At 70.1% G+C, this 81,744-nt stretch carries 73 protein-coding genes, 1 tRNA gene and 7 pseudogenes; 53 read left to right on the top strand and 28 right to left on the bottom strand.

Annotated features, from left to right (window positions below):
- Positions 1 to 93: 93 nt before the first annotated feature.
- Positions 94 to 1,380 (bottom strand): hypothetical protein, encoded by a 1,287-nt coding sequence (locus tag ENC19_RS28075; RefSeq protein WP_164450067.1) that lies wholly within the window; start codon positions 1,378 to 1,380, stop codon positions 94 to 96.
- Here ENC19_RS28075 and ENC19_RS28080 point away from each other — a divergent pair.
- On the top strand, positions 1,321 to 2,220 hold the full coding sequence (locus ENC19_RS28080; RefSeq protein WP_373688870.1) for a Replicase polyprotein 1ab: 900 nt from the start codon (positions 1,321 to 1,323) through the stop codon (positions 2,218 to 2,220). The two genes, ENC19_RS28075 and ENC19_RS28080, sit on opposite strands and share 60 nt — an antisense overlap.
- Complete coding sequence (locus ENC19_RS28085) at positions 2,217 to 3,227, top strand: HAD-IIA family hydrolase (protein WP_166459252.1); 1,011 nt, start codon at positions 2,217 to 2,219, stop codon at positions 3,225 to 3,227. Before ENC19_RS28080 ends, ENC19_RS28085 begins: the two co-directional genes overlap by 4 nt.
- A gap of 5 nt (positions 3,228 to 3,232) precedes the next feature.
- Here ENC19_RS28085 and ENC19_RS28090 read toward each other — a convergent pair whose 3' ends face one another.
- On the bottom strand, positions 3,233 to 3,571 hold the full coding sequence (locus ENC19_RS28090) for an SCP2 sterol-binding domain-containing protein (RefSeq protein ID WP_164450069.1): 339 nt from the start codon (positions 3,569 to 3,571) through the stop codon (positions 3,233 to 3,235).
- Positions 3,572 to 3,682: 111 nt separating this feature from the next.
- Here ENC19_RS28090 and ENC19_RS28095 point away from each other — a divergent pair.
- The 14 genes and pseudogenes from ENC19_RS28095 to ENC19_RS28155 all read left to right on the top strand — a co-directional run bounded on the left by ENC19_RS28095 (position 3,683) and on the right by ENC19_RS28155 (position 19,185).
- Positions 3,683 to 4,275, top strand: a pseudogene (locus tag ENC19_RS28095) (phasin family protein).
- A 67-nt stretch (positions 4,276 to 4,342) separates the two neighbouring features.
- Entirely contained in the window at positions 4,343 to 4,561 is a 219-nt protein-coding gene (locus ENC19_RS28100) for a hypothetical protein (RefSeq protein ID WP_164450070.1), read from the top strand.
- A gap of 16 nt (positions 4,562 to 4,577) precedes the next feature.
- Positions 4,578 to 5,438 (top strand): TlyA family RNA methyltransferase, encoded by an 861-nt coding sequence (locus ENC19_RS28105; RefSeq protein WP_164450071.1) that lies wholly within the window; start codon positions 4,578 to 4,580, stop codon positions 5,436 to 5,438.
- 273 nt (positions 5,439 to 5,711) lie between these two features.
- Complete coding sequence (locus ENC19_RS28110; RefSeq protein WP_164450072.1) at positions 5,712 to 6,596, top strand: NAD kinase; 885 nt, start codon at positions 5,712 to 5,714, stop codon at positions 6,594 to 6,596.
- A 57-nt stretch (positions 6,597 to 6,653) separates the two neighbouring features.
- Positions 6,654 to 8,411, top strand: coding sequence for a DNA repair protein RecN (gene recN / locus ENC19_RS28115; protein WP_164450073.1), 1,758 nt, complete (start codon positions 6,654 to 6,656; stop codon positions 8,409 to 8,411).
- A gap of 118 nt (positions 8,412 to 8,529) precedes the next feature.
- Complete coding sequence (gene steA / locus ENC19_RS28120; RefSeq protein ID WP_164450074.1) at positions 8,530 to 9,708, top strand: putative cytokinetic ring protein SteA; 1,179 nt, start codon at positions 8,530 to 8,532, stop codon at positions 9,706 to 9,708.
- Positions 9,709 to 9,735: 27 nt separating this feature from the next.
- Positions 9,736 to 10,677, top strand: coding sequence for a copper transporter (locus ENC19_RS28125; RefSeq protein WP_164450075.1), 942 nt, complete (start codon positions 9,736 to 9,738; stop codon positions 10,675 to 10,677).
- Between the two features lie 173 nt (positions 10,678 to 10,850).
- Positions 10,851 to 11,629 (top strand): annotated as a pseudogene (locus ENC19_RS30745) (hypothetical protein); the annotation flags it as partial.
- Positions 11,630 to 11,633: 4 nt separating this feature from the next.
- Positions 11,634 to 13,234: pseudogene (murJ, locus tag ENC19_RS28130) on the top strand (murein biosynthesis integral membrane protein MurJ).
- A 106-nt stretch (positions 13,235 to 13,340) separates the two neighbouring features.
- Positions 13,341 to 13,934, top strand: coding sequence for a glycosyltransferase family 4 protein (locus ENC19_RS28135; RefSeq protein WP_164450076.1), 594 nt, complete (start codon positions 13,341 to 13,343; stop codon positions 13,932 to 13,934).
- Entirely contained in the window at positions 13,931 to 14,071 is a 141-nt protein-coding gene (locus ENC19_RS28140; RefSeq protein ID WP_164450077.1) for a glycosyltransferase family 4 protein, read from the top strand. Before ENC19_RS28135 ends, ENC19_RS28140 begins: the two co-directional genes overlap by 4 nt.
- A 399-nt stretch (positions 14,072 to 14,470) precedes the next feature.
- A pseudogene (locus tag ENC19_RS30750) lies at positions 14,471 to 16,634 on the top strand (hypothetical protein).
- 135 nt (positions 16,635 to 16,769) lie between these two features.
- Positions 16,770 to 18,509 carry a CTP synthase gene (locus ENC19_RS28150; RefSeq protein ID WP_164450078.1) on the top strand — a complete coding sequence of 580 codons (1,740 nt, stop codon included), beginning with the start codon at positions 16,770 to 16,772 and terminating at the stop codon, positions 18,507 to 18,509.
- A gap of 70 nt (positions 18,510 to 18,579) precedes the next feature.
- Positions 18,580 to 19,185 (top strand): NUDIX domain-containing protein, encoded by a 606-nt coding sequence (locus ENC19_RS28155; protein WP_164450079.1) that lies wholly within the window; start codon positions 18,580 to 18,582, stop codon positions 19,183 to 19,185.
- A 114-nt stretch (positions 19,186 to 19,299) separates the two neighbouring features.
- Here ENC19_RS28155 and ENC19_RS28160 read toward each other — a convergent pair whose 3' ends face one another.
- A complete protein-coding gene (locus ENC19_RS28160) occupies positions 19,300 to 19,566 on the bottom strand; it encodes a TM2 domain-containing protein (RefSeq protein ID WP_164450080.1) in 267 nt (88 codons plus the stop codon).
- A 282-nt stretch (positions 19,567 to 19,848) separates the two neighbouring features.
- On the opposite strand from ENC19_RS28160, the gene ald reads away from it, so the two are divergent.
- The 9 genes from ald (at position 19,849) to ENC19_RS28205 (ending at position 28,194) form a co-directional block, all read left to right on the top strand.
- Positions 19,849 to 20,964, top strand: a complete 1,116-nt coding sequence (gene ald / locus ENC19_RS28165; RefSeq protein ID WP_164450081.1) for an alanine dehydrogenase — start codon at positions 19,849 to 19,851, stop codon at positions 20,962 to 20,964.
- The gene (locus ENC19_RS28170; RefSeq protein WP_164450126.1) at positions 20,961 to 21,962 is read left to right on the top strand and encodes a site-specific tyrosine recombinase XerD; all 1,002 of its coding nucleotides are present in this window, start codon (positions 20,961 to 20,963) and stop codon (positions 21,960 to 21,962) included. Before ald ends, ENC19_RS28170 begins: the two co-directional genes overlap by 4 nt.
- A gap of 260 nt (positions 21,963 to 22,222) precedes the next feature.
- Complete coding sequence (locus tag ENC19_RS28175) at positions 22,223 to 23,146, top strand: ParA family protein (RefSeq protein WP_164450082.1); 924 nt, start codon at positions 22,223 to 22,225, stop codon at positions 23,144 to 23,146.
- 46 nt (positions 23,147 to 23,192) lie between these two features.
- On the top strand, positions 23,193 to 24,152 hold the full coding sequence (locus ENC19_RS28180) for a segregation and condensation protein A (RefSeq protein ID WP_373688869.1): 960 nt from the start codon (positions 23,193 to 23,195) through the stop codon (positions 24,150 to 24,152).
- Positions 24,149 to 24,988 carry an SMC-Scp complex subunit ScpB gene (scpB, locus tag ENC19_RS28185; protein WP_164450083.1) on the top strand — a complete coding sequence of 280 codons (840 nt, stop codon included), beginning with the start codon at positions 24,149 to 24,151 and terminating at the stop codon, positions 24,986 to 24,988. The genes ENC19_RS28180 and scpB overlap by 4 nt, the downstream gene beginning before the upstream one ends.
- On the top strand, positions 24,975 to 25,745 hold the full coding sequence (locus ENC19_RS28190; protein ID WP_164450084.1) for a pseudouridine synthase: 771 nt from the start codon (positions 24,975 to 24,977) through the stop codon (positions 25,743 to 25,745). Before scpB ends, ENC19_RS28190 begins: the two co-directional genes overlap by 14 nt.
- 147 nt (positions 25,746 to 25,892) lie before the next feature.
- Entirely contained in the window at positions 25,893 to 26,573 is a 681-nt protein-coding gene (gene cmk / locus ENC19_RS28195; RefSeq protein WP_164450085.1) for a (d)CMP kinase, read from the top strand.
- Positions 26,570 to 27,970 (top strand): ribosome biogenesis GTPase Der, encoded by a 1,401-nt coding sequence (gene der, locus ENC19_RS28200; RefSeq protein WP_164450086.1) that lies wholly within the window; start codon positions 26,570 to 26,572, stop codon positions 27,968 to 27,970. Before cmk ends, der begins: the two co-directional genes overlap by 4 nt.
- A 150-nt stretch (positions 27,971 to 28,120) precedes the next feature.
- Positions 28,121 to 28,194, top strand: a tRNA-Pro gene (locus ENC19_RS28205).
- A gap of 85 nt (positions 28,195 to 28,279) precedes the next feature.
- Here ENC19_RS28205 and ENC19_RS31620 read toward each other — a convergent pair.
- The 5 genes and pseudogenes from ENC19_RS31620 to ENC19_RS31625 all read right to left on the bottom strand — a co-directional run bounded on the left by ENC19_RS31620 (position 28,280) and on the right by ENC19_RS31625 (position 32,999).
- Positions 28,280 to 29,319, bottom strand: a pseudogene (locus ENC19_RS31620) (tyrosine-type recombinase/integrase).
- Positions 29,274 to 29,428, bottom strand: a pseudogene (locus ENC19_RS30765) (site-specific integrase); the annotation flags it as partial. The pseudogenes ENC19_RS31620 and ENC19_RS30765, both read right to left, overlap by 46 nt.
- Before the next feature lie 30 nt (positions 29,429 to 29,458).
- Complete coding sequence (locus ENC19_RS28215) at positions 29,459 to 30,334, bottom strand: phosphotransferase enzyme family protein (protein WP_164450087.1); 876 nt, start codon at positions 30,332 to 30,334, stop codon at positions 29,459 to 29,461.
- A 459-nt stretch (positions 30,335 to 30,793) separates the two neighbouring features.
- Entirely contained in the window at positions 30,794 to 31,897 is a 1,104-nt protein-coding gene (locus ENC19_RS28220) for a M20 metallopeptidase family protein (protein WP_164450088.1), read from the bottom strand.
- 685 nt (positions 31,898 to 32,582) lie between these two features.
- A complete protein-coding gene (locus ENC19_RS31625; protein WP_309246107.1) occupies positions 32,583 to 32,999 on the bottom strand; it encodes an IS110 family transposase in 417 nt (138 codons plus the stop codon).
- 724 nt (positions 33,000 to 33,723) lie between these two features.
- Between ENC19_RS31625 and ENC19_RS28230 the strand changes: the two genes are divergently transcribed.
- On the top strand, positions 33,724 to 35,016 hold the full coding sequence (locus ENC19_RS28230) for a polysaccharide lyase family 7 protein (RefSeq protein WP_164450089.1): 1,293 nt from the start codon (positions 33,724 to 33,726) through the stop codon (positions 35,014 to 35,016).
- A 460-nt stretch (positions 35,017 to 35,476) separates the two neighbouring features.
- Here the strand turns inward: ENC19_RS28230 and ENC19_RS28235 are convergent, their stop codons facing one another.
- Complete coding sequence (locus tag ENC19_RS28235; protein WP_164450127.1) at positions 35,477 to 36,898, bottom strand: IS1380 family transposase; 1,422 nt, start codon at positions 36,896 to 36,898, stop codon at positions 35,477 to 35,479.
- Positions 36,899 to 37,203: 305 nt separating this feature from the next.
- Here ENC19_RS28235 and ENC19_RS28240 point away from each other — a divergent pair, with 305 nt between their 5' ends.
- A complete protein-coding gene (locus tag ENC19_RS28240; RefSeq protein ID WP_164450090.1) occupies positions 37,204 to 37,974 on the top strand; it encodes a polysaccharide lyase family 7 protein in 771 nt (256 codons plus the stop codon).
- Positions 37,975 to 38,211: 237 nt separating this feature from the next.
- Positions 38,212 to 39,063, top strand: a complete 852-nt coding sequence (locus tag ENC19_RS28245) for a fumarylacetoacetate hydrolase family protein (protein ID WP_164450091.1) — start codon at positions 38,212 to 38,214, stop codon at positions 39,061 to 39,063.
- Between the two features lie 101 nt (positions 39,064 to 39,164).
- On the opposite strand, the gene ENC19_RS28250 is transcribed toward ENC19_RS28245, so the two are convergent.
- The 4 genes from ENC19_RS28250 to ENC19_RS28270 all read right to left on the bottom strand — a co-directional run bounded on the left by ENC19_RS28250 (position 39,165) and on the right by ENC19_RS28270 (position 44,313).
- A complete protein-coding gene (locus ENC19_RS28250) occupies positions 39,165 to 41,105 on the bottom strand; it encodes a chondroitinase-B domain-containing protein (protein WP_208021045.1) in 1,941 nt (646 codons plus the stop codon).
- Between the two features lie 111 nt (positions 41,106 to 41,216).
- Complete coding sequence (locus ENC19_RS28260) at positions 41,217 to 42,383, bottom strand: polysaccharide lyase family 7 protein (protein WP_164450092.1); 1,167 nt, start codon at positions 42,381 to 42,383, stop codon at positions 41,217 to 41,219.
- 105 nt (positions 42,384 to 42,488) lie between these two features.
- Positions 42,489 to 43,241, bottom strand: a complete 753-nt coding sequence (locus ENC19_RS28265; protein ID WP_164450093.1) for an IclR family transcriptional regulator — start codon at positions 43,239 to 43,241, stop codon at positions 42,489 to 42,491.
- Between the two features lie 10 nt (positions 43,242 to 43,251).
- Positions 43,252 to 44,313 (bottom strand): LacI family DNA-binding transcriptional regulator, encoded by a 1,062-nt coding sequence (locus ENC19_RS28270; protein ID WP_164450094.1) that lies wholly within the window; start codon positions 44,311 to 44,313, stop codon positions 43,252 to 43,254.
- Positions 44,314 to 44,572: 259 nt separating this feature from the next.
- On the opposite strand from ENC19_RS28270, the gene ENC19_RS28275 reads away from it, so the two are divergent.
- The 11 genes from ENC19_RS28275 to ENC19_RS28325 all read left to right on the top strand — a co-directional run bounded on the left by ENC19_RS28275 (position 44,573) and on the right by ENC19_RS28325 (position 55,942).
- Positions 44,573 to 45,853: an ABC transporter substrate-binding protein gene (locus ENC19_RS28275; protein WP_235945188.1), complete on the top strand. Its 1,281-nt coding sequence runs from the start codon at positions 44,573 to 44,575 to the stop codon at positions 45,851 to 45,853.
- Positions 45,854 to 45,875: 22 nt separating this feature from the next.
- Complete coding sequence (locus ENC19_RS28280; RefSeq protein WP_164450095.1) at positions 45,876 to 46,805, top strand: carbohydrate ABC transporter permease; 930 nt, start codon at positions 45,876 to 45,878, stop codon at positions 46,803 to 46,805.
- Entirely contained in the window at positions 46,795 to 47,658 is an 864-nt protein-coding gene (locus ENC19_RS28285; protein ID WP_166459254.1) for a carbohydrate ABC transporter permease, read from the top strand. Before ENC19_RS28280 ends, ENC19_RS28285 begins: the two co-directional genes overlap by 11 nt.
- A 14-nt stretch (positions 47,659 to 47,672) precedes the next feature.
- The gene (locus tag ENC19_RS28290; protein WP_164450096.1) at positions 47,673 to 48,440 is read left to right on the top strand and encodes an SDR family NAD(P)-dependent oxidoreductase; all 768 of its coding nucleotides are present in this window, start codon (positions 47,673 to 47,675) and stop codon (positions 48,438 to 48,440) included.
- Positions 48,428 to 50,014, top strand: a complete 1,587-nt coding sequence (locus tag ENC19_RS28295; protein ID WP_164450097.1) for a heparinase II/III domain-containing protein — start codon at positions 48,428 to 48,430, stop codon at positions 50,012 to 50,014. Before ENC19_RS28290 ends, ENC19_RS28295 begins: the two co-directional genes overlap by 13 nt.
- On the top strand, positions 50,014 to 52,065 hold the full coding sequence (locus tag ENC19_RS28300) for a heparinase II/III family protein (RefSeq protein WP_164450098.1): 2,052 nt from the start codon (positions 50,014 to 50,016) through the stop codon (positions 52,063 to 52,065). Before ENC19_RS28295 ends, ENC19_RS28300 begins: the two co-directional genes overlap by 1 nt.
- Positions 52,053 to 52,766, top strand: coding sequence for a hypothetical protein (locus ENC19_RS28305; RefSeq protein ID WP_208021046.1), 714 nt, complete (start codon positions 52,053 to 52,055; stop codon positions 52,764 to 52,766). The genes ENC19_RS28300 and ENC19_RS28305 overlap by 13 nt, the downstream gene beginning before the upstream one ends.
- Positions 52,763 to 52,900 (top strand): hypothetical protein, encoded by a 138-nt coding sequence (locus ENC19_RS28310; protein ID WP_164450099.1) that lies wholly within the window; start codon positions 52,763 to 52,765, stop codon positions 52,898 to 52,900. The genes ENC19_RS28305 and ENC19_RS28310 overlap by 4 nt, the downstream gene beginning before the upstream one ends.
- Before the next feature lie 44 nt (positions 52,901 to 52,944).
- Positions 52,945 to 53,562 carry a bifunctional 4-hydroxy-2-oxoglutarate aldolase/2-dehydro-3-deoxy-phosphogluconate aldolase gene (eda, locus tag ENC19_RS28315; RefSeq protein WP_164450100.1) on the top strand — a complete coding sequence of 206 codons (618 nt, stop codon included), beginning with the start codon at positions 52,945 to 52,947 and terminating at the stop codon, positions 53,560 to 53,562.
- Positions 53,559 to 54,659 (top strand): sugar kinase, encoded by a 1,101-nt coding sequence (locus ENC19_RS28320; protein ID WP_164450101.1) that lies wholly within the window; start codon positions 53,559 to 53,561, stop codon positions 54,657 to 54,659. Before eda ends, ENC19_RS28320 begins: the two co-directional genes overlap by 4 nt.
- Positions 54,660 to 54,769: 110 nt before the next feature.
- Positions 54,770 to 55,942 carry an MDR family MFS transporter gene (locus ENC19_RS28325; RefSeq protein ID WP_164450102.1) on the top strand — a complete coding sequence of 391 codons (1,173 nt, stop codon included), beginning with the start codon at positions 54,770 to 54,772 and terminating at the stop codon, positions 55,940 to 55,942.
- A 98-nt stretch (positions 55,943 to 56,040) separates the two neighbouring features.
- Here the strand turns inward: ENC19_RS28325 and ENC19_RS28330 are convergent, their stop codons facing one another.
- The gene (locus tag ENC19_RS28330) at positions 56,041 to 56,529 is read right to left on the bottom strand and encodes a GNAT family N-acetyltransferase (RefSeq protein ID WP_164450103.1); all 489 of its coding nucleotides are present in this window, start codon (positions 56,527 to 56,529) and stop codon (positions 56,041 to 56,043) included.
- 361 nt (positions 56,530 to 56,890) lie between these two features.
- Between ENC19_RS28330 and ENC19_RS28335 the strand changes: the two genes are divergently transcribed.
- Entirely contained in the window at positions 56,891 to 57,721 is an 831-nt protein-coding gene (locus ENC19_RS28335) for an IS5 family transposase (protein ID WP_216592505.1), read from the top strand.
- 563 nt (positions 57,722 to 58,284) lie between these two features.
- Here ENC19_RS28335 and ENC19_RS28340 read toward each other — a convergent pair.
- The gene (locus ENC19_RS28340) at positions 58,285 to 59,505 is read right to left on the bottom strand and encodes an IS256 family transposase (RefSeq protein ID WP_164450105.1); all 1,221 of its coding nucleotides are present in this window, start codon (positions 59,503 to 59,505) and stop codon (positions 58,285 to 58,287) included.
- Positions 59,506 to 60,114: 609 nt separating this feature from the next.
- Here ENC19_RS28340 and ENC19_RS30775 point away from each other — a divergent pair.
- On the top strand, positions 60,115 to 60,390 hold the full coding sequence (locus tag ENC19_RS30775; RefSeq protein WP_235945189.1) for a hypothetical protein: 276 nt from the start codon (positions 60,115 to 60,117) through the stop codon (positions 60,388 to 60,390).
- A 167-nt stretch (positions 60,391 to 60,557) separates the two neighbouring features.
- Here the strand turns inward: ENC19_RS30775 and ENC19_RS28350 are convergent, their stop codons facing one another.
- From ENC19_RS28350 to ENC19_RS28360, 3 genes are all read right to left on the bottom strand, one after another.
- On the bottom strand, positions 60,558 to 61,130 hold the full coding sequence (locus ENC19_RS28350; protein ID WP_164450106.1) for a hypothetical protein: 573 nt from the start codon (positions 61,128 to 61,130) through the stop codon (positions 60,558 to 60,560).
- A gap of 11 nt (positions 61,131 to 61,141) precedes the next feature.
- Entirely contained in the window at positions 61,142 to 62,152 is a 1,011-nt protein-coding gene (locus tag ENC19_RS28355; protein WP_164450107.1) for a papain-like cysteine protease family protein, read from the bottom strand.
- A gap of 1,076 nt (positions 62,153 to 63,228) precedes the next feature.
- The gene (locus tag ENC19_RS28360; RefSeq protein WP_164450108.1) at positions 63,229 to 63,684 is read right to left on the bottom strand and encodes an ATP-binding protein; all 456 of its coding nucleotides are present in this window, start codon (positions 63,682 to 63,684) and stop codon (positions 63,229 to 63,231) included.
- 185 nt (positions 63,685 to 63,869) lie between these two features.
- On the opposite strand from ENC19_RS28360, the gene ENC19_RS28365 reads away from it, so the two are divergent.
- The 9 genes from ENC19_RS28365 to ENC19_RS28400 all read left to right on the top strand — a co-directional run bounded on the left by ENC19_RS28365 (position 63,870) and on the right by ENC19_RS28400 (position 71,129).
- The gene (locus ENC19_RS28365) at positions 63,870 to 65,087 is read left to right on the top strand and encodes a PP2C family protein-serine/threonine phosphatase (protein ID WP_281604437.1); all 1,218 of its coding nucleotides are present in this window, start codon (positions 63,870 to 63,872) and stop codon (positions 65,085 to 65,087) included.
- A gap of 1,174 nt (positions 65,088 to 66,261) precedes the next feature.
- A complete protein-coding gene (locus tag ENC19_RS28370; RefSeq protein WP_164450109.1) occupies positions 66,262 to 66,612 on the top strand; it encodes a hypothetical protein in 351 nt (116 codons plus the stop codon).
- Positions 66,613 to 66,635: 23 nt separating this feature from the next.
- Entirely contained in the window at positions 66,636 to 66,851 is a 216-nt protein-coding gene (locus tag ENC19_RS30780; protein WP_164450068.1) for a hypothetical protein, read from the top strand.
- On the top strand, positions 66,751 to 67,476 hold the full coding sequence (locus tag ENC19_RS30785; RefSeq protein WP_164450131.1) for a L,D-transpeptidase family protein: 726 nt from the start codon (positions 66,751 to 66,753) through the stop codon (positions 67,474 to 67,476). Before ENC19_RS30780 ends, ENC19_RS30785 begins: the two co-directional genes overlap by 101 nt.
- 233 nt (positions 67,477 to 67,709) lie before the next feature.
- Complete coding sequence (locus tag ENC19_RS28385; protein WP_164450110.1) at positions 67,710 to 68,852, top strand: hypothetical protein; 1,143 nt, start codon at positions 67,710 to 67,712, stop codon at positions 68,850 to 68,852.
- A gap of 2 nt (positions 68,853 to 68,854) precedes the next feature.
- Positions 68,855 to 68,929 (top strand): hypothetical protein, encoded by a 75-nt coding sequence (locus tag ENC19_RS32020; protein WP_444968366.1) that lies wholly within the window; start codon positions 68,855 to 68,857, stop codon positions 68,927 to 68,929.
- A gap of 341 nt (positions 68,930 to 69,270) precedes the next feature.
- A complete protein-coding gene (locus ENC19_RS28390) occupies positions 69,271 to 69,978 on the top strand; it encodes an AzlC family ABC transporter permease (protein ID WP_328824400.1) in 708 nt (235 codons plus the stop codon).
- The gene (locus ENC19_RS28395; protein ID WP_164450112.1) at positions 69,978 to 70,277 is read left to right on the top strand and encodes an AzlD domain-containing protein; all 300 of its coding nucleotides are present in this window, start codon (positions 69,978 to 69,980) and stop codon (positions 70,275 to 70,277) included. Before ENC19_RS28390 ends, ENC19_RS28395 begins: the two co-directional genes overlap by 1 nt.
- Positions 70,278 to 70,388: 111 nt before the next feature.
- Entirely contained in the window at positions 70,389 to 71,129 is a 741-nt protein-coding gene (locus ENC19_RS28400; RefSeq protein WP_164450113.1) for an alanyl-tRNA editing protein, read from the top strand.
- 7 nt (positions 71,130 to 71,136) lie between these two features.
- Here the strand turns inward: ENC19_RS28400 and ENC19_RS28405 are convergent, their stop codons facing one another.
- From ENC19_RS28405 to ENC19_RS28430, 6 genes are all read right to left on the bottom strand, one after another.
- On the bottom strand, positions 71,137 to 71,742 hold the full coding sequence (locus ENC19_RS28405; RefSeq protein ID WP_164450114.1) for an O-methyltransferase: 606 nt from the start codon (positions 71,740 to 71,742) through the stop codon (positions 71,137 to 71,139).
- A gap of 31 nt (positions 71,743 to 71,773) precedes the next feature.
- Positions 71,774 to 72,352, bottom strand: coding sequence for a dihydrofolate reductase family protein (locus ENC19_RS28410; RefSeq protein ID WP_164450115.1), 579 nt, complete (start codon positions 72,350 to 72,352; stop codon positions 71,774 to 71,776).
- Positions 72,349 to 73,548, bottom strand: a complete 1,200-nt coding sequence (locus ENC19_RS28415) for an RNA polymerase sigma factor (RefSeq protein WP_164450116.1) — start codon at positions 73,546 to 73,548, stop codon at positions 72,349 to 72,351. Before ENC19_RS28415 ends, ENC19_RS28410 begins: the two co-directional genes overlap by 4 nt.
- 19 nt (positions 73,549 to 73,567) lie before the next feature.
- Entirely contained in the window at positions 73,568 to 73,921 is a 354-nt protein-coding gene (locus ENC19_RS28420) for a YciI family protein (RefSeq protein ID WP_164450117.1), read from the bottom strand.
- Positions 73,922 to 73,955: 34 nt separating this feature from the next.
- The gene (locus tag ENC19_RS28425) at positions 73,956 to 74,357 is read right to left on the bottom strand and encodes a DUF6069 family protein (RefSeq protein WP_164450118.1); all 402 of its coding nucleotides are present in this window, start codon (positions 74,355 to 74,357) and stop codon (positions 73,956 to 73,958) included.
- A gap of 103 nt (positions 74,358 to 74,460) precedes the next feature.
- Positions 74,461 to 75,066 carry a YdeI/OmpD-associated family protein gene (locus ENC19_RS28430; RefSeq protein WP_164450119.1) on the bottom strand — a complete coding sequence of 202 codons (606 nt, stop codon included), beginning with the start codon at positions 75,064 to 75,066 and terminating at the stop codon, positions 74,461 to 74,463.
- A gap of 119 nt (positions 75,067 to 75,185) precedes the next feature.
- Here ENC19_RS28430 and ENC19_RS28435 point away from each other — a divergent pair, with 119 nt between their 5' ends.
- The 3 genes from ENC19_RS28435 (at position 75,186) to xylB (ending at position 77,811) form a co-directional block, all read left to right on the top strand.
- Complete coding sequence (locus ENC19_RS28435) at positions 75,186 to 75,803, top strand: helix-turn-helix transcriptional regulator (protein ID WP_164450120.1); 618 nt, start codon at positions 75,186 to 75,188, stop codon at positions 75,801 to 75,803.
- 22 nt (positions 75,804 to 75,825) lie between these two features.
- Positions 75,826 to 76,281, top strand: coding sequence for a DUF3291 domain-containing protein (locus ENC19_RS28440; RefSeq protein ID WP_164450121.1), 456 nt, complete (start codon positions 75,826 to 75,828; stop codon positions 76,279 to 76,281).
- A 144-nt stretch (positions 76,282 to 76,425) separates the two neighbouring features.
- Entirely contained in the window at positions 76,426 to 77,811 is a 1,386-nt protein-coding gene (xylB, locus tag ENC19_RS28445; protein ID WP_164450122.1) for a xylulokinase, read from the top strand.
- A gap of 88 nt (positions 77,812 to 77,899) precedes the next feature.
- On the opposite strand, the gene ENC19_RS28450 is transcribed toward xylB, so the two are convergent.
- From ENC19_RS28450 to ENC19_RS28465, 4 genes and pseudogenes are all read right to left on the bottom strand, one after another.
- Positions 77,900 to 79,288 carry an MBL fold metallo-hydrolase gene (locus ENC19_RS28450; protein ID WP_164450123.1) on the bottom strand — a complete coding sequence of 463 codons (1,389 nt, stop codon included), beginning with the start codon at positions 79,286 to 79,288 and terminating at the stop codon, positions 77,900 to 77,902.
- A gap of 71 nt (positions 79,289 to 79,359) precedes the next feature.
- Positions 79,360 to 79,776: a carbonic anhydrase gene (locus ENC19_RS28455; RefSeq protein WP_164450124.1), complete on the bottom strand. Its 417-nt coding sequence runs from the start codon at positions 79,774 to 79,776 to the stop codon at positions 79,360 to 79,362.
- A 2-nt stretch (positions 79,777 to 79,778) separates the two neighbouring features.
- On the bottom strand, positions 79,779 to 81,542 hold the full coding sequence (locus ENC19_RS28460; protein ID WP_164450125.1) for a SulP family inorganic anion transporter: 1,764 nt from the start codon (positions 81,540 to 81,542) through the stop codon (positions 79,779 to 79,781).
- A pseudogene (locus ENC19_RS28465) lies at positions 81,539 to 81,744 on the bottom strand (rhodanese-like domain-containing protein); the annotation flags it as partial. The gene ENC19_RS28460 and the pseudogene ENC19_RS28465, both read right to left, overlap by 4 nt.

Raw genomic sequence — 81,744 nt, forward strand, 5'->3', positions numbered from 1 at the left:
CACGTCACAGTCGAGGGCCACCCGGAATCGGGTCGGCCCTCGACTGCGTTGCGTCGTTGATACGGCGTACTCAGGAAGGATGTACCTGTGAGTTCAGCACCTCAGGGCGGGGACCGCCCCCGGGGTTACCAGGGTCGACCGGCGGATCGGGACGGCGGACCTCGCCGCGACGACCGCCCGTCGCGCCAGGACCGGGGAGAGGAGCGAGGTTCTCGCGACGACCGCGGGTACGGCAGCGACCGCTCCCGGTCCGGCGGCTTCCGTCGAGACGGTGACCGCCGTGAGGGCGGCTCCCGGGACAGTGGCCGCTCGGGCGGTGGGTACCGGGGCGACCGCAGTGACCGTGGCTTCCGCGGGCGCGACGGCTCCGGCGACCGGGACCGTGGCACCGGCGGCTTCCGAGGCGGAGAACGTCGCGACTCCGACCGCCGTGAGGGCGGGTTCCGCCGCGACGCCGGCGGCTTCCGTCGAGACGGAGACCGCCGTGAGGGTGGCTTCCGGGGCAACGATCGCGGCGCGGAAGGCGAGCGCCGCGACGGTGGTTTCCGTGGCGGTGAGCGTCGTGAGGGCGGTTTCCGTGGCGGTGAGCGTCGTGAGGGCGGTTTCCGTGGCGGTGAGCGTCGTGAGGGCGGGTTCCGCGATGGTGAGCGTCGTGACGGTGGCTTCCGTGGGGGCGACCGTCGTGAGGGTGGCTTCCGTGGGGGCGACCGTCGTGAGGGTGGCTTCCGTGGCGGTGAGCGTCGTGAGGGCGGTTTCCGTGGCGGCGACCGTCGTGAGGGCGGGTTCCGCGATGGTGACCGTCGTGACGGTGGCTTCCGTGGGGGCGACCGGCGCGAGGGCGGCTTCCGGGGCAGCGATCGTGCTGGCGGCGGCGAGCGTCCCGACGGTGGTTTCCGTGGCGGCGACCGTCGTGAGGGCGGGTTCCGTGGCGGTGACCGTCGTGAGGGCGGTTTCCGTGGCGGTGACCGGCGCGAGGGCGGCTTCCGGGGCGGTGAGCGTCGTGAGGGCGGTTTCCGTGGCGGTGAGCGTCGTGACGGCGGGTTCCGGGGTGAGCGCCGTGAGGGTGGCTTCCAGGACCGGGAGAGTGCTCGCGGAGCGGGTGGCTTCGCCGAGCGCCGCGACGGTGGATTCCGTCGTGGCGCGGATGAGCGTGGCGGCGACCGCCGTGGCGGCGGATTCCGGGACGACCGGGACGGTGAGCGTCGCTTTGGACGGCGTGCGGACGGACCCGGCTCGGCCGAGGAGGGGCGTACGGAGGCGCCGGCGCTGCCTGATGAGATCGTCGCGACCGACCTGGACAAGGACGTCCGCGCCGAGCTGCTGTCGCTGGCGAAGCCGGTCGCGGAGACCGTTGCCCGGCACCTCGTGGCGACCGGGCAACTGATCGACGAGGACCCGGCCGAGGCGCTCGCCCACGCACTTGCCGCTCGACGGCTCGCATCACGGATCGCCGCGGTACGGGAGGCTGTCGGCTTGGCCGCCTACCACGCGGGGGAGTGGCAGTCGGCGATCGCCGAGCTGCGGACGTACCACCGGATGAGCGGTGCGCAGAGCCACCTTGCGGTGATCGCGGACAGCGAGCGGGCACTGGGCCGACCCGAGCGCGCCATCGACCTGTTCCGTGGTGCCGACCAGGAGAAGCTCGATCCGGCCGTCGCCATCGAACTGCTGATCGTCGCTGCCGGCGCCCGTGGCGATCTCGGCCAGCGGGACGCCGCCGTGGCGATGCTCCAGGTTCCCGAGCTGACCACCGACGCCGTGCAGCCGTGGACGGCACGACTGCGGTACGCGTACGCCGACGCTCTGCTGGCCGTGGGACGGCGGACCGAGGCGCGGGAGTGGTTCTCCCGTGCGGCGGAGGTGGACGCCGAGGCGGAGACCGACGCCGCCGAGCGGCTGCTCGAACTCGACGGTGTGGTCATCGAGGGCGACGACGAGGACGAGGTGGCCGAGGAACTGGCTGCTGGTCCGGGTGCCCCTGGCGCGGTGCCGGCCCGTCCGGACGCCGACGCGTCGAGCATGACCGCAGACGGCGACCAGGACGACCTCGGGTCCGACGAGCCGGTGGCCGAGGCGACGGGCGACGCGGACCCCACGGCCCAGAACTCGCCGGCCGACCCGCCGGGCACCGACGATGAGCGGAACGCGGACGCGGAGGCGGCACCCGGGACCTCCCGCGAGGCGGAGGGGACCGAGGAACCGGAGGCACGGCAGCGATGAGCGGGGACCGGCTGGTCGACGGTTACGCCCTGGTCGTCTTCGACTTGGACGGGGTGATCTACCTGATCGACCAGCCGATTCCCGGCGCGGTCGAGACGGTCGCGCGGCTGCACGGTGAGGGCCGCGCGGTCGCGTACGCGACGAACAACGCCTCGCGTCGCGCCGCCGACGTGGCCGACCTGCTCACCGGGATGGGCGTGCCGGCCCGACCGGAGGAGGTCCTCACCAGTGCCGCCGCGGCCGCCCAACTGCTGGGTGAGCGGCTGCCGGCCGGCGCGAAGGTGCTCGTGGTGGGGGCCGAGGCGCTGCGTGCCGAGATCAGCGAGGCCGGCCTCGCCGGTCGCCACCGCCGACGAGGCCCCGGTCGCGGTCATCCAGGGTACGGCCCGCAGGTGGGCTGGGCCGATCTGGCCGAGGCGGCGGTGGCGGTACGGGCCGGCGCGACCTGGGTGGCCACGAACACCGACCGCACCCTGCCCAGCGGGCGTGGCCCGTTGCCCGGCAACGGCGCCCTGGTGGCCGCGCTGGCCACCGCGCTCGGCCGGGACCCGGACGAGATCGTCGGCAAGCCCGCACCCGAGCTGTTCGCCACCGCCGCTCGGCGGGCGGACGGTGGCCGGACGGTGGTCGTGGGTGACCGGCTGGACACCGACATCGAGGGCGCGAACCGGGCCGGCCTGGACAGCCTGCTGGTCCTCACCGGGGTCAGTGACGCCGCCGAGCTGCTCGCCGCGCCCGCCGAGCGACGGCCGACGTACGTCTCGTGGGACCTGACCGGGCTCTTCGACGCCGATGGTGTGGTGCGGGTGCCGGCACCGGACGCCGACCACGGCGGCTGGCAGGTGAGCACCGGAACCGACGAGTGGCGACTGTCCGGGTCGGGGCGTGCACTGGACGCGCTCGCCGCGCTCTGTGCGGCTGCCTGGCGCGGCCACCGGGCCGGCCCGGTCCGGCCGGCGTCGCCGGCGGCGGGGCAGGCGCTGGAGCGACTCGGCCTGGTCTCCTGACCGGCTCAGAGCAGCTTGCGCAGCTTCATCAGGTCGAACGGGTTGGCCTTGATCGACACGCGGCGGTTGGCGACCGCGCGGGTGACGTCGAGGTCACCGCGCACCAGGGCCACCAGATCGTCGCTGGTGGTGCTCATGGCGATCTTCGCCTTCGGGTCGTCGCCGTCGGCGAGCTCCACCAGCCGGCCGCCGGTGATCCGACCGTGGAAGGCGGTCTCGAGGTCGGTGATCCGGCAGGCCAGCGTGCGATCCAGGTCCACGCGATCACGGACGGTCTCCGCGTTGCGTTCGAGCCGGGCGGCCAGATCCTGCAACGCCTGCCGACACTCGTCCACCGTGGCCACCGATCGCCTCCTCGCCACACCACGTCGTCTCCCGGCACCGTACCCCACGGGACGGTTCCGACGGCCCGGTAGCGTGACACGTGCACAGCCGTCGGGCGAAAGGACTCAGGCATGCAGGACGCGTGGCGCGCCTACCTCGAACTGGCCATGGGCCTGACGGAGGCGCCCCGAAAGAAGGCACAGGACGCGGTACGCCGAGCGATGGGATCGACCGGTGCCACGGCCGCACAGCTGCAGACCCTGGCCGAGGAGCTGCGGTCGACCGGCGCGGCCAACCGCGAGGCCCTGACCAAGCTGGTGCGGTTCGAGGTCGAGCGGGCGCTCGGTGTGGTGGGCCTGGCCACCGCCGAGGAGGTCGCCGAGCTGGACCGCCGGGTGCGCGAGCTGGAACGCCAACTCCGGGTTACCGGCGGGGCCCCGCCAGCGGCACCGCGCCCGGCCTCGCGACAACCGCCGGCTCCGCCGACAGCCCCTCCGTGGGCACCCGCCGACCGCCGCCGCGGCCCCACCGACGAAGGCGGTCGCCAGAAGGCGGTCGCGAAGAAGGCGGTCGCCAAGAAAGCGGTGGCCAGAAGGCGGTGGCGAAGAAGACCGTGGGCACGAAGGGAGGCGGAACGGTCGTGCGTACCGCCGATGGTGAGCCGGCGCCGCGACCGGCCAAGGCCGCACCGCCGCGCCCGCCGCGCCCGGACGGTGTCGCGTGACCGGCCGCCCTGTCGGCGACACGGTCCCCGGCCACCGGGCTGGTCCGGCCCCGCGCACGGTGGCGGCATGACCGCGCCCCGACCGGGTCCGACCGGTCCACGCCCCGGCCCACCGCCGCAGCGCTGGACCGGTGAGAACGGGCAGGACGACGCTCATCCGGCCGTCGAGGCCGCCGTGCGGGCGATCGCCAACGCCGCGACGCTGGGCCCGGCCGACCAGATCGCCCAGTACGAGGCCGCGTACCAGACGCTGCGGGAGACGCTGGCCACCATCGACCAGGCCTGAGGAGGCGCGCCCGTCCATGGCACGGCGTAACCGGTTGGACGCCGAACTCGTCCGTCGCGGTCTGGCCCGCTCCCGCGAGCAGGCGGTCGCGCTGGTGGAGGCCGGCCGCGTGCAGCTGCGTGGGGTGCCGGCCCGCAAGGCCGCCGCCATGGTCGATCCGGCCGATCCGCTGCTGGTCAGCGGTGCCGACCCGACCTCGGAGTACGTTTCCCGGGGTGGGCACAAGCTGGCTGGCGCGCTCGCCGCCTTCGCCCCCGCCGGGCTGGTGGTGGCCGGTCGACGCTGCCTCGACGCCGGCGCGTCCACCGGCGGCTTCACCGATGTGCTGCTCCGCGCCGACGCCGCCGAGGTGGTCGCGGTCGACGTCGGTTACGGCCAGCTGGCCTGGTCGCTGCGGAACGACTCCCGGGTGCGGGTTCACGAACGCACGAACGTGCGGACGCTGACTCCCGAGTCGATCGGTGGCCCGGTCGACCTGACCGTCGCCGACCTGTCGTTCATCTCGTTGCGGCTGGTGCTGCCGGCCCTGGCGGCGTGCACCCGCGCCGACGGTGACCTGGCCCTGATGGTCAAACCGCAGTTCGAGGTGGGTCGGGAGCGGGTCGGCGCCGGTGGGGTGGTGCGCGATCCGGAGCTTCGGGCGCAGGCGGTGCTGGACGTCGCCACGGCGGCGGCGACGCTGCGGTTGGGGCTGGCGGACCTGGCGGCCAGCCCGCTGCCCGGGCCGAGCGGCAACGTCGAGTTCTTCGTATGGTTACGCCGGGATGCGCCACCGGCCGACCCGGACCGGGTACGGACCGTGGTGACGGCCGGGCCACGCGGCCCGGTGCCGTCCGGCGACGGGCCGGACGAGGCGACGGAGGAGGTGGCCACGTGAGCGAGCGAAGCGAGCGAACCGTTTGGCGCAGCAGCGTGGCGGCTCGCGTCGCCGGCGCGCGGAGCGGGGCGGCGGCGTGAGCGAGCGAACCGTTTGGCGCAGCAGCGTGGCGGCTCGCGTCGCCGGCGCGCGGAGCGGGCGGCGGCGTGAGCGAGCGAACCGTCTGGCACAGCGGCGTGGCGGCTCGGGCCGCCGGTGCGCGGAGCGGGGCGGCCGCGTGAGCCGGTCCCGGCGAGCCGACCATCGGCGCGGTGTTCCCGGGCAGGGGCCACGGTGACCCGCACCGCCCTGCTGGTGACGCACACCGGCCGACGGCGCAGCACCGAGCATGCCCGTACGGTTGCCGCGGACCTGATCGCCGCCGGATTCGAGGTGCGGGTGGTGGCCGAGGAGGCCGAGGACCTCGACCTGCCGGGCACGGTACCGGTGACCGGGCCGGAGGCGGCCGAGGGAGCCGAGATCGTCTTCGCCCTCGGCGGGGACGGCACGTTCCTGCGCGCCGCGGAACTGGCCCGGCCGGCGAAGGTGCCGCTGCTCGGCATCAACCTCGGCAAGGTCGGGTTCCTCGCCGAGGCGGAGATCGACGATCTCGACGTGGCGGTCCGTGACGTGGTCAGCCGCAACTACAGCGTCGACGAACGACTCACCCTCGACGTGACCGCCGAATTCGACGGCGGGCCGACCATCGAGTCGTGGGCCCTCAACGAGATCAGCGTCGAGAAGGGCGAGCGGGCCCAGATGCTGGAACTGCTGGTGGACGTCGACGGGCGGCCGCTGTCCCGGTACGGCTGCGACGGCGTGGTCTGCGCCACGCCCACCGGTTCCACCGCGTACGCCTTCTCCGGCGGGGGGCCGGTGGTCTGGCCCGAGGTGGAGGCGCTGCTGCTGGTGCCGATCAGCGCGCACGCGTTGTTCAGCCGGCCGCTGGTGACGGCCCCCACCTCCACCATGACGATAACCGTCGACCCGTTCACCACGCTGGCTGTGCTCTGCTGCGACGGGCGGCGGGTCTACGACCTGCCTCCCGGCGCCCGGGTCACGGTGCGGCGGGGCGCCCTGCCGGTACGCGTCGTCCGGCTGCGGGACCGGTCGTTCACCGCGCGTCTGGTGGCCAAGTTCGACCTTCCGGTGCACGGCTGGCGGGGCAACCGTCGCTGACGTCGGCGGCCGCGCCGGCTGGTCAAGTGTCGGGCCACGCGTCTACTGTCGGTTGCTGTGCTGGAGGAGCTACGCATCACCGGACTGGGTGTCATCGAGGACACGACGTTGCCGCTGACCGGCGGCATGAACGTCATCACCGGCGAGACCGGTGCCGGCAAGACGATGGTGGTGACCGGGCTCGGCCTGCTCTTCGGTGGTCGGGCCGACGCCGGCCGGGTACGCGCCGAACCCGGCCGCGCCGTCGTCGAGGGCCGGCTGCGTCTGGGTGGCCGGGTGGCCGAGACGGTGCACGCCCGGATCACCGACGCCGGAGGCGAACCCGACGAGGACGGCTGTCTGCTGCTGAGCCGTACGGTCACGGTGGAGGGTCGGTCCCGGGCCCACCTGGGTGGTCGCGGGATGCCGGTGTCGATGCTCGGCGAGGTCGGTGAGCAGGCGGTCGCGGTCCACGGCCAGTCCGACCAGTTGCGGTTGCTGCGCCCGGCGGAGCAGCGGGCCGCGTTGGACCGGTTCGCCGGCCCCGAGCACGAGAAGCTGCTCGACGCGACGCGGGACGCGTTCACCCGGTGGCGTCGGGTGGTCGACGACCTGGCCGACCGGCGACGCAACGCGCGGGAACGCCACCAGGAGACCGACCTGCTGCGGCTGGGCCTCGACGAGATCACCCGGGTCGATCCGCAGCCGGGTGAGGACGACGAGCTGAAGGCGGAGGCGCAGCGACTGGAGCACGCCGAAGGTCTGCGTACCGCGGCTCAGCTGGCCCACCAGTGCGTGGCCGGCGGGTTGGAGGCCACCGACGACACGCCCGACGCCTCGACGTTGCTCGGCACCGCCCGGCGCACGCTCGAGGCACAGTCCGGCACCGATCCGGCGCTCGGTGAACTGGCCGTGCGCCTGGAGGAGGCGGCCACGCTCGTCGCCGACGTGTCGGTGGAGCTGTCCACGTACCTCGCCGGCCTGGACGCCGACCCGGCCCGGCTGCAGGCCCTCTACGAGCGACGGGCCGCGTTGCGCGCGTTGACCCGCAAGTACGCCGACGACGTCGACGGTGTGATCGCCTGGGCGGAGCGGGCCCGGAGCCGACTGTCCGAGCTGGACAACTCCGACGAGCTGCTCGACGAGCTGGATCGGGAGGCGTCCCGGCTGGCCGGTGAGGTGGCCGAGCTGGCCGGCCGGCTGTCGGTGTCCCGGCAGGAGGCGGCGGCGCGCTTCGCCGAGCAGGTCACCGTCGAGCTGGCCGGGTTGGCGATGCCGCACGCCCGGATCGAGGTGGCGGTGCTGCCCCGACCCGCCGGTCGGGCCGAACCCACGTTGCCGGTCAACGGGGTCGACGTCGGCGTCGGACCCGACGGCGGTGACGAGGTCGAGCTGCGGCTGCTGGCCCACCCCGGCGCGCCGTCCCTGCCCCTGCAACGGGGTGCCTCCGGCGGCGAGCTGTCCCGGGTGATGCTCGCCATCGAGGTGGTCTTCGCCGGATCCGGCGGCCCACCGACCCTGGTCTTCGACGAGGTCGACGCGGGCGTGGGTGGCCAGGCGGCGGTGGAGATCGGCCGCCGGCTGGCCCGGCTGGCCCGCAGCCACCAGGTCCTGGTGGTGACCCACCTGCCGCAGGTCGCCGCCTTCGCCGACCGGCACCTGGTGGTGGCCAAGGACACCGGCGGCGCCGTCACCACCAGCGGGGTCCGGGTGGTGGAGGACACCGAGCGGGCCCGGGAACTCGCCCGGATGCTCGCGGGTTTGCCGGATTCGGATCTGGGTATCGCCCACGCCGAGGAACTCCTGGCCGTGGCGGCCAGGGAACGGCGGTCCTGAGACCGCGATTGTGAGCGGAGGCACACCGGCCTTCGCCCATGTGTGCTTCCCTGGGTAGGCGGCCCTGCTCAGGCATGTCGCGACAGATTCCCCTGCCTCACATGCCAGGATGGTCACGATGCGTCTACCCACGTTGCGCCGGGCCCGGAATGCGGAACCGGGACAGATCCTCGGCACCGCGCGCCTGGACCGCCGCACGAAACGGCTGGTCGGCCGGCTCCGCCCCGGCGACATCGCGGTCCTCGACCACGTCGACCTGGACCGGGTCGCCGCCGACTCGCTCGTCGCGGTCGGTGTCGGCGCGGTGCTGAACGCCAAGCCGTCGGTCTCCGGCCGTTACCCCAACCTCGGGCCGGAGGTGCTGATCTCGGCGGGCATCCCGCTGCTCGACGACCTCGGTGAGGGCGTCTTCGAGCGGATCCGTGAGGGTGACACGGTGCGCATCGAGGGCAACACCGTCTACCTGGACGACGATCCGGTGGCACACGGCAGCCTCCAGGACGCCGAGAGCGTGGCCAAGGCGATGACCGACGCCCGGGAGGGCCTGTCGGTGCAATTGGAGGCGTTCGCCGCCAACACGATGGACTACCTCAAGCAGGAGCGCGACCTGCTGCTCGACGGTGTCGGCGTGCCCGAGATCGCCACCGAGGTGCAGGGCCGGCACTGTCTGATCGTGGTCCGGGGCTACGACTACAAGGCCGACCTGGACGTGCTGCGCCCGTACATCCGGGAGTTCAAGCCGGTGCTGATTGGCGTCGACGGGGGCGCCGACGCTCTGGTCGAGGCGGGCTACACGCCCGATATGATCATCGGCGACATGGATTCGGTCACCGACGACGTGCTGCGCTGCGGCGCCGAGGTGATCGTGCACGCGTACCCGGACGGGCGGGCGCCGGGACTGCCCCGCGTCAACGGCCTCGGCGTGCCGGCGGTGACCTTCCCCGCCGCCGCCACCAGCGAGGATCTCGCCATGCTGCTGGCCGACGAGAAGGGCGCCTCGTTGATCGTCGCGGTGGGTACCCACGCCACGCTCGTCGAGTTCCTCGACAAGGGGCGCGGCGGCATGGCGTCGACGTTCCTCACCCGGCTCAAGGTCGGTGGCAAGCTGGTCGACGCCAAGGGCGTCAGCCGGCTGTACCGGCAGAGCATCTCGGGGTCGTCCCTGCTGCTGCTGGTCCTGTCGGCGCTGGCCGCCATGGCGTCGGCGGTGGCCGTCTCCACCGTCGGCAAGGCGTACCTGGGCGTGGTCTCCGAGTGGTGGGACAATTTCGTGTTCCAGCTCGGCCAGCTCTTCTAGCTCCCGACCGATCAAGAGGCTTCAAGCGTGATCAACTTCCGGTACCACGTGGTGTCCCTGACCGCGGTCTTCCTCGCCCTGGCGATCGGCCTGGTGGTGGGTACCGCCGCGCTCAACGGTCCGGTCGCGGACTCGCTCCGGGAGACCGTCAACGAACTGCGCAAGGACAACCAGCAGATGCGCCAGGCGGTCCAGAACATGCAACGGGAACTGGAGCTGGAGGAGGAGTTCGCCGCCGAGATGGCCCAGGTGATGCTGCCGGGCACGCTCAGCGGCAAGCGGGTGCTGGTGCTCAGCCTGCCCACCGGTCGCGAGCACACCGAGGGGGTGCTCAACATGCTCCAGCTCGCCGGCGCCGACGTCACCGGGCGGGTCGACCTGCAGGACAAGTTCATCAACCCGGAGAACAACAACGACCTGCTCGAACTGGCGGTCACCGCGGCCCGGCCGACCGACGCGCCGACCGCGGGGCTACCCGGCAACGGCCACGGCGTCGAGACCTCCAGCGCCCTGCTGGCCACCGTGCTGCTGGACCAGCCGGCCGGCGCCGAGCCGGTCACCGAGGCCGACCGGCGGGCGGTGCTGGCCGCATACGGCAACGCCAACTACCTGACCACCGGCGAGCGGATCACCGCACCGGCGGAGGCCGTCGTGGTGGTCAGCGGGCAGCCGTACGTGGACAAGGACTCCGCCAAGAAGGACGAGTCCGTGGTCAAGATCGCCGAGCAGTTCGACCGGACCGGGGCGATCGTGGTGGCCGGCAACGGCTCGGCCGGCGGGAACCTGGTGGCCTTCGTCCGGGGCGACGCGGTGCTCGCCCAGACCATCTCGACCATCGACAACGCCAACACCGTTCAGGGGCAGCTGGTCACCACCCTGGCGCTGGTGCAGCAGCTCGCCGACCGTAAGGCCGGTCACTTCGGCGTCGGTGACAGCGCTGCCTCGCTGGTGCCTAGACTGCCCCAGTGAACCCTTCTCGCCCTCCGCACGGGCCGACGTGTCGGGTGGGTCGCCGGAGGGCGCCCGCGCCGAGCGGGGTGGGCTGACGAGGGGTTCAGTGGTCTGACGGGGCACCAGGTGTCCGATCCGACGATCTCCGCCGGCCGGCGGGAGGGGATGGCGTGAGTGAGCGGGACGGTGACGTGACGGTCTTCGGTCGACTCCTGGTGGCCGGGGCCGGGGCGGTCGCCGCCCGGTACGCGCTCCGCGTCATCCGTACCGCACCGCCCGCGCCGGCCCTGGAACGGACCAACTTCCGGGGACGCACGATCTCTGGCTCGGCGGACCGGCCTCTCGCGTTGGGGGCCCGGGCGCTGGTGGCGAGTGCTGGCTGGGCGGCCACCCTGGTCGCCGGGCTCGGCGTCGGGTGCCGTGGGCTCTACGACGACATCGTCGGTGCCGCCCGAGCAGAAGGCGGCCAAGGGTTTCGCTGGGCAATCTGGCCGCGTTGCGGTAGGCCGGGTCACCGCCGGCCTCGTCAAGATCGTCGGAGTGGGTGGCCCGGGCGGCGGTCCTGCCGCCGCCGATCGCGACGTGGCGGGGCATCCCCGTCGGCGCCGACAGGGCGCGGTGGGGCAGCGTCGACGTAGCTGCTCGGCGCCGGGGTGGTGTTTCGGCACGGCGCCTGGTCAACCTGCTCGACCTGCGCCCGACGGGCGCTGGAAGTCGGGTCTGTTGCTCGGTGCCCCGCTGAGCGCGGCCGCCACGGCGGGATCGCCTCGGGCGCGGCCGGTGCCGCCGTCAGCCGTTTCGCCGACTCGCCGAGGACGTGATGCTCGGCGACAGCGGTGCGAACGCCCTCGGCGCGCGGTGCTGGCGCTGGCCGGCCCGGTCGGCCGGGCTGTCCTCGCCGGGCTCACCGCCGCCAGCGAGAAGGTGCTTCACGAAGGTCATTAACCTCGACGTTGGCCGACGCGCTGACCGACGTGACCAGACCGGCCCCCCTCGCCGGCGCCGGCCGGGTGGCCGGAGCGGCGGCCCTCATCGCCGCACTCACCGTGCTCAGCAGGCTGGCCGGGTTCGGGCGTACCGCCGTGTTCACCTGGGTGGTGCAGGACAGCGACCTGGGTGCGATGTACCTGCTCGCGAACACCATCCCGAACATCATCTTCGAGATCGTCGCGGGTGGGGCGTTGGCCAGCCTGGTCGTACCGCTGCTCGCCGGAGCGGTCGCGGCGGGGGACCGGCGGACGGTCGCGGCCACCACCGGCGCGCTGCTCACCTGGACGGTGACGCTGCTCGTGCCGCTCGCGGCGCTGGTGGCCCTGGGGCGCCGGCCCGATCATCGACGCGCTCGGCGACGGCCGGTCGCCGGAGGAGCTGGCGGCCGCCGCCCGGATGCTGCGGGTCTTCGCGCCGCAACTGCCGCTGTACGGCGTCGGCATCGTGCTCACCGGCGTGCTCCAGGCGCACCGCCGGTTCGCCTGGCCGGTGATCGCCCCACTGTTGTCCAGCCTCACGGTGGTCGTCGTCTACCTGGTCTTCGCCGGAGTCGCCGGTACCGGAGCCAGCGTGGCGCAGGCGGGCCGTGGCGGTGAGTTGGTCCTGTCGGTGGGCACCACCCTCGGCGTCGTGGTGCTGTCGCTGTCGCTGCTGGTCCCGCTGCGTCGGCTGCGACTGACGCTGCGCCCCGGGTACGCGTTGCCTCCCGACGCCCGGGCCCGGGTGCGCGGGCTGGCGGTGGCCGGCGTGGTGACGGTCACCGCCCAGCAGGTCGCGCTGGCGGTGATCCTCTATCGGCTCTCCAGCGGTCGGACCGAGGCGTTCCAGGTGTTCAACCTGGCGCAGACGTTCTACCTGCTGCCCTGGGCGGTGCTGGCGGTGCCGCTGGCCACCGCCGCGTACCCGGCCCTGGCCACGGCGGCGGGCGCGGACGAGCGTTGTCGGCGACGTTGGTGCGGGTGCTGCTGTGCAGCTTCCCTGGTGCCGCGGCGCTGGTCGGCGCGGCCGGTCCGATCGGCCGGTTCGCTCGACAGCGATCGTGACCGCCGCCGCGATTGCCGGTTATGCGCCGGGGGCTGCTCGGTACGGGTTGTTCGCGGTGTTGTCGCGCGCGTTGTACGCCCTGAGGTGCGACGCGGGCGGCGACCGTCACCATCACCGCTGGCTGGGCTGGCGGTGCCGCTGGTGTTGCTTCCACTGTCGGCGCTGCTCCCGGTGGCCGATCGCGCTGGCGGTGCCAATCCCGGCGGGAATGCTGCTCGGCGCGCTGTTGCTGGTCGCGGTCGCCCGGCGGCGCGGAGGTGCCTTCGCCGGTGCCGGTCGGCCGCCGGTGCCGGTCTGCTGGCCGAGTGGTACGGCCGCCGTCGTGGCGGTGGCGACGCTGTGGCTGCTGAACGCCGGGGGCGACCCCCGGCGGTGGACGGCACTGATGCAGGGCATGCTGTCCGGAGTCCTGGTCGCTGTCGTGTTCCTCGCCGTGGTGTGGCTGGTCGACCGGCAGGACCTGCGGCCACTGCTGACCGGCCTGGGTCGACGCCTACGCCGGGCCCGGCCAGCCGACCGGAAGGAGGAGGCGTCCCGGTGAGCGCGAGGAGTGAGCTTGCGAGCCCCGCAGTCGCGAACGGAGTCGGTCCGGTGAGCGCGAGGAGTGAGCTTGCGAGCCCCGCAGTCGCGAACGAAGGGTCGGTCCGGTGAGTGCGTCGAACGGGTCGGCGGCCGTCGCGGGTGGGCCGGGGACGGTGGTGCTGCTGTTGGCGTCCAGCACCGGCGGGGTCGGCCAGCATGTCCGGTCGGTGGCACGGGGGTTGGTCGCGGCCGGGCGGCCGGTGCTGGTCTGCGGGCCGGCGGCGACCCAGGACCAGTTCGACTTCGTGTTGCCGGTGCCCGGTTTCGGCCGGTGGAGATCCCGGAGAGTCCCACGCCGGCTGACGGCCGCGGTCGGCACGCTGCGCCGGCTGCTCGCCGCCGAGCAGGCCGACGTGGTGCACGCGCACGGGTTGCGCGCCGGGCTGGTGGCGGTGTTGGCCCGGCCGGTTGCCCGCTCGTGGTCACCTGGCACAACGCGGTGCTGGCCGGCGGGGTACGCGGTGCCGTGGCTGGTGGAGCGGATCGTGCGGGGTGCCCGGCACTCGGTGCCTCCGCCGACCTGGTGGCGCGGGTCGTCGCGTTGGGCGCTCCGGGATGCCCGGCTCGCCCGGTCGCCGCTCCGGAACCGCCTGCGCCGCGTCGTCGCCGGGCCGCCGTGCGGGCCGGAGTTCGCCGTCGCCGCTGACCAGCGCCGTTGATCCTGTCGGTCGGCCGGTTGCATCCGCAGAAGCGGTACGACGTGCTGGTGGACGCCGCCGCCCGCTGGCGTGAGCGCACCGCCGCCGGTGGTCGGGATCGCCGGCAATACCTACCTGCCGCTGGCCGCGCGGACTAGCGCTGCCCGGCGCCGGTTACCCTGCTGGGGCACCGCACCGTGTTGATCTGCCGCCGGTGCCGACCTCGCGGTGGTCACCAGCGACTGGGAGGCCCGGTCAACTGTCTGCGCAGGAGGCGTTGCGGGCCGGCGTACTGGTGGCGACTCGCGGTGGGTGGGTTGCCGGAACTGTCGGCGACGCGGCGGTGCTGTGTCCTGGCGATGCGGACGCGGTCGACGCGGCGGTGCGGGGCCTGCTCGACGAGGCGGGCTGCGCCGAGCTGCGCGGCGCGGCGCGGAGCGGGCGTCGACCTGGCCGACCGAGACGCAGACCTCGCCCAGCTGCTGGCGCTCTACGCCAGCGCCCGCCCGGCCGGGCCGGCGACGCCGGGCGCCGACACCGTCGACGGGACGCCGGTGATGCTGCGCCGTATCGCGCCGATCCTGCTCACTGTGCTGGTGGTGGCGCTCGGGGTCACCGCGCTGGCCGTCCGCCCGCAGACTCCACCGTCTCGACCGAGCGCCGACTACGTGGTCCTCGTCGGGGTGGCCGGGCTGCGCTGGGACGACGTGGACCCGGAGCGTACGCCGACGCTGTGGCGGCTGGCCCGGGAAGGCTCGATCGGGTCGCTGTCGGTGCGTTCGGCGCACCGCCCCACCTGTCCCGTGGACGGCTGGTTGACCCTCGGCGCGGGCAGCTTCGCCGCCTGGCCCGGCAACCGGGCCGGGGACGGGCAGTGTGCGCCCGTCGACGTGACGGTGGAGCAGCCGGACGGCATCGGTGCGAACCTGCCGGACCAGGAGAGCGTCGTCCTGCACAACCAGGAGCGGCTGCCGTGGGGCACGGTGCCCGGTGCGCTGTCGGAGTCGGTGCGGTGTTCGGTGGCGGTCGGACCGGGCGCGGCGGTGGCCGCCGCCCGTCCGTTCGGCCGGGTCGACCGGTACGCGCCGACGCTGCCCGAGGAACCGGCCGGACTGCTCGGTTCCTGTGTGCTCAGCATCGTCGACCCGGCACGGTGGCGGGCGACGATCCGGCGGTGCGGGGCGGCGGCACCCAGTCCGCCGACGCCGAACTGGCCCGGGTGCTGGCCGGTCGACCGCCACGTTCGGCACGTCGCCGGGGTCTCTGACACCGAGCGGCCGTCCCGGCTGGACGTTTCCACGGTCCCGGCTGGGAGGAGGGCTGGCTGACCTCGCCCACGGACCGGTGGGGTTACCTGCAACTGATCGACCTGGCCCTGACCGCTGGTTGCCCTGGGCCGCTCGGATGCCGGACCGGCCCTTCCTCGGCCGGCCCCGTCATCGGTCGGTGACCACAGATCTGTCCGCCGCGATCGCCGAGCCGGCCGACGCGGACGAGGCCGCCCAGCGGGAGGTGGCGGGTTCTTCGTCCTGCTGGCCGTCGTTCAGGTGGCGCTCGCGGTGGCGGTGCTGCTGCTGCTGCGGCGGGCCCGCCGGCACGCCGGACCGTACGGACCGAACCGGTGCCGCGTGCGGTGGTGGCGACGGTGGTATTGGTCGCCGCCGCACTCGCGATACCGGCGGCGCTGGTCGCCGAGGCCGCCCGTGGTGGCGGTTCGCCCAGATCCGGCTGCCCGTTCGCCGGGCTGACCGCCGTGCTGCTGGCGGACGCTGCTGGTGCGGCTCGCCCCCGGCTACCGCAGCGCTGGCCCGCTCGGCGCGGTGGCCGGGCTGGATCACGTTGGCCGTCGGCCTGGACGTCACCGGTGCCCGGTTGCAGCTCAACGGGGTGGTGGCCATCATGTTGGAGGGTGGCCGCCATGCCGGCCTGGGCACCGCCTGGCGTTCGTCGCCGCTGCCCAGCGCCGGCTGGTCGCCCAGCGGGTACGCCGTGGCTGGCGACCGACCGTCATGGTGATCGTGGTGGGGCCGCCGTGGTGGTCGTCGGCAGCCCGTACCTGGGCGCCGACTCGATCGGCGCGATCGCCGGACCGCCGGAGTGGGCGTGGCGGCGGCGGTCAGCGCGGGTGGCTGGCTGGACGCTGACCTGGGCGACCATGGTCGGGCTGACCCTGACGGTCGGGTTCGCGGTGGTGGATCTGGGCCGGCTCCGGAGCGGGGCAGCCTGCCGGTTCCTGGCCGCGCTCGGCGACGGCACCGGCGGCTGGACCGTAACGGTCCAGCGCCGCCAGCTTCGACGCTCGTCAACAGCCCGCTGACGGTGCTGGCGCTGGCGGGGCGCTGCTGGTCTGGTTCGCGCTGCTGCAACCCTGGGGCGGCTCATGCGGCTGTTCGGCATCTACCCGGCGATCCGGGCGATGCGCACCGCGGTGGCGGCGGTGATCGGCGGTCTGCTGGTGCCGCGGCGCTGGACGTGGCGGGGCCGCGGCGGGCCGTGGTGGTGCCGATGGCGGCAATCGTCGGCTGGGTGCTCGACCACTCGGCGGACCGGACCAGGCCGGGGATGGACCGCCCGGCTGACGGCGGGCCGTCCGGTGGCGCTCCGGGCCCGTCCGGTGGCGATTCGGACGGTGGCGGTTCGGACGGTGGCGTTACGGGCGGTGGCGATCCGGACGGTGGCGGTTCGGGCGGGCGGTCGTCGGCCGAGGTCGCGACCGGGTGACTCGGCGACGGTACCGGGTGCGCCACCGGAGGGCCGTTGGGGAGGTGTTACCGTGGAATCCCGTGGATCGCGTGATCACTTCGCTGATCGGCTCGGCGGTCTGCACGACCGCGACGGACGACACGGGAGCAGGCCTTGGCCCCTTCAGCACGGACGACCAGGCACATATTCGTCACCGGAGGCGTCGCCTCCTCGCTGGGTAAAGGGCTCACCGCCTCCAGCCTCGGCAACCTGCTGACCGCGCGCGGACTGCGCGTGGTGATGCAGAAGCTCGACCCGTACCTCAACGTCGACCCGGGCACGATGAACCCGTTCCAGCACGGTGAGGTCTTCGTGACCGAGGACGGTGCCGAGACGGATCTCGACGTCGGCCACTACGAGCGTTTCCTGGACCGGGCGCTGTCCGGCAAGGCCAACGTCACCACCGGCCAGATCTACTCCGAGGTGATCGCCAAGGAACGGCGCGGTGAGTACCTGGGCGACACGGTCCAGGTGATCCCGCACATCACCAACGAGATCAAGTCCCGGATCCTGGCCATGGCCGACCCGGACGACGACGGCCGTACCCCGGACGTGGTGATCACCGAGGTCGGCGGCACGGTCGGTGACATCGAGTCGCTGCCGTTCCTGGAGGCGATCCGCCAGGTCCGCCACGACCTGGGCCGGGACAACTGCTTCTACCTGCACGTATCGCTGGTGCCCTACCTCGCCCCCTCCGGCGAGCTGAAGACGAAGCCCACCCAGCACTCGGTGGCCCAGCTGCGCAGCATCGGTATCCAGCCCGACGCCATCGTCTGCCGTTCCGACCGGGACATTCCGGAGAAGCTCCAGCACAAGCTCTCCCTCTACTGCGACGTCGACGCCGAGGCGGTGATCGCCGCGCCGGACGCGCCCAGCATCTACGACATCCCGAAGGTGCTGCACCGGGAGGGCCTCGACGCGTACGTGGTGCGCCGGCTGAACCTCTCCTTCCGGGACGTGGACTGGGAAGGCTGGGACGACCTGCTGGAGCGGGTGCACCAGCCCCGGCACACCATCACCGTCGCGCTGGTCGGCAAGTACGTCGACCTGCCCGACGCGTACCTGTCGGTCAGCGAGGCGATCCGGGCGGCCGGCTTCGGCCACCGGGCCCGGGTGCAGCTGCGCTGGGTGCCCAGCGACGACTGCGTCACCCCGACCGGCGCGGCGGCGGCCCTGGCCGGGGTGGACGGCATCGTCATCCCCGGTGGGTTCGGCGTCCGGGGCATCGAAGGCAAGATCGGCACCGCCCGGTACGCCCGGGAGAACGGCATTCCGCTGCTCGGGCTCTGCCTGGGCCTGCAGTGCATGACCATCGAGGTGGCCCGGCACCTGGCCGGCCTGGACGGGGCCAACTCCCTGGAGTTCGACGCCGAGGCGGTGCACCCGGTCATCGCCACCATGGCCGACCAGCAGGACATCGTCGCCGGCAAGGGCGACCTGGGCGGCACGATGCGGCTGGGCGCCTACCCGGCGACGCTCACCGAGGGGTCGATCGTCGCCGAGGCGTACGGCAGTACCCAGGTCAGCGAGCGGCACCGGCACCGGTACGAGGTGAACAACGCCTACCGCGACCAGCTCGTCAAGGCCGGGCTGCACATCTCGGGCACCTCGCCGGACGGTCGGCTGGTCGAGTTCGTCGAGCTGGACCGGGACCTGCACCCGTTCTTCGTGGCCACCCAGGCGCATCCGGAACTCAAGAGCCGCCCCACCCGACCGCACCCGCTGTTCGCCGCCTTCGTCCACGCCGCGGTGACGTACTCGCACGCCGACCAGCTCCCGGTCGATCTGGACGGGGCCACCGCCGAGCGGGCCACCCGCAACGGCGCCGCCACGAAGGCGGCCTCGGCCTCGTGAGCGGACGGTCCGCAGGAATCGAAGGGGCGATGAGGGCCGAGGCCGGCGCCGGTGACCCGGTGGTGGGCCGATGAGCGCCGTCGAGCACCGTTACGAGGTGCGCTCGCGGGAGCTGCGCTACCGCGGCCGGATCTTCGAGGTGGTCACCGAGGAGGTCACCATGCCCGGCGGTGGCACCGCGGCACGTGACCTCGTGCGACACGTCGGCGCGGTGGCGGTGGTGGCACTGGACGACGCCGGTCAGGTGGTGTTGATCCGGCAGTACCGCCAGCCGGTCGGCCGGCGCTTGTGGGAGTTGCCGGCCGGGCTGACCGACGTCTCCGGGGAGGACCCGGCGGTGACGGCGACGCGGGAGCTGGCCGAGGAGGTCGACCTCACCGCCGGCCGGCTCGACGTGCTCGTCGACGTGCACAGTTCGCCCGGGTTCACCGACGAGCTGGTCCGGGTCTTCCTGGCCCGGGAGCTCGGCGAGGTGCCCGCCGAACAGCGACACGACCGGCACGACGAGGAGGCCGACCTGCAGATCGTCCGGATCGACCTGGACGAGGCGGTCGGCATGGTGCTGGCCGGTGAGATCAGCAACGGACCGTGCGTGGCCGGGCTGCTCGCCGCCGCCCGAGCCCGCGACGCCGGCTGGTCGGGATTGCGCCGGGCGGACGCCCCGCTGCCCCGCTGACCCGGCGCGGTGTGTGCCAGGGCACGAGGTGGGCCGGATCTCGTCAGGCTCGTGGCAACGGTGTGGGGGGGCCGGGCGGTGCACCGCCCGGCCCCCCACACGTGGTTTCGTGGATCAGTCGCGCAGCGGCCGGCCCTGGGCGTCGACGCCGCCGTTCACCAGGATCAGGATGCCGTCGACCAGGCCCCAGATGCTGCCGATGCCGCAGGTCACCAAGGTGACGATCAGCTGAATGACGCCGGTCTTGGTGTCGCCCATGTAGAACCGGCCGACGCCGAAGCCGCCCAGCACGATCTGCAGGACGCCCGCGACGACCTTGCTCTTGTCGGAAACGCCCTGGGGTACCCGGGCGGAATGGGAGGAGTAGTCATGGAGCGACACAATAGTGATCCACTAACGCGCTGTCCGCACCGGTGCGCACCAGATGGGACGATGGTGCCGAACACCGTCCGCACGGCTGATGTGACATCCACCGCCGGCCCGGGTACTCACACCTGACACATCGTCAACGGCCACAGCGAGCAGGTGTCACAGTGCAGGCTCCGCTGACCTGCGGTCCCGCCTAGACTGCCGCCGGCGGGACCGGTCGACCGGGGCGGCAATGGGGCCGCCACGGCGCCGCGCAGTCGGGGTGAACGTGCCCCGAAGAGAGGTGTCAGCATCGTGAAGGTCGGCATCCCACGCGAGGTCAAGAACCACGAGTACCGGGTGGCGATCACGCCGGCCGGCGTCAACGAGTTCACCCGCGGCGGTCACCAGGTCTTCGTCGAGGCCGGCGCCGGGCTCGGGTCGAGCATCACCGACGAGGAGTTCGCCGCCGCCGGTGCCAAGATCCTGGAGAGCGCCGACGAGGTCTGGGCGGCCGCCGAGCTGGTGCTGAAGGTCAAGGAGCCGGTCGCCGAGGAGTACCACCGGATGCGCGCGGGACAGGTGCTCTTCACCTACCTGCACCTGGCCGCCTCCCGGGACTGCACCGAGGCGCTGCTCGACCGGAAAATCACCGGCATCGCCTACGAGACCGTGGAACTGCCGGACCGGTCGCTGCCGCTGCTCGCCCCGATGTCCGAGGTGGCCGGACGGCTCGCCCCGCAGGTCGGCGCGTTCCACCTGATGCGTACCGGCGGTGGCCGGGGGGTGCTGCCCGGTGGCGTCTCCGGCGTGTACGCGGCCAAGACCGTGGTCATCGGCGCCGGCGTGTCCGGCATGAACGCCGCCGCGATCGCCCTGGGGCTGCAGTCGGAGGTGCTGCTGCTGGACAAGAACGTCGGCCGGCTGCGCCAGGCCGACGCCATCTACCGGGGCCACCTGCAGACCGTCGCCTCCAACGCGTACGAGATCGAGCGGGCGGTGCTGGACGCGGACCTGGTGATCGGGGCGGTGCTGGTGCCCGGCGCGAAGGCGCCGAAACTGATCTCCAACGAGCTGGTCTCCCGGATGAAGCCGGGCAGCGTGCTCGTCGACATCGCCATCGACCAGGGCGGCTGCTTCGAGGACTCGCGACCCACCACCCACGCCGACCCGGTCTACCGGGTGCACGAATCGATCTTCTACTGCGTGGCGAACATGCCCGGTGCGGTGCCGAACACCAGCACCTACGCGCTGACGAACGTCACCCTCCCGTACGCCCTCGAACTGGCCAACCACGGCTGGCGCGAGGCCGCCCGCCGCGACCCGGCGCTGGCGCTGGGTCTGAACACCCACGACGGACAGGTGGTCTACGGTCCGGTCGCCGAGGCGCACGGCCTGCCCACCCTGCCGTTGACCGAGGTGCTGGCCTGACCGGCGAGCGGCCGACCCCGGACGGGGCCGGTGGGGGCGAGCAGCCCGCGCCGGCCCTGCGCCGTGCCGTCCGCGGCTACCTCGACCACCTCACCGTCGAACGTGGACTTGCCGCGAACACGCTCGCCTCGTACCGCCGGGATCTGGACCGCTACCTCGGCTCGCTGGCCGCCGCCGGGGTGACCGACCTGTCGGCCGTCTCCGCCGAGGAGATCGAACGTCACCTGGCCCGGCTGCGTGCCAGTGCCGACGGACACCCGCCCCTCGCGGTCTCCTCGGCGGCCCGCGCCGCCAGCGCGGTTCGCGGACTGCACCGGTTCGCGCTACGCGAGGGCCTGACCGGCGCCGACCCGAGCCGCGACGTACGGCCTCCCGCCGCATCCCGCCGGCTGCCCCGGGCGCTACCGCTCGACGACGTGGTCGCGCTGCTGGAGACCGCCGGACCGGTCGACGCGGCCGGGGACACCGCGCCGCTGGCGCTGCGCGACCGGGCGCTGCTGGAGTTCCTGTACGGCACCGGGGCGCGGATCTCCGAGGCCGTGGGCGCCGCGGTGGACGATGTGGACCTCGACGACGGGGTGACCGTGCTGCGCGGCAAGGGCGGCCGGACCCGTCTCGTGCCGATCGGCGGATACGCGCTGCGGGCCCTCGGTGCGTACCTGGTGCGTGCCCGACCGGGGTTGGCCGCCGCCGGCCGGGGCACCCCGGCGATCTTCCTCAACGCCCGGGGTGGGCCGCTCACCCGGCAGGGTGCCTGGGGCATCCTGCGCCGCGCCGCGCAGCGGGCGGGACTGACCGTCGACGGCCCCCGGGCCGTGTCGCCGCACACGTTGCGCCACTCGTACGCCACCCACCTGCTCGACGGTGGGGCCGACGTGCGGGTGGTGCAGGAACTGCTCGGTCACGCCTCGGTCACCACCACCCAGGTCTACACCCTGGTGACCGTCGAACGGCTGCGTGAGGTCTACGCCACCGCCCATCCCCGCGCGCTGCACTGACCGCCGCCGCCCCGCCATGGGTCGACGGTGCGGTGGCAGTCCACCGCTCCCGCCGTGGACCGCGCGTCGGCGGGCTGACCTGCCGGTGGCCGGTGCCGCCGCCCGACACGCCGAGCGGGTGCCGAACGCCCTGCTGGCCGGTGGCGTACAGTCGGCATGGCGCGGCCCTCGCGGCGAGTGGACCGGGGTGCGCAGCGGCGCCGCGAAGGACGTCGGGCGGCTCCGATGCCGCACGGTCGCCGGGAGGGGGCAACGAGGACATGGCTGGCAACGGTGACCGTGCCGAGACCTGGACGTCGGAGCTCCGCGAGCAGCAGAACGCCCTCGGCTCGGATCTGGGCCCGGCGGACCCGGCCGCCTACACCATGCGTAAGCCGATCCCCGAGCCGATGCCCACCGACCGGCACGGGCCGGCCCGGATCATCGCGATGGCCAACCAGAAGGGCGGGGTCGGCAAGACCACCACGACGATCAACCTCGGTGCCGCGCTGGCCGAGTACGGCCGCAAGGTGCTGCTTGTGGACTTCGACCCGCAGGGTGCCCTCTCCGTCGGGCTGGGCGTCAACCCGCACAACCTGGACCTGTCGGTGTACAACCTGCTCATGCAGGACGACGTCACCGCCGACGACGTGCTCATCAAGACCGACGTGGCCGGGCTGCACCTGCTGCCGGCCAACATCGACCTCTCCGCCGCCGAGATCCAACTGGTCAACGAGGTCGCCCGCGAGATGGCCCTGGCCCGGGTGCTCAAGAGCATCCGCAAGGAGTACGACTACATCCTGATCGACTGCCAGCCGTCACTCGGTCTGCTGGCGATCAACGCGTTGACCGTCGCGCACGGCGTGCTCATCCCGCTGGAGTGCGAGTTCTTCAGCCTGCGCGGGGTGGCGCTGCTGCTGGACACCATCGACAAGGTCCGCGAGCGGCTCAACTTCGACCTGGAACTCGAGGGCATCCTCGCCACCATGTACGACAGCCGCACCACCCACTGCCGTCAGGTGCTCCAGCGGGTGGTGGAGGCGTTCGGCGACAAGGTCTACCAGACCGTGATCACCAAGACCGTGAAGTTCCCCGAGTCCACCGTCGCCGGCTCACCCATCACCACGCTCGACCCGGCCTCCTCGGGGGCTCGCAACTACCGTCAGCTGGCCCGTGAGGTGATCGCCGCGCAGGCCGAGCGGTAGGAGGCGCTGAACCGAGGTGTCCCGACCGTGGACTACCGTCGTCGGCGTGAGCGCCCCGCCCCTCGACCCGACCGCCCCGGCGGCACCGCAGCCCGTGGTGGCTGACCCACCCGCGCCGGCGGACGCGACCGGGTTCACCGTGCGGCTGGCCAACTTCACCGGCCCGTTCGACCTGCTGCTGCAACTGATCGGCAAACACAAGCTCGACGTCACCGAGGTCGCCCTGCACCAGGTGACCGACGAGTTCATCGCCTACATCCGGGCCATGGGCGACGACTGGGACCTGGACGAGGCGAGCGAGTTCCTGCTGGTCGCCGCGACCCTGCTCGACCTGAAGGCCGCCCGGTTGCTGCCCGCCGCCGAGGTCGAGGACCCGGAGGACCTGGCCCTGCTGGAGGCGCGGGACCTGCTCTTCGCCCGGTTGTTGCAGTACAAGGCCTACAAGGAGGCGGCGGCGCACATCGCCGCGTTGGAGGAGGTCGGCGGTCGCCGCTACCCCCGGGCCGTCAGCCTCGAAGCCCGCTACGCCGACGCCCTGCCCGACCTGGTGCTGGGGATCGGCCCGCAACGGCTGCTCAAGCTGGCGGTACGGGCGATGACCCCGAGACCGGTACCCGAGGTGTCCGTCGCCCACGTGCACATGGTCCGGGTCAGTGTCCGGGAGCACGCCGACATCATCGCCGAACGGCTGCGCCGGGCCGGCACCGCCAGCTTCTCGCTGCTCTGTGCCGACTGCGAGGCCACCCTCGAGGTGGTGGCCCGGTTCCTCGCCCTGCTGGAGCTGTACCGGCAGGGCGTGGTGGCCTTCGTTCAGGAGCAGGCGCTCGAGGAGTTGACCGTCCGCTGGACGGGTCCGGCCGACGGCGGCCCGGCGCTGGCCATCGACGAGTACGCCGGCACCCCACCCGAGCCTGCCACCGCGGCGGGTGCTGACGATGGTGGTGTCGGGGCTGCTGGAGTCGGCGAGACTGACCCGACGGGAACGACCGAGGAGCGAGCTGGATGAGCAACGACGAGCGGCCGGATTCCCTGGCCGAGCAGGCCGCCGCCTGGGTGCCGCCGTGGCAGCGCCCCGCCCCAGCCCCAGCAGAGGACGCCACCCCACCCGCCACTGCGGTAGGCGCTGCGGATCTTGGTGCGCAGGTGCCCCTCCAGGGGCCGCTCCCGGCCAAGATCGAGGTGGTGGAGGAGCGGGGCGGGGGAGGGGAGGATGGCGCGGCGGGAGGCGTTCCGGGCTCGGGGCGGAAGCGGTCGGGGCCGCGGGGGCGGTCGGTGCCGGAGCCGGCGGCGGAACTCGACGACGCGGAGTTGCGCGGCGCACTGGAGGCGATCCTGCTGGTGGTCGACGAACCGGTGAGCGAGCTGGTCCTCGCCCAGGTGCTTGAGCAGCCCGCCGAGCGGATCGGCCCGATGCTGGACGAGATCGCCGCCGGCTTCACCGCCGCCGGTCACGGGTTCGAGCTGCGCCGGGCGGCGGGCGGATGGCGGCTGTACACCCGGCCGGAATACGCCACCTACGTCGAGCGGTTCGTGCTCGACGGGCAGTCGGTGCGACTGACCCAGGCCGCGCTGGAGACCCTGGCGGTGGTGGCGTACAAGCAGCCGGTGACCCGGTCGCGCATCTCCGCCATCCGCGGTGTCAACTGCGACGGGGTGATCCGTACCCTGGTCACTCGCGGGCTGGTCGAGGAGTGCGGCACCGAGTCCGACAGCGGCGCCCACCTGTACCGCACGAGCACCCTGTTCCTGGAGAAGCTCGGCCTGAACAGCCTCGACGACCTGCCGCCCCTGGCCCCGTTCCTGCCCGACGACGTGGAAGAGCTTGCCGATGCCGCGCGATGACCGCACCCCCCGCCCCGACGCCCCGGTCTACACCGGCCCGGAACGCCTGCAGAAGGTGCTCGCCGCCGCCGGCGTCGGCTCCCGGCGGGCCTGCGAGGACCTGATCTTCCGTCGGCGGGTGACGGTCGACGGGCGGGTGGCGCAGCTCGGCGACAAGGTCGACCCGACCACGGCGGTCATCCACGTCGACGGCGAGCGGCTGGCGGCCGACACCCGACTGGTGTACCTGGCGATGAACAAGCCACGCGGGGTGGTCTCCACCATGGCGGACGAGAAGGGACGTACCGCGCTCGTCGACTTTCTCGGCAACCGGGTCGAACAGCGCGTCTACCACGTCGGGCGGCTCGACGCCGACAGTGAGGGCCTGCTGCTGCTCACCAACGACGGCCACCTGGCGCACCGGCTGACGCATCCCTCCTACGGGGTGCCGAAAACCTACCTGTGTGAGGTCTCCGGCCCGATCCCGCGCAACCTGGGCAAGCGGTTGGCGGCCGGGATCGAGCTGGAGGACGGCCCGGTGACCGTCGACGCCTTCCGGGTGGTGGACAGTCTAGGGCGTACCGCCCAGGTCGAGCTGACCCTGCACGAAGGCCGCAAACACATCGTACGGCGGCTGCTCGCGGAGGTCGGCCACCCGGTGAGCCGGCTGGTGCGTACCTCCATCGGGCCGATCCGGCTCGGCGACCTGCGTGCCGGGCGGACTCGGAGGCTGACCAACGCGGAGGTCGCCGCCCTGTTCAAGGCCGTGGGTGACTGAGGCGGCGGTCGCGGGTACGGCTGCGGGTAGGCTGCCTGACGGCCCGGCCGGTGGCGCGCCACGACGCCGGGCATCATTGGACATGTGTGGTCAACCGCTCGCGGTCGTCGCCGACGGATCGTGAGGTACGGGCTGAGGAGGACGACGGTGGAGGAAAACGTGCCGGCCGGACGCTGCGTGGTCGCTGTGGACGGGCCGTCCGGTTCGGGTAAGTCCACCGTCTCCCGACGGCTCGCCACGAGCCTCGGCGGGCGTTACCTTGACACGGGTGCGATGTACCGGGCGATCACCTGGGCGGTGCTGCGCTCCGGCGTCGACCTGACCGACACGCAGGCGGTGGCGAAGGTCGCCGGCGAGGTGGACCTGCGCATCGGCACCGACCCCACGGGGTACGGCGTGACTGTCGACGGGGTGAACGTCGAGACCGACATCCGCGGCCCCGAGGTGACCGCCGCCGTCTCGTCGGTGGCCGCAGTGCCGGCGGTCCGGGCGCTGCTGGTGGCCCGTCAACGCGACATGATCACCAAGGCGGGCCGGATCGTGGTCGAGGGTCGGGACATCGGTTCCGTGGTGGCCCCCGACGCCGACCTGAAGGTGTACCTGACCGCTTCGGCGGCGGCACGTGCCGCGCGACGCAGCGCCGAGAACGCCTCCGATGTCGCGGCCACCGCCGCCGACCTGGCCCGACGCGACCAGCTGGACTCGACCCGCAAGGCCGATCCGCTGGCCCAGGCGCCGGACGCGGTGGTCCTGGACACCACCGAGCTGGGCATCGACGAGGTCGTGACGCGGCTGCGGGCACTACTTACCGATCGGTCAGTGGCGTGAGCGACGACGGTTGGATCGAGCTGCGTGAGCCGGACCTGGACACCGAGGAGCAGACCGGTCCGCAGCCGGTGGTGGCCGTGGTCGGCCGTCCCAACGTCGGCAAGTCCACGCTGGTGAACCGCATCATCGGCCGCCGTCAGGCGGTGGTCGAGGACGTGCCGGGGGTGACCCGTGACCGGGTGCCCTACGACGCGCAGTGGTCCGGGCGGGCGTTCACCGTGGTGGACACCGGCGGCTGGGAACCGGACGCGAAGGATCGCGCCGCGGCGATCGCGGCCCAGGCCGAGACCGCCGTGGCCACCGCCGACGTGGTGGTCTTCGTGGTCGACGCGACAGTCGGCTCCACCGACGTCGACGAGGCGGCGGTGAAGATGCTCCGCCGCAGCGCCAAGCCGGTGATCCTGGTGGCCAACAAGGCCGACAACGCCAGCGTCGAGTTGGAGGCCACCTCGCTGTGGTCCCTCGGCCTCGGCGAACCGCATCCGGTCTCGGCACTGCACGGACGGGGCTCCGGCGACCTGCTCGACGCCATCCTGGCGGCGCTGCCGGAGGCACCGAAGGTGGCCGAGTACCGCCCCCGGGGCCCACGTCGGGTGGCGCTCGTGGGCCGGCCGAACGTCGGCAAGTCCAGCCTGCTGAACCGCTTCTCCGGCGAGGAACGGGCGGTGGTCGACGCCGTCGCCGGCACCACCGTCGACCCGGTGGACAGCCTGGTCACCATCGGCGGCGACACCTGGCACCTGGTGGACACGGCCGGGCTGCGCAAGCGGGTCGGCCGAGCCAGCGGCACCGAGTACTACGCCAGCCTGCGTACCGCCTCCGCGATCGAGGCGGCCGAGGTGGCGGTGGTGCTGCTCGACTCCAGCGAGCCGATCAGCGAGCAGGACCAGCGGATCCTGTCCATGGTCACCGAGTCCGGCCGGGCGCTGGTGATCGCCTTCAACAAGTGGGACCTGGTCGACGCCGACCGCCGGTACTACCTGGACAAGGAGATCGAACGGGAGCTGCGTCGGATTCCCTGGGCGATCCGGTTGAACCTGTCGGCGAAGACCGGCCGGGCCGTCGACAAGCTCGCCGCCGCCCTGCACCGGGCGCTGGACAGCTGGGAGACCCGGATCCCCACCGCGCAGCTCAACGCGTGGCTCACCGCCCTGGTCCAGGCCACTCCGCACCCGGTGCGCGGTGGTCGGGCACCCCGGATCCTGTTCGCCACCCAGGCGGGCGTGGCCCCGCCACGCTTCGTCCTGTTCACCACCGGTCCGCTGGACGCCGGCTACCAGCGCTTCGTCGAGCGCAAGCTGCGCGAGGAGTTCGGCTTCGAGGGCAGCCCGATCGAGATTTCGGTACGCCCCCGCAAGAAGCTCGGCCCCGGCGGCCGTGGCAAGGCCCACGGCTGACCTCAGCCACGCCGATCACCCCTGCCCCACCCTTCCACCTATCCTCCTAGGACGCTGTAGGGGTGGTGGCATGGGTGGGGGCTGTGCGACGGGAGGGAGTAGCTGCGCTAAGCTGTACCGGCTGTCGCGGGCTACGCCCGGCGGTGGCATCGGGACGTGGCGCAGCTTGGTAGCGCACTTGACTGGGGGTCAAGGGGTCGTCGGTTCGAATCCGGCCGTCCCGACAGCACGAAAAGAGGCCGTCAACCGGGGTGTGAAAACCCTGGTCAACGGCCTCTAATTCGTATCGGGGTAGTAGAGATTTGCTGATCAGACGGCGCGTAGCTGGGGACCACCTGGGGACCGACGAGCCTTCAAGTGAGCGCTGAGCGCCGTTCCCGCGTCGGTGAGCGACTGCCGGTCGGGGTGTAGGTAGCGCTGGGTGGTGGTCAGCGACCCGTGACCGGCGATCTTCCGTAGGACGTGCACCGGCACGCCAGCGTCAGCCATCCAGGTAAGGCCGGTGTGCCGCAGGTCGTGCCGGCGTAGGTGCTCGTATCCGAGCGTGGTGACCACCTCATCCCAATGCGTCGCGTCGCGCAGCACGGCGGTACTGATCCGGCCACCGCGTGGCCCGGTGAACAGCCGGGAATCGGGTTTGCTTGCGGCGTCCAGGCGGTGAGCCACGATCGGCCGTACCTCTTCGATCAGGGGCACGGTCCGTGCGCGTTTTCCCTTGGTGCCCTTGTCGATGAGGCCACCGGGGCCGGGCGTGGTCTGTCGGCGTACCGTCCACATCCACGTTTCCCGGTCGATGTCCTCGGCCCGGACGCCGGACACCTCACCCGACTCGCGCGGCGGTACAGGCGGCGAAAATCACCACGTCTGCCCAGCCGGTGAAGTGCTTCGCGGACCGTTTGACCAGCGCATCGGCGAGGGCGGTCAGCGTTTCCCAATCGGGCAGTGCGAGTGAGCGAGGATCGTCCAACTCGCCTTCGGCCCGCTGGTATTCGCGCTGCCACCCGGTCACCTGTGCGGGATTCCGTTGGATGATGCCTTCTCGTACGGCCTGTTCCATCACCCGGACCAGCACGGCGAGACTGTTCTTCACCGTGGATCGGCTGTATTCGTCGGCGATCCAGGAATGCACGGCGCGATCCACCGCACCATTGGTGATTATCCGAACGGGAATGTGGCCGAGCGTCGGCACCACCCGCTTGCGCCCACCCGGCCAGGTACGGATCTAGCGTCTTACGTTCCAAACTGCGTAGGGCCAGCGTCATCACGCTCTCGCCGTACTCGGCGAGGCGCTTGGTTGCGGCGAGATGGTCAGGGTGGGACGCGCGGCGGCGAGATCGAGGTCTTCCCAGCGCAGGGCGAGGATTTCACCGACGCGGGCGCCGGTGGCGAGCATGAGGTCGACGACGTCGGCCAGGTCGCCGCTGTGCCGAGGCCCGGGTTGCCAGGGATGGGAGACTGGCCGTCCAGGATCCCGGTTCGGCCGGGGTGCTACGGCCCGGGCTGCCCGGGTGGGGTAGTGCCGGAGACCGCGTGTATGAGTGCGCCGAGCACCTCGCGGGTGTGCGGTTCGTCGAGTATCTCGCCGATCCACGCCGCGGCGCTGGCCCGATCCGGGTTACGAACATTCGGCTCCAGCCAGTCCGTGGCGGCGATCTCGGCGATGTGGCCCAGTTGTGCGATGAGCATCGAGAAATCGCCGGGGCGAGCGACCGTCGCCGGGCCGCTTCCCGCCGCGTACGCTGACATCAGCGCGCGTGCCCGGCCTGGATCTGACCGGCCGAACTCGAACAACACACAGGCGAGTTCCTGACCCGGGTCGGCCGGTCCGCTGTTCTCCCAGTCGATCACGCACACCCCGCCCTGGGCCGTCGGCAGGATGTTGTCGGCCCACAGGTCGCGGTGACACGTCCGCAACGTCACCGGCTGCTCCAGCCACGACTCCAACGCGACCAGTTCGTCGCGCAGTGCCGCCAGCCGGCCGGCGAACGGCGCCCCGGCCTGGCGCAGCCGCTCGACCAGCCTGTCCCAGGCGGGCGCGCCCACCGGTGCGATGTACCACGGGTCCACGTGACCACCGGCAGGGATCACCACCCGGTGGATCGCGGCCACCGCGGCGCCCACCAGGCCCGGGTCCACACCCGGATCGGGTGCGTCGAGATCGACCCACTCGTACACCCGCACCTGCCGGCCACCCACCCGGGCCAGGACACGCCCGTCGGTGGCGCGTCGCACCGCCGGTGCCGGTACGCCAGCGGCGCACGCCGCCTCCTGAAACCGGGCCGACGCCCGCACTCGGTCCTCGCCAGACTCGTGGAACGGAACCTTCACCGCCCACCGGCCGTCCACCGTCTCAAGCCGCCACACCTCGCCCTACCGGCCCCGAGCGACCGGCCCGTCGGACAGCTCCCGGGCCCGGCCGAGCCCGAACCGGTCAGCCAACTCCGCAGCATCCACAACGCCCACTACAACACAACCGGCACGACCCCGCGACGACGCATGCCGCGCGGCGTGCGGTTCGAGCACCGCCGGGGAAAGTCACCCGGAATAGCACGGGAGTGCTCGTGAGTCCAAGGCGGGGGACCAGGGCCACAAGGGACCAAGGCCGCGACGCCGTCGGACATCGCCCGATCGGCGCTGACCCAGGCCAACATCGCCACGCACACTTCGCGGGCGTGGGTCTCCCCCCTCATGCTCGGATCTGCCGCGCCCTGTGCGTCGCGGAGCGCAGCCAGCTTACGCCCGGGTGAGGCATCCGGACGTGGCGATGTGCGGTTACCTGATCATGGCCGGTGGCGGGTTGCATCCATCGGTTCGATATCCCTCTCAGGAAATGGCGGCCAGCCGATCCGATAGGAGGCCAACTACCGCACGGACGCCGATGCCGATAGCCCGCTCGTCGGCGCCGAAGTCGGTGGCATGGGTGATCCCATGCAGTCCCACAGCCTCGTTGGCCACGCCGAGAAAGATCATGGCGCCGGGGACTCGCCGCAGGAACAGGGCGAAGTCCTCGCCGTTGAACGGGTATGCGGCTCGTAACATGGCGACCTCGCCCACCGCGCGCAATGACTCGGCCGCGCCCAGACTGAGCTCCGGCGAAGACACCATCGCTGGAAACGGCGGCGCGGGGAACTCGATGGCAGCACCGTCTGCCAGCCGACGCAGCTCGGCTCGAATCTCGGGATAGCGATCGTCCGGCCAGGCGCGCCACCACGCCGCGACACTGTCGGCGTCGGCAAACGACTGCATGTACACGTATCGCGAGAGCGGGCCGTCGGGGGTCGCGAGGTCCTGCATCAGCTGCTGGAGCTGTTCCGGCGTCTGCGGCCTGCGAACGGTGGACAACGCGTTGACGGCGGCTACGATCCGCTCACCACCTACGGCCGGGAGGGAGATACGACAATGGTCCTGCCCTGGAAGGCCGGCACCCGGCGTGATCACGAAGGTGCCGACAGGGATCGGTGCACAGTGTAGCGCGTAGATCTCCTGCGGCTTGGTGCGGTCCAGCAGGCCGTCGTCGACCATCGCCCGGGCGCCGGTGAGGTTCTCCTCAGCTGGCTGGAAGACGAAAACGACACGACCGCGCGCGGGTCGCACCCGGCACAGCTCCTCGGCAGCGCCTACCGCGATCGTGGTGTGGATGTCGTGCCCGCACAGGTGGGCCGCCCCCGGCACCCGGGAGCGGAAATCGCTGTCAAAGGTCTCCGTGTCGGGGACCGCGTCCAGATCGGCGCGGTAGGCGACAGTCGGCCCCGGCTCGTCACCGTGCAGGACCCCGACGACACCGTGACCGCCGACGCCGGTGGTCACTTCTAAACCGGCCGCCCGCAGCCGGTCGGCGACCAGAGCGGCGGTACGTTCTTCCCCGCCGGCCAGCTCAGGCCACCGGTGAATGTCACGCCGCAGCTCGATGAGCCCATCGTCATACATTCGCTAAACTATGCCGGACGGCCAACGAGAAATCTGCCCGCACTGGTAGACGGCAGGGCTGTCAGCGACGTCGATGGTGGACATCGATGTCCGATGCGATATGTGCGGCCGCGTATCCGGACCTGGCCGCCGATAGTGGGTGGCCTGCACGTAAGTTTTCGTCAACCAGGTTTCATCGACCTCAGTACCTCCGTCGGCGTGCGATCGGTTCCCGCAGCCAAAGGCAGTGATCGCCGTTGCGAAGAGATCGGTGAGGTGTAACGCGGAGGCGAGGCCGTCGTCGCGCACTGCAGCGTCAACAATGTTGTGGACGTCGGCGTCCTCGTCCGCGAGGTGGGCCGCGACACCGCTGACAGCAGCCTGGTACGCATCGTCGCTGGCCCGTCGCCGATTTCGCCTCACGGCTCAACTATCCCCACCGGCCCAAGTACTGCCTGCGGACGTCCGTATCTGCCGCCGAGCGGACGCGGTAACTGCTGACTGCTGCAGCTCACTGCGTGGCCAGACTTCGAGCCGACCACGCCCCGAAATGCCGAAATCGTGCGCGGCAGCCATTCCGAGATGCGGACGCTCGCTCGCCTGCGGGCTTCACGGGTCACGGACCCCACCGCGGCCCTACGGGCTGCTTGCCACAGGCGTGGCAGGATCGCTGTATGGTCACCGCGCCCAAGGGCGTGCTGAAGGACTACCTCCAGAGGGCGCGGGACGTGCTGCTTTGGAAGCTGGAGGGCGTCTCCGAGCGTGACCAGCGGTTGCCTCGTACGCCGACCGGCGCGTAGCGCCCGGCTCGCGGCAAATCCGGGCTCTCCATCGATCGCCGGACATCGAGGGATACTGCCGCAATGATCGCGTTTGGGTTGACCGGCATCACCGGGTGCCCGGCCTCCAGCAGGGCGCCGATCAGGAGCCAGTCTGGACGCTCGATCGCCACCGGCGTCGACTTGGTGTCGCCAAGTTTGTTCAGCCGGGTGAACCCGGCGGCGGCGTGCTCGATGGTGAAAGCCGCGACCTTCCGGCCGGTCCGGTCCAGCACGCGCACAGCGTGCTCGGTGGTGGCCCAGTCGATCCCGACGAAGAACAGCGGTCCGTCTTCCAGCGACAACCTCTGCGCCTTCCTGCTCGCAGCACGAGGCAGGAACCGGGCGGAGGCGAAGGAACCGACAGTCGAGTGGTCACTAAGCGGCGCGAGCAGTCGGTCAAGCGACCGGACGTCCAGGCGATGTGGTCGAGGTAGACGTGGGCGAAGGCGAGTTCGGGATCGAGGTCTGGCCAGGACGGGTCGATACAAACCGACCACAGGATCAAGATCAAGCTAGATCTATGCCATCCGCAGCACCCAGGGCGCACGGCTGAATAGGAACTCCTCGTGGTGAAGGCGAACGTGCATCGATTCACCATCCGTATCGGCGGTCTAAGCACGCTTCACCGCCTCTGAGTAACCGGCTCGTCGACCTGCCGTAGGGCGAGGCAGGGCAATCGCGCTACTGCCCATTGCAGAGCATCCATGACCGCTGATAACGTGAAGCCCTCGACGACGGTAAATCGATACACTGCGGAGCCGTACGACATGGGTGTTGTCCGCTGCACGTTCGGGCAAGGGAGCTCGCTTCGGTGGCCCCTCGTCACCGGCCCCGCCGCACTCCGCCGCTTCGCAGGCGCGAGATGCATCACAAGTGCGACCCCGGGTCCGGGGCATGGGTCAGCGGTGGCCCGAACGGCTCTCTACGTCGCCCAACTTCCGCCACACCACACCACAGCAGAAGGGGACCCCCGTGAGAACATCGCGAAGGCGAGCGCTAGCCGTAGCGCGTGCAACTGTCATCGGCATGATCGCTACGGCCGCATTCGGCGCCATCACCACTTCGGCTAGCGCCGACACCGTCAGTCTGAACAACCCGGGCTTTGAGCAGGGCTACTTCGACGGCTGGGAGATTGTTCGAGCGAACGACGTCGCGCTCTCCGACATCGGGAACTCCGGTGACCACTCCGCGAAAATCGAAGGTAGAAGAGGGCAAGTTCGGCAGGAAGTCGCCGTGTGGCCCGGCACCGACTACACCCTGACGGCCTACATCCGTGGCAGGGGAGTCATCGGTGTCACCGTCGATGGCGACGACACCACCACCACCGGCGGTGGCCGCGACTTCGAACAGGTCAGCGTCGAGTTCAACACCGGGACCGCCGAATTCGTCGAGATCTTCGCCGCCTACGGCGGCAAGATCAGCCGGTTCGACGATTTCACCCTGAAGATCGGCGGTTCGGTGCCTACCCCGACGCCCAGTCCGACTCAGTCGCCGAGCGTCGGCTTCGATCCCGCTGTCTGGGATGACTCGGAAGCGGGCGACTACATCCGGTCTCGCGACCCTTACGTCTTGCGCTTCGACGGCCTGGAACAGTTCACTGTGACCGGCAGCGGTGGGGGACCGCGTGACGAGCTGAAGACACCGCAAGCTGTCAGGGCGGCATCGGACGAGATCTACGAGTCCTTCTCGGCCGACATCACCTTCGACCTCGACGACGGCGTCAAGCTGATCGCCCACCAGATTCACGCCGGCAGCGGCGCAGGCTTCGCCACCCAGGTCAAACTCTACGTCCAGGACTCCAGCCCGCTCGGAATCTTCAAGGGCGAGGGCGAGGAGAACTTCACGATCGACGATTACCCGCTGCTCGAGGGCGTACCCAGCAACGGTGTGTTCGACGTGTACGTTCGTGTCCAGATCCCGGGCTTTGTAAGTGGTGATGGCGAGATCAACGAAAAGATCTTCGACCTCGGCACCATCAGGAGCGGAAAGTCGATCAGGTACGAGCTCATCAACGACCACGGCGTGATCACGGTCAACTCGACCGTCGGTCGCAACTCCGTGAGCTTCACGTACGACATGCAGGACTCTGCTGCGTCGTACATGAAGTTCGGCAGCTATGTGCAAGCCCAGGACGCCGAGAGCGGTTGCAACGTCACCAACGCTCTGAACTGCGAATATCCGGGATGGGAGCCGTACGGCGAGGCCAGCACCCCGGAGGAGGCAGAGGTGCTCTGGCGGGAGTACTTCGCCGATTCCAACATCGACCGGGCCCGGGTCACCTTCCGTAACGTGGTGCACGAGGGCGGCCCGCTCCAGTAGCGCACCTGCGTGAATCTTGAGCATCTCGTCGGGCATGCACAGCGGCCGGTCGCAGAACTCGACTCGCGAGTAACCATGCAAATGAAGGCAGTCGGTGGGGACGGGATTGCTATCCCGTCCCCACCGACGTGAGGCGGCCCGTGTGAGCGGGACAGGCCATACAACGGCTCGTCCTGGTCTGCCCGGGTGACCGAACGAAGATCGGGTGCCCGGCGTCACCGTCACCGATGTCCTCGCGTACGCGATCGAGCTGGGTGCCTGCCCCCGTTGGCCTCTCCGCCGAGCCCGACCGCTCTTGAGACTCGGACCGGGCCTAACCTCGGTCTTTCGCCAGTTGTTGATCATGGATTGTTCGGCCATTAGTTGATCTTTGTCTGCGGTTGGCCGAGTGCGGGCATGGTGATGGCCCGGGCGCGTGGCCGGGTCCCTCGGGGTGCTCGTCGGGGCGGGGTGGCCGGGTTCAGGTGATGGGTCGGGGTAGCCCGGCGAGGTGGGTGAACGCGGTGACCAGTTGCTGGGCCCAGGGCCAGTGTTCGGCGATGTGTAGTCGGGTGCGGCGGGCGGAGCGGGTGATGCGGGCCGGTACGTGCAGGAGTCGGTAGCGCAGCTTCTTGGGTTCGGCGGCGGCGAGGTCGCCGTCGAGCAGCAGGATTTGGGTCCAGGCGAGTAGGTCGATGCCGGTCAGTGCGAGTTGCAGCCAGGCGGCGTTGATCGCGAACACTCGGGACGGGAACCGACCGAAGCCGGTGTCCTTGCCGGTGCGGATGCGGTCCTCGACGCGGGCGTGGCCGCGGTGGCGGGCCTCCAGGTACTGGATCGACCCTGCTCCGACCGGGGTGTCGTCGGTGGCCATGACCTGGTGGCGCCATCCTTCGATGGTGTCGAACCAGGTCAGTTGCGCGCCGGGGTGCGGGCGTTCCCGACGGACGATGAATCGGGTCCCGGCCGGGTAGCCGTCGGCGGGGACAGCGCCGGTAATTTCGCAGATCTCGGCGCCGTCGCGCGGTTCGCCGTCGGCGTTGAGGGCAGGGATCCAGTTGGTGGCCTGCCAGATCGCGTCGCGGACCGGCTCGGTGATCGCGGCGCCGACAGAGAAGGAGGTGTCCAGGTGCTGGGTGCGCAGGCTGCGGATGTGAGTCAGGAACCCCTGGGTGCAGCCAGCCGAGTCACTGCGGATGAGGATCGGGTTGCCGTGCCGGTGCACGTCCGGGATCTGCGCCAAGGCGGCGTCGAGTACGTGATTGTGATCGGTGGTGGTGTTCGAACCGGCCCGACTCTCGCGCAGCAGCCCGGCGAGGGCTTCCCTGATGTTGTCCAGGAAGCAGAACAGCGGGTGGTAGCCGAAGGTCTTCTTCCACGTGCGGGTGGCGGACTCCTTGTCCGAGTGGCAGATCACGATGGAGGCGTCCAGGTCCAGGACCAGGCCGGGCACCTGCTGCCCGGCTGCCGTCACCGACGGCAACCCACCACGGGTCTCTGCCAGCTGCGCCCAGGCCACCTCGCGAGCGTGGGCCCGGGCTGCGTCCAGCGCAGCGAGCATCTCACCGTCCAACGTCGACAGCAGCCGCCAGATGGTCGGGTCGGAGGCCACCACACCGAACAGGTCCGCCTGGTCCCGCAGCACCGCCAGATCAGCGATGGCCTCACCCCCGTCGGCGATCATCACCGCGAGGTCGACCGCGATTCTGCCCGGGTCGTGGCCACCCCGCCGCTGCCGCAGTCCGGCCAGGGACTCGCTGCACGCGCTGGTCAGGCCGGTGGCGTACGCGAGATCGGCCAGTAGGCGGGCGCCGCCGTGACCGACCACGCCCCTCCCGTCGCCGCTCACCATGACCTTCGGGCGTGCTCCGGTACTCTTCACCTGGCAAGTGCCTTCCGAGATAGGCGATCAAGGCCTTCGACAAGCCAGATCATCCCAGATCAGAGGGCACTTCCTTCATTTCGATCAAGGAACGGGACGGCCCTTAACGAAGGGCCGAGGCTAATCGTCTGGATGCCGGGTTCGGAGCAATCGAGCATTGACGTTACTAATAATGTCTTCTATTCTCACTCGGCACCGGTGCCGCGCAGTTCACAATTATGAACAATCCGTCGAAGGGCCGCTACGTAATAGTGCGACGGACTTGGTCGTCGATTCAATGCGCGATGAGTGCCGCCCATCACCATGCACGAAAGGCAGTATCCTGCATGAAACTCTTCGGTAAACGTAGACTGGCCATTTCGCTGTTGGCAACCATGGCAATCCTGGCCACCCCCGTCGTCGGGCAGGGCGTCGCCGCGGCCGCTGCTCCGTGCGACCATCCTGCTCAGCAACTCAATCTGAAGAACTGGAAGGTGACCCTGCCGACAGGATCCGCGGGGTCGCCGACCGAAATCAAACAGCCCGCCCTGGCGACCTACTCGTCCAACCCGTGGTTCATGGTCAACGCCGCCTGCACCGGGGTGCAGTTCCGGTCGCCGGTCAACGGTGTGACCACGCCCAACTCCAGTTACGCCCGCTCCGAGCTGCGGGAGATGGCCAACAACGGCACCACCAACGCGTCGTGGTCGGCCACCTCGGGCACGCACACCATGACCTTCAGGCTGGCGTTCAACAAACTCCCGAACGACAAGGCCCACGTCGTCGGGGCCCAGATCCACGACGGCGATGACGACGTCACCGTCTTCCGTCTGGAAGGGAGCAGTCTCTACATCACCAAGGGCAACACCACCCACCACAAGCTGGTGACCAGTGGCTACAAGTTGAACACGGTCTTCGAGGGCAAGTTCGTCGTCAGCGGTGGCCAAATCAAGGTTTACTACAACGGCGTGCTGCAGACGACCATCTCACACAGCGCGTCGGGAAACTATTTCAAAGCCGGTGCCTATACCCAGGCCAACTGCGGCAACTCATCGCCGTGTAGCAGTTCCAACTACGGTCAGGTGAGCATGTACAAGTTGCTTGTCACGCATTCCTGACAAGACAGGGGTCGGGGTCTCCGGTGGCGGGGGCCCCGGCCTTTCCTGTCTGGCGTGGCTCGGCATGGACGCAGGTTGCAAACGCGACTAATTGACAGGCTGCGGACCCGAATGTATCTTCTATCAAGATCGTGAGTGCATCGATTTACCGGCTCGAGCGCCGACACGGAGGGGCTAGAGCGAGCGGGTACGTGAGGGTCTCTGCCCGCGGATCACACGTCGAGAGGACGTTGAGACATGAGGTTCATGCGAGTCGGTCCACGGGGCGGTGAGCGGCCTGTCCTGTTCGCCGATGGCCGTCACTTCGACCTGACGGGCATCGCGGCGGACGTCGACGGTGCTTTCCTCGCGGGTGGGGGCATCGAGCAGGCGCGGGATGCCTGGTCGGCAGGGGAGCTGCCGGAGATCGATGTCACCGGCATGCGGGTGGGTGCGCCGATCGCCAGGCCCGGCACGGTCGCGTGCATCGGGTTGAACTACGCCCGGCACGCTGCGGAGTCCGGCGTCGCACCGCCGGCCGAGCCGGTCGTCTTCCTCAAGGCGTCCAACACGGTTGTTGGCCCGTACGACGACATCGTGATCCCGAAGGGCGCGACCAAGACGGACTGGGAGGCGGAGCTTGCGGTGATCATCGGTCGCCCGGCCCGATACCTGGCATCACCTGCCGAGGCCGATCAGGTCATCGCCGGGTACGCGGTCTCCAACGATCTGTCCGAGCGTGAGTTCCAGATGAGTGACTCCGGCGGCCAGTGGGTCAAGGGCAAGAGCTGCGAGGCGTTCAACCCGCTGGGCCCATGGCTGGTCTCTGCCGACGAGGTGGACGATCCCCAGCGGTTGGGCGTGACGAGCTTCGTCAACGATCAACCCCGGCAGGCGTCCACCACCCAGGACATGATCTTCGATGTGCGGCACCTGGTGTGGTATCTCAGCCAGTACCTGGTGTTGGAGCCAGGCGATGTGGTCAACACCGGTACGCCGGAGGGGGTCGCACTGTCCGGCCGGTTTCCGTTCCTGTCGAAAGGCGACGTGGTGCGGGTCGGTATCGACGGGCTGGGTGAGCAGCGGCAGATCTGCCGCGCTGCCTCCTGAGCGCCAGCCGGCTCGTGGTCGGGCGAGTGTGCCCGGCGACGCGCTGACATCGCGAGTCGGGCCGCCGCACCTGCCGTGCGGCGGCCCGAGCGCTCTGCGGGTCAGGGCGCGTTGACTCCCACGCTCGCGGCGTCGAGCGGGCTTCGGTCAACCGCAGCGCTGGACAACTCGTCGGCCCCGACGTCAGCGGTTCCGCTGCGCGGCTGCCCGTCCATGTCATGCGTCAGGTAGGGGTAGTTGCCCGTGGCGGCGTTGACGGCGGGGCTGCCGGGGGCGATCCGGTACACCTCACCCTGTTTGATCAGGAGCGGGTTGACGGTCCGGACTCCGACGGCCGTACCGACGCTGGCCGAGCCGGTCGGCCAGGCGATGTTGCCGGCGTACGTCATGTTCCTGGGAGCCTTCAGCTCGTTGATCAGGGTGCCCTGAGAACCGACGACAATGTTGTCGGCCACGACACTGTCGACCGGCGCGAGGGTGTAGTTGGCGCCGATCTCGATGTTCGACACGTTGTTGACGAAGGTGTTGTGCACCGCTGTGGCCCGATACACCCGCCAGTGCGCGGAGAGCGCCCCCGAGGTGTCGACATCGCCGCCGTCGAGTTGCAGGGCGGCATCGTAGCCGGTGCCGGTCAGCCCTTCGAAGTGGTTGTTGTAAATCTTGTGATCCTGACCGTAGACCCGGACTCCGCCGGTGCCGGCCTTGCCGCCGCCGAGGAAGAAGTTGCCGTGCACCTGGCTGCGGTTGCCGTGGCGCAGCGACAGCGTGCCCTGCGAGGTGCGGAAGGTGTTGTACCGCACCGTGTTGTCGTTGCTCTTCACCGAGATGATCTCTGGGTCGCCGTCGCAGTTCTCGAACAGGTTGTTTTCGATCGTGGTGTGCCCGCTCGACTGGGAGATCGCGCTCCAACCGACCCGGATGGCCTCCATCTCGTTGGTGGCGCGGGGGCCGATGTTGCGGAAGTGGTTGTGGTCGATCAGGTCGTACTGGGACTGCTGGGTGGACGATCCGTCGATGGTGATGAAGTTGCCGAGCTGGTGCTTCTCTTCGAACAGGTTGTGATCGATGCGGTTGTGGTGACTGTTCGCGCCTTGGATGATGACCCACTTCAGCGAACTCGACTCGGCGAGCCGGAAGTGGTTGCGGGTCAGTCTGACGTGGTGCGAGCCGGTGAGCTTCAAGGTGTTGCTGTTGCGCCAGGTCAACCCACTGACAGTGACGTACGACGAGTCGAGCACTTCGAGCTGGCCGCCGGTGATGACCGCCCTGCCCTGATGGGCCGCCATGATCGTGATTGGTGCGTTGGCGGTGCCGTGCCTGGCGTTGAGTTTGCCGATCGAGTAGTTGCCGTCGGCGAGCAGAATCGTCTGGCCGGCTGCGGCGTTGGCCATCGCGTTGCTGAGCTGAGTCGACGAGGACACGTTGACGATCGCGCCGCCCGGCGGCGGCGTGCTCGGCGTTGGCGTCGGACTGGCTGTGGCCGTGGGTGATGGAGTTGCGCCCGGGCCGGACCCGAGAATGCCCACTTCGGTGATCGAGGTCCACCCGTTCTGGGTGTTGCCGTAGCCGAGGATGCGCAGGTGTCGAGCGGCGTTGGCGGAGAAGTCGTAGGTCTCGGGTTGCGATGTCGATCCCGAGCTGGCCCGGGTCGGCACGACGGTGGTCCAGCTCGTGCCGTTGGTCGAGGTCTGTACGGTGAAGGTCGTCTGGCGCTGGTCGCCTTTGTACCACGCCACCGTCACCGCGCCCGTGGTGACAACCGAGCAGAGGTCGTAGCGGATCCAGACGCCGTCGCCGTCGGCGGACCAGCGGGTGCCGAGGTCACCGTCGCGGGTGTTCGTCGGCATGTTTCCGTCGTTGCCGCTCGCGCTCACCGCGCAGACGGCCAGCGGCTCATTGGCATTCACCGCGAACCGGCTCGGTTCGGCCGGGGTGTTGCCTGCGGGGTGTGCTCCGGCAAGAGCGGGCAGTGCCGCGAGAATGCCTGCTGCGAGTGCCGCGGCGGCGAGGGCGCCGCGTGCGCTCAACTTCGCGCGATTCATCGGACTCTCCTGTTCGTGCACAAGGGATCATCGATGTGCGGTCCCGAGACTGGGCAGGATCGTGGACACAGTGCGGCCGCCCGGGAGCCGCAGCTCCCGGGCGGCGCGCGGTCAGGAGTGGGTCACGGTGAGGCCGAAGATGCGGGTCTGTCCGTAGTTGCTGCTGCTGCACGGCGAGGAGTTGGAGCAGTTCGCCTGGGTGTAGGCGCCGGCCTTGAAGTAGGCGCCGGAGAAGCTCTTGGTGATGGTCGTCTGCAGGACGTTGTTGTAGTACGCCTTCACCTGGCCGCCGCTGACCACGAACTTGGCCTGGAAACGGGTGCCGAGCTGGTAGTTGCTGGTGACCAGGTGATAGTGCGTGTCGTTGTCGTTGGTGACGTAGAGGCTGGTGCCTTCGAGCCGGAACACGGTGACGTCGTCGTCGGAGTCGTGGATCTGGGCCACCACCACGTGTGGCTTGGTCGAGGGCAGCGTGTCGAACACGGCGTCCACCACCAGGGTGTGCGTGCCGGAGGTCGACGACCAACTCGCGTTGCTCGATCCGTTGTTCGCCATCTCGCGCAGCTCCGAACGGGCGTAGCTGGAGCCGCTCGTGGTCACCCCGTTGACCGGGGACCGGAACTGAACCGACTGGCACGAGTTGGCGGTGACGAAGTAGGGAGAGACCTGGAAGCTGTCCAGGGCGGGTTGCTTGATCTCGGTCGGGCTGCCGGAGGATCCGGTCGGCAGGGTGATCTTCCAATTGGTCAGGTTGAGCACGTCGGCGGGGACGGCGCAGTCGCCTCCGCCTCCACCGTTGCCGTCGGTGCCGTAGACCGTCGCCTCGGTGATGCTGTTCCAGTCGTTGGCCGTGTTCCCGTAGCCGACGATGCGGACGTAGCGGGCCGACCGGTCGGTGAAGTCGTAGTTCTCCAGCTGGGTGGTGCTGCCACTGCTCTGTCGCTGGGACACGACCGTCGTCCAGGAGCTGGCGTCGGTGGATGTCTGGACGGTGAAGGTGGCCTGCCGCTGGTTGCCGTTGTACCAGGCGATGCCGACCGAGCCGACCTGCTTGCTGGCACCGAGGTCGAGGCGGATCCACGAGCCGTCGCCCAGGGCCGACCAGCGGGTGGAGAGGCTGCCGTCGATGACGTTGGCCGGCACGTTGCCGTCGTGGGAGCTGGCCGTCGCGGCGGTGACGGGCAGGGCGGTAGAGGCCTGCGCCGGTGCGGCGACAAACGCCGCTCCGACGGCAAGGGCAAGGGCGACGGGCAGCGCGATGGTGGCGGTTCGTCTCATTAGGGATCCTTCAGATAGGAGTTCCTATATGTGAACTATGTCGCACTAGTGCCGAGTGACCATAGAAGAAGATGACTGCCGGGTCAACGCGAGATTTCAAGATTGTTAGAGCCGGCCGGCCAGCCCGGCCTTGATCGCTCCCCGGATCGCCGCGGCGATCTCATGAGCCTGCGGCTCGGTCAGTGCGTCGGCGGGCGCGCAGACGCCGATCGCGTCGTACGGGCCGAGTGTGAGCGGGGCGGCCACCGCCACGCCGGTGCCGTGGTCCAGATCGGTCAGTCTCGTGTCGACGGCATGACCTCGCTCGACCGTCCGGGCGAGGTCATGCCGCAGCGCGTCGAGGGCCGCCGGTGTCAGCGCGGCCGAGGCGGGCAGCATCCGTGCCAGCGACACGTCATCGCCCGTGGCGCGGGCCAGCACGACTCGGCCCATCGCAGTGGTGTGAGCCGGTGAGGACCAACCTGTGCGGAGCATGGGTCGCACGTCGGCCTTCTCCCGGGTCAGCAGGCAGACCATGTGCCCACCGACCAGCCGACCCAGTTGTACCGTCGTGTCGAGTTCCCGGTGCAGCCAGTCGACGACAGACGTGAGACGCCGGACCGCGCGATCGGTGCGCAGATATGCGGCTCCGGTGCGCAGTGCCTGAACGCCCAGACCGTAGCGGGACCCGCCGGTGTCGGTCTCCACCCATCCGCGCTGCACCAAGGTGTGTAGCAGGCCATGCATGCTGCTCTTCGGGATTCCGAGATCGCGGGCGAGTTCCACGAGGGTGCGCCGGTCCGGTATGGCGGCGAGCAGTTCCAGCAGCTCGACGGTGCGGTCTGCCGACTTGACCCGGGGGGTGCCGCCTGTCGTCATCGTCGTGTTCCTACTCCCTGGGTTCGGGTGCCGGGCCGGTCGAGGCGCGCACCACCAGTTCCGGTCGGAGCAGCAGGGACTGACTGGGGCTGGCCTCGGCCTCGTCGATTCGGGAAAGCAGGTGCCGGAAGGCGGCCGCAGCCATGTCGCCGATCGGCTGGCGGACCGTGGTCAGGGGTGGTGCCGCCAGATCGGCGAGCACGATGTCGTCGAAGCCGACCACGGACACGTCCTCTCCCACCCGGAGTCCGGCATCCCGGATACCGGCACTGATGCCGAGGGCACACATGTCGTTGATGGCGACGATGGCGGTGGGACGGTAGTCGGACTGCAGCAACTCGTGCGCGGCCGTCCGACCGAGCCCGGCGGCGTCGAGATCGCCGTACGGCTCCTGCTCCGCGCCGCCGGACCAGACGATTGCCTCGGCCGGGTCCAGCCCGGCCTGCTCCAACGCGTCGGTGAAGCCACGAAACCGCTCCCGGCGGTTGACGCTGCGCAGCGATCCGGAGACGAATGCGATGCGTCGATGGCCGAGCTCCAGCAGGTGGGCGGTGGCGAGGTGGGCACCCACCACGTTGTCGACGCTGATGTTCACCAGAGTGCCCGGGTCGCCGGCCTGTGCGGTGCGGTCGAAGGCGACCAGGCTGAGACCTGCCTCGACCAGGGGCAGCACGTGGTTCAGGGAGGGCAGCGAGGAGCAGAGGACGACGCCGCGGATGCCGTCGGCCCAGAGTTCCTCGAGGTAGCGTCGCTCCCGGTCCGGCTCCCGCTCGCTGTTGCACAGCAGGACGTGGTATCCGTCAGCCAGCGCGGCCCGTTCCAGGTAGCGAGCGAAGTTGCCCCAGAACGGGTTGGCGACCGAGGGCACGACCAGCCCGACCACCTGAATCCGGCCGGTACGCAGCTGCCGGGCGGCGCGATTCGGGCGGTAGCCGAGCCGGTCTATCGCGTCGGCCACCCGGGTGCGGGTCTGCGGGAGCATCCGGCCGGGGCGGCCGTTGAGGAAGTTCGACACGGTGCTGGGCGAGACGCCAGCCTCTCGGGCCACCTGGTAGATCGTCACACCACTCACGTCGAGCTTCTCCGGTTGGTTCAGACGGATCGGAACGATCCGAGTGTAGGGGTTTACCGCGGGATGACCGCTCCTGGCCACCTTAGTTAAGCCGGTGTTTCGTCGTCATGTCTAGGCATTGACAGCACTGCACACCGCTCCTAACCTTGCTGCAACGTTGTACCAGTAAATCGATGCATGACTTGGCGATGACAATCCGAACCGCGATGTGGGCGGTTACCCAGGGCGGCGGAGTTCCGCTGCGGGAGGGAAGGCCAGGATGACCAGAACCCGGGGGAGTCGGACGCGTGCGATGGCGGTGGCGCTCGTCGCGACGCTGTTCGCCACCGCCTGTGGCGGTTCGGCACCCAGTAACGATGACGAGGCCAGCGGCACGATCCGGCTGCTGACCCCGATCTTCGAGGGCGCGGACGGCAAGACCGTGCTGGAGAAGCAGCTCGGCGACTTCAAGGAGAAGTACCCGGACATCACCGTCGAGGTGGACTACACCTCGTACGGCAAGCTCAACGAGAAGCTCACCACCTCGATCGCCGGTGGTCGGCCGTACGACGTGATGCTGATGGGGGTCGGCTGGATTCCGCCGTTCGCGGAGAAGGGCGCCCTGGCGGAACTCGACGAGAGCAAGCAGGAGCTGACCCAGCGGTACAACGAGCGGGTGGTGGAGCCCGGCATCTACCAGGACAAGGTCTACGGCCTGCCGATCATGCTGGACACCCGGTTCGGCCTGTACCGCAAGGACATCTTCGCCGAGGCAGGCATCCCGGGCCCGCCGAGCAACTTCGCCGAGCTACGGGAGATCGGCCGCAAGCTGACCGTGCGGGACGGCAGCGGCAAGCTCACCCGCGCCGGCGTCGACATCCTCTCCAACGACCTGCGTCAGACGTTCCTCCCGCTGATGTGGGCCAACGGTGGCGAGCTGTGGACTCCCGACGGCAAGCCTGCCTTCAACAGTCCCGAGGCGGTCGGTGCGCTGCAACTGATGACCGACATCATCCGCACCGACAAGTCCGAGGACTTCGGCTTCACCCAGCCTGGTGCCACCGGTCTTCCGCTGGCCCAGGGGCGCGCGGCGATGATGGTGGGTCACAACAATCACCTGCTGGCGATCGAGGAGCAGGCACCCGAGCTGATCAAGGAAGACAAGATCGGCTTCTTCATGATCAACAATGAGCGGCCCGCGATGTTCCAGGGCGGCACCCTGGCGACCGTCTCGGCGAAGTCCCAGCGTCCGGCTGCTGCCAAGGCACTGGTCAGCTTCCTCACCGACGAGCAGGCCTCGCTCGCCGCCAACGAGCAGCGGGGCAACGTGCCGGCGCTCAACAGCCTGGCCGACTCCGAGTACGTGGAAAGCAACAAGGCCGCGCAGTTCGCCATGGCGAACCTCGACGCCGCCTACTCCGAAGGCGGGGTGCCGGCCTGGTTGGAGATCCGGGGCGACTTCAAGGCGGCCATCGAGTCCGCGCTGCTGGGCCAGAAGACCCCGCAGCAGGCCCTCGACGAGCTGGTGGTCAAGGCCCAGGCAGCGATCGCCAAGGGCTGACATGACCAGCACCCTCGAATCCGTGAGCGTGGCGTCCGCGAGTCGGGCGCCACGCCCGCCCCGCCGTCGTCGAAAGCTCGGTGCCGAACGTCGTCGTGCGGCGTACCTGATGCTGGCCCCATCGGTCATTCACCTGATCTGGTGGATCGGCATTCCGGTGGTGGCCACGTTCGGCCTGGCCTTCACCAACTACGACGTCATCGCCGGCACCGTCGAGTGGGCCGGCCTGGACAACTTCCGCGAGATCTTCGCCGACGACATCTGGAACCTGTCGATCTGGCACACCGTTGTCTTCACCTTCTTCACCGTGCCGGTGGCGATGGTGATCGCGGTGATCATCGCGGTGCTGCTCAATCAACGGATCAAGGCGTTGGCCTGGTACCGTGCGGCGTTCTTCATGCCACACATCACCGCCACCGTCGCGATCGCGCTGGTCTGGATGTGGATGTTCGAGCCCAACCTCGGGCTGTTCAACCTTCTTCTGGACTGGGTCGGGGTGAACGGGCCTGCCTGGCTGTCGGACCCCGACTGGGCGATGCCGGCGGTGATCCTGGTCAGCATCTGGAAAGGCATCGGTCTGAAGATGTTGATTTACCTGGCGGCCCTGCAGAACATTCCGCACGACCTGTACGAGGCGGCGGACATCGACGGCGCGTCCGGCGTCCGTAAGTTCTTCGCGATCACCCTGCCGATGCTGAGGCCCGCCACATTCTTCGTCTTCATCGTCTCCATGATCGACGCGTTCCAGGTCTTCGACCAGGTGTACGTGCTGACTCCCGACGGCGGCCCGGCGAACTCGACGACCGTGATGACGTACGAGATCTACCGGACGGCGTTCGGTGAGTTCGACATCTCGGCGGCCTGCGCGCAGAGCGTGGTGCTCTTCGCCTTTCTGCTCGTGTTGACGGTGATCGGCCGCCGACTGACCGGGAAGGACGGCGATGAAGCGTAAGGTCGACGCCCGCTGGGTGCTGCATCTGCTGCTCGGCGTCGGCGGGCTCATCATGATCGTGCCGTTCGTTTGGATGATCCTGACGTCGCTGAAGAGCCGCGCCGACATCGCCGCTTACCCGCCGAACCTGCTGCCCGACGAGTGGGTGTGGAGCAACTACCAGGCCGCGCTGGACTACGCACCGTTCGGGACGTACTTCCGCAACAGTCTGTTGATCGCCATCGGCCACACGGTGATCAATCTGATGTTGGCGACGATGGCCGGCTACGCGCTGGCCCGGGTTCCGTTCCGGGGCCGGACCGTGGTGTTCATGGCCGTCCTGGCGATGATGATGATCCCCACCTACACGAAGATCGTCCCGCAGTACCTGATCGCCAAGGGAATGCCGTTCTTCGGCGGCAATGACTACCTCGGGCGGGGCGGCTACGGCTGGCTCGACTCGTGGTGGGTCCTGATCGTCCCGGGGGCGCTGACCCCGTTCGCGATCTTCCTGTTCCGTCAGTTCTACCTGTCGCTGCCACGCGAGCTGGAGGAAGCGGCCCGCATCGACGGCATGGGTGAGTTCGGAATCTTCGCCCGGGTGATGACCCCGTTGGTGAAACCCGCGATTGCCACCGTCGCCCTGGTCACCTTCGAGAACAGCTGGAACAACTTCCTCTGGCCGCTGCTGGTCACCACCCGCGACGACCTGCGGGTCATCCAGGTCGGCCTGGCCGCGTTCCAGTTGGCCGAGCGTACCGAGTGGTCCTACCTGATGGCCGGCTCGACGCTGGCCACCGTGCCGATGATCGTGCTGTTCCTGTTCGCCCAGCGCTACTTCGTGCAGGGCTTCGCCACTGCCGGAATCAAGTAAGAAGGAGCACCCTGATGACTCTCGACCTGACCGGACGCCGCGCGCTCGTCACCGGCGCCGGCCACGGTATCGGTGCCGCCATCGCCGTGGCGCTGGCCCGGGCCGGGGCGGACGTCGCCGTCCACCACGGACACTCTGCCGGGCCGGCCGCCGAGGTGGCGGCGACCATCGAGGCCCTGGGCCGCAAGAGTGTCGTCCGGCAGGCCGACCTTACGCGCACCGAGGAGGTGACCGACCTCCTTGACGAGGTCACCGGCTTTCTCGGCGGCCTGGAGATTCTGGTCTGCAACGCCGGTGGCATGGTGGGCCGCAGCCCGGTGGCGGAGATGACCGACGACCACTACGCCCAGGTGGTCGACCTGAACCTGGGCAGCACCTTCCGTACCGTACGGGCGGCAATCCCGCACCTGCGCGCCGCCGGAAGCGCCGGCCGCGTCATCACCATGTCGTCGCTGGCCGCGCAGAACGGTGGTGGCGCCGGATCGGCGGTCTACGCGGCGGCGAAAGCCGGCGTGCGTGGCCTGACCAAGGGACTCGCCAAGGAAATGGCCAGCACCGGTACGACCGTGAACGCGGTCGCACCGGGCTTCATCGGCGGCACCGCTTTCCACGACACCTTCACCCCGGCGAAGACCCAGGAGGCGATCATCGCGGGGGTGCCGTTGGGCCGAGGTGGTCGGCCCGAGGACGTCGCCGCCGCGGTCGCGTGGCTCGCCTCCGACGCCGCCGGCTACGTCACCGGCGCCACCATCGACATCGACGGTGGCGCATGGTTCCGGTGATCGGCGCACCAGGAGCGCCGCCACGCGCGCCGGTACTCCCCGCCGAGCGCGGTGGCTGGTGGCACGCCTACGTCTGCCCCGCGCACGGCGTGGAACTCGAACACGACAGCCTGCTCGACGGCGTCCTCCCGGCGGGTGGCGCCCGTTGCCGGCACGGCTGCCGGATCGACGAGCCAGCGGTTCGAGGGGCCTGGACGGTCCTCGCCCACCAGGCGAGCGCCCGGCGGATCCGGGCGCTCGCCCGGTCCCCGCAGGCCGCTGACCGTCACCTGGCCGTCGACCTGCTGACCGCCTACGCCCGGCAGTACGCGGCGCTCGGCGCGGCACCGCACGACGGTGCCGCCGAGTGGATGCTGCGTGGTCGGCTGTTCCACCAGGCGTTGACCGAGGCCATCTGGGCGGTGAGCATCGGCCAGGCCGCTCGGGCGTTGAGGGCGATCGGGCAGCCCCTGCCCACCGAAGTGACCCAACTGCTGCGGGCACTCGGCACGGCGGCCGGGCAGGCCCGCGACGCGCTCGTCGCCGACGGCCGGTTCGACTCCAACTACACCGCCTGGCTGATCGCCGCCGGCGCGGCCTGCTCCGGCCGTCCGGAATGGATCAGCGGCCAGCACGGCATGGGTGACCACGTGCTCGCGGCGATCCGTCCGGACGGCTGGGAGTGGGAGGGCTCCACCTACTACCACGGCTTCGTGCTGCGGGCGTACCTGCTCACCCTGGAAGCGTTGCCGCACGTTGCGGTGCCGGGGCAGGTACGGTCGCGGCTGACCGCGATGGTCGGGGTGCTGGACACCCTCACTACCTCTGGTGGCCTGCTGCCCGCCCTGCACGACGGCCCCTACGACCGGCCGCCGGCCCAGTACGAGATGGACGAACTTCGGGAACTGCTGCCGCTGCTCGGTGCCGGTGCAAATCAACCGGGACCGGTGACGGTCTATCCGACGACTGGCTACGCGGTGCTACGCGGATCAGGGCTGCACGCCGTGGTCGACTTCGGTCCGCACGGCGGTTCACACGGGCACCGGGACAAGTTGGCGCTCTATCTGTACGGCGCGAACACCCCCTGGCAGCCCGACCCCGGTCAGGTGCCGTACGCACATCGGGGATGGCGGCAGCACTACGCCTCCACCGCCGCCCATCCCACGTTCTCCGTCGACGGGCTCGACCAGGCGGAGTGCGCGGGTCACCTGCTCGGTCACGACGACCGCTCGGTGAGTGTCGGCTGCGACACCGCGTACCCCGGGGTGTCGGCCCGTCGTCGGTTGACCCTCCGCGACGGCGCGCTGGTCGACGAGTTGACCGTGGAGACCGATAGGCCCCGCCGGATCGCCGTCCAGCTGAGACCTGATGTCGATCTGACCGTGCGCGCCGGCGCCGGCGGTTCGCTGGAGACGGTGTGGCCGGGCCGGCAGACCCTACGTGGCCAGCACACCTCCTCGACCGCCGCGGTGGCGATGTGCCGGCCCGGCCCGGGGCCGGCGGACGACCCGCAACGGGTCCGCACCTGGGTCGACTGGACCGCCGTCGACGCCACCACGGTGACCTTCCGTTCGATCTACCGGCTGGAGAACTGATGCAACCCCTGCTCATCGGCGGCCGCCTCGACGGATTGCGGGCCGCGCTCACCACCACCCACGCCGCTCAGTGGCGACGGCTGTACGAGCAGTGTGACTGGTACCGCGGGCAGAGCCCGCCGACCGAACACCCGACCGCCAGCATCACCTACTTCGGCCCCGCCGCGATGAACCTCGCCCTCGCGTACCGCCTCACCGGGCAACCGGGCTACCTGTTGGAGGCGCGTCGGTGGATCAGGATCGCGGTGTCGTACCCGCACTGGGGCAAGGCGAAGCTGCCCGACCATGACCTCGACGCGGGCTGGCTGCTGCACGGGCTGTCGCTGGCGTACTCGTGGCTGCGGGACGAACTGCCCGCCGACGAGGCGGAGGCGTTGCGCGCGAAGCTGACCCTCCAGGGCGAACGGCTGTACAGCTTCGCGGTCGAAACCGAGGGCTCCTGGTGGTCGTCGAGTTACTGGCAGAACCACAACTGGATCTGCTATGCGGGCCTCGCCGCTGCGGGTTACGTGCTCGACAAGCCGGAGTGGAGCGGCCGGGCCCGGGACAACCTCGGCACCGTGCTGGACCTGATGCCCGACGACGGCTCCGACTCCGAGGGCGTCGTCTATTGGCGCTACGGCGTGCCGTGGCTGGCCATCCACCTCGACCTGTTACAGGACGCCGAGGGAATCGACTGGTGGCGGCGGGGCGGTTTCCTGCAGCGGACCTTCGGCTGGCGGCTGCACCAGTGTGCGCCCGGCTTCGAGGAGAACATCGACCACGGCGACTGTCATGACCGCCGCTCCGGGCACAGCGTCGCGCTCTACCACAAGTTCGCCGCCGTCTACCGGGACGGTAGGGCCCGCTGGCTTGCCGACCGGGTCGCTGAGCGTTACTTCTGGCGGGAGGCGTACGCCTCCGGCGTGAAGCCGGGTGTGATGCCGGAGGCGGGCTACGAACTGCTCTGGTACGACCCGAGCGTGTCGGCTGAGGACCCGACCCGCACGGTGGCGACGACTGCCCACTTTCCCGACCTCGGCCAGGTGACCGCCCGGACCGGCTGGCATGACGCCGCCGCCTTCGTCAGTTTCAAGGCCGCACCCGGCGGCGGGCACCAGGCCTGGGACAGCGCTGAGCGCTTCCGTCGTGACAGGGGTTGGGAAACCCTCAATGCCGGGCACCACCATCCCGACGCGGGAGCCTTCGTCTTCGGTGCGCACGGCGCGTTCCTCGCCGTGGATGACGGCTATTGCAACCGGAAACGGGCCGCCTACCACAACCTGGTGCTGGTTGACGGGCAGGGCTGGGCGGGGGAGGACCGCTACCACGTCTACAAGGACCTGCCGTACGAGCGCCAGGCCCGGCTGCGGGACGTGCTCGCCGCCGACGGCGTCGCGCATGCGACGGCCGAGTCGGCGGCCATGTTCGATCCGGCGCTGGGCGTACGGCAGGTGGACCGGACGCTGGTCTTCACACCGGCCGGTCGGTTGGTCATCCTCGACGAACTCGCCGCCGAGCAGCCGCGCGGGTGGACCTTCCTGTTGCACTCGGACTGGCCGGCCGAGCTCGATGGAGATGACGTCGTGCTGCGCTCCGGGCCCGCACAGGCGCACGTACGCAGGTTCGCCCCGGACACCGCCGCGGTCAGCCGGACGACGACGGAGATCGAGGCCAACCCCACCGCCAGCACCCCGAGTCTGCGGATCGTGCGTACCCTGCACACGGTCCGGGTCGAGGTGCCGCCGATCTCCCGTACCCGGATGCTGACCAGCATCGAACCGACTTCGGCGCTGGCACCCACCCCTGCCGTCGCCGAGCCGGTGGACTGCGCCGACGGGGTCGGGGTGCGGTTCGGTGCTGACGGGGAAACCGTACTGCTGGCGCCGAGCGGCCGGCGGATCGACGGCGCGGCGGTGCGGGCCGCCGCCGCCGCCGTGATCCTTCTGCCGGCCGTCGCCGGCGGCCGGGCACGGGTTGGTGTGGTCGGCGCGACCCGGGTCGAGGTGGCGGGCGTTACCGTGGTCGACAGCGTCAAGCCGGTGACCGGGGTGCTGCCGTGGCCAGCCTGACCACCGTCGCGGCCCGGCCCGCTCGTGGGCCGGCCGGCCATCGGGGCGGATCGGGGGCTTCCAGCCGTGGGGGTTGGGAGGGGACCGCCCTGCGGGTGCTGGAGTTCGTCGCCTACCCGGCGCTGGCCGGTTGCGCCCTGCTCCTGCTGTGCCTGGGCGTCGTCACCTGGCTTCCCGCGATGGCCGCCGCCGCACATGCGCTGCAACAGTGGCGCACGCACGGACGGGCCCGGCCGTTCCTCGGCACCCTCGACACCTTCGGAAGCTACTGGCAGCGGCTGTGGCGCCACGCGCTGGTGTCCACAGCAGCCGGTGCCGTGCTGGTGGCCAACATCGTCTTCCTCGCTGCCCGTCCCGGCTACCCAGCCATGGCCCTGCTGGCTCTCCAGGCCGGCCTGTTTCTGGTGCTGGTGCCCTATCACCTTGCGCTGGCGGTCACCGCCGCCCGGGATCCCGGCGGCGACGCCGGACGCTGGGGTCGGGACGCGCTGCTGTTCGCTTTTGCAGCGCCCGGTCGTGGGCTCCTGTTGCTGGCTGCGGCGGTCGTGGTACCGGTGGTCACCGCACCGCTGGCCCTCGGTCCGCTGCTTCTCGGTGCCACGTTGCCGCTGCTGCTCGGTCTCCGGCTCGCGGACGCCGGGCAACTTCCAGCCGGTCGCCGGTCGGCCGCGCATATCACGTACGAGAAGAGGACGCCATGACGACCGACGTGTCCCACAACGACATCGGCACCGCGCCGGAGCAGCAGGGCGACCTCAACGGTGCTTCGGACGAGCGCCACGACGTCAGCCCGGACAACTTCGACCCAGCCTTCCCGAGCGGGGTCGACCGGTGACGGGACCGCTGGCCACAGTCGAAATCGGAAACACCGTCCTCGACATGCTCGCAGCTGACCGCATCCTGCCGGTGGTGGCCCTCGACAACGCCGATTGGGCGACACCGCTGGGGGCGGCGCTGGCTGCCGGGGGTGTGCACACGATCGAGGTGACCCTACGCACCCGCGCGGCCCTGGCCGCGATCCGTACCCTGACCGACCGCACCGACCTGATTGTCGGCGCAGGCACGGTCACCAGTGCCGAACAGGTCGACCACGTCGTCGACGCCGGAGCCCGGTTCGTTGTCTGCCCCGGCTTCTCCAGCGGCGTCATACGCCGCTGCCAGCGGCGCGAGGTGACAGTGATCCCGGGCGTCGCCACCCCGACGGAGATCCAGATGGCTCTCGACGCCGGCCTGTCCGTGGTGAAGCTCTTCCCCGCCGAACAACTTGGCGGTCTTCCGATGCTGAAGGCACTGGCCGCCCCATTCCCGGGCCTGCGCTTCGTACCCACCGGTGGAGTCACCACCGCCAACCTCCGCGGCTACCTGGACCACCCGGCGGTACTCGCCGTGGGCGGCACCTGGATGGCCCCCGCCGCGCTGCTGGCCGCCGGTCGATGGGACGACGTGACCTCGTTGACCACCGCGGCCGTGACTGAATCCCGAGAGAGTGACCGATGACCCTGACCATCCGCCCCGCCGCAGAGTGCCGCTTCGACCTGATCTCCCTCGGTGAGGTGATGCTGCGACTCGACCCCGGTGAAGGCCGGGTTCGCACCGCCCGTACCTTCCGGGTCTGGGAGGGCGGTGGCGAATACAACGTTGCGCGTGGGCTGCGCCGCTGCTTCGGCCTGCGTACCGCTGTCGTCACCGCCCTGGCCGACAACGAGGTCGGCCGGCTCGTCGAGGATCTGATGTTCCAGGGCGGGGTGGACACCTCTCTGATCCACTGGGCGCCCTACGACGGAATCGGCCGCACCGTCCGTAACGGACTCAACTTCACCGAACGTGGCCACGGCGTCCGCGGCGCGGTCGGAACTCCGGACCGAGGCCATACCGCGGCCAGCCAGCTACAACCGGATCAAATCGACTGGGATCACCTCTTCGGTACCCTCGGCGTGCGCTGGCTGCACACTGGTGGTATCTATGCCGGCCTGTCCGAGATCGCGGCCGAGACCGCGGCTGTGGCCATGGCTGCCGCCCGTAGGCACGGCACGATCATCTCCTACGACCTGAACTACCGGCCGAGCCTTTGGCGGGATGTCGGTGGTCAGGACCGCGCTCGGCACGTCAACCAGCGGCTCGCCCGGATGGTCGACGTCATGATTGGAAACGAGGAGGACTTCACAGCCGCGCTCGGCTTCGACGTGCCGGACACCGACGCGGACCTGTCCCACCTGGAGGTGGACAACTTCCAGAAGATGATCGACCAGGTCACCCGGTCGTACCCCAACTTCGCGGTGGTGGCGACCACGCTGCGTACCGTGCGGACCGCCACGGTCAACGACTGGGGAGCCATCGGCTGGTCCGCTGGCACGGGCTTCGTCACCGCTCGGCATCGGCCGAATCTGGAGATTCTGGACCGCGTCGGCGGTGGGGACAGCTTCGCCTCCGGCCTCATCTACGGGCTGATGGAGCGTGGTGAGCTTCGTGTCGGCGTCGAACTCGGCGCCGCACACGGAGCGCTGGCGATGACCACGCCTGGGGACACCTCGATGGCCAGCCTCTCGGAGGTCGAGGCACTGGCGGCGGGCTCCGGCGCTCGGGTGAACCGCTGAGCGTGAAGGGACGTACCGGCACTAAGCCCCGGCGCGCGGAGTCGGCTTCCGCGCCGGGGCATGCGCCGCCGGCCGACCAGCGCTCCTGGTGGTCACCAGGCCTGCGGATCATGGTGGCCGACACCTTCCTCATGGGCCTCGGCTTCTACGCCCTGGTGCCGCTGCTGGCCTACCACCTTCTGCACGACCTGGGACTCAGCATCGCACTCACCGGTCTGCTCGCCGGAGTACGATCGGCCAGCCAGCAGGGCATGATGCTCTGGTCTGGCATGCTCGCCGACCGGTTTGGCCACCGCCGTGCGATCTGCCTGGGCGTGCTGCTACGCGCCGCCGGCTTCGCCGCGTTCGGTGTCGTCGACGCCGTGCCCGGGCTCGTGGTGGCCTCGGTCCTGGCCGGTCTCGGCGGATCGCTGTTCCACCCGGCCAGCTACGCCCTGTATGCCGAACTGACACCTGCGCCGCACCGCACCCGGGCCTACGCTGTGCGGGAAATGGCCAGCAACGCCGCGTTCGTCGCCGGACCAGCCCTCGGCGGCATCCTGGCCGCCTCCAACTTTCCCGCCCTGTGCTTCGTCGCGGCCGGCCTGTTTCTGCTCGCCGGAGCGATCACCTGGTTCGGGCTGCGCCCGGACCGCGACAATGCCGGCACGCCGGACCGGATGTCGTCCCTGCACCGGCTGCGTACGGTCGCCCGGGACCGACAGTTCCGGCGGTTTGTCCTGGTCAGTGCCGCGGCGTGGGCCTTGTTCAGCCAGCTCTACCTCGCGGTGCCGGTCCGCGTGGGGCAGGTCTTATCGGGAACGACGTCACTGGGACTCGTCTACAGCGTCGCGGCCATCGTCATGGTCGTGGCGACCGTTCCGCTGACCCGGCTCGCCGAGCGGTACCTTCGTACCGACCAGACGCTCGCTCTGGGCACGACCGCGCTCGCGGCCGGCCTGTGGTTACTGGGCATATTGCCAGGACCCGCCGGGGTGCTCACCGGTGTCATCGTGTTCACCCTGGGACAGGTGCTGTTGCTACCCACTCTTCACGGCACCGTCTCGCGACTCGCTCCACCGGGCGCAGTCGCGTCGTATTTCGGTGCCAACGGGCTGGTACTGTCGCTCGGCGGGCTGATCGGCAACCTCGGTGGCGGGTGGCTGCTCGACCTGGATGCGGGCCTCGCGCAGTGGGTGCCGTGGACCGTCTTCGCCGCGTGGGGCCTGGCAACGGCAGCCGTGTATCTGCTTGTGCTGCGCGACCGATCCAATCGGGACACAGCCATCGCCGCGTCCGGATGAACTGCAGACGCGGCTCGCGGTCGACGTCATGACAGTCCGGTCCCCTGTCTCGTCGGGCTCGAGCCCGCAGCGTTCCCCTCACCGCGTGAGGCTGTGGATCAATCGGAAGCAAGAACCGCGTACAGGTCAGAGTCACGCCAACCGTCACGAACGTACGCGGTGCCGCGCATCCGCCCTTCGTACCGCATGCCGATCTTGCGAAGCACGGCGGCCGAAGCAAGGTTGCGTGGATCGCAGGTAGCAAAGATGCGGTGGCGTCGGTGGTGCTCGAAGCCCATCCGCACGAGCTTGCGTGCCGCGTCGGTGGCTATGCCCTGTCCCCAGCGTCGTGGGTGCACCACGTACGCGATCTCCCCGGTACTGCGGCCGTGCAGCCTCAACTCGGCGCTACCCACAACCTCGTCGTTGAGGAGAACCGCAAAAACGAGGCGGTCTGGCCCTGCCGCCACCGCGGCCTGTACGTGTGCCTGCGTCTGCTCGTAGGTATTGGGCCCCCACATCTGGTAGCGGCACGACTCCGGCAGGCGGGCCCAATCGTGGACGGCGGCGGTGTCGTCGAGCGCGAGGGGACGGAGCTTGAGCGCCATGGCGTCAGACTAGCTTTGGGCCTTCATCTCGGCCCGCGCTGATACACATGTCTCTGGAGGACGGAACCACCGGCTACGCCGAGATCCGCGTCGGCGATGCCGTTCTGCCGCGTTCGACCAGCGACCGGACTGGCCGGCGATTCCGTCGCTACTACGGGTGTTCGTCGCCGTCGCCAACGCGACTATCGAACGCACGGTCGCCGCCGGAGCGCATCTGGTCACCAAAGCCCAACACGCCTTCGGTCAACGGACCGGTCGGGTACGCGACCAACTCGGCTAAGAGGGCATCTGATCCGTGTAGTGGTTGATTCATGTTCGGCCGTGGCGTCGATCGCTGCGGTTCGTTGATCACACCGTGGGTGTGAAGCGGCGTGGGTATCGGTCTGATTTGTCGGATGAGCGGTGGGCGTTGATCGAGCCGGTGCTGACCGCGTGGCGGGCGGCGCGGGTGGGGTTGGGCATCAGCCGGCCGGTGCATGACCTGCGGGAGATCGTCAACGCGATCCTGTACGTAGCCCGGACGGGAATCGCGTGGGAGTACCTGCCGCATGACTTCCCGCCAGCGAAGACGGTGTACGACTACTACGCCAAGTGGGAGGCCGACGGGACCACGCAGCAGATCCACGACCTGTTACGGGAGCAGATCCGGACCGTGCGGGGTCGTGGTGGCAGCCCTTCAGCGGTGGTCCTGGATTCGCAGAGCGTGAAGACCTCCTGCAACGTCGGCGAGTCCAGTCAGGGCATCGACGCGGCGAAGAAGATCAAGGGGCGTAAGCGGCACATCGCCACCGACACCCTCGGACTGCTCCTGGCCGTGATCGTCACTGCCGCGTCGGTGCAGGACTCCACCGCTGGCCGGCGCCTCCTCGACACGGTTTCCGCCGACCATCCGACAGTGTCCAAGGCGTGGGTCGACGGCGGCTATAACACCGCCGTACGGGCGCACGGTGCCCGACTGGGCATCGACGTGGAGGTGGTGCCCCGCCCGGCAGGGAGGGGCTTTCACGTCCAGCCACGGCGGTGGGTCGTGGAACGAACCTTCGGCTGGCTGATGCAGCACCGACGGCTCGTCCGTGACTACGAGACCCTGCCTCAACGGACCCGGGCGATGATCCATTGGGCCATGGCTAACATAATGAGCCGCCATCTCACCGGAGAATCCACCCCAACCTGGCGAACCGGAACCACCTAATCGGACCAACCTCGCCAAGCGAGATCAGATGCCCTCTAAGTCTGGTGAATCAGCGCGGTGGTCGAAGACGTCTCACTTGAGGTGCGGATGTGACGGCCCACTGAACCGCAGTACGCCGAGGCGATGCGCGACACCCAGGAGACGGACGACTGCGAACTGGGAAGGCGCACCGGCGCCACCACCAGCAGCCCTCCGCAGACGGGCTGAGGTCGCAGCCGTCCAGACACTCGGTCACCGAAATGCCTTCGCAGTCATCCATCCCTACGCTCTCTCCGCCCCCGAAGGTACTCATCTCGGCTCCGCGCCGAGGAGACGGCTGGGCTCAGCATCCGCATCGCCCAACGTCACCGACTCGATTCGCCGCCAGGTCAGGCGACGGGTTGCCGGACGCGAATCGAACTCAGTGCCGCTGCGTACTTGCGGTCGTACCTATCTCTGCACTCGCAGCTGTATGCCGACGGAGGGCCGCCGGTCACGTCCCGTGGCGTGGTGTAGATCGCCTGCGTGAGGCTCTGTGCGCTGTTCAGTTTTCCGGTGCGTTGTCGAGCTGACAACGGATCTGGTCAGGCAGCGATGAGTTCGCTGGTGGGGGCCTTCGCGGGGGTGCTGATCTGGGCCATGCTGCCTTCGGCGAGGTAACGGCGGTCGCCGGTCTGCCATTCGTCGTGGGCTCTGACGAGGACGGCGCCGGCGAGGCGGAGCAGGGCTTCGGGGTTGGGGAACACACCGACGACGTCGGTGCGGCGTTTGATCTCCTTGTTCAACCGCTCCAACGGGTTCGTCGACCAGATCTTCTTCCAATGACTGGGCGGGAACCCGGTGAAGGCGAGCAGGTCATGCGCGGCGTCGCGGAGCATCGTTTCGACCTTGGGCAGCTGGCGGCCGAGCATGCCGGCGATGACGTCGAGTTGCTCGCGGACATGGGCGGCGTCGGGTTGGGCGAAGATGGTGCGGATCGCGGCCGCGACCATCTCCGCGTTGCCCTTGGGGACCTGGGCCAGGACGTTGCGCAGGAAGTGCACGCGGCAGCGTTGCCAGGCCGCGCCGAGCAGCACCGCGGCGATGGCCTGTTTGAGGCCGGTGTGGGCGTCGGAGATGACCAGCTGCACCCCGCCGAGTCCGCGGGCCTTGAGTGAGCGCAGGAACGCCGTCCAGAAGGCGCCGTCCTCGCTGTCGCCGACGGCGTAGCCGAGCACTTCCCGCCAGCCGTCGCCCCTAACCCCGGTGGCGACCACGATGGCCTGGGAGACGACTCGCCGGTTGACCCGGGCCTTGCAGTAGGTCGCGTCGAGGAAGACGTAGGGGAATGCGGCCGAGGCGAGGGACCGGTCGCGGAAGGCACCGACTTCCTCGTCCAGGTCGGCGCAGATCCGCGACACCTCCGACTTGGAGATCCCGCTGTCCGCACCGAGGGCTTTGACCAGGTCGTCAACCTTGCGGGTGGACACCCCGTGCAGGTAGGCCTCCATCACCACCGCGAACAGCGCCTGGTCCACTCGCCGGCGCCGCTCGAGCAGGCTGGGAAAGAACGATCCGGTGCGCAGCTTCGGGATCCGCAGATCCAGATCACCGGCGGTCGTGGCCCGCGTCCGGGACCGGTGGCCGTTGCGCTGCGCCACCCGGGCCTCGCTGCGCTGATGCGGGGCGGCGCCGATCACCGCGGTCAACTCCGCCTCGATCAACGCCTGATAAATCGTCTCCGCCGCCTGCCGGACACGATCATTCACATCCGCTGCCTTGACTGCGTCCAGCACCTCCAACAAGGCAGACTGGTCAAGGGTCATCGCGTACTCCGTCCTCTGCGTGTTCTTGGTCGTTCACACAGAGACTCACGCGATGACCCACCCCTATCTCGGCGGCACGCCGGAGCAGGTCAGCTTCTACACCACCCGGCGGGACGCAACCGGCAGACGCCGGCGAACTGGTACGCCGGGCGCAGGCGGGCGAACGTGTGACGATCACGGCGCCGGCCGCCCGGCGGCCGTGCTCGGCCCGGGTCGGTGGGCTGGTCGTACACACCGGCAAGGTCGTTCCACGCGCGCCAGCTTCGAGGACTGACCCCCGAGTGGGCGGGCGATCGGGACCTGCTCGACGACACCATCACCGATCCGTGGTTTCAGCGGTGAGTCGCGGGATCCTCGACACCAGCATTTTCATCGCCGCCGGTGTCATCCCGATCCCCGGTGAACTGGCGATCAGTGTCGCCAGCCTCGCTATTCCCCAGTTCGGTGTCCTGGTCGCGAAACCGCCGAGGCGAGGGCGCTGCGGTTGGCTCGGCTGGGTGTCATCCCATGCCGATTTGATCCGTTGCCCATGGCGACGCCATCGCCGCCAGGTACGCACGCTTGGCCGCCTGCGTCGTCGAGACCTGCCGCGGACCGACGGTGAGGGTGATGGACCTTCTCATTGCCGTCACCGCACGTGCCCACGACGCCGCTGTGTACACCGGCAACGCCGACGACGACGTCATCGTAATCCACACCAGCTACGTAACGTCTCCGCCCATCTGCGAGGATCTGTTTCAGGACGGCAAGGGCCAGGACGGCCTGGACCATTTCCAAGGTTCGTGGGCCGGCTGTCACCGGCTCATCACCCTGGTTATGCTCGCTCTGGCCGTCCTGACCATCCTCGCCGCCGCACAATCCTATTCCAGCTCGGAATCATTGTGATGACGGTCGCCGAGGTCTGCCGCCTCCTCAACGGCTTCGTCTTCGCCGTGACGTTCCCAGCCGCGCACACCCGGAACTGGCCGATCTGGCAACGAACAATCCGAGCGCGAGCCTCACAATCCTACGAACAGCGGCAGACGGGTGAGGGATGAGGTGAGGTGCAAGGACTAATTCGGATCGGTGCGGAATGAAGTCGTACGGGCAAGTTCGGCCAGGTCGGTGAAGAACTCGTCCGCCGGCATGGCTTTGCCTTCCTTGCCGATCGACGATGGTTCCAACGGGACGATGAGGTCCTCGTTGTCGGAGTGCAGCCACAGTGCCATCTGGTATACGGCAGGGATGCGTAGGAGTCGCAGCTCGAAGCCGGAGGCTGTCAGCTTGGGAAGTTTCCGGATGATCTTCATGGCTTTGTCGGTGGCGGCCACGAATGGACCTTCCGTGAACTGTGCCACCTCCTCTGTGCCGTCTGGGCCCGTCGTGGTCTCAGCGCTGGCGACCGGTTGCCCACCGTCCTCGATAAGATAACGCCAGCCCGCCGGCTCAGCTCGGTCGACACCACCTCCCGCGAGGACGCTGTCGAGGCCCATGGTGAAAACCTGATGGGGGGTGGATACGTCAAGCTGTTCTTTTCGGGCGCTACGAAGCGCTCGGGAGGCGAACTTGCCCTCGTCGGCGAATTTGTGAAGCTTCGACCTGACGTCGGCCACGCTGTTCGGCGGGTCCGGAAGGTGTAGCGGCATCCCCATGCTCCTTAGGCCTGACGTACGGTCCGGTAGCTGCGGGCCCAAACCCCGCCACTGGCCGTGTAGTTGTCTCTGAAATTGTCGAACGTGACATCCACGAACCCGTCCCAGGGGTCGTGGATCCTGAGCCACTCGACGCCGCCGGACTCCCAGCGCCCCCAGATCACGACGATGTGGCCGCCGCCATTCCGCCAGTGTGTGTCGACCCCGACCGGCTGCGACTGTGCGAGCTCGGCGGCGACCTGCTGCACCGTCAGGGCCGCGAAGACCTCTTCGCGTAGGTGGCCCATCCTCGTCAGTGCATTGGTCGGCCAGGCCCCCCGGTTGCAGGCCGCGCCGCTGGCCTGGGCAACGTTGCAGCACCCATTCTGGCCGAACTGCGCGTTTGCCTGGGCGCACTGGGTGTGTGGGGTGTTCGGGTCGTAGAACCTTGCGATGTTCACCGAGCTGGCGGCCCAGCACCACATGTTCTGCGACTGAAGTTGAGCGTTGGCGAAGTTCAGGCTTTGATCAGCCATGCTGATCTTGAATGTGGTTTCAGCGCCACCGTTGGCGTCGAACCGGCAGTTGACCGTCCCACCGCCCTGCGCTGTGTGAGTGGTGACGCCGCCGCCCAGCATGCGCAGGAACACGTTTGGGAAGCCCAGCGATTCGATAGAGTACGACCCGTTGTTCTGGGCCCGGAACCTGAACGTTTCATGGCCGCCGCCGTTGGCGTTGATCTGGCAGTTGACGATCCCGCCGGTGGGTTTTTGGGCGTTGACATCACTCGCCACCATGCGTAGGAACTTCCCGGGGAATGCGATTGATTCGATGGAATAGTTGTCGTTGCCGTGATGGTGAAGTTTGAACTTTTCCTTCTCGGCGGCGTCGAAGTTGCAGTTGACTGTCCCGCCTCCCGCCATGGTAGTAGGCACCCCAGTGCCGTCCATACGGAGGAAGACCCGCGGATCGGAGGTCGACTCGAACCTGATCGGCGTGTTTCCGATGTTTCGCAGGTCCGCCAGTGACAAGGGCATGTTGTCCCTTCCCGTCTTGGAGATTCGGGATCGCTCAGGTCAACGAGTGCGCCACAAAGATAAGAGGTCATGATGTGGTGGGGTCGTCCAATGGAAGTGAGTGGCGCTTCGTGGACCGTTACCCATTGTGGGTGAGCCCACCACGGCCCGCAAGGGCGAATCGGTACCCCGATTCCGGACAACATAGGCATAAAGGTTTAACCGGCAGTCCGGATTCCGATATTGGTCTCGACTCTTCGCCCAAGGCCCGCTTCAGGTGGAACTTCCATGCCTCAGGAATTACGAAGACCTCGTCCTCGAACGGATCCGCTGGAGTCGTGACGACGTCCCCGTCACGATTCGACTCCCACCGTCCCAAAGGACCAGGAATGGCTCGAGAAGGTCGCGGCGGAACACGTGTACTGGTTGAGTAGGCGCCGCAACAAATTCAGGGTGAACGGGCGATTGCGGCGACGCGGCTGCACCACCTATCATGATCTCCCGCGACCCCTCTTCATCCTCGAACCGGGAGCTGCAGGTCATCGAAGGGCGGATGGCGCACTGACATCCTGCAAGGGCGACGGTCCAATGGCGCCTGCACTCGGCCGAATCGCTCGAGCACATGAAGGTGCTGCGACACGGCCTGACTGGCCCGGCACGTGCAGCCTGAAACTGTTTATCCAAGACGTCACCGGCATCCTGGACCAGCTGGACCTCGGCGCGGTGGACCTGGTCGGTCATTTCCCTCGGCGGTCTGGTGGCCTGCGGGTGGCCGCCGAAGGCCAGGGACACGTCCGAGAACTTTTGCTGGAGGACATCGGTTACCCGCACCCTCGGCCACCGGGACTTCCCGACCGTCCCGCAGGAGACCTTTCCTTCGACTGGCAGTTGGTGGGGCAGGTCCGGCCCGCGATCGACGATCCGGATCCAGAATGGTCCGCCATCGTCGCCCGGATCACGGCGCCCACCCTGCTCATCAGCGGCGGAGTGATCCGGCAGTTGACCGCCAGCCGGAACAGCGGACAGCCGCAGCCACTACGCTGGGAACGACAGGTCAACCGTACGTCCAGCTCAGGACGGGCATGGACGGGCCACTCTCAAGAGGGCGCGGGGAATTCTCCGGCGTCGCCGGTGCGCGGCGTGATGCGGATGGTGGTGCCTGCGGGGCCGCTGTCGAGCAGAAGAAACTTGGTCATCTGCTCCACCACCCACAGCCCCATTCCGCCATTGCTGGACAAGGATGGCCGCTCTCGGCGCGGAACATAGTCAGCGATGTTGAACCCAGGCCCGCAGTCGCCGATCTCGCAGGCCATCCGGTCGTTCACCAGCAGCAGGCGTACCGTACCCCGGCCGCCCCCGTGCCGGATCGCGTTGATCATCAATTCGTTGACCGCGGTGATCCAGTCCTCGACCTGGTCGTCGTCGAGGCCGCACCGGCGACTGGCTGCCTCGACCTCGCCGCGCACACGGGCGAGGTCCTTGAGGGTGAACGATGTCGAGAGCAAGGGCTTCGCGGCGGCGCGAGGTCGCGGGTCGAACGTCGGGTCCGCCACTGTTCCCCCTCGCTGCGAACGTGTAGGCCGATGACCTTACCGACGGCACCGCGGAAGGCGACTGCGACCAAACGGTCCCGACCACCGACCGAAGCACCCACGTACCACGGCAGCTACCCGACATGGCTGAACCGACACCTGATGCTGCAACTCCTTGCGCACCAGCCGGCGTCTAGGCTGCGTGTGTGGCCGACGCCGAGTTGATGACGAATGAGGAACGGCTACGCCGTATCGAGGCGATCACCGATGCCGCCCTATCGGGGTTGAGCGTCGCCGAACTCCTCGATGAGCTACTCGAACGGGTCCGGGACCTGCTCAAGGTTGACACCGCCACCATCCTGCTGCTCGACGGCCATACCGGCGAACTAATCGCGACGGCGGCCAAGGGCCTGGAGGAGGAGGTACGCCGAGGATTCCGCGTCCGGGTCGGGCGCGGTTTCGCCGGTCGGGTGGCGGCGACACGCCTGCCGGTCACGATCTACGACGTCACGCCTGCCGACGTGGTCAACCCCATTCTCCTTCACGCGGGCGTTCGTTCCCTGCTGGGCGTCCCCATGCTCGCCAACGGCGACCTCGTCGGCGTGCTGCACGTCGGTGCCCTGACCCTGCGGCGGTTCGGCGCCGACGATGTGCGGCTGTTGCAACTCGTCGCCGATCGGGCCAGCCTCGTAGGTCAGGCCCGATCGCAGATCCTCGACCAGCAGGCGGCGCTGGCCCTGCAACGCAGTCTGCTGCCCAGCCGGCTACCCGACATCTCCGGTCTGGACTTGGCCGCCCGGTACGTGCCCGGTCATGACCTGGGCATCGGTGGCGACTGGTACGACGTATTCACGCTGCCGTCCGGCTGGCTGGGTGTCGTCATCGGCGACGTCTCCGGTCACGGGTTGCCATCCGCGGTTGTCATGGGACGCATCCGCAGCGCGCTACGCGCCTACGCGCTCGACTGCGACGATCCGGCCCAGGCGCTGACCGCCCTCGACCGCAAGATCCACCACTTCGAGGCCGGCACCCTCACCACCGCCATCTACGCCCTCATCGCCCCCGACCGCACCACCGTGCACCTCTCCTCCGCAGGACATCTACCACCGCTGCTGGCCCTCCCCGGCCGGCCGACCCGACCGGTGACCCTGACCGTGGACCGGCCACTGGGCGTGGGCAGGCCACCGACCAACCGCCACACTAAGGTTCTGGACCTGCCGCCGAACTCGGCGCTGGTCTTCTACACCGACGGACTCATTGAACGCCGCGGCGAACTGATTGACACCAGCATCGACCGCCTCGCCAATGCCGTACAGGCTGGGCCGGCCGACGCGTTGTGCGACCACATCATGTCCCGCACCGAGGAACACCCCACCGACGACATCGCCCTGCTCGTCATCCGCCGCCGACCACCACCTGAATAAGCAGCTCAGGCAGATTCGGATCCGGCCTCGGACGTAGCCGCCGAAGCGCAGGGCGGAGCAGCGGTGCCCTATCGGTTAGAGCGTCCCTCGCCTGGCGGCTGACCGTCCGACCCGTGCTCGTCCTGCTCGGCTTCGCCTGGACGACGCCCGCCACGCCGTCGGCCGGCCGCTCGAGGCCCGATCACTGGCGCAATTTCCGACCGGGATTCCGCTCGTGCGCTGCGCCGCAGCTCACATGGGCAGGACGACCAGCCCGCGCAGGGACAGCAGGCAGGTCAGGGCCCCAGCGACGACGGTCAACGCGGGGGTCAGTAACGACAGCAACCGGCGCCCTGTGCAGAAGGCATGGACACAGCTCGGTGGGCGAGCTGCCCAATCTCGTTCCCGCGGGGGGAGAGCGGGCCACCCATGTGGTGACCGACAGGATCACCGCCACATACAGGAGCGCAGTCCCCATGAGCGTGCTGCTGTGCGACCGCGACGAAGTGATAGGCAACTGCGGCGGGACATCCCACAAGCACTCACAACGGGCGCTGAAAATCCGAAACACAATCGACGACCGCCGATCGTTGCTTGCTGTCCGACATCGTCTACCGCAACATGACCAACGACGCGGTGACCACGACGGCGGCCCGGGAGGACAACGGGAACGACAGCTGGCTCCAGCGTGACCGACTCGCATCCCCAAGCCGGCTCTTCGGAGCAGTCACTTCCCGGAACCGCCGAGACCCAGGATAGAACCCTCCACCCGGCGGTGTCTTGATGGCATGAAGGAGCGGGGCCTCCCTCCTCGTGGTTCTGCTGCCTCCCGAGCACTCACCCGACGCGGCGGAGAGCGCGGCGGGCACGGTCGCGATGACCCACCGGCCCACCCTGTGGTGAAAGTGCGGTACAGGGTGACCCCGCCCGCTGTCACTGGTGCCCGGTGAGTGCCCACGACAGACGTGCTGCCGGTTGCCCGGTACACCCGGAGGCGCCAGATGCATTCCCGTTTGCCGGTTTCACCTCGCCTGGTGCCTGGGTACGGCACAGAGGTGAGGCGCCATCGACCCAACCCGGCCGGAGAAGAGTTAGGTAGACCGACATCCCGGTGGTGACGACCGGACGGCCGCGGCCGCCCGTCGGTTCGTCCAGCTCACCGGGCCGACCGAGGCTATCGAGGAGCAGTGCCAGCATGCGGGCGGTAATCGTCACCGCCGCTGCGGTCGTCGCAGCGGCGGTCGGGTTCTACGCTGGATTCTTCGTACTCCTGGCGACCACCGGGTTGGACGCGCCCGCAGCCCTGCCCGCTGCCGGCCTCGCCGGTGCCGGTCTGCTCGTGGGGCTGGTGACCGGGATCGGATGGCGACACCGGCTCGCGGTGGTGGCGCGACTCGCCGCCGTAGACGCGGTGCTCGGAGCGGCCGTGGGTGGTTTGCTGGTGTGGCTGGAGCTCGACCTGGAGTGGGTGATCGTCGGCGCGCTCGCGCTGGTGGCCGGCGCGGTGCTGGTGGCCGGTCATCTCGAGTCGAAGCCGGAGGAGTGAAGAGTAGTGCGAAGGTTCGCCGGATGGCTGGCGATCGTCGGGACGAGTGTGCTCGTCGGAGCCAGCGGATGCCAACCGGACAACGGGCAGCAGGCTGGGGCGACGGGCTCGCCCACCGTGGCGACACCGAGCGCCACGGTGCCGGGCGGCACGCCGCCGCGTACCACGCCACCAGTCACCGCCACGCCTTCGAGCCCGTCATCCGCGCCTCCGAGCACACCACCGGAGTCGCCGCCTGACGTACCCTCGCCGACTCCATCCGGTGCGGAGCTGCTGCGGCGCGGTGACACCGGCGAGGCGGTCGAGACGGTGCAGCGGCGGCTGCGCGAGCTGGGGTACTGGGTCGGCCCGGTGGACGGGGTCTTCGGTGAGTTGACCGAGCAGGCGGTCTACGCGGTCCAGAAGGCCGCCGGGGGAAGCCGGGACGGCATCGTCGGGCCCGAAACCCGGGAGGCGTTGGACGAGGGCATCCGCCCGTCGGCCCGCAGCGACGAGGGCCGGGTGGTCGAGGTGGATCTCGATCGGCAGCTGATGATGCTTGTCGACGACGGCACCGTCGAGCAGATCTTCAGCACCTCGACCGGCACCTGGGAGTACTACACCCACGACGGTGAACGCTTTCTGGCGGACACGCCACGCGGGCGTTGGGAGATCGGTTGGCAGGTGGACGCCTGGGACCCGGGCCCCCTCGGCCGGCTGTACCGGCCGAAGTACTTCCACAGCCAGGGGATCGCCGTCCACGGCTATCCCGAGGTTCCGCCCTACCCGGCATCGCACGGCTGTGTCCGGGTGACCATCGCCGCCATGGACTGGTTGTGGCGAGCCGACCAGATGCCGATCGGCACCACGGTCTGGGTCTACTGAGTTCCGCGACAGTCGATGGCGCAGGCGGTAGGAAGCCAGCCCGCCATCGAGTCGTGGTGACCCGTAGCTGCCACCGACGAGGGCGGCGACGCCGTCGAGCAGAACCACCGGGGCGTACGAGCACGCACCGTTGCGGGACGGAGAACTTTCTCATCGATGTCGACGAGGAGGCAGAGAATGCGAACCATCTGGACGGTCTGCGCGGTCTCCGTGCTGTCACTGAGCCCGGCCGCATGCGCCGACGGCGGCGACAACGGAACCGGGGCCCCGCCCCCACCACCGGGACGGCACCGGCTCCCGGGCTGGCGGAATGCAGCAACGACCAGGTCGGGTACGCCGTGCAGTATCCCAGCGACTGGCACACCAACTCAGGCGACGTGGTGGCGGCATGCAGCTACTTCGACCCCGAACCCATATCGGTCGGCGAAGGCACCGAACCAGCCGTGGCGATCGTCTTGCGCGCGACCGAGACCGGCTACCGGACCGCGTCGTCGCCCGATGCGTTCGGCGAGGTTCGCTCCCGCGACTCCGGCATGGTCGACGGTCGGGAGGCCGTGGCCGTCGTCGCCGAAGCCACGGGAGAAGGGCTGCTCGACGAGGGCACGCTGGGTTACGACTGGGTCGTCAACATCGCCGACGGCAGCTTCATCGCCACTACCCACGACACGCCTGGGCGTGACTTCTCGCGCAACTCGAAGGTGCTCGACCAGATCATCGCCAGCCTCACCTTCACCGCACCGCCACCGGACGACGGCGACGGCGACGGTGCCGGGGGCGGCGGAGAACGGACCGTCGTCGCCCGCTACGAGCGGTTCGACGTCGTGGCCATCCGTACCGCCGACGAGCTGTGCCTGGTGGCCCGTGCCGACGGCACCGAAGGTGATCAGGCGTGCTGGCCCGGCGGTGGGCCGGACGCCGATCTCACGTTGAGTCCGCTCGACGTGCCAGGCGATGCCGCAGCGATCGGCGGCCTGGCCGCGCCGCGGTTGCCTCGCGTCCTGGTCGGCACCGCGGGCGACGGCACCGCCGGGTTCCGCCCGTCGGACATCGGCGGGACCGAGGTGCGGGCCTGGGTCGTGCCCGTCGCGCAGTCACGCACCGATCGGGTGATCGGGTACACCGATGCCGACGAAATCGCCGTTACGCTCGATGCCCGAGGCGAGCCCACCAAGGTGCTGCCCGACGTCAATACGCAGCCTGAGAACACCGAGCCGTCCGAAGAGTTCCATCTCCTGAACGACGTGGAGACCGGGCTGCATGCCGGCTACGACCGGATCACGTTCCGGTTCCCGGAGGGCGTGCCCGGTTACGAGGTGTCGTACGAGGAACGCCCGGCCGAATCGGCGATTTCGAGGGCGTCCTCTCCTGGGCGGTAGGCGTGCGCGACGAGTTGCCGTTCCGGGTTCAGGTGTTCGACAACGTCCTCGCGGTGGACGTCCGGCATGCCGGGTGACCGCTGCTGACCACCCGACTTCCAGCGAGGACCAGCGGCGGAACCCCCCGCTGTGCGTCCTGGCCGCGATGCCCGGTCCGGGCGCCGCCGTAGGCAGCGTCACCGGCTGGGCGTCGCTGGCCCGGGGTTGGCGGGCCCCCACCACGGCACCGACCTCGGTATTCTGCTCGCGGGTGAGAAGCGCACTGGTGCCCGCTGCGCCGAGCTGTGCCCAATGAGGTGCGGGCTTCCCGAACCCTCGGTGCCGCCGACAATCCGACCGCGCCGCCGCGATCCGGCATGCGAGTAGGTACGGCAAGACAGCACGAGCGGTGCGAGCAGGTACGCGAAGGGACGCCGACGTGAGTACGACAGGCACGATCGCGGATCGAAGTTGGCCGAGGGCGCGTACCGCCGTCCTGCGCGACGCGGTCGGGGTGGGCGTGGCCGTCGGTGCGCTGGGGCTCTCGTTCGGCGCACTGTCGGTACTTGCCGGTTTCTCCGTCGCGCAGACCTGCGCGTTGTCGCTGCTGATGTTCTCCGGCGCGTCGCAGTTCGCCGTGGTCGGGGTGTTGGGTGCCGGCGGTGGCGCACTGACCGGCGCGGCCACGGCAACTCTGTTGGGGGTGCGGAACAGCCTCTACGGCCTGAATCTGGCATCCCTGCTGCGGCTGCGGGGGGTGCGGCGCCTGGTCGGCGCTCATCTGGTGCTGGACGAGAGCTCGGCGATGGCGACGGCCCGCGACGACCCACGCGAGGCGCGGCTGGCGTTCTGGGCCACCGGGATCTCCGTCTTCGTCCTCTGGAACATCGCCACGCTGGGCGGTGCGCTCGGCGCGCACGTGCTGCCCGACCCGGAGGCACTCGGCCTTGACGTGGCCGCACCGGCCGCGTTCGTCGCCCTGCTGCTGCCGCGGTTGCGCGGCCGGCGGCTGTGGGCGCTCGCGGTCGCCGCGGCCGGGCTCGCGCTGGTCATGGTGCCGTTGTTGCCGGCCGGGACACCGGTGCTGGTGGCCGGGCTGACCGCCATCGTCGCGGCGTTCGCCGCCCGTCGGGCGGGTGGCCGCTGATGTGGACGGCGATCCTGTTGGGCACCCTCGGGGTGTACCTGCTCAAGCTGGTCGGGCTGTGCGTGCCGAAGTCGGTGCTGGAACAGCCGCAGGTGCAGCAGGCGTCGGCGTTGCTGCCGGTGGCGCTGCTGGCCGCCCTGGTGGCGGTGCAGACCTTCGCCACCGGCCACGATCTGGTGCTCGACGCGCGCGCCGCCGGATTTGCCGTCGCGTTGGTGGCGGCGTTGCTGCGGGCACCGTTCCTGCTGGTCGTCGCCCTGGGCGCCGGCACCGCGGCGGTGCTGCGTCTGATCACCTAGCGACACCGGATGTTCGTCGCCGGTGTCCAGTTACGAATAGTCCTGATGACCGTACGAGTGCTGAAGGGAGACGGAGTGGCGGGTCGGTGACGGCCGCCCTCCCATCAACCTATGGGTATTGATCACCACGGCCGGACCCAACGGCTGGACTGGGCGGACGTCACCCTCCGCGAGTGGGACTGCACGGTGCTGTGGTCGGATCCGGCGGATCCCGAGCAGGGCATCGTGCTGGACCGGTCCGCGTTCTACCCCGGCGGTGGTGGTCAGCCGCCGGACCACGGCGTGCTGATCTGGCAGGGCGTGCAGACGCGGATCGTCGGCACCCGCAAGGGCGACGACCTGTACCTGTTGCCCGCCCCGGGGGACCCGGTGCCCCCGGTCGGCACCACGGTGACCGGAGCGATCGACGACGACCGCCGCACCTCGCTCATGCGTACCCACTCGGGACTGCACGTGCTGTGCGGCACCGTCTTCCGCGACTTCAACGTCCTGGTGACCGGGAGCAACATGGAGCCCGGCGAGGCGCGGATGGACTTCAACCTGCCGGAGATCCCACCGGGCTTCAAACAGAGCCTGGAGGACGCGGTGAACGCCGAGATCGCCGCGGACCGCAAGATCGTCGTGCGGATGCTCTCCCGGGAGGAGGCGGACGCGACTCCCGACCTGGTACGCACCCAGTTCAAGGCGCCTCCGGAATTGCCGCAGGTGCGGGTGGTGGACATCGTCGGCCTCGACGTGCAGGCCGACGGGGGCACGCACGTGGCGTCGACCGCTCAGATCGGCCGGGTCACGGTCACGAAGGTCGAGAGCAAGGGCCGGCAGAACCGGCGGGTCCGCATCAGACTGACGTGACACCGCACTAGCTGTACCGGCTCCGGGACGGGCGGCGGTCCGGCCGTCGGGTGCTGATGATCAGGCCGGTGCCGGCCGGGATCCGCGCCACGACGAGGCGGGGGTCGTCGGCCAGGGTCCGCTCGACCCGCTGCACCGCGGCACGGTGCCGCGGGTCGGTGTACCGGGCCAGGTCCATGTCGTCGACGACCAGCAGCCCACCGGGGGCCAGCGCGTCGATCGTCAGATCGAGGCCGGTCCACTTGCCGGCCACCGCGTCCGCGAAGATGAGATCGAACCGGCCCAGCGTGGGCAGCAACGCCTCGGCGTCACCGGTGTGGACCGTCACGTACGGCGGCCAGTCGTCCGCCCGGACGGCCGTGGCCAGGGACTCGTCCAGCTCGACCGTCTCCAGCCGCACGTCGTCGCGCTGGCCGAGCCCCTCCGCCAGCCAGGCGGTGCCGACACCCGTACCGGTGCCCAGTTCCAGGATCCGACCGTCCGGTGGGACCGCGGCCGCCAACGTCGCCAGCAGCGGGCCCATCGGGTCCTCGCAGACCCCCGGAAAGCCGAGCGCGGACGCGCGGGCGAGCGCGCGGCGCACCCGGGCGGGTACCTCGGTGTCGCGGGTCATGCGGTCTCCTTCGACCGGCGTGGCCGCGTTGTCAGCCGTGCCGGGTGGGACGGTAGACGAGTTCCTGGATGTGACCGTCGAGGGTCCGACTCTCGATCAGCTCCAGGTCGAAGTCGGCCGCGTCCTGGAAGATCGGTTCGGTGCCGGTCTGGCCCGTGATCACCGGGAAGATCGTCACCTGGACGCGGTCGACCAGTCCGGCGGCCATCAGTGCCCGGTTCATCGACAGGCTGCCGTGCGACCGCAGCGGCACCTCGGACTCCTCCTTCAGCCGGGCGACGACGTCGACGGCGTCGCCGCGCGCGATTGTCGCGTCCGGCCAGTCGAGGGGCCCGTCGAGGGTGGACGACACCACCGTCGCCGGCAGGTGGCGCATCTGGGTGACCCAGGCGTCCCGTACCTCGGACTCGTCGGTGCTCTCGGCCAGCAACCGCGCGAAGATCCGGTACGTGTCGGCGCCGAAGACCATGCGCTGCCGCGGGCGGTACGCGGCGAGGCGGTGGGCGAGCAGTTCGGGGCCTTGTTTGCCCCAGTAGCCGCCCCAGTCCCCACGGTGGGTGCCGAAGCCGTCGAGGCTGGAGAAGACGTCGAAGGTGTAGGTGACGGTCATGCTGTTCTCCTCGTGCGGGTGAGTTCGGTGCGACGCCGTTCCAGGTGGGTGCGTTCGGTGTCGTTGGTGGCCAGCGCGATGGCCTCGTCGTAGGCGGCCCGGCTGGCGGTGACGCGGCCGAGCCTGGCCAGCAACTCGGCGCGGGTGGCGGGCAGCCGGTGGTAGCCGGGGATGTCGATCTCTGCCAATGCGGCGAGGGCCTCCGCCGGTCCGTGTACCTCGGCCACCGCGACCGCGCGGTTGAGCGCGACGATCGGGGTCGGTACCAGCGCGAACAGTTGGTCGTACAGTGCCAGGACCTGGCGCCAGTCGGTGGCGGCACCGTCGGTGTGCACCGCGCCGATCGCGGCCTGGATCTGGTAGGGCCCGGGCCGGTTGCGGCGCAGGCAGCGGCGGACCAGGTCGTGGCCCTCGGCGATGAGCGTCCGGTCCCACAGCGACCGGTCCTGGTCGGCCAGCGGCACCAGGTCACCGGCCGGGCCGAGCCGGGCCGGTCGGCGCGCCTCGGTGAGCAGCAGCAGGGCGAGCAGGCCGAGCACCTCGGGTTCGTCAGGCATCAGCGCGGCGAGTTCCCGGGCGAGCCGGATCGCTTCGGTGCACAGGTCCGTTCTGATCAGCGGCCCGGCGGTGGTCGTGTAGCCCTCGTTGAACATCAGGTAGAGCACGGTGAGCACCGGCGGCAGCCGATCCGGCAACTCGTGTTCGGCGGGTACCCGGTACGGGATGCCGGCGTCACGGATCTTCTTCTTGGCCCGCACGATCCGCTGGGCGACGGTCGCCTCCTGGATCAGGTAGGCCCGGGCGATCTCCGGCACGTCGAGGCCACCGAGCAGGCGGAGCGTGAGGGCGGTACGCGCGTCTGGGGCGAGCGCCGGGTGGCAGCAGGTGAAGATGAGTCGTAGCTGGTCGTCGCGCACCGGTCCCACCTCCTGGGGTTCGTCCTGTTGGTGCAGCAGCAGGGCCTCGGCGTGCCGGGCCTCGCGGGTCGTCTCCCGGCGGAGCCGATCGACGGCCCGGTTGCGGGCGGTGGTCACGATCCAGGCGCCCGGGTTCGGCGGCAGGGTCTGCCACTTCTGCACCGCCGTGGCGAAGGCGTCCTGGACCGCCTCCTCGGCGAGGTGCAGGTCGCCGAGGAGGCGGGTCAGGGTGGCGACGCAGCGGCCGTACTCCGCGCGGTAGACGCTCGCCAGGTCCATTTCGGGTGACCGGTCCGGTTCAGGCCTGGGACAGGTCGTCGAAGGGGCGTACCTCGACCGGGCCGCAGGCCGCCGCGCACTTCTCGGCCCAGGCGAGGGCCTCGTCCAGGTCGGCGCACCTGATGACCCAGAAGCCGGCGATGTGTTCCTTCGTCTCGGCGAACGGCCCGTCGCTCATGGTGGTGGCGCCGTTCTCGTTCCGGACGACGGTGGCGGTGTCCGGCGACCGGAGTCCGCCGCCGAAGACCCAGGCGCCGGCGGCCTGCATCTCGTCGTTGATCAGAGCGGTCTCCCGGAACACGGTCTGCATCTCCTCCTCGGTCGGCTCCGGCGCGCCCTCGACGAAGTGCACGGACAGCAGGTACTGCTTCATGACGATCCTCCGGTGGTTCGATGGTTGGGTGTGGTCAGGCGGCCAGGCGGCGCGCGACAGCGGGGATCACGATCGCGGCCGCGACCAGGTGGGTGAACATCAGCAGCGCCTTGGTCGCCGGACTGGCGTCGACGATCACGTCCGGCACCAGCGACAGCATCGTCAGCACCACCGTCGTACGGACGAAGGCACGCCGGGGATGCCGGGCGAAGCGGGACAGCAGCGCGGCGATGGCCACGCCGAGCAGCGAGAAGACGGCGGTCAGCACGCCGAACCCGGTGATCGGGATGGGGGCTCCGCCGATGTCGAGGCTGATGCCCGCCGCGTTGCCGGCGGCGGCGACGGCCATCGTGGCGGCGCTGGCGGCAGCCGTGGCGACGACGCCGGTCCCGATGGTCGACGTGATGGCGCGGGTCGTGTTCGCGGTGGTGCTCATCGTGCCCTCCAGGCGTGTGTCCCGGCTCGGTGCCGGGCTCTCACCACAGCTACGAAGAGGACCAGCCCCGATCGACAGGTGCGCCAAGATTTTTTCGAGGAATTCAGTCCGCCGGTGCGGGCCGGGCCTTCTGCGGATGGAACGTCTCGTGGCGGGCCAGCATGGCGACGAACTCGCCGATCTTCCGTTCGCGGGTCTCGGCCCGCTTGACGGCGTTGAGCCGGTAAATGAGGGCGAACCGGTTGGTCTTGGTGAGGACGTCGAACATGGCCTGGGCGGCGGGGTCGGCCGCGATGGCGGCGAGCAGGTCGGCCGGCACCTCGGCCTCCGACGGTGGGGCGTACGCGGCCGCCCACCGGCCGTCCGCCTTCGCGGCCTCCACGACGGCGCGACCCGGTGGCTGCATCCGCCCCTGCGCCTCCAGCCGGGCGACGTGTGCCACGTTCCGCTGTGACCAGGAGCTGCGCGGCCGGCGCGGGGTGAACCGGATCCAGGAGGTCTGGTGATCCCCTTTCCGGGCCTGCCCGTCGATCCAGCCGAAGCACAGGGCCTCGTCGACCGCCTGCTGCCAGGTGAGGGTGGTGACCGAGCCGCCCTTCTTGGTGAGGGCCAGCCAGACGCCGGGTGAGGTGGCGTGGTTGGCCGACAACCAGGTACGCAGCGCGTCGGCGTCCGCGACGATCAACTCATCCAGTTCAGCGCTCGCCATGACGGGCAGACTAGTGCGGTACCCGGACATGTTGACGGTGCCGCCGCCCGGACCGGCGACCCTGGCCGGTCGCCCCGGCCTCGGCCGGTGACCGTGCTCGGGCGGGTAGCGTCGGCAGCATGTCGTTGGAGGCCATCGGGGCGCTGCGGGAGCCGGTGCGCCGGGCAGTCTATGAGTACGTGGTCGCGCGGGCGGAGCCGGTGAGCCGTAACGAGGTGGCCGAGGCGACGGCCATCGGCCGTACCCTGGCGGCCTTCCACCTGGAGAAGCTGGCCGAGGCGGGGCTGCTGGAGACGGCGTACGCGCCGCGCAGCGGTGGGCCGGGTGCGGGCCGGCCGGCCAAGTTGTACCGCCGGTCGGCGGCCGAACACGCGGTGACGCTGCCGCCGCGCGACTACCGGTTGTTGGCCGATGTGCTGGCGAGTGCGGTCGAGCGGTCCGGTGTGGAACCGGCGGTCCACGCGGCAGCGCGCGAGCTGGGTGCGAAGCTCGCCGGAGGCGAGGTGTTCGCGCGCCTGGGGACACTCGGTTACGAGCCGTTCGTGGACGCCGACCAGACGATCCGACTGCGCAACTGTCCCTTCCACGCGCTGGCCGAGGCGTATCCCGCGCTGGTCTGCGGGTTGAACCTGGCGCTGCTCGACGGTCTGGTGGGCGATCGTGGCTGGGACGTCCGGCTCGACCCCGGCCCGACCGGGTGCTGCGTCGTGATGCGGTCTAAAAACAATCATGATTGACATAGAACATAGGCTTGGTCGCATGGCCGACCATCATCTGGCGCAACTGAACATCGCCCGACTGCGCGCCCCCATCGACAGCCCCGAACTCGCCGACTTCGTCGCCCAACTTCCGGAGATCAACGGCCTGGCCGAGCGGTCGCCCGGCTACGTCTGGCGACTGCAGGACGAGTCCGGCGACGCCACCGCGCTGCGGCCCTTCGGACCCGACATCATCGTGAACCTGACCGTCTGGCAGTCGGTCGAGGCACTGCGCGGCTTCGTGTACCGCACCGCGCACCTGGAGCCGATGCGCCGGCGGCGGGAGTGGTTCGTCCCACTCGACCGCCCCCACCTCGTGCTGTGGTGGATTCCCGCCGGCGTCCTGCCCACCATTACCGAGGCCGCCGAACGGCTGGAACTGCTGACCGCCGGCCCGTCGCCGGAGGCCTTCACCTTTCGGGAGCCGTACCCGTCGCCCGGCGCGCGAGCCGCGTGACCGTTCGGAGCGACGGCACGACGCGGTCGGTGGCGGTCACCACGTTGGCCAAGCCGAGCGTTTGGTCGACGCCCGTAGAGTCGGCCTCGACAACATCGGTCGAGTGCCGCCACCCACCGGCACCGGACCCCTGTGGAGCGTGCGATGGCACTGGTTGCCGGCGTGGATTCGTCCACCCAGTCGACAAAGGTCGTGGTGTGCGACGCGGACACCGGGGAGGTGCTCCGTGAGGGTCGTGCCGCACACCCCGACGGGACCGAGGTCGACCCGCACCTGTGGTGGGCCGCCTTCGAGCGGGCGAGTGCCGGGCTGCTGGACGGGGTGGTCGCCATCGGCGTCGGCGGGCAGCAGCAGGGCATGATCTGCCTCGACGAGGCAGGCGAGGTGGTGCGTCCCGCGCTGCTGTGGAACGACACCCGATCGGCGCGCGCCGCGGTCGACCTCACCGACGAGTTCGGTGGCCCGCAGGCCTGGGCCGACGCGGTCGGGCTGGTTCCGGTGGCCAGCTTCACGGTCACCAAACTGCGCTGGTTCGCCCGCGCCGAGCCGGAACTCGCGGCCCGGACCCGCACGGTGCTGCTGCCGCACGACTGGCTCACCCACCGGTTGCGCGCTGGTGGGGGAGAGCCGACGACCGATCGCGGTGAGGCCTCCGGCACCGGGTACTGGTCTCCGGCGACCGGGGAGTACCGGCGAGACCTGGTGCGGCTCGCCTTCGGTCGGGACGTGGCGCTGCCCCGGGTCGCCGGGCCCGCCGAGACGGTCGGCGAGACCGCGTCCGGGGCGATACTCGCGGCGGGCACCGGCGACACCATGGGCGCGGCACTCGGGGTCGGTCTGCGAAGCGGCGACGTGGTGGTTTCGCTGGGCACCTCGGGGTGTGCGTTCGGGCTGAGTGAGGTGCCGACCGCCGACCCGAGTAGGCTGGTGGCCGGCTACGCCGACGCGACCGGCCGGTTCCTGCCGCTGGTGTGCACGCTCAACGCGGCAAGGGTGCTGGTCGCCGTCGCCGACCTGCTGGGCCGGTCACTCGCCGAACTCGACGACCTGGCGCTGTCGGCGTCGCCCGGCGCGGGCGGGTTGACGCTCCTGCCGTACCTGGACGGGGAACGCACGCCCAATCTGCCCGACGCCCGCGGTCTGCTCGCCGGGCTGACCCGGACGAACGCGTCGGCGGCGAACCTCGCGCGGGCCGCGGTGGAGGGCATGCTCGGTGGCCTCGCCGACGCCCTCGACGCCCTGCGGGCCCAGGGCATTCCGGTGGACCGGGTGCTACTGGTCGGTGGCGCGGCCAGGTCACGCGCGGTGCGGGCGATCGCGCCGGCACTGTTCGGCACGCCGGTGGGCGTGCCGAGCCCCGGCGAGTACGTCGCGCTCGGCGCGGCGCGTCAGGCGGCCTGGGCGCTGTCCGGTGCGGCCGAACCGCCACAGTGGCCGGTCGTGGCCGAGGAGGTCGCCGCCGCCGGCACCCCGGAGGTGTACGAGCGCTACGTCGACATCCGCCAACGGGCGCTCCGGCTGCTGACCTGACGCAGGGCGGGTCTCTCATGCTGCACGGTGCAGGCGCGGTGCGGGCGTGGCCGCGACGGCGGCGGCCGCGCCCGCACCCCGATCGGGCTCAGGCCGCGGTGGGTTGTCGCAGCGCCTGCCAGGCGCCGTAGCCACCGAGCAGATCGGAGACGTCGGTACGGCCAGCCGCCCGCAGCAGGCTGGCGGCGACGGAGGAGCGGTAGCCGCCGGCGCAGTGCACGACGACGGGCCGGTCGTCGGGCACCTCGGCGAGTCGCCCGGGCAGCTCGGCCAGCGGGATGTGCAGCGACCCGTCGATGGCGCCCTGCTCGCGCTCGCCGGCGTTGCGCACGTCGAGTACGCGCGGCGGCTCGGGCCGGTCCAGGGCGTCGCGCAGCTCGGTGGCGGTGACCCGGCTGGCCGGGGTCAGCTCGGCGAGCATCTCGCGGAACGCGTCCTCGGGGTCGCGCAGGTAGCCGGCGACATGGTCGAAGCCGATCCGGGCGAGGCGGGTCACGATCTCCTCCTCGCGGTCCTGGTGGGCGACGACGAGGATGGTGTGATCCGGGGCGACCACGCTGCCGGCGGTCTCGGCGAAGCGGCCGTCGGCGGGGATGTTGAGCGCGCCACGAACGTGCCCGGCGGCGTACTCGTGCGGGTCACGGGTGTCGACGACGACGGCGCCGTCGGCCCGGGCGGCGAGGAACTCGGCGGGGGTGAGCGGCCGGGCGGGGCGGCGGGCGTGGTCGAACAGCTCGCGGGCCTTACGGTTGAGCACCGCGTCGAACGCGAAGTATCCCGGTGCCGCCGGCTGACCGCCGGTGACCAGCGCGACGAACTGTTCCTCGCTCATCGGTGCGCAGGCGTAGTTGGTGCGGCGCTGCTCACCGATCGTGGACTGCCGCTCGGTCGACAGGTTCTTGCCGCAGGCCGAGCCCGCGCCGTGGGCCGGGAAGACCCGCACCTGGTCGGGCAGGGTCATGAGCCTGTGGTGCACGCTGTGGTAGAGCATGCTGCCCAGCTCGTCGGCGGTGACGCCGAGCGAGGCGAGCAGGTCGGGTCGACCCACGTCGCCGATGAACAACGCGTCACCGGTAAGCACCCCGTACGGGACCGGGTCGTCGGCGTGCTCGTACACCAGCACGCTCACCGACTCCGGGGTGTGGCCGGGCGTCTCCATGATCTGCAGGGTCACCTCGCCGAGGCTGATCCGGTCGCCGTCGGTCAGCTTGCGGATCGGGTACTCGGTCTCGGCGCGTCGGCCGTACCCGATCCAGGCGCCGGTCGCCGCGGCCACCTCCAGGTGGCCGGCGAGGAAGTCGGCGTGGAAGTGGGTGTTGATGACGCCCTCGATGCTCAGCTCGCGCGCCCGGGCGTCGGCGAGGTACTCCTCGACGTCGCGGCGCGGGTCGACCAGGATCGCCCGGCCGGTGGTGTCGTCGGCGATCAGGTACGACGCCTGGGACAGGCAGTCCAGGTAGTACTGGGTGAACAGCATGGTCAGCTCCTTCACGGACGGTACGGCTGATAGGTCATGTATACCCCTGGGGGTATGTGATGGGCAAAGGGCTACGGGCCGCTCTCCGGCGGCGTCACCTCCGCGACGAGTTCCGGTGTCCAGCACCGGTGGCCGCATCGGCCCGCGTGCACGGCCAGCAGGTGGGTGCCCGGCAGCCGTCCGGCCAGCCGGGACAGGCCGGCACGCAGCTGGCGATGATGCTCGGTCAGACTCACCGGGTTCCCCGCGCAGTCGGAGTGTGCGGCGACGACCAGGGTCGCGCTGCCGTGCGCGCGCTGCGAGACCCGCACCTTGGCCAGGAGCGCGTCCAGCCGGGCCTCACCCGTCGTGGCCAGCACCGCCTCCGGTCCGGGCTCGGTGATGGTGTCGAGGTACTCGACGTCGAGATGCCGTCGCGCCCACTCGTCGAGAGGGCGCTGGATGCGGCCGTCGATACAGCTGAGCAGGGTGGCGAACCGATCGGACACGACTACAACACCTCCTGGGGTGACGGCGGCCGTGCGGCCGCGTCGACCAGCCGCTCTTCCGCCCGGCCGTCCACGGCGGCCAGCGCGGCGGTCAGGTCGGGGTGCACCCGACCGGCGCCATGCACCGTCCGCCACACACCCGCCCGGGCGAGCAGGTCGCGTACCGGCCCACGGACCGTTGCCAGGTGCAGCGCCACACCCCGGGTGGTGAGGCGTTCGTGCAGCTCGGCGACGGCGTGGGCACCGTCGACATCGGCGTCGCCGATCGCGCTGGCGTCGAGCACCAGCGCCGTCAGCTCCGGCCGGCGCTCGGCCAGGCCGAGCAGGCGGTCGGCCAGGAACTGGGCGTTGGCGAAGTACAGCGGTCCGTCCACCCGGACGATCGCCACCTGAGGGTCGGTGACCAGTCCGGTGTAGCGGGTCACGTTGCGGTACGTCTGGGTGCCCGGCACCCGGCCGAGTTCGGCCAGGTGCGGCCGGGCCGAACGCCACAGGAAGATCGCCAGCGCGAAGGTGACGCCGGCGGCGAGACCGGGCTCGACCCCGAACAGCAGGGTGACCACGAAGGTGAGGACCAGGGTCAGGCCGTCCGAGCGGCGGGTCCGCCACGCGGTCACCGCGGCCCGGCGGTCGACCAGTCCGAGCACCGCCACCACCACGATCGCGGCGAGCACCGCCTTGGGCAGGTGATGGAAGGCCGGCGTCAGGAACACCGCGGTCAGCGCCACCACCACGGCGGTGACCACGCTGGCCAGCGGCGTCCGGGCCCCGGCGGAGAAGTTCACCGCGCTGCGGGAGAAACCGCCGGCCACCGGGAACGCCTGGAACAGACCAGCCGCGACGTTCGCCGAGCCGACCGCCGCGAGTTCCTGGTTGGGGCTGACCTGCTGGCGGGCCCGCGCGGCGAGGGACTTGGCCACGGCGATGCCCTCCAGGTAGGCGACAAGTGCGATCGCCACGGCGGAGGGCAGCAACGCCGTCACGTCCGAGCCGCCGAGGGCGGGAACGGTCGGGGCGGGAAGCCCACCGGGAACCTCGGCGAGGATCCGTACGCCGTGTGTGCCGAGGGAGAACGCGGCGCTGGCCACGGTGACGCCGGCCACCACGAGCAGGGCACCGGGCAGCTTCGGCAGGTGTCGACGCGCCAGCAGCAGACCGGCGACGCTGGCCAGCGAGACGAGGACGGTCAACGGGTGAATCGTGGTGGCCGACCGCCAGAGCGACGCGACGATCGCCGGAAACGTCTCCGCCCGCCCGGCGTCGAGCCCGAACAGGTCCTTCACCTGACTGGCCGCGATCACGATCGCCGCGGCGGAGGTGAAGCCGGACAACACCGAGTGGGACATGAAGTTGACCAGGGCGCCGAGCCGCAGCACCCCCATCAGCACCTGGATCGCGCCGACCAGCAGGGCGAGCAGGCCGGCGAGGGCCGCGTACCGGGCCGGGTCGCCGTCGGCGAGGGGAGCCAGCGCGGTGCCGGTCATCAACGCGGTGATGGCCACCGGCCCGACGGCAAGTGATCCGGAACTGCCCAGCAGCGCGTAGACCAGCAGCGGCACGACCGAGGCGTAGAGGCCGGCGACGGGCGGCATGCCGGCCAGGGCGGCGTAGGCCATGCTCTGCGGGACCAGCATGACCGCCACGGTCAGCCCGGCGATCAGGTCATGGCGCAGGGTGCGGCGGTCGTAGTGGCGCAGCCATCCGAGCAGGGGCACCACCCGAGCCAGGCCGTCGCGGTCCGGTCGGAGGTACTGCGTACCGTTCATGCCTGGTGCCGCTCGGTGCGCAGCCGGGCCAGGGACCGGTCGACGTCGCAACCGGCGCCGCGGTTGTAGGGGAGCCGGGCCAGCACCGCGCCCATCGCGCAGGTGTCGGTCAGGGCGGCGACGGTCAGGCCGGCGCCGACGAGACCGGCCACGTGTCGGGCGGCGGGCACCCAGACGCTGACGACGACGGCGAGCAGCACGA

The organism is Verrucosispora sioxanthis (assembly GCF_010560025.1).
Lineage (GTDB): Bacteria > Actinomycetota > Actinomycetes > Mycobacteriales > Micromonosporaceae > Micromonospora > Micromonospora palythoicola.

Excerpts from the sequence above, each read along its gene's own strand:
- ENC19_RS28290 (WP_164450096.1), top strand. The coding sequence starts at position 47,673 with ATGACTCTCGACCTGACCGGACGCCGCGCGCTCGTCACCGGCGCCGGC.
- xylB (WP_164450122.1), top strand. The coding sequence starts at position 76,426 with ATGGCACTGGTTGCCGGCGTGGATTCGTCCACCCAGTCGACAAAGGTC.
- ENC19_RS28430 (WP_164450119.1), bottom strand. The coding sequence starts at position 75,066 with ATGGCGAGCGCTGAACTGGATGAGTTGATCGTCGCGGACGCCGACGCG.
- ENC19_RS28440 (WP_164450121.1), top strand. The coding sequence starts at position 75,826 with ATGGCCGACCATCATCTGGCGCAACTGAACATCGCCCGACTGCGCGCC.
- ENC19_RS28385 (WP_164450110.1), top strand. The coding sequence starts at position 67,710 with ATGCGCCGACGGCGGCGACAACGGAACCGGGGCCCCGCCCCCACCACC.
- ENC19_RS28370 (WP_164450109.1), top strand. The coding sequence starts at position 66,262 with ATGCGGGCGGTAATCGTCACCGCCGCTGCGGTCGTCGCAGCGGCGGTC.
- ENC19_RS28450 (WP_164450123.1), bottom strand. The coding sequence starts at position 79,288 with ATGCTGTTCACCCAGTACTACCTGGACTGCCTGTCCCAGGCGTCGTAC.
- ENC19_RS28085 (WP_166459252.1), top strand. The coding sequence starts at position 2,217 with ATGAGCGGGGACCGGCTGGTCGACGGTTACGCCCTGGTCGTCTTCGAC.
- ENC19_RS28410 (WP_164450115.1), bottom strand. The coding sequence starts at position 72,352 with ATGACCGTCACCTACACCTTCGACGTCTTCTCCAGCCTCGACGGCTTC.
- ENC19_RS28420 (WP_164450117.1), bottom strand. The coding sequence starts at position 73,921 with ATGAAGCAGTACCTGCTGTCCGTGCACTTCGTCGAGGGCGCGCCGGAG.
- eda (WP_164450100.1), top strand. The coding sequence starts at position 52,945 with ATGCTCGCAGCTGACCGCATCCTGCCGGTGGTGGCCCTCGACAACGCC.
- ENC19_RS28435 (WP_164450120.1), top strand. The coding sequence starts at position 75,186 with ATGTCGTTGGAGGCCATCGGGGCGCTGCGGGAGCCGGTGCGCCGGGCA.
- ENC19_RS28330 (WP_164450103.1), bottom strand. The coding sequence starts at position 56,529 with ATGGCGCTCAAGCTCCGTCCCCTCGCGCTCGACGACACCGCCGCCGTC.
- ENC19_RS28425 (WP_164450118.1), bottom strand. The coding sequence starts at position 74,357 with ATGAGCACCACCGCGAACACGACCCGCGCCATCACGTCGACCATCGGG.
- ENC19_RS28460 (WP_164450125.1), bottom strand. The coding sequence starts at position 81,542 with ATGAACGGTACGCAGTACCTCCGACCGGACCGCGACGGCCTGGCTCGG.
- ENC19_RS30775 (WP_235945189.1), top strand. The coding sequence starts at position 60,115 with ATGGACCTTCTCATTGCCGTCACCGCACGTGCCCACGACGCCGCTGTG.
- scpB (WP_164450083.1), top strand. The coding sequence starts at position 24,149 with ATGAGCAACGACGAGCGGCCGGATTCCCTGGCCGAGCAGGCCGCCGCC.
- ENC19_RS28350 (WP_164450106.1), bottom strand. The coding sequence starts at position 61,130 with ATGCCGCTACACCTTCCGGACCCGCCGAACAGCGTGGCCGACGTCAGG.
- ENC19_RS28100 (WP_164450070.1), top strand. The coding sequence starts at position 4,343 with ATGACCGCGCCCCGACCGGGTCCGACCGGTCCACGCCCCGGCCCACCG.
- ENC19_RS28310 (WP_164450099.1), top strand. The coding sequence starts at position 52,763 with ATGACGACCGACGTGTCCCACAACGACATCGGCACCGCGCCGGAGCAG.
- ENC19_RS28295 (WP_164450097.1), top strand. The coding sequence starts at position 48,428 with ATGGTTCCGGTGATCGGCGCACCAGGAGCGCCGCCACGCGCGCCGGTA.
- ENC19_RS28275 (WP_235945188.1), top strand. The coding sequence starts at position 44,573 with ATGACCAGAACCCGGGGGAGTCGGACGCGTGCGATGGCGGTGGCGCTC.
- ENC19_RS28240 (WP_164450090.1), top strand. The coding sequence starts at position 37,204 with ATGAAACTCTTCGGTAAACGTAGACTGGCCATTTCGCTGTTGGCAACC.
- ENC19_RS28395 (WP_164450112.1), top strand. The coding sequence starts at position 69,978 with ATGTGGACGGCGATCCTGTTGGGCACCCTCGGGGTGTACCTGCTCAAG.
- steA (WP_164450074.1), top strand. The coding sequence starts at position 8,530 with ATGCGTCTACCCACGTTGCGCCGGGCCCGGAATGCGGAACCGGGACAG.
- ENC19_RS28325 (WP_164450102.1), top strand. The coding sequence starts at position 54,770 with ATGGTGGCCGACACCTTCCTCATGGGCCTCGGCTTCTACGCCCTGGTG.
- ENC19_RS28415 (WP_164450116.1), bottom strand. The coding sequence starts at position 73,548 with ATGGACCTGGCGAGCGTCTACCGCGCGGAGTACGGCCGCTGCGTCGCC.
- ENC19_RS28285 (WP_166459254.1), top strand. The coding sequence starts at position 46,795 with ATGAAGCGTAAGGTCGACGCCCGCTGGGTGCTGCATCTGCTGCTCGGC.
- ENC19_RS28340 (WP_164450105.1), bottom strand. The coding sequence starts at position 59,505 with ATGACCCTTGACCAGTCTGCCTTGTTGGAGGTGCTGGACGCAGTCAAG.
- ENC19_RS28245 (WP_164450091.1), top strand. The coding sequence starts at position 38,212 with ATGAGGTTCATGCGAGTCGGTCCACGGGGCGGTGAGCGGCCTGTCCTG.
- ENC19_RS28230 (WP_164450089.1), top strand. The coding sequence starts at position 33,724 with ATGATCGCTACGGCCGCATTCGGCGCCATCACCACTTCGGCTAGCGCC.
- ENC19_RS28220 (WP_164450088.1), bottom strand. The coding sequence starts at position 31,897 with ATGTATGACGATGGGCTCATCGAGCTGCGGCGTGACATTCACCGGTGG.
- ENC19_RS28155 (WP_164450079.1), top strand. The coding sequence starts at position 18,580 with ATGAGCGCCGTCGAGCACCGTTACGAGGTGCGCTCGCGGGAGCTGCGC.
- ENC19_RS28260 (WP_164450092.1), bottom strand. The coding sequence starts at position 42,383 with ATGAGACGAACCGCCACCATCGCGCTGCCCGTCGCCCTTGCCCTTGCC.
- ENC19_RS28250 (WP_208021045.1), bottom strand. The coding sequence starts at position 41,105 with ATGAATCGCGCGAAGTTGAGCGCACGCGGCGCCCTCGCCGCCGCGGCA.
- ENC19_RS28300 (WP_164450098.1), top strand. The coding sequence starts at position 50,014 with ATGCAACCCCTGCTCATCGGCGGCCGCCTCGACGGATTGCGGGCCGCG.
- ENC19_RS28355 (WP_164450107.1), bottom strand. The coding sequence starts at position 62,152 with ATGCCCTTGTCACTGGCGGACCTGCGAAACATCGGAAACACGCCGATC.
- ENC19_RS28175 (WP_164450082.1), top strand. The coding sequence starts at position 22,223 with ATGGCTGGCAACGGTGACCGTGCCGAGACCTGGACGTCGGAGCTCCGC.
- ENC19_RS30780 (WP_164450068.1), top strand. The coding sequence starts at position 66,636 with ATGGCTGGCGATCGTCGGGACGAGTGTGCTCGTCGGAGCCAGCGGATG.
- ENC19_RS28265 (WP_164450093.1), bottom strand. The coding sequence starts at position 43,241 with ATGACGACAGGCGGCACCCCCCGGGTCAAGTCGGCAGACCGCACCGTC.
- ENC19_RS28405 (WP_164450114.1), bottom strand. The coding sequence starts at position 71,742 with ATGACCCGCGACACCGAGGTACCCGCCCGGGTGCGCCGCGCGCTCGCC.
- ENC19_RS28190 (WP_164450084.1), top strand. The coding sequence starts at position 24,975 with ATGCCGCGCGATGACCGCACCCCCCGCCCCGACGCCCCGGTCTACACC.
- ENC19_RS28320 (WP_164450101.1), top strand. The coding sequence starts at position 53,559 with ATGACCCTGACCATCCGCCCCGCCGCAGAGTGCCGCTTCGACCTGATC.
- ENC19_RS28105 (WP_164450071.1), top strand. The coding sequence starts at position 4,578 with ATGGCACGGCGTAACCGGTTGGACGCCGAACTCGTCCGTCGCGGTCTG.
- ENC19_RS28400 (WP_164450113.1), top strand. The coding sequence starts at position 70,389 with ATGGGTATTGATCACCACGGCCGGACCCAACGGCTGGACTGGGCGGAC.